Source organism: Geomonas terrae (assembly GCF_004791675.1).
Lineage (GTDB): Bacteria > Desulfobacterota > Desulfuromonadia > Geobacterales > Geobacteraceae > Geomonas > Geomonas edaphica.
Genome location: NZ_SRSC01000004.1, coordinates 57672 through 170565, shown reverse-complemented (window position 1 = coordinate 170565; position 112894 = coordinate 57672). Strand labels below are relative to the sequence as shown.

Below are 112894 nucleotides of genomic sequence, written 5' to 3'. Positions count from 1 at the left end.
GTGGCGCCACCCAGGACTTCTTCCTGCGCTACAGCCACTGGTTCTCCGTACGAAACAACCTCGCGCTGGAGGCGTTCCATACCCGGCGCGGCGACTACGGCCGCGTCACCGTCGACGAGACGGAGAGGTATGATGCGGGCGGGGTGATGCAGGCGATCGAGCGCAAGAACGCCCTGCGTGCGTCTTGGACGTTCCCGGTTTTCAAGGAGTGGAGCGCTCTGCTTCTCTACGGTCAGGAATGGGTTCACAACTACGAACTGCGCGCCGGAGACACGCAGATGAACCAGCTTCTCCGTGCCGAACTCACCTACCGCTACTGATCCCACATCATACTGTCTGCTTTCACTTTCTCAGCCCCAGCTTCCCCTGGAGGGGAGGCTGGGGGGGGCGCTCTTCGCTTGTGTTGACGGCTGCGCTGTGGCATAGTCTCTCCTGTTGAATTTCCCGACATTTCTTCCGACTCACGCGAGGCCTCCATGAAAAAAGAAAACCTTGAGGTGTTGCTGGAAGACATCAACAGCAAGTTCCAATTTGTTGTCGAGAGCCATGAGGCTCTTTGCAGCGAGATCCATGAGCTGAGCCGTAGAACCGATGAACGCTTCGATTCGGTTGATTTCAAGTTCGATATCCTAAATAAAAAAATTGACGCGATCGCCGATGATCTTTCCGCCCACAGGGCCGATACCGAGGCGCACCACGGCACCTACCGTGTAATGGAGAGAGAGGGATAACCCCCGCATGCCTGCGATGTACTGCGAATTTTACGGCTTCAGGGAGAGCCCGTTCACCCTCACTCCCAACCCCCGCTTTCTCTTCATGAGTGAACAGCACCGGGAGGCGTACGCGCACCTGATCTACGCCGTCGACCACCGCGCGGGTTTCGTGGAGTTGACCGGCGAGGTCGGTACCGGCAAGACGACGCTTTTGCGCACCTTCTTGGGCAAACTCGACCAGGAAGGCCACCGCACCGCCCTCATCTTCAATCCCTGTCTTTCCGACCTCGAGCTTTTGAAGAGTGTGAACCGCGAGTTCGGGCTTTCCTGGGAGTCGGAGAGCCGGGTGGAACTGCTGCAGGTCCTGAACGCCTTCCTGCTCGAGCAGAAAGAGGCGGGGCGCAGGGTCGTGCTGGTGATGGACGAGGCGCAGAATCTGCCAGCCGAGGTGCTGGAGCAGATCCGCCTCATCTCGAACCTCGAGACAGAGACCGACAAGCTCATCCAGATTGTTCTTTCCGGCCAGCCGGAGCTTTTGTCCGTCCTCGCGAGGAAGGAGCTGCGCCAGTTGAACCAGCGCGTCACCGTGCGCTATCACCTGCTTCCCATGGACTTCGAGAGCACGCAGCACTACATCGACCACCGTATGGAGCTCGCCGGGTGCTACCGAGCCGCGGAGTTTTCCAAGGCTGCCATGAAACGGATCTACCGTTTCTCGGGGGGGGTGCCGAGGCTGGTGAATGTGGTTTGTGACCGCGCCCTGTTGATCGGCTTCACCGAGGAGGCGCGGACCATCACCGGCAAGATGGCGGCCCAGGCCGTTTCTGAGGTGGGTGGTTTCTCCCCTTACGGCTCGACATCAAACGTGTTGCGTCGCGTCTTCGGACGAAACATATTCAAACAGGGATGAAGGGGATAAAGGCTAAACCCATATCACGCAAAGACGCAAAGACGCAAAGCAAAGACAAGCTTTGGGTTTAAACCAAAATCTTGTTTTTCCGTTGCGATTTACTTTGCGACTTTGCGTGACAGTGAATTTGGGTCTTGGTTTTATCCCGTTCATCCCTGTTAAATAAGCTTTTGTTTTTGAACTGAGGAGTTTATGAGCTCTATTTTGAAGGCATTAGAGAAGGTCGATGAGTCGCAAAGGCCGAGACGTGCGGCTAGCGGCGGCATTGGCAGGGGACGGGAACGGCGTCCTGCCTGGCTTCTGCCGGCCTGGACGCTTGGCGGGGCCTCCATTGCCGCTATCGTTACCTACGCCTTGATGGGCGGCTTTACGCGTCCGACTACGATCGTGGAAAAACCAGCGCGTCCGGCTGTCGCAGAAGCTCCTGCCAAGGTCGTGCAACAGCCCGTAGCCGAAAAGCAGCAACCGGTGCAACAGCAAGCTGCGGCACCCTTAGTGCAACCGGTCGCCGCACCGGTCGCCAAGGTTGCCGCAAAACCTGTGCAGCCCGTCGTAAAAAAAACGCCCAAACAGGTAGTGCAGTCCACTGTCCCTGCCTTGGTCGCAAAGCCGGTCCGGAGCACCGCGAAAGTTGCGGTAAACCCGGCCGCAACGAAACAGCAAGCGGCGGTGAAGGGCACGCAGCCTGTGCAGAAAACTCGTCCGGTCTCGAATGCCGCTCTCCAGCCGGCGCCTATAGAAGCGGCGGCAGTCGCTGCCGTGGTGCCGGAGCCTGCCCCGCAGAAATCTCGTCCGGTGATCCGTGTTTCCGGGATCGCATGGCAAAATAGCAGCGAGGCGAGTTTCGCCATGGTGAACGGGCGTGCCCTGCGCCCGGGTGCCGTGGTGGAGGGGTACAAGGTCGAGCAGATCTACGAAGACAGTGTCCGTTTCTCCAGCAGCAAGGGTAATTCCCTCGTGGTCCCCCTCGGGTCGGGCGAGGAATAACCGCACAAGACCGATTCGAACAGGATGAAGGGGGTAAAGGTTTTATCCCGTTCATCCCCTTCATCCCCTGCATCCCTCTTAATAGTTTTTCTTCGGTTTACTTTGCGACTTTGCGTCTTTGCGTGACAGAGATTTTTGGTTTGAAAAGAAGGGAAGGTAATATGTCGGCACATGAGATGGACCAGGCGCAGTGGGAGGCGCTGTGCGAGCAGTGCGGTCTTTGCTGCTTCGAAAAGATTGAGGACGAGGACGGTAGGATCCTGTTCACCTCGACTCCCTGCCGCTATCTGGATATAACGACCAGACGCTGCAAGATCTACAAAAAGCGCTTCAAGGTTTTCCCCGAGTGCGTGCAGCTGACCCCGGAACTCGTAAAAGAGTTGAAGTGGCTGCACAGAAGCTGCGGATACAAGAAGGCCATGCGCAAAGGAATTCTTTAAACCGCTTCGAACAGGGATGAAGGGGATAAAGGGGATAAAGGCATAAACCCTTGTCACGCAAAGACCCAAAGGCGCAGAGGCAAGCAAGCATAAACCAACAGGTTTGTTTTACCGCAAATGTCTTTTACTTTTACCCCGTTCTTCCCCGTCATCCCTGTTAAATAAACCTTTAGTTTTTTGCTTTCCGACTTTGCGTCTTGAGTGAGCGCAGCGAACGGGCGAGAGATGTTCTGGCAGGAGTCTCTGCTTTTGATTTCAAAAATAGGAGTTGTTTTAGAAATGACAGATAAGAACCACGCAGTAGCAGTAAGACTTTCGGAAGCTGATTTTCAGGCACTTTCCCTTCAGCAGAAAACACAATACCTGAAAACCCGGTCCAGCAAGGAGAAGATGGACCTGATCATTGCCGACTCCGATGCGAGAAGGCTCGCAGCCTCTCTGGAGTCGCAGGAGTTCTTCTGGCTCATCAAGGAGGTGGGCGAGGTCGACGCGTTAGAACTCCTGCGTCTTGCTTCGGCAGAGCAGAGCGTCTTCATCCTCGATATGGAACTCTGGGACGGCTGGACTTTCTCAGAGGATCGCGCCTGCCACTGGCTTACCTACTTCATGGAAGGGGGGGAGCCGCGCGTTCACGAGCTGCTGAAGCACCTGGACTTCGAGCTTTTGCAGCTCTTGCTGAGCCGTGAAATCATCGTGGGGGGGGGCATCGGCGATCAGGACAACGACGAGGAGCGTCTGGCGGACTACGACCACACCTTCGATGGCGTGTTCATGGTCACCTTCAAAAATCCGCAGCACAGCCAGTTGATCGGCTCGTTTCTCTCGATGCTGATCAAGTTGGACAACCCGCTTTATACGGCCCTTATGGAGGGGGTGAAAGGGGACATCGATCTGGAGCTTGAGGAGCAGTGCCAGCGTTTTCGCACCGGAAGGTTGCAGGACCTGGGGTTCCCCCCGCTGGACGAGGCACTATCAATCTACGCCCGCGTGCATCCGGACCATTTCCAGCTGGATGGGGGGAAGCAGCTTGTCTCGGCAGGGGAGGGGGGGCACCTGATTCCTGTTGCCGCTGACGAAGGGACGCTCTTCGCGCGGGCCTTGAACCGCGCCGGCTCGGAGATTGTCTACCAGGAGCTGAATTACCTCGTGAACAGTGCGCTCGTTGCTGAAGGAGAGGCCTTCCACGAGCCGGAGTCGATGCTCGCGGTGATGCACCGGGTGTGTGGCTACCTGAACATCGCGCTGGAGAAGGTCGCTGCCGGTGATGAAGAGGTGGCGGTGCGCATCCTGGTCGAGGAGGAGTTGAAGCGGTTGTTCCAGCTTGGCTACAGCATCGTGTTGCAGCTCAAGTTTGCAGGGCGGGACGTGGAGAGTGAGGACTATGCCACGGCGAAACTGCTTGCCGGGCTTAAGACGAAGCGTCCGCGCTACTACCGCGGGCTCGATGAGGATGGCATCGACGGTTACCGGGAGTTCCGGGATACCGGCGACGTGCAGCGCGTGGCGGAGTTCATAAAGGCACACCACTAAACCCTGTCACGCAGAGCCAATTTAACAGGGATGACGGGGATGATCCCCTTCATCCCTGTTTGAATAGGTTTTACGCTTTTATCCTTCCGATCAGTTCCCCGCCTTTGGTCCCGGTGATCGCTACGTTCACCTCACGATTCACCATCTCCTCGCTTCCGTCGATCTGCACGGTCAGGTAGTTTCTGGCAAGACCCTTGCGCCCACCATCGTCTTTTTGCACCAGTACCTGTAGTTCACGTCCCACGAACTTGGCGGCATACTCTGCCTTCTTCCGCTCGGAGAGGAGCCTGAGTTTCTCGGCGCGCTCCTTGATCACCTTCGGCTGCACCTGGGCGGCCATGGTGGCTGCGGGGGTGCCGGGACGCTGCGAGAATGGGAAGACATGGAGGTAGGCGAGTGGGAGCGACTCGATGAACGCGAAGGTCTCGGTGAACTCCTGGTCCGTCTCGCCGGGGAAGCCGGCGATGATGTCGGACCCAACGCAAACGTCGGGGATGGCCGTAACCAGCGCGTCGACGACACCGCGGAAAAGCTTCGTATCATAGCCGCGGTCCATCCGGGCCAGCACGCCGTCGGAGCCGCTTTGCAGTGGCAGGTGCAGGTGCGGGCAGACGATTTTCGAAACGGACATGAATTCGATCATCTCGGCGGGGACCTCGGTCGGCTCCACCGAGCCTACCCGCAGCCTCTGCACCACTCCCTGCTCTTCGGCAAGCTTCATGAGGCCCAAAAGGTCGGTCGGCGGGTCGAGGTCGAGGCCGTAGGCGCCGAGATGGATGCCGGTCAGCACGATCTCGCGGAACCCTTTCGCTGCAAACGCGGCCATACCCTCGAGCGCTTCCGCCGGGGCGACGCTGCGCGAGGCGCCGCGCGCATAGGGGACGATGCAGTATGCGCAACGGGCGTCGCAGCCGTTTTGCACCTGCAGAAAGGCTCGGGTGTGCTCGGCGAAGCTCTCAAGCGGTGTTCTCTCTTTCGACCTCTCCTTCGATATGTCGCTCACCACCGCCTGCGGCTCGTCCTTTAGCCCCTCGATAAATCCGACGATGTCTTTCTTCTCCGTGTTGCCGAGGATCAGGTTTACGCCGGGGAGTTTCAGAAGATCGTCGCCGGCCATCTGGGCGTAGCAGCCGGTAACCACGACGCGTGCCTCCGGGTTCATGCGGGAGGCGCGTCTGATCAGGCGGCGCGACTCGGCGTCGGTTTTGGCGGTGACGGTGCAGCTGTTGATGACGTAGATATCGGCCTTTTCGGTGAAGGGGACGAAGCTGTATCCTTGCTGCTCGAGGGCCTGGGTCATGGCGGCAGACTCGAACTGGTTGATCTTGCAGCCGAGGGTGGTGATGGCTATCTTCTTGTTCATGCAACCTCAAAAAACATATTTAACAGGGATAAAGGGGATGAAGGGGATAAAACCAAAAGACATTTGTAACGCAAAGGAGCTGAGACGAAAAGAAAAAAAGAACTAATACAGGGGTGCAGGGGGGATGGGATAAACCTAAAAGCTCCTGTCACGCAAAGACGCAAAGTCGCAAAGAAAAACTTGAAAGACGTTTAACAGGGATGAAGGGGATAAACCAAAGACAAAAAGACTTCGGGGTTAAACCGAAGTCTCTTTTATTTCCTTCTTTCTTTGCGCCTTTGCGTCTTTGCGTGAGAAAAAGGTTTTACGTCTCTATCCCATTCATCCCCTTTATCCCTGTTCGAATCGGTTTTAGTTGAGTTTCTTTTTGAGCGCTTCGTGCTCGGCGGCGAGGGCGTTGTACTTCCTTTCCAGCTCGCGGATCTGGTCGAACAGGCAGGAGATCGCCTTCGCCTCGGGGTCCGGCATCTTGCCGTGCTCAAGGTCGAGACGGTCCTGCGGCTTTTCGGTGGCCATTACCACGCGCCCGGGTATGCCGACGACGGTGGAGTTGGGGGGGACTTCTTTCACGACTACGGAGTTGGAGCCGACCTTGCTGTCTTTTCCCACGGTGAAGGGGCCGAGGATCTTTGCACCGGAGCCGATGACGACGTTGTCCATAAGGGTAGGGTGACGCTTCACCTTTTCCCAACTGACACCGCCCAAGGTGACGCCGTGGTAGAGGGTTACGTTGTCACCGATCTCGGCGGTCTCTCCGATCACGACGCCCATGCCGTGGTCGATGAAGAAGCCTTTGCCGATTTTCGCTCCGGGGTGGATCTCGATACCGGTGAAAAACCGCCCGAAGTGGGAGGTGAGGCGTCCGAGGAAGTAGCAGTCGTGGATCCAGAACCAGTGCGAAACCCGGTGGAACCAGAGAGCGTGCAGTCCCGGGTAACAGAAGATCACCTCGAGCACGCTTCTTGCCGCCGGATCCCTGTCAAAGACTGCCTTTATGTCTGATTTCAACCTTGCAAACATCGGTTCCCTCCCTGGTTTCATGTCTTTTTGTCGTAACATACCACACCGAATACGTCAATAATTAACATGAAACCCGAAGCAAAAAGCAAAACAGAAGCATAAACCGGTTCACCCAAAGACGCAAAGTCGCAAAGTAAAACCAAAAGAAAGGCTTATTTAACAGGGATGAAGGGGATGAAAGGGATAACATCTAAAACAAGATCTGGTGTCACGCAAAGACGCTAAGACGCAAAGGAAAACGTGGAAAACATTTAACAGGGATAAAGGGGATGAAGGGGGTAAACCAAAATATCTCGTTTCTGCTTGTCTCTGCGCCTTTGCGTCTTTGCGTGAGAAAAGGGTGTTGTGCCTCTATCCCGTTTATCCCCTTCACCCCTGTTCGAATCGGTTTTGCAGCAGTTCGAGTGCCTCGTTTAGCGGGTCCCCGGCGCCTTCGATCCAGTTGATCTCGGTGCCACGGCTTTGCATCTTCTTGAACCAGTTCTCCTGCTTCTTGGCAAAATCGTGGATCGCTGCGTTCAACTTCTGGAACATGTCGTTGCGGGAGAGCTCTCCCTTAAGGTGCCGGGCGAGATAGCGGTACTCCAGGCCGTAAAACTCGAGCCGCTCCCAGCTCGTCCCTGCCTCGTGCAGACGACGCACCTCATCGATCATCCCAGCCTCCATGCGCTCCTTTAGCCTGCGGGTGATCCGCTCCCTTATCATGGCTCGATCCCAACGGATACCGATGGTGAACGGCACGATGTCTGGCCACGGCTCACTTGCCTCGCCATTATGTTCGGCAATCTCTATGGCACGTACGAGGCGACTGCGCTCAGTAAGATCGGTGGTGTTGTGCAGGGTGGGGGTGGCGCGGGCCAGCCTCTCGGCGAGATCTTCCATGGAAAGCGGCAAAAGCTCTTCCCTCAGCTCCGGGTTTTCCGGAACCTCGGCCAGGCGATAACCGCGCAGCACGCAGTCGAGGTACATGCCGCTACCTCCCACGAGGATCGGCAGTTTGCCGCGCTCTGAGATTTCGGCAAAGCAAGCGAGGAAGTGACGTTGGAACTGGAACAGGTTGAACTCGGAGCCGGGGGGAGCTACGTCAATCAGGTGGTAGGGGATGCCTTCGTACTCGTGCAGGTCCTTGCCGGTGCCTATGTCCATGCCGCGATAGACCTGGCGCGAATCGGCTGAAATGATCTCACCGTCGAACCTGTCGGCCAACTGCACGCCTAGCCGCGTCTTTCCCGAGGCGGTGGCCCCGAGGATGACCAGCAGGTTGTGGCGGCCGGGCGTCTTGCTGCTGCCGGATCCCGTCAACGTCCGGCGCTCTTTTGCAGGACGTTGACATCTTTCAGCAGGTCGAGGGCGCGAGCGAGCTGATTGTCCTTTTGCAGAAGCTCTTCATTGCTGAGCTCCTGACTCTTCCCGTTACTGCGGTTAGGGAGTTGCGGCGGCGCGGCTTTTTTCGGCAGCGCCGGGGGCGGGTGCCCTGCCTCGGGAACCTCCTCCATGTGCCCGTCCAGGTCCCGCTCGCGGACATCGGCCTCTTTCTCCTTTTTGAGCGCCGGTTTCGTGGCGAATTCGACGATGATGTCGGGGGTGATCCCCTTGGCCTGTATGGAGCGTCCGTTCGGGGTGTAGTAACGTGCGGTGGTGAGCTTCAGCCCATCGCCGTTGTTGAGGGTCATCACCGACTGCACGCTTCCCTTGCCGAAGCTCTGCGTTCCCATGATCACGGCGCGCTTGTGATCCTGCAGCGCACCGGCGACGATCTCGGAGGCGCTCGCGCTGCCACCGTTTATGAGCACCACCATCGGGTAGTTCGGTTCCTTCTTGCCTATCGTGGCGGTGAGCGTGTTGGTCATTCCGGGTTCGCGCCCTCTGGTGCTGACGATGTCGCCGTTGCCGAGCCCCTCGCCGATGAAACGGTCGGCGACGCGGTAGGCCTGGTCCACGAGTCCGCCCGGGTTGTAGCGCAGGTCGAGCACGAGACCGGATAGCGGCCCTCCGTTGTCCGCGGCCAGGGTTTTCAGGGCTTTCTCGAAGTCCTCGCCGGTCCTTTCCTGGAACTCCGCGATACGGACGTAACCAAAACCGGGCGCAACGAGGCGGGCCTTGAGGCTCTTGGTCTTGATGATGGCGCGGGTGAGGCGGAAGGTGAGCGGCGCTGCGGCCCCCTCTCTCTCTATGGTCAGGGTGACCGTGGTTCCCGGGGTGCCGCGCATCCGGTTCACGCACTCGTTGATGGGGAGATCCTTGGTCGGCTTGCCGTCGATGAGGGCGATGTGATCGCCGGACAGGATGCCTGCCTTGAAGGCCGGGGTGTCCTCGATGGGCGCGTTGACCATGAGCTTGCCGTTACGCATGTCCAGCTCGATCCCCACACCGCCGAAGGCGCCTGCCATGTGCACCTTCATCTCGGAGAAGTCCGAAGCGGGAAGGTACACGCTGTGCGGGTCGAGCGCGGCGAGCATGCCGTTGATGGCGCCTGTCATGAGCTTTTTGTCGTCGACCTTGTCGACGTAGCTCTCTTTGACGATGTCCACCACCTCCCTGAACATGGCGAGGTATTCCGCCTCGCTGCGGCGGGCACGCTCTTCCTTGTCGAGAAGCGGTGCCAGGAAGAAGAGGGAAGCGAGGAGGGCGGCGACGGCCGATATGATGAAGCCTTTTTTCAGCATCCAGGTGGGCCTTTGCTAGTTTTCGGGATGAAACGGCGACTGTTACTGTAGTTTTTGCGTCGTTAGTTGTCAAGAATTCCGCGGAGGCTAATACATGAGTTACGAAGCGCCGTACTTGAACCTGCGCTCCCCCCGGTCTGACCAAGGCAAATCCCTCCCTGTCCCCCCTTCGCCAAGGCTATGGGGGGCAGGCTACCCCTTCGCAAAGGGGGGGACGCTGGGCTCATGCAGCGATTCATGGGAACACACACTTGGCTCCATGGAATTCAGGGATGAAGATCCGCCACGGGGGGAAACGCCGTTGACATTTCGGCCGCTTTTGTAGCATAACGCAAACGGAAGATAGGAGGCGCAATGGAAAAACTCATCAAACATTTCAAGGGGCGCTTCATCACGGGCCTGTTCGTGGTCGTTCCCCTGGGCATCACCATTTTTATTTTGAAGTTCCTGTTCAACTTCGCGGACGGCATCCTGGGTTCATATCTTGATTCGCTGCTCACTGCCCTGATCAACAACCACACCTACATTCCCGGCCTTGGCATGCTGACCGGGTTGATCGTCATCTACCTTTCCGGGCTTCTCGCCACCAACGTGATGGGGACCAGGATCCTCAGGTGGTGGGACGACCTCTTTTCGCGTATCCCCCTGGTGAAGTCGATCTACGGCTCGAGCAAGCAGCTCACCCAGGTTTTCAAGGACGGCAAGACCTCCTATCGTCGGGCCGTGTTCGTTGAGTGGCCACGCAAGGGGGTGCGTGCCGTCGGCTTCGTGACCGCTGAGGTCGAGCATGACGGCGAGAGGATGGTTGTGGTGTACGTGCCGACCATGCCGAATCCGACCTCCGGATTCGCGCTCTTTTTCCATGAGGACGAGGTTCAAGACTGCGGCATGACGGTGGAGGACGCGGTTAAGTTCGTGGTTTCCGGCGGCGTCGTGGTTGAAAAAAACCTTTGAACAAAACCGCCTCACGCAAAGACGCAAAGCCGCAAAGAAAAACAAAGGCAAAAGCTCTTTTAACAGGGATGAAGGGGATATAAGGGATAAAGCCAACGACAAAAGCTTTCTGTAACGCAAAGACGCAAAGTCGCAAAGAAAAACAAAGACAAAAAACTTTTTCAACAAAAGACTCGGGGTAAAATCGAAATCTTTTGTTTCTGCTTGTCTTTGCGTCTTTGCGTCTTTGCGTGACAAAGGTTCTGTTTGTATCGGTTTTCTGGAGGTGGTCATGAAGATCGTGGTGCTGGATGGGCATACTTTGAACCCCGGTGACAACCAGTGGGATGAGGTCGCTGCTTTCGGCGAACTTACCGTGCACGACCGCACCCCGGAGCATCTTGTCGTGGAGCGCTCCAGCGGCGCGCAGATCGTCCTGACCAACAAGACGCCGCTCAAGGCTGCCACCCTGGCTGAGCTCCCCGAGCTTAAGCTCATATGTGTCCTTGCTACCGGCTACAACGTGGTTGATCTCGCGGCTGCGGCGCGGCTGGGCATCCCGGTGGTGAACGTGCCGGAGTACGGCAGCGACTCGGTGGCGCAGCACGCCATCGCCCTGATTTTGGAACTCACCAACCGGGTGGCGCGTTACAACGAGGCCGTGCACGGGGGGGATTGGACCCGCTCGGCGGACTTCACCCTCGTCGGGGAGCCGCTCACCGAACTCTGTGGAAGGACGATCGGGATCGTGGGGCTCGGACGCATCGGCGCGCGCGTCGCGGCTGTCGCCCATGCCCTGGGCATGCAGGTCGTCGCGTACAACCCGCGGCACCGTACCGCGCCCGGCGGATTTTCGGTCACCTGGGTCGAGCTTGGAGAGCTTTTTGAGCGTTCCGACGTGGTAAGCCTGCACTGTCCGCTTACCGAGGATAATGCAGGTATGGTGAACGCAGGACTGCTTTCGCGCATGCAGCGCCATGCGCTTCTTATCAACACCTCCAGGGGAGGGCTTGTAAACGAGCGAGACTTGGCCGATGCCTTAAACCGTGGCGTCATCGCCGGAGCTGCCGTGGACGTTGCCGCCTCAGAGCCGATCCCCGCCGACAGCCCGCTTCTCACCGCAAGAAACTGCATCATCACCCCGCACATCGCCTGGGCCACCCTGGCCGCCCGCCAAAGGCTCATGGCGACTACGGCGCAAAATATCGCCGCCTTCCTCGAAGGTTCCCCTCAAAACGTGGTGAACCAAAACCTATAGACATCTCGCGCCCGTTCGCTTTGCTCGCTCAAGCCGCAAAGTCGCAAAGATAATCAAAAAACGAGCAAACCATTTAACAGGGATGAATGGCATAAAAGGGATATACCAAAGGCAATGCAAAAGGCTTCGGGTGTAAACCAGAATCTTTTGTTTCTGCTTGTCCTTGCGCCTTTGCGTCTTTGCTGAGAAAGGTTTACGTCTTTATCCCCTGTATCCCCTTCATCCCTGTTCGAATATGTTTTTGTCTGTGCGATGGTCTGACCGGAGGACGGAGCCGGTCAACAGGACCTCTGCGTCTTTGGTGTTTACGGCATAACCGCCGCATGGTGAAGAGGCCCCGATTCCTCTTCTCCCGCATAACTGCCCGTTTCATAGAGAAAAAATGAGGTTTTCCGGCCCGCTCCACACCTTTTGTGGAAAGCGCTGTGGAAAAGACGTTGAAGGAGGGAGAAATGCTTTTTAAATTGACGGTCTCTGCGTTTTGCCTAAAAAATAATCAGGTTGCTGCTAGTGACGTTTCAAACATAGTGCTAATGATTTCAGTAGCTTAGCCTAAGGTGGCGGAGTGGCGCCGGAAAATCGTGTCAAGCTTTTTTTGCGCCGGAGGAGCGCCTGTTTCGGGCACGGTCCTCTCCCTGCTCAAAGAAGCGGCAGGCCGACGAGCCATAAATCTTGACATGCCGCAGGTGCCTATGTTAATTGGACAAACCTTTTTGTTATAATGACTTTTTTCGGTTTAACAACCGTTTGATACCGTGAAACACAGGGGGTGCCCATGACGCAAGAGATCAATCTGACAGTCGGAGCGTTGCTGGACGACATAGCGGGCAAATATCCCGACAACGAGGCGCTGATCTACGTCGAGCGCGGTCTGCGCTACACCTGGCGCGAGTTCAACGAGCGCTGCCGCCAAGTGGCGAAGGGGCTCTTGCGCTTAGGGGTGAAAAAGGGCGATCACCTGGCGATCTGGGCCTACAACGTTCCCGAGTGGGTGACCCTGCAGTTCGCCACCGCGAAGATCGGGGCGGTGCTCGTTACGGTAAATACAAGCTACAAGTCCGCCGAGCTCGAGTACCTGCTTCGGCAGTCCGACTCCAGTGTTCTTTTCATGGTGCAGGGCTTCAAGGATACCAACTACGTCGAAACGCTGTCGAGCGTGGTTCCGGAGCTCGCGACGAGCAAACCCGGTGAACTGAAAAGCGCGGCACTTCCCTGTCTGCAGCACGTCGTCTTCATAGGGGAGGGAGCCCCTGACGGGATGATCAACTTCGAGAAGATCGTCGAGCTTGGTCGCGAGGTCTCCGACGTTGAACTTGCGGCCGTGGAGGCAACGCTGCACGTGAACGAGGTGATCAACATGCAGTACACCTCGGGCACCACCGGTTTCCCGAAGGGGGTCATGCTGACCCACCACAACGTGATCAACAACGGCTTCAACATCGGTGAGTGCATGCGCTTCACCGAAAATGACCGCCTCTGCATCCCGGTTCCCTTCTTTCACTGCTTCGGCTGCGTTTTAGGGGTCATGGCCTGCGTCACCCACGGCACTACCATGGTCCCGGTGGAGATCTTCGACCCACTGAAAGTGCTGCAGGCTATCGAGAAGGAGCGCTGCACCGCGGTGCACGGCGTTCCGACCATGTTCATCGCCGAACTCGAACACCCACGTTTCCAGGAGTTCGATCTCACTTCGCTTAGGACCGGCATCATGGCCGGCTCCAACTGCCCGATCGAGGTGATGCGCCGCGTCATCCGCGACATGCACGCAAGCGAAATCACCATTGCCTACGGGCAGACCGAATCCTCGCCGGTCATCACCCAGACCCGCACCGACGATCCGATCGAGCTCAAGGTCTCCACGGTCGGCAGGGTGCTTCCCAACGTGGAGCTGAAGATCGTCGACATCGAAACCGGCGCGGAACTCCCGCCGGGCAAGCAGGGCGAGCTCTGCACCAGGGGTTACCTGGTCATGAAGGGGTATTACAAGATGCCCGAGGAGACCGCTAAGGCGATCGATACGGACGGCTGGCTCCACACCGGGGACCTCGCCGTCATGGACGAAAACGGCTACTGCAAGATCACCGGGCGGATCAAGAACATGATCATCCGCGGCGGAGAAAACATCTACCCGAGAGAGATCGAGGAGTTCCTTTACACCCATCCGAATATCTCCGACATCCAGGTCTACGGCGTGCCGGACCGAAAGTACGGTGAGCAGGTCATGGCGGCAGTGGTGCTGAAGCAGGGGTGCGGGATGACCGAGGACGAGGTGAAGGAATTCTGCCGCGGCAGGATCGCCAACTACAAAATCCCGAAATACGTCCGCTTCGTCGACTCATATCCCATGACGGCAAGCGGTAAGATCCAGAAATTCAAGCTGCGCGAGATGGCGATACGCGAGCTGCAGCTTGAGGGAAATGTCTGATCTTCACTGCAGATTCGCTAATAACCCCTTGATCTTACTGGCCTGCAAGGGTTGACGCGGTGCAGATTGTGAGTTATCTTTCCTTCTCCTCCTCATGAACATCATGAGGAGAGAGGAGGGGATATGCGGCTTACGCCGAAGAACGAACTGGAATACCGTTACAGGAAGCTGCAAGTCGAGATGGCGGCCGCGGGCATGGACGCGGTCCTCATGGTGCAAAACGCAGACCTTTTCTACTTCACCGGTACCGTGCAGACCGGTGTCCTCTACCTTCCCGTCTCAGGAAAACCGATCTACCTCGTGCGCCGGGACTTCATGCGCGCGCGCATGGAGAGCGCCCTGGAACACGTGGTGCCGCTTCCCTCTCTGGACCGGCTACCCTCCCTGATCGCCGAACACGGCGCTTTAGCGTCGCAGCGTCTGGGTCTTGAACTCGACGTCCTGCCGGTCAACCTCTACCACAGATACCTTTCCCTTTTTCCTAACGCAAAGCCCGTGGACGCCACGCCTCTCATCAGGCGCGTGCGCATGTGCAAGACCCACTACGAGATCCACATCCTGCAGGACGCGGCCGGCCAGGCCGACAAGGCTTACCGTCGCGCGCGGGAGGTGATCCGCGAGGGGATGAGCGAGGTGGATCTTGCCGCCGAACTCGAACATGTCATGCGCGTCGAGGGGCACCAGGGATATGTAAGGATGCGGGCCTTCAACGGGGAGATCTCCGGTGTGCAGGTTCTGTCCGGTGCCGATGCCGCCGCTCCCGCGTGCACCAACACCGCCCTCGGCGGCATGGGGCTTACCCCGGCCTTCGGCCACGGCGCGAGCTACAACAGGATTCGACGCGACGAACCGGTGGTTGTTGATTTCGCAAGTTGTTTCGACGGCTACCTGGTGGATCAGACCAGGATCTTCGCCATCGGTTCCGTTTCCGACCGGATGCGACGCGGTTACGAGGATATGCTCCGCATCGAGGAACTGATGATGGAGATGGCCGTTGAAGGTGCCAGTTGGAGCGGCATCTATCGCGCCTGTCTCGAGCGTGCCAGTGCCATGGGCTACGCCGACGCCTTCATGGGCACACCCGGCGGCCAGATATCCTTCATCGGGCATGGCCTCGGGATCGAGATCGACGAATATCCGTTCATCGCCAGAGGGTTCGATGAGGAAACCCTGGAGGTGGGGATGGCCTTCGCCTTTGAGCCGAAACTGGTGTTTCCCGGGGAGGGGGCCGTTGGCATAGAAAATTCCTTTTATCTGTCAGAACAGGGGCTTAAACGTCTCACCTTTTCGGAGCAGGAACTGGTACTGCTTTAGGTCGGATTAAAATGTATGCAAAATAGTAAAACGGGATTTTTTTGTATTGAAATTGAGTCGACTCAATGGTATACATTTGAAAAATCTTTGTATACAGTATACCTACCTCACGCAACCGGCCGAAGGTCAGTGTCAAAAGGCACGGTGTCAGCGGGCAATTTGATCAGTTTACTTGATCGGTATGTACCTCAACCCCAACAGAAAAGGAGATCTGGCACATGACGCAATTAAAAGAGAAGTTGTTTGAGAAGATCCAGGCACACCGCCCCCGTATCACCAAGCTGACCAAAGAGTTCGGCTCCGTCGTTATCGACAAGGTGGACATCGGCCAGTGCATCGGCGGCGCCCGCGACATCAGGTCGCTCGTCACCGACATCTCCTACCTCGATCCGCAGGAAGGGATCCGCTTCCGCGGCAAGACCATCCCCGAGACCTTCGAGGCACTGCCGAAGGCTGCAGGTTCCGAGTACCCGACCGTCGAGTCCTTCTGGTACTTCCTGCTGACTGGCGAGGTTCCGACCCTGGAGCAGGTTGCCGCCGTTGAGGCCGAGTTCAAGACCCGTCAGGTGGTGCCCGAGTACGTGTACACCGTCGTGCGCTCGCTCCCGAAGGACAGCCACCCGATGGTCATGCTCTCCGTCGGCATCATGGCGATGCAGAAAGAGTCCAAGTTTGCTGCCTTCTACAGCGGCGGCAAGTTCAACAAGATGGACGCCTGGGAGTACGTATATGAGGATGCCAGCGACATCGTCGCCCGTATCCCGGTTCTCGCCGCCTTCATCTACAACCTCAAGTATCGCGGCGACAAGCAGATCGCCATCGATCCGAAACTCGACCTGGGTGCGAACTTCGCCCACATGATCGGCCAGAGCGAGCAGTACAAGGATGTGGCAAGGATGTACTTCATCCTTCACTCCGACCACGAGTCCGGCAACGTCTCGGCTCACACCACCCACCTGGTGCATTCCGCTCTCTCCGACCCGTACTACGCGTACGCCGCCGGCCTCAACGGCCTCGCCGGTCCGCTGCACGGCCTTGCCAACCAGGAAGTGCTCGGCTGGATCATGGAGTTCCAGAAGAAACTCAACGGCGCCGAGCCGACCAAAGAGAACGTCACCAAGGCTCTCTGGGATACCCTCAACGCAGGCCAGGTCGTTCCGGGCTACGGCCACGCCGTTCTCAGGAAGACCGACCCGCGCTACACCGCGCAGCGTGAGTTCTGCCTCAAGACTCCGGGCCTCAAGGACGACGCGCTGTTCAAGCTGGTCGCCATGATCTTCGAGACCGCCCCGGGCGTCCTCACCGAGCACGGCAAGACCAAGAACCCCTGGCCGAACGTCGATGCGCAGTCCGGCGTCATCCAGTGGTACTACGGCCTCAAGGAGTGGGACTTCTACACCGTTCTGTTCGGTGTAGGTCGTGCGCTTGGCTGCATGGCGAACATCACCTGGGACCGCGGTCTTGGTTACGCGATCGAGCGTCCGAAGTCCGTTACCACCGACATGCTTGAGAAGTGGGCTGCAGAGGGCGGCAGGAAGATGTAATTCGCCGGTTGACGGCAAAGTTGAACAGGAAGGGGGCGCGTTTGCGCCCCCTTTTTTTTTAAGCTGGCGGCTGGCAGATGGGAGTGATGGGAGTGATGGGCTAGGCGAGGTAAAGGCTGGGGAAGGTGGGGAAGGTGGGGAAGGTGGGGAAGGTGGGGAAGGTGGGGAAGGTGGGGAAGGTGGGGAAGGTGGGACCGCCGGTGGGGCGGCCCCATATCTGCATCAATGCTCTGCGAATACCTGGGCGCTAAAGACGTAAAGATCGGCTCCCTCTTTCCAGTCATCTCTCTTCAGACCGGCCTTCAACGCCGTTTGCGTCAGGAAGGTCTCGCGATCCCATTTGTGCTCCACTGCCACCTGGGGCAGGAGCACACCACGCGAGAAGTTTTTTTCCAGATAGAGGCCGTGTTTTCCGACCTCCACCTCTTCGGGGGACTCTATCTTGTTGAGAGGCGAAAGCACCGATATCTCCAGCTCGAACTCGGCCAGGTCGTCCTCCTTCATCGGGTAGAAGCGGGGGTCCCTGGTTGCGGCGGAGGCGGCCATCTCCTGGACTAATTGATATAAAGGTTTGTCGGAAGTGAAGTTGCCTATGCAACCTCGGAGCGTCCCTTTTTTCTTGATGGTGACGAAACACCCCTGGGGCGCCAGCAGCCTTTCCTCGGTCACCGTCTGTATTTTGAGTTTGCCGGTCAGGACCGTCGACGTTACCGCTTCGCGGGCCAGTTGTAGAAGAAGTTTCTTGTCTGAGGAGTGGAGTGTTTCGTTCACGGGTCCCCCTTGATGGCGTAGCTCCGGCGCGGGGCGGAGAGAGATTGGACTAAAGTAATATATTCAGTCTCTGTTTACAAGAACTAAGCGACCCTTCAGTCAGCGTTTTTCGTCTTTATCAAACTCGAACACGACCGGGAGGGGGATGCTGGAGGGCAACAGCTAGCAGCGCTCTTCCCTTGGCCTCTTGTTGGACGCTTTTCGTTCCCCCGAGCATTGCTCCACGACCCCGTTTTGGGGGAGGAGTCACCTGCAGTGGGGTACTTCTGTCCACATTCATTGTTATATTGTGGAGTTGATATGTTTGGACGGGCCGATCAAAAGTTTACAGAGCCGGCGCTAATAATTTTTTATATTCGCCTCCTTTAAAAAGTGTTGACTTTTACAGGAATGCTAGTATATTCGCCCTTTGTTGTCGTACGAAAAAAACCATGCGCTTTGCGCAGTAATGGTAAATCCAAAAGAAAAGAGGTGATATCGTCAATGAAAAAACTGATCTCCTTCGCACTTTGCCTGGCTCTGGCCCTGTCCTTCGCTGCTGGCTGCAAGAAGAAAGAAGAGGCTCCGGCTCCGGCCGCTGAGCAGGCTGCTCCGGCTGCTCCGGCTCAGGCTCCGATGTCCTCCGCTAAAGCTCCTGAAGCTGCTCCGGCTGCTCCGGCTGCTCCGGCTCAGGCTCCGGCTGAGAAGAAGTAAGCTGAAACAGGGTCGCCCTGTTTCGCGAAGCCCACAGATCGCTCTGTGGGCTTTTTTTGTGCCTCTATCCGGCCATTTGCCTTGACAACGGCCGAGCCGGAATGCTAATTAGATGGGTCGTCTACTATAAATTAATCTCGGAGGAAACAATGGAAAGAACATTTGCCATCATAAAGCCTGACGCAGTCGAGAGAAACGTGACCGGCAAGGTCATCGCCATGATCGAGGAAGCCGGCTTCAAGGTCGTCGGCATGAAGAAGATCCTGCTCTCCAAGAGCCAGGTCGAAGGGTTCTACTACGTCCACAAAGAGCGTCCGTTCTTCGGCGACCTCTGCGCGTTCATGTCCCGCGGCCCGGTGATCACCCTGGTGCTGGAGAAGGAAAACGCCATCGCCGACTGGCGTACCCTCATGGGTGCAACCAACCCGGCCAACGCCGCGGAAGGCACCATCCGCAAGTCCCTGGGCGTCAGCATCGAAGAGAACACCGTGCACGGCTCCGATTCCCCCGAGTCCGCTTCCTTCGAGATCCCGTATTTCTTCAACCAGCTGGAACTGGTTTAATCCGAAGCTGGTTCAAGACAGACCAAGAGCCCTTCGCGAGAAGGGCTTTTTTAGTATCAAAAGACATGGAAAAGACCGATATAAAGAATTTGACCCTGCAGTACCTCGAGGCGTACATCTCGGGGCTCGGCAAGGAACGCTTCCGCGCGAAACAGATCTTCAAGTGGCTCTACCAGATGGATGCCATGAGCTTCGACGAGATGACCAACGTCTCCAAGGAGTTCCGGGCCGTCCTGCAGGAGCGTGCCGAGATCAGCAACCTCATCCCCGAAGCGGTCGAGGCTTCCGCGGACGGCACGAGGAAGTACCTCTTCCGCCTGAAAGACGGATCCGCCGTGGAAAGCGTGCTCATCCCTGACGAGGGGAGAAACACCCTGTGCATCTCCAGCCAGGTCGGCTGCGCCATGCAGTGCGCCTTCTGCCTGACCGGCACCTTCGGCCTGGAGCGGAACCTGACTACGGCCGAGATCGTGAACCAGGTCTGCGCGGTGAAACGAGAGCACCCGGTGAACAACATCGTCTTCATGGGGATGGGAGAGCCTTTGCACAACCTGGCTGGCGTCATCCCTGCGGTGAAGATCCTCACCGACCCGGACGGCTTCCAGCTCTCCACGCGCAAGGTGACCGTCTCCACCTCGGGGCTCGTCCCGGAGATGGCGGAGCTTGGACGCGGCTGCACGGTGAACCTCGCGGTCTCCCTGAACGCCACCACGGACGAGGTGCGGGACCAGATCATGCCCATCAACCGGCGCTACCCTCTGAAGGAGCTCCTGGCCGCCTGCAAGGCGTTCCCGCTTCCTTCCAGGCGCTGGATCACCATGGAGTACGTCATGATCCGGGACCTGAACGACACGCTGGAGGACGCCAAAAGGCTCGTGCGCCTTATCAGCAACATCCCCTCCAAGGTGAACCTGATTCCGTTCAACGAGCACGAGGGGTGCGGCTTTAAGACGCCTACTCAGGAGAGCATCGACCGGTTTCACAAGTACCTATTGGACAAGAACGTTACCGTGATCACCCGCTCCAGCCGCGGTGGGGACATCTCCGCCGCCTGCGGGCAGTTGAAGGGGAAGTTGGACCGAAAGGACGAGGCAGACTAGCGGCGCCTGAAGGGGCGCTCCGTATATTATTAATACAATGACGCTGGGAGGAAGCTATGGCTAACGAAGTAATCGGTGTGATCGGCGGCAGCGGACTGTACGAGATGGAAGGGATGACCGGGGTGAGCCAGGTTATCGTGGATACCCCCTTCGGCAGGCCCAGCGACGAGTACGTCACCGGTACCCTTGACGGCGTGCAGATGGTCTTCCTGCCGCGCCATGGCAAGGGGCACCGCTTCACCCCCTCCGAGGTGAACTACCGCGCCAACGTCTACGGCATGAAGAAGCTAGGCGTCACCCGCATCATCTCCGTCTCGGCGGTAGGGAGCCTGAAGGAGGAGATCGTCCCCGGGCACATCGTCGTTCCGGACCAGTTCATCGACCGCACCCGCGGTTTCCGCAAGGACACCTTCTTCGGCAACGGCGTGGTCGGCCACGTCCAGTTCGCGGACCCCGTCTGCGGCGAACTCTCCGACATCCTGTACCGGGCGGCCGGGGAGGTGGGGGCTACCGTACACAAGGGGGGATGCTACGTCTGCATGGAGGGACCGGCCTTCTCCACCCGCGCCGAGTCGCACCTGTACCGCTCCTTCGGCGCCTCCATCATCGGCATGACGAACCTGACCGAGGCGAAGCTCGCCCGCGAGGCCGAGATCTGCTACGGCGTCATCGCCCTCTCCACCGATTACGACTGCTGGCACGAGTCCCACGACGACGTCTCGGTGGAGGCGATCATCGAGATCATCAAGAACAACGTGGCCACCGCGAAAAAGATCATCCGCCAGGCGGTGGCGCAGGTTGCCGCCGGCCGCGGCTGTGCCTGCGGCGAGGCGCTCAAGTACGCGGTGATCAGTGATACCTCGGTCATCCCCGTCGAGACCCGCGAAAACCTCGAGCTCATCCTCGGGAAATACCTGTAGAACGAACACGTGCCGCCGGGGCTTCCCGGCGGCTTCTTCTTATCCGCAGTCGCACACCCATCCCGTACCATACCGGAGGCTTTCATGAGCATACTTGTCGTCGGCTCCGTCGCGCTTGATTCCGTAGAGACCCCATTCGGGGTAAGAGACCGCGTCCTTGGGGGCTCGGCCACCTATTTCGCCACTTCCGCGAGCTTCTTCACCGACGTGAACCTCGTCGCCGTGGTCGGGGAGGACTTCCCCGAGGAGCACACCCGCTTTCTCTCTTCGCGCAACATCGATCTTACCGGCCTCTCCCGGGTCCCCGGCGAGACCTTCCACTGGAAAGGGCGCTACGGCTACGACCTGAACGAGGCGCAGACCCTGGAAACCCACCTGAACGTGTTCGAGAGCTTCAAGCCGGTGATCCCCGCAGCTTATGCGGACGCGCAGTACCTGATCCTCGCCAACATCGACCCCGAGCTGCAGATGGAGGTGCTGAACCAGGTGAAGAGCCCGCGCGTGGTCGCCTGCGACACCATGAACTTCTGGATCTCGTCGAAGCCTGAGGCGCTCAAAAAGGTGATCAGCCGCGTCGACTTCCTGATCATCAACGAAGGGGAGGCGCGCCAGCTCTCCGGCGAGGCGAACCTTGTGAAGGCTGCACGCGCCATCATCGGCCTCGGCGTCAAGAACCTCATCGTTAAGCGCGGCGAGTACGGTGTTCTCATGTTCAACGGGAATTCGGTGTTTGCCGCCCCGGCCTTCCCGCTCGAGCAGGTCTTTGATCCGACCGGCGCAGGAGACACCTTCGCCGGCGGTTTCATGGGGTATCTCGCCAACACCGGTAACCTCTCCGATGAGGGGATCCGTCAGGCGATCATCTTCGGCTCGGTAATGGCCTCCTTCAACGTGGAGGACTTCAGCCTCGAACGTCTGAAGACCCTCAGCTACCCAGAGATCGAGGCGCGCTACCGCAGCTTCAAGAACATGACCCATTTCCAGGGGGTCGGGGAACTGTAGCGCCGCATCTGGCGCGCCGCCGGTTACCGGCTCCTCATTGACAATGACCATCACTTCTGTTAATTTTTCCTGGCGCAATTTCGCGGGTTTCCTGTGAGGTATATGATTCGTCCCACGCCCTTCATGCTTGCCGTCACCGTCCTGCTCGCCTCGGGGTGCGCCCTGAGTCAGGCCGACAAGAACCTGGCCGTCTACCACTTCCAGATGGGGCAGTCCTTCTATGCCGAGAGCAACTTCACCGGCGCCCTGAAGGAACTGACCGCCGCCGAGAAGCTCACCCCAAAAGACCCGGAACTCCTGAACCTTTTGGGGCTAGCCTATTTTCGCAAGGGACACTATGACCTCGCCGAGGAGAAGTTTCTGAAGGCGGTCTCCCTCAGGAAGAACTTTTCAGACGCGCGCAACAACCTGGGCGTCAACTACCTTGAGATGAAGCGGTGGGATGACGCCATCAACCAGTTCAAGGTGGTGCAGGACGACATCTTCTACCAGGGACAGGACAATGCCGCCATCAACCTGGGGCTCGCCTACCTCGGGAAGGGGGACTACCCCCATGCCCTCGAGGTGCTGCGCGGCCTGGTCGGCAAAAACGGCAGCGATCCCCGTACCAGGCTGAACCTCGGACGCGTCTACTTCGCCATGGACAAGACCGAGCTTGCCGTGGAGGAGTACCAGAAGGCGCTCAGGCTTGCGCCGACCTACGCGAGCGCCCATTACCACATGGGGCTTGCGCAGATGAAGCTCAAAAACGCCGACGCGGCCAGGAACGCGTTCCAGGATGTCGTGCGCCTGGCCCCGGATTCCGAGATCGGGCAGCTCTCCAGGGAGTACCTGGACCTGCTAAAGGTGAGGTAAAGTGGCTGAGCCAGAGTTGGAAAACGACGCGGAACTCCCGGTAGGGGAGTACCTGCGCAAGGCCCGCGAGGCGAATGGGCTTCAGTTGGAGGACGCCGCCCGCGTCACCAAGATCGGGAAGAACTACCTGGTCGCCATCGAGGCGGGACAGTTCGAAAAGCTCCCCAATGCGGCGTATATCAAGGGCTTTCTAAGGCTTTATGCCGGTTATCTCTCCCTTTCCGGTGACGATATCGTGGCGCGGTACGAGAAGGGGCTCCTTCCCCCTCCCGGCCCACAGCCTCCTGCCGCAACCAAGACGACCGAGGCCGAAACAAAGCGCCCCGGCATCGGAAGCCTCGAGCGGGTTAGGGTGGCCGGTCCCGGACGGTGGGCGGTGCCTGCGCTTTTGCTGGTAGCTGTGGTTGTCGTGGCTGTTTTCATCTCCGAGGATGAGCGTCCTTTAGCCCCCCCTCCGGCAGCACCCCCTGCGCCGGCCGCAGCTCCCGCGCCTGCACCTCTTGCCGGCGCCGTTCAAAAGCCGCTCAGCTCAAGCCGCGGTGTGCTTCCCACGCCCCCTGCGGATGGGGAGAACACAGCGGCGCCGCCCGGCAAAAAGGGAGGCGTCGTGCTGAAGCTGCGCTTCACCCAGGACAGCTGGCTCAGCATCACCATCGACGACAGCATCTCGCAGCGTTACGACCTGAAGGCCGGCGACATCATCGAGTGGAAAGGGGAGCGTTCCTTCGTTCTCGACCTCGGTGACGGTGGCGCGGTCGAGGGTGAGTTGAACGGCCGCCCCCTCAAGGCACTGGGCGAGCCTGGAAAACCTGCACACGTGGAGTTGACCGGTCGCGAAGCAGGGCAGTGAGACCGGAAACGACCCCCGTCTCTAAGGTATGGCCGGTTTCGGTCGTTTGACGGTAAGAAGTGACTGTGACTGACGTTAATGGGAAGGGGGCAGCTGCGAGTTCGATTGCGCAGGGATGCCCCCGCTTCGTCTTCGCCGCGTAATACCTTTCACTACGCCCAGTTATGGAATCTTTTGAAGAGGGCTCACCCACCCTTGACAGCGGGTTCCCTAGTGTTAGAATCAATCTTGCAGATTTTAATAAGAATATGGAGCCAATCTTGCCAAAGCAGCCGAAGAGAATACTGGTGGTAGACGACGAGGAGAACGCTCGCATCGGCCTCTCCCGACTACTTGCCAAGGAAGGCTTCCTGGTAGACAGTGTGGCGAACGGGTTCGAGGCGCTCAACTACTTGCGCGAGCAGGAAGTGAACCTGATCGTCACCGATATCAATATGCCCGAAATGAACGGCATCACCTTCCTGAAGGAGCTGAACAGGAGCTATCCGTCCAGTAACGTAATCATGATCACCGCTTACGGCGGTGTGGAATCCTATATCGAGGCGATGAACCTTGGGGCCTTCGAGTACATCAACAAGCCGGTGAAGATCGATGAACTGAAGTCGATCCTCAAGAAGATCTTCAAGGAAACGAGCCACTGACTCTGATCGCCGAAAACCGGGGAGGGTCCAGATGCCAAACTTCGACAAGATACTTTTCGCCACCGATTTTTCCGAAAGCTCCGGCCACGCCTTTACCTACGCGCTGACCCTTGCCAAGCAGTTCAACAGCCGCCTGACCATCATGCACGTGATAAACGAGCCGGTCGACCTGCGCGGCTTCTACGTACCCCATGTCTCCTTTGAGAACCTCGAGAAGGAGATCGAGGAGGGTGCGCAGAAGATGATGAACACCTTTATCACCCAAAACATCGCCGGCTTCGCCAATTACGAGACTGCCATCGTGACCGGGGTACCTTGGGAAGAGATCATGAAAAGGGCCGAAACCGACGGCTCTTCCTGCATCGTTCTGGGCACCCAGGGAAGAAGCGGTATCGACCACCTGCTCTTCGGGTCGACCGCTGAGCGCGTGGTGCGCAAGGCGCACTGCCCGGTGGTTACGGTGAGGCTTCCCTGATAAAAGCGGCATACATCCATGGGGGGCAGCGTTCGCTGCCCCTTTTTTTTGATGTTTTTGATCCTATACGGAAGGAGCAGGACCTGAAATGAGCGATGTGGAAAAAGAGCCGCGCGGCCGCGTTCTGATCGTCGACGACGAGAAGGTCATTCTCGATCTCACCGGCATCATCCTGAGAAACCGCGGCTACCAGGTCTACACCGCCCTCAGCGCGCAGGAGGGGTTGGAGACCATCGAGCGGGAGCGTCCGGAGCTGGTCCTTTTGGACTACATGATGCCCAACATGGACGGTCTCACCGCCCTGAGGGAGATCAAGCGGCTCTACAGCGACACCTACGTCATCATGTTCACCGGCAAGGGGAGCGAGGAAATCGCCGTCGAGCTGATGAAGGCGGGAGCGTCGGACTACATCCTGAAGCCCTTCAACAACCAGGACCTCGTCGAGCGGATCGAGAGCGTCCTGAAGCTGCGCGGCATCGAGCTGCAAAACCGCGCCCTCTTGAGCGAGCGGGAGCGGCTTTTGGCCGAGATCGCGGACTGGAACCGTGAGCTCGAGGCGCGCGTGCAGGAAAAGAGCGAGGCGCTTTCCAGGGCCCAGGCCGAGGTGGTGCAGTCCGAGAAACTCGCCTCGCTTGGCTACCTCTCCGCCGGGATGGCTCACGAAATCAGAAACCCGCTCAACTCGATCGCGCTCTTCGTCCAGTTGATCAAGAGCGGGCTGGACGAGCCGGAGCGCGAGGAGTACGTCGACAAGATCCTCAAGGAAGTGGACCGGATCGACAACATCCTCGGCAAGCTCCTCGACGCCGCGAAGCGTCCGAAGTTCGAGATCAGCGAGGTCCGGGTGGACCGGGTTCTCGAGCACACCCTGGATGCCTTCACCCCGCAACTGCGCCAGAAGCGGATCAAGGTGGTGCGTGACTTCAGAAGCCTCCCCCCCGCCATCAAGGCCGACCCGATGGAGATCGAGCAGATCTTCACCAACCTCTTTTTGAACTCGATCCACGTCATGCAGGAGGAGGGGACCCTCACCGTATCGCTGGAGGAGGAACAGGATTTCCTCACGGTGCGCGTCGCCGACACCGGTCCCGGCATCCCCCCCGAGAACCTTCCCAACATCTTCGATCCCTTCTTCACCACGAACAGCCGTGGCACCGGTCTGGGGCTCTCGGTTGTGCTGCGCATCGTCAAGACCTACAAGGGTAAGATCGAGGTGGAAAAGAGCGACCCCGCCGGCACCACCTTCGCGGTGCGCCTGCCGCTTAACGCGCCGAGATAAAAGGGTGCTTTCCGCTTTTCTTTTCGACCGCATTTTTGTATGATGTCGCATTCCATCACGCCTTGAGGTCGAAATGACAGCAGAGAGCAGGGGCCGCATCCTCCTGGTAGACGACGACAAGTTCTTCCTGAAGGTGATGTCCGACGCCTTCACGGGTGCGGGCTTCGCCGTAGTGACCGCTGGGGACGGCCTCAGCGGCGTCGAGACCTACGCCGCCGGCGTTTTCGACGTCGTCATTCTCGACCTGATCATGCCCCGCATGGGAGGGGTGAGCGCCTCCCTGGAGATGGGGCGCCTGGCGAGGGAGCCGGAGCCTATCTTCATCCTTTTGACCTCGATGTTCCAGGGCGCCCCGCACGAACACCCGATCCCCGAGATGGGGGCGAAGGTGCACATCCCGAAATCAACCTCTCCGCTGGACATCGTCATTATCGTCGAGCAGCTCCTGGAAAGAAAACGGCGCGGCGCCGGCGCCGCCTGACGGAAACCCCATGCCATTTTTGTTACGTAACCTCACCCTGAGCCCGGGCGTCGAGGAGAGTGCGCTGCGTCCTCTGGCCGCCGCCGGCCTGGGCGTGCGCGAATCCGAGATCACGGAGCTCACCCTGGTGAAAAAGGGTGTGGACGCCCGGAAGAAAGGGGCCATCAAGCTGGTCTACACGGTCCGGGTATCGCTCGCCGATGAGTCGCGGGTGAACCCCAAGGGGGACGTGACGCGGGTGGAGCCGCCTGCCGCACCCCGCTTCCCGCGTCTCTTAAGTTCCGAGCGCATCGTCATCGTCGGCATGGGGCCGGCGGGGCTCTTCGCCGCGCTGAGACTCGCCGAGTACGGCCTTACCGCCAGGATCCTTGAGCGCGGGCGCGACGTGGACCGGCGCGCGAAGGACGTTTCCCGTTTCTGGCGCCTGGGTGAGCTGTGCGCAGAGAGCAATGTGCAGTTCGGGGAAGGGGGCGCCGGCACCTTCTCGGACGGGAAACTCACCACTAGGGTGAAGGACGCGAACTGCGGCTGGGTGCTGCAGCGCCTAGTCGACTTCGGCGCGCCGCCCGAGATCCTCTACGCGTCGAAGCCGCACATCGGCACCGACCGGCTGCGCGCGGTGGTGCGCGGCATCCGCGAGCGGCTCATCGCTTCGGGCTTTTCCGTCGGCTTCGAGCAGAGGCTGACCGGGATTGGGATGGCCGCCGGCCGGGTGGCGAGTGTTGTGGTGAACGAGACCGGCGAGGAGCCGTGCGACACGCTCGTTTTGGCACCCGGGCACAGCGCACGCGACACCTACGCCCTGTTGCACGCCATTGGGGTCAACCTGGAACAGAAGCCGTTCGCGGTGGGGCTCAGGGTGGAGCACCCGCAGCCCCTCATCAACGAGATTCAGTACGGCCGGAACGCGCACCCCTCGCTCCCTGCGGCGGAGTACTTCCAGGCCTACAACAACGAGCGGACCGGCCGCTCCGCCTACTCCTTCTGCATGTGTCCGGGCGGTGTGGTGGTGGCCTCCTCCTCGGAGCCGGGCGGGGTGGTGGTGAACGGCATGAGCGGCTACCTTAGAAACGGCCCCTTCGCCAACAGCGCCCTCGTGGTGACCGTCGGGCCTGCGGATTTTGCCGGTGCATCCCCTCTTGCCGGAGTCGAGTTCCAGCGCGAGCTGGAGCGGCGCGCCTTCAACGCCGGTGGGGGAGGGTATCTTGCCCCAGCGCAAAGCCTCATGGGCTTTCTCGGCAAAGGAAACGGGCGGGTTCATGCGAGCTACCGCCCCGGCGTGACCGAGTACGACCTCGTCTCGCTGCTCCCCGCACCGGTCGCGGCGACGCTAAGGGAGGGGATCGAGTACTTCGACCGTAAGATGCGCGGCTTTATCTCGGCCGAGGCGACTCTTACCGGCGTGGAGACGCGGACCTCGGCCCCGCTGCGCATCGTCAGGGGGGAAGATCTGCAGTCGACAAGCCATAACGGCCTCTACCCGACCGGGGAGGGGGCAGGCTACGCCGGCGGCATCATGAGTGCCGCTCTCGACGGCATCCGGGTGGCCGACGCCATCGCGGCAAGGATCGCCGCCGGGCGCTAGAGCTGGCGCACCGTATCAGCATGATTTTTATTACAAGGAGCCTTACTTGAAAAAAACCGTTGCCGAAATAAAGGACCGCGACATCGTAGAAGCGGTCTTCCTGGTCAAGGAAAAGATCGTCGCCATGGCCAAGAACGGCAAGCCTTACCTCACCCTGAAGCTTATGGACAAGACGGGGGAGGTGGATGCCAAGATCTGGGACAACGCGGACCAGGTCGGCTCTTTGTTCGACAGAAACGACTTCCTCGCCGTAAAGGGGAAGGCGAGCGTCTACTTGGGCAAGATGCAGCTCATCGTCTCCGAGCTGAAGCGGGTACCCGAGGAAAGCGTGGTGCTCGCCGATTTTCTTCCCGAGACCGATAACGACATCAAGGGCATGGAGGCCGAGCTGCACGCCCTGATCGCTGGCATGGCCGACCAGGACCTCGCCCGGCTGCTCCGCTCCTTCTTCGAGGATCCGGAGCTCATGGCGCAGTACCGCACCGCACCGGCGGCGAAGGGAATGCACCACGTCTACCTCGGCGGGCTCATGGAGCACTCGCTTGCCGTGGCGCGGCTCGCGGACGCCATGGTGCCGCTCTACCAAGGGTTGAACCGCGACCTCCTCGTCGCCGGCGCGCTCCTGCACGACATCGGCAAGGTGCGGGAGATGACCTATCTGCGCTGCTTCGACTACTCCGATGAGGGTAAGCTGCTCGGTCACATCACCATCGGGGTCGAGATGCTGCATGAGCGGATCGCGAAGCTCCCGGACTTTCCGGCAGAGCTCGCCATGCTCCTGAAACACATGATCCTGTCGCACCACGGTCAGTACGAGTACGGCTCGCCCAAGCGTCCGAAGACCCTGGAAGCGACCATTCTCAACTACCTGGACGACCTCGATTCGAAGATCAACGGTATCCGTACCCACATAAGAAAAGAGCCGGACAACCCGTCCCGCTGGACCGCTTATCACCGCCTCTACGACCGCTACTTCTTCAAGGAAAAACCGGTCGTTGCGGAGGGTGAAGGGGGGACGGATCTTGAGCCGTCCGAGCTGGTAGCGGAGACGGTCACTGCGCCGGCGCCGCCGAGCCCGGCCCACCGGCCTGAGGCGGCTCCGCAGCAGCGTCAGGAACAACGGCAGGACCAGCGCGAGCGGAAAAACTTCAGCAACAACCCGTTTGCCATTCTGAAGAAGTGACGGGAGGAATAGCCATGCTATTTGAAACCATAGTCGTCGGACCGCTCGGGGTGAACTGCTTCATCCTCGGGGACAAGCAGAGCAAGGAAGGGATGGTGGTGGATCCGGGCGCGGACTGCGACATCGTCCTTGCCACGGTCGCCCAGTTCGGTATCAACGTGAAGTACATCGTCAACACCCATGGTCACTTCGACCACATGGGGTGCAACCGCAGGCTCAAGGAGAAGACCGGAGCGCCGCTTCTGGCGCACAAGGAGGACCTCAACTTCCTGGTCCACGCGTCACGCTCCGCCATGAAATACGGGCTCACCGTGGAGGACTCGCCGGAGCCGGACCTTTTCCTCACCGACGGGATGCAACTTCAGCTCGGAGCGCGCGTCATCGAGGTGTTGCACACCCCCGGACACACCCAGGGGGGCTGCTGCCTCTATCTCGCCAACGAAAAGCTGGTGATCACCGGGGACACCCTCTTCGCCGACTCGGTTGGGCGTACCGACCTCCCGGGAGGAAACCACGACCAGCTCATCACCTCGATCCGCACCAAGCTGATGGCCCTCCCGGACGATACCATCGTCTGGCCCGGACACGGACCCTCCAGCACCATCGGGCAGGAGCGGCGCTTCAACCCGTACCTCAACGACTAGGGGGACGCCATGCTCAAGGGGAAGGAGATCGTTCTCGGGGTGACCGGCGGCATCGCCGTCTACAAGGCTGTGGAGCTGTTGCGTCTTCTGGTCAAGGCGGGAGCCCGTGTCCAGGTGGTGATGACCAAAGCGGCCACCGAGTTCGTGACGCCGCTCACGTTCCAGGCACTCTCCGGGAACCCGGTGCATCTGGAGCTCTTCAACCTGATCTCCGAGGAGAAAATCGGCCACATTTCGCTCGCCGATCGCGCCGACCTCTTCATCATCGCCCCGGCCACGGCCAACTGCATCGGGAAGATCGCTCACGGCATAGCGGATGACCTCCTCACCACCACGGTCATGGCGACGAGGGCGCCGGTTTTGATCGCGCCGGCTATGAACGTGAACATGTACCGCAACGCGATTTACCAGGAGAACGAGGCGCGCCTGAAGGCACACGGCTACCTCTTCGTGGCCCCCGCCTGTGGCATGCTGGCGTGCGGCTACGAGGGGGAAGGGAAACTGCAGGCGCCCGAGGTGATCCTCGAGGAGGCGGTGGCGGCCCTGACCCCTAAGCGGCTTGCAGGGACGCGCATCCTCGTGACGGCCGGGCCGACGCTCGAGGAGATCGACCCGGTACGCTTCATCAGCAACCACTCCTCCGGGAAGATGGGGTACGCCATCGCCCGGCAGGCGCGCCTGCGCGGCGCCGAGGTGACCCTGGTGACCGGGCCGACCTGCATCGCTCCGCCGCTCGGGGTGGACGTAGTCCGCGTGCAAAGCGCGCAGCAGATGCGGGAAGCGGTGCGGGAGCGCCTCGAGAAAACCGACGTTGTCATCAAGGCGGCCGCGGTTGCGGACTACCGTCCGAAGCTGCGTGCCGGCAACAAGGTGAAGAAGGAGACGGAGAGCCTCACCATCGAGCTCGAGAAGAACCCGGACATCCTGGCGGAGCTCGGGGCGTGCAAGGGGAAACGCATCCTGGTCGGCTTCGCCGCCGAGACGCAGGACCTCGTGCGCAACGCCGGGGTGAAGCTGGAGAAGAAGAACCTGGACATGGTGGTGGCGAACGACGTCTCGCAGGAAGGGGCGGGGTTCAACGTGGACACCAACATCGCGAAGCTTCTCTTCCGCGACGGCCGGGTGGAGGAACTCCCCATCATGGAGAAAGAGGAACTCGCCGGGGTGATCCTGGAGCACGTGGAACATCTGCGCGGCGGGGAGCGCGGCTAGTTATTTGGAAAGGATTTGCAGCAGCAGTTCCGGCTCGCAGATCGCCTCTTTCAGCTTCAGCTTGATCTCGTCGAGCTCGGCGTACGCCTGGTCCTTGGTGATCTTTCCGGTGCGGTAGAGAAGGCGCAGGTTCTTGCGCACCGCTTCGGCGGCGGCGAGCGCCCGCTCGCCGGTTGGGTCGGCGTGGAAGAAGGGTGAGGAGTCGTCGTTGTTGAGGAAGTCGAAGACGGCCTCCTGGGCGAGGCGCATGTACTCCTCTCGGTCGTCCTCTTCGAGCTGATAGCGCGAGGTATCGGACAGGGTCGACAGGAGGCTCTGCCACTTCTCGAGGCGGCTCACCAGCAGGATGGAATTGAAGATCCGCTTGTTGGTGCCGAAGGAGAAGATGGTATCCGAGAGCACCTTGCGCAGCAGCTCATCGTTGCTACTGAAATGCTCCTGCGCCACTTTCTTCGCAGTGTCCCAGATCTCCTTATCCACGTAGTTCTCGAAGCGCATCTCCCAGTAAGCGTGTTTCAGGGTGAGCGATGAGAAGCTCCGCATCACCTTAAAGGGGACGTAGTAGTTGTGCGCGATGCAATCGGCGGCCAGGTGGCTCAGGTAGCCGTAGGCGCAGGCTTGCTGTGCGGGGTCGCCGGCCTTGTCGAGGACCCGGTGCCCGATGCGCCAGCGGTGGCAGTGCTGCAGGTAGTGGGTGAACTTCTTGCCCAGGGTGATGTCGGCCGCGATGGTGCCGTAGAGAAAATCGTACGGGTGTGCTGCGATGATGGCGGCTACGGCGGGTTTGAGGACGTCTAGGTTGTTCAGGACGTTCATGCCGAGTTGAAGATGCACCCCGGCCCCCCAGGCAAGTGCCTGCTCGGGGAGCGCCAGAAGTATCAGGGATGTGGCGAGAATCAGTAGCGGCATGCTTTCGAGCATAGTTAATGAAACTGGAAATGTAAAGGGGGTTGCCATGGCGGAGATGGAGGAGCGGGACCTGCTTTTACGCTCACTCAAGGGGTATCTGACCGGTCTGGCCGAGAGCGGTGTTGACGAGCTTCTCTTCGAGGCCGCCCCGCTTGAGGAGCTGCCTGCGGCCTCCACCGGTACAGCTGCGGCTTCGGCTGCCGGTACGGTTGGCGACATGCCGCCTGCAACGGCTGGTGGTGCCGGATCCGGCACGGCAACCTCGGCTCCTTCCGAAGCCGCCCCCGCGGCTGCTGCCGCGGAACCCTCTCTGCGCCAGGAGGGACAACCCGGTTCCGGTCTTCTTTTCCTGATGTCCGGGGAAGGTTTTGCCGGAGCGCCGGGAGGACTCCTTGCCAAGATCATCGCGGCGATGAAATTCAAGCAGGATGAAATCTGCCTGGTGAGCTTCGAAGCGGGACAGGATCAGGATGCCATGGCGAGGGTCCTGGCGGCGAAAGTGACCGAACTTGCTCCCCGAGTGGTCGTGTCGCTGGGAGAGGAAGCGACCTCGCTGGTTCTGAACGATCAGACTCCCCTGGCGCGGCTGCGTGGCCGTTTCCGCGAGCTGCAGGGGATGGCTGTCATGCCGACGCTGCACCCGGAGGCGCTCCTTGCTGACGAGGGACTAAAGCGCCACGTCTGGGAAGACATGAAACTCGTCATGCGCCGCCTGGGCAGAGGCTAGCGCGGCGAACTGCACGACTTCAAACGGCCGTTTTCGAAGAGCGAGATCGGCTGTTGCTCCACGCATATCTTGTCGTCCACCTGCACCCGTGTCGCAAGGACGCACCCCTCCAGCTTGCCTGACTGGTAGAAGCTGATCGCCCCGTACTCATTGCAGACCAACCCCTCGTAGTAGAAGAAGTCCTTGGTGACACAACTCTTCAACATCCCCAGTTCGTAGAACTCCGCTTCGGCCAGCAGGTTGCACCTAACCCCGCTAAGCAAGGTGATGTCCTTTAGGTTGCAGGACTTCAGGTCACCGTTCGGGTAGTAGATTGCGGTTGATCCAGGATTGCAGATGGACACGTCAACGGCGAGGGCGTCGCTAACCCCGGGCACCAGTAGTACAAGTAGTAAGAGCGCGCGCTTCATGATTGACCTCCTGTGCAGCGGTTTTCCTAAAGCCATCGCCAAGTATAGTAGTGTGATTAATAAATTCAAATTTATCTTCTTGCGGTGTGCTGGTCGGTTAGATATGCTTAACCGGCTTCGGCCGAACCAATCCAGCACAAAGGAGATCACTATGGCTAAGATTAGACGCATCGTTACTGTCATGCTCTGTGCCTGCATGCTCGCCTCGTTCGCCGGCTGCACTGCCACGTCAAGGCACGAGTCGACAGGAGAGTACGTGGATGACTCGGTGGTTACCACCCGGGTCAAGGCCGCCCTCTTCGACGAGTTGGCCCTGAAGACGTTCCAGATCAACGTCACCACCTACCGCGGCGTGGTTCAGTTGAGCGGCTTCGTGGATTCGGCGGAGAACGCGAGGAAAGCTGGCGAGATCGCCCGCGGCGTGAAGGGTGTCCAGGAAGTGAAGAACGACCTCATCACCAAGTAGAAGTAGTTGCAATAAAAGCAAATCCCCCCTGTCCCCCCTTCGTAAAGGGGGGGACGCCGGGGCGCATGCAGACGTCGCGGAGAGTTGTACTACATGCTCCCGGATTTATTGAAGCACACAAAAAAACCCCCTCCCGGTAGGGAGGGGGTGGAATGAGGGTTAATGATGAGAAGACCTGCTGTGGGATTTACCTTGGCCTGCCTGTCCGCTTGTCTGTTGTCTGCTCCTGTTTGACCTGGAGCTTGACTCTTCACTCCCCTGTTCCTTGCCGAATGACTTCATGACGTCTGCCATGCTGTCGTATTCGCGTTCTTCCATTTTCTGGATCTCGTCGAGAACCACTTTCTCTGCTTTCATGTGTTGAGCGTGTTTTAAGAGCTCCTGTTTCTCTGCCGGGAAGTCGATACCTTTCAGATGCTTGGTGACGTTTGCCGGTGAATGACCTGTGCCACGCGTTGCCATAACTTCCTCCTTTTACGGCCTTTTTTTTCTCATATACACAAGTCGATTATATTGAATTAGCTTTTTTTAAACAACCTAAAGGGGGCGAGGCCGTTTACTGCGCCGTCTTGAGCCAGCACCGGAGCAGTTCGGCGACGCTCCAGGCCTGGGCGATGCAGCCGCGCGGGTTGTACGGCGCCTCCGCATCGCAGATCTCGCTGATGGAGCCGATGCACTGCTCGTTCATCTGCTGCGCGAGCCCTTCGAGGAAGCCGCGAGCCTCCCCGATCTCCTCGGGGTGTAGCCTCAGCCATGCGTCGATGAAGGGACCGATGAGCCAGGGCCAGACCGTCCCCTGGTGGTAGGCGGCGTCGCGCGCCCTTAGGTCGCCGTGGTAGGTCGCCTTGTAATCCGGGTGTCCCGGGGCGAGGGTGCGCAGGCCGACCGGGGTCAAAAGGCGCTGGCGTACCGTTTCCACCACCCGCGGCCAGCGATCCCGCTCGAGAATCGGGAAGGGGAGCGCGATGGAGAAGAGCTGGTTAGGACGGCAGGCGCTGTCGTCGCCCAGTTCGCCGTCCACCACGTCGTAGAGATATCCACCCTCCTCGTACCAGAAGCGCTGGTTGAAGGAGCGGTAGGCCTGGTCGGCGAAGGAGCCCAACTGCCGGGCGTACTGGTCGTCCCCATCCTGCTCGGTCCACTGCTGCATGAGCCTCAGCGCGTTGTACCAAAGGGCGTTCAACTCGACCGCCTTGCCCCGGCGCGGCGTCACCACCCAATCCCCCACCTTAGCGTCCATCCAGGTGAGTTGGTACCCCTCGGCCCCCTGCCTTAGGAGCCCGTCGGAAGGATCAATCCCGATGCCGAAACTCGTGCCGGAGAGGTGGTGGTCGATGATCTGGCGCATCTGGGGCATGATCATGTGCAGCGTGGCGCGGTCGTTCGTGTACTCGAGGTAGCGGTTCAAGGCATGGAAGAACCATAGGCTCGCGTCCGCCGTGTGGTAGAGCCCCTCGTTGTGCCCCTCGGGGAAAAGGTTCGGGATCAAGCCGTTTTTCACGTAGTGCGCGAAGGTGCGCAGGATCCATCCCGCCTCGGTGTGGCGCCCGGTGGCGAGGGTGAGCCCCTCCAGCGAGATCATGGTGTCGCGCCCCCAGTCGGTGAACCAGTGGTAACCGGCGATCACCGTGCAGACCTCGTCCCCCATGGCGTGGGCGCGCACCGCGTCCTTGTGGCGTCCGGCCGGGGTGATGATGAACTGGTCGGTGGCGAGAACCAGCTCGGCCGGCATCCCCTGGCGTGCGCGCGGGTCGGCAGCGGAGAGCAAAAGCCGCCGCCGCTCACGCTCCATCTCCAGTGCACCGCCGGGGGGGAGCGCCGCGATGGTCTCCCAGGTCTCGGTGGACGCGGTGAGCGCCGCGTCCTGGCCCGCCGCCAAGTCGACGGCGAAGTAACCAGCGGTCCAGAGCGTCCCTAGCGAATCATAGCCGCGCGCGTTCTCCACGTCGTAGAAGATGTCGGTGCTGTGCTTTTCCTCGAGGGTGAAGTTGCCCCGGCCGCCGTTGATCACGAGACGCAGTTGCGGCGAGTTCGGCCCGGAGGAAATCTGGTAGCGGTTTTGCACCGCGGTGAACATGTAAGGATCCTCGGACGCGACGTCGACCGATGCGTCGTGGGGGCGAAACTGCAGGTAGGGCTGCAGCTTCAGGCGCACCATTTTTTCCCCCGAGACGAGACGGTAGATGAGGTGGACCGTGTTCTGCCGATGCACCATGACGAGCTGTTTTTCGATGATCGTCCCGTTGATGTCGTAGCGCCAGATCGGGAGCCCGTCCTCCAGGCGAAAACCCGAGAGGTACTCCATGCCGTGGAACTCGAGCCCCGCTTCCTTCTGGTCTCCTCCGAAGCGGAACATGGTCCCGTCGGGAAAACGGATCGCTTCGGTCAGCCGGTTCAAAAGGACCATGCGCCCGAGGGGTGATGGGTATGCCGCGATGAGAAGGCCGTGGTAGCGCCGGGTGAGCGCGCCGCAAACCGTGCCGGAGGCGTAACCGCCAAGGCCGTTGGTCAGAAGCCACTCCTGCTCCAGGAGCTGACGGGTCCTCGTTTCCTCATCGTGGCTGGCAAAAGGGAACTCTCTTGTCACCGTGGTCATGGGGTCTCTCCTTCCGGCACGGGTACCAGCACCACAGATGCATACCCCTGCAGGCGCCAGAACTTCTCCGTGTCGAGCTTGGGTGTCCCCGAACCGCCGAATTCGACCTTCTCGCTGCTCCAGAGGATCTCCCAACGGCAGCAGGAAGGGGGCGCCAGCATAGGCTCGGGGATCGGCACCAGGTGCAGCTCCCGTCCGAGGTTCACGAGTAGAAGGCGCTGCTCATCCTCCAGAAAGTAGCGCAGCAGAAAGCCCGCCTGCCCCAGCACCGCCCCCTCGATGTGGCAGGCATAGCCGCGGCTGAATACCGGATCCTCGCGCCGCAACCTGATCAGATCGCGGTAGAGCGCGTAGACCTTGCCGTGGCGCTCGCGCTCCTTCAGGTCGATGCGCGACTGCTGGAAGGTTTCCAGCTCGTAAGGCTTGTCGATGGTGTCGATCACCTCGGGAGAATCGATGTTGGTGAACTGCTTCAGGTACTCGATGCGTCCCTGGTGCACCTGCTGCGAGATTTCCGGGCTGAGGTCCGCGAAGTACAGAAACGGCGAGCTCGCGGCGAACTCCTGTCCCTGGAAGATCATCGGGGTCTGCGGGAGCAGTAGGTAAAGGGCGGTCATCGCCCTGAGCGCTGCAGGGTTGGTGAGTTTATCGATGCGGATACCCCAGGCGGAGTTGCCGATCTGGTCGTGGTTTTGGAGGTAGTTGATGTAGCGGCTCGGGCTGTGACCTATGGTGGAGGAGCCGCGCCGCTTTCCCTGCCAGAAGTAGAACTGCCCCTGGTACAGGTAGCTCCACTTGGCGCAGGAGATCAGCTCCTGAGGAGAGCCGAAATACTCGGAATAGTAGGCGTCGTGGTAGCCGGTCAGGGCTACGTGGGCGCTGTGGTGGAAGTCGTCGTTCCACACGCCGTCCATGCCGAAGCCTCCTTCTTCTCTCGGGCGCATGCAGAGAACGTCCTGGCTTTCGTTTTCCGCGACGAGGAACAGCTTGCGCCCGTTGGCCGCCATCCTCGCGCGGGTGGTGATGTCCCCCAGGATGTGTATTTGCGAACCGTCGACGATGGCGTGGGTGGCGTCGAAACGCAGTCCGTCGATGTGGAACTCGTCGATCCAGTAGCACGCGTTGGAAATGAAGAACTCCCGCACCGACTCGCAGTGTTTCCCGTCGAAGTTGATCATCTTCCCCCAGTCACTCTCGTTTTCACCGTAGTAGTGATCGGAAAACTGCGCCAGGTAGTTTCCTTCTGGCCCGAAGTGGTTGTACACCACGTCCAAAAGCACGCCGAGCCCGAGCGAGTGGGCGCGGTTCACGAAGCGGCGCATGTCGTCCGGAGTCCCGTAAAGTCTCGTCGGCGCGAAATGGTTCACCCCGTCGTACCCCCAGCCGAACCGCCCGGGAAAATCGGCCACCGGCATGACCTCGACCAGGGTGATGCCGAGGTCCCTTAGTGCAGGCAGCTGCTCTTCGGCGGCCTTCCAGGTCCCTTCCATGGTGAAGGTTCCGACATGGATCTCGTAGATGACGTGCCCTTCGGGCTCGATGCCCTGCCAGCCGGCGTCACTCCAGGGGAAGCTACCCGGGTCGACCACTTGCGATGGACCGTGCGGCCCCTCGGGCTGGAAGCGTGAGGCGGGATCAGGGTAGCTATCGTTGTCGTCCAGGCGGTAGCGGTAGCGGGTTCCCGCACGTGCCACCGGGCAGGTGCCGGAATGGTACCCGTTCTCTTCCAGGTCCATGGGGAACTCCACTACCTGCGGCGCTCCCTCAAGTTGTATCGATACCTTCCTGCACCGGGGAGCCCACACCCGGAAATGCACGCCGTCCGGCGCCACCTCCGCTCCTACCGGCATTCTTCGCTGGACTGCTGTCACGGCAACCTCCGGAAATTCATAAATAAGTGCAGACGGTAACCACGGGGAGCTTGGTGTCTGTTCCCACGAAGCGCCTCATGGGCCCAACGTCCCCCCCTTTGCGAAGGGGGGAGCGCGATGTCACCTGCGGCGCTTCGTTGGCAGATGCACTTCCAGTTCCCGGAAATCCTTCAAGAACCTTTGCAGATGGGGGACGTTCAGCCCATCTTGGATGTGGGGGATATGCTCAAAAATTAACAGGCTCTAAAAATAACACATAACGTAAATTTTAAAACCGAAGCGGGGAGGGGCGGTTTTCATTTGGCGGACGAGGGTAAGAGAAGGGCGGCGAAAGTGACGCAACTGCTACACCGCTTGAGGGCGCTGACCCTCCCATCTCCTCCATCTTATTGGGAGAAAGAGCGCTTTTTTTCGCAAATCGTTTGACAGAAAAACCGGCACTGCTAGTATTGGGTATTGCTAATGTGTATGAACTAATCATATGTTTATTAGACGAGTGCCGCAGTCATCCCATCGCTCCAAGGAGGATCCCATGGCAGGAACCGTTCTCATAACGGGTGGAGCCGGCTTCATCGGTTCCCACCTGGCGGACGAGTTGCTACGTCACGGTTACCGGGTGCGCGTCCTGGACAGCCTGGTTCCGCAGGTGCATGGTCCCGAAGGCAGGCGCCCGGCTTATCTGGACCCGGAAGTCGAGCTGATCAAGGGGGACGTGCGGGACGCGAGGGCAGTGAAAGAGGCGCTCGCCGGGACGGAGGCGGTCTTTCATTTCGCGGCCATGGTCGGTGTCGGCCAGAGCATGTACGAGATCGAGCAGTACACCTCGGTCAACAACTGCGGCACCGCGGTGCTCCTCGAGGAGATGGCGCGCGCAAGTGGATCGAGGAAACTCATCGTCGCCTCCAGCATGAGCATCTACGGGGAAGGGCGCTACCTCGACAAAAGCGGGACCCGCTACGACGACATCATGCGCGACATCGAGCAGCTGCGCTGCGGGAGCTGGGAGCCGTGCGCTGCGAACCGCGAGCCGCTCATCCCGGTCCCGACCCCAGAGGACAAGACCCCATCGCTCGCCTCGGTCTACGCGCTCTCTAAGTACGACCAGGAGCGGATGGCCCTCATCGTCGGGAACTGTTACCACATCCCGGTGGTGGCGCTACGTTTCTTCAACGTGTACGGCACGCGCCAGGCCCTCTCCAACCCGTACACCGGGGTGCTAGCCATCTTCGCCTCGCGTCTCATGAACGGCAACGCCCCGCGCATCTTCGAAGACGGCCTCCAGCAGCGCGACTTCGTGAGCGTGCGCGACGTGGCGGTTGCCTGTCGCCTCGCCATGGAGGTGGACCCCCAGAAGCAGCGCCTCTTCAACATAGGAAGTGGCGCGAGCATCTCGGTTTTGCAACTGCTCGAGCGCTTCTGCCGGGTGCTCAACTGCACCACCATCGAACCGGAGATCACCGGGAGTTACCGTGCGGGCGACATCCGACATTGCTTCGCCGACATCACCGCGGCGCGCGAGGTGCTTGGCTACGCGCCAGGGGGCGGCTTCGAGGAGGGGCTCGCCGAGCTCGCCTCGTGGCTCGAAGGGGAGGTGGCGGTAGACAGGGTGGCCGAGGCGCACGCCGAGCTTGCCCAGCGGGGACTCACGCTATGAACCGCGCATCCGTAGAACGGCTGCCGGAGCACCTGGGGCTGGTCGAGTGGTTTCGTCCCGGCGAGCGGGACCGGGTGGAGCGGGTGCTTGCCGATCTCGAGAAGCTCGGCGTGAAGCGCCTCAGGACCGGCATCTCCTGGGCGGACTGGTACACGAGCGAGGGTAAAAGCTGGTACGAGTGGCTCATCCCGCGCCTCTCCGGTGTAGTGGAGCTCCTCCCCTGCGTCCTTTACACGCCCCCCTCCATCGGCATCGAGGCGAAGACCTCATCCCCACCCAGGCGCGCCCGGGACTACGCCGACTTCATCGACCTTTTCATCACCTCCTTCGGCGAGCACTTCGAATACGTCGAACTCTGGAACGAGCCCAACAACCTGAGCGAGTGGGACTGGACCCTCGACCCGCACTGGAGCGGCTTCGGTGAGATGATCGGGGCCGCCGCCTACTGGGCCAAAAAGCGCGGTAAGAAAACCGTGCTGGGGGGGATGAGCCCGATCGACGGCCACTGGCTCTGCCGCATGTTCGACCTGGGCGTCATGGACTACATCGACGTGGTGGGGATCCACGGCTTCCCCGACATCTTCGACTACACCTGGAAGGGGTGGGCGCGCAACATCGCCATGGTGCGGGAGATCCTGGATGAGCGCGGCGCCGCCTGCGAGATCTGGGTCACCGAGGCGGGGTTTTCCACCTGGCAGCACGACGAGTTCAAGCAGGCCGGGGTCTTTTTGGAACTGCTCGGCGCCCCGGCGCAGCGCATCTACTGGTACGGCGCCGACGACCTCGACCCGGCGCTCGCCGCCGTGGACCGCTTCCACCTGGACGAGAGGGAGTACTTCTTCGGGTATAAGAAGGCGGATGGCACCCCGAAGCTTCTCTACCGGTTGCTGGAAAAGGGGAGTATCACCGCGCTGAAGCGGATCGATCAGGCGGCGCGCACCTGCGCCCCCGCCGGTCCGGAAAAGGCCATCCTCGTCACCGGCGGCGCCGGCTTCATCGGGACGAACCTTGTGCACCGCCTGACGCAGGACGGCCACCGGGTCATCGTCTACGACAACCTCTCGCGTGAAGGGGTGGAGGAGAACCTTCTCTGGCTCACGGAGAACTGCGGCGACCGGCTCGAGGTGCAGATCGCGGACACCCGCAATCACCTGGCACTCCAGGACGCCATCGCACGCTCCTCGCACGTCTACCACTTCGCAGCGCAGGTCGCGGTGACGACGAGCGTCGACAACCCGGCCGCAGACTTCGCGGTGAACGGGCAAGGAACCTTCGCGCTCCTCGAGGCGATCCGCAACGCCAAGGAGCCACCATCGCTGCTGTTCACCTCGACCAACAAGGTCTACGGCGGGATCGAGGGATGCTGCATCCGAAAAAGCGGCTCGCGCTACGAGCCGATCGACCCGGCGCTGCGTGAACGCGGCTTCGGCGAGGGGACCCCGCTCGACTTTTTGAGCCCGTACGGCTGCTCCAAGGGGTGCGCCGACCAGTACGTGCTCGATTACGCCCGCAGCTTCGGGATCCACGCCGCGGTCTTCCGGATGAGCTGCATCTACGGCCCGCACCAGTACGGCACCGAGGATCAGGGGTGGGTGGCGCACTTCGCCATCCGCACCCTCAAGGGGGAGCCGATCACCTTGTACGGCGACGGCTGTCAGGTGCGCGACCTGCTCTTCGTTGAAGACCTGGTGGAGGCGATGTGCCGGGCCCGCGAGGAGATGCCGCGCCTCACCGGGCAGGCCTTCAATATCGGGGGCGGCCCCGAGCGCACCATTAGTCTCCTGGAGCTTCTGGAGTTGTTGCGCGGGCTGCACGGCCGCCTGCCGCAGGTCTCCTTCGATGCATGGCGCACCGGCGACCAGCGCTATTACGTGTCGGATATCGGCAAGTTCAACGGCGCCTGCGGCTGGACGCCGCGCCACTCGGTCGAGGAAGGGGTGGAGCGGCTGTACCGCTGGCTCTGTGCGTCGATGCGCCTTGAGCCCGAAGGGGCCTCGGACAAGGCGGGAAGAAAAAGATACCCGGCTTCGGGTGTGGAGGCGATTTGATGGGCGAGACCATGGAAGCAGCGGTGATCACGGGACCGGGAGAGGCGGCGGTGAAAAGGGTGCCGCGCCCCGAGCCGGGGGCTGGCGAGGTGCTGGTCGCCCTCGAAGGGTGCGGCGTCTGCGCCTCGAACCTGCCGCTTTGGCAGGGACGTCCCTGGTTCAACTATCCGGCCCTTCCCGGCGCGCCCGGTCACGAGGGGTGGGGAAGGGTGCAGGCGCTGGGGGACGGGGCGCAGGGGGTGAAGGTTGGGGACCGCATCGCCTTTCTCTCCAACAACGCCTACGCCGAGTTCGACCTGGTGCGCACCGATTCGCTGGTGAAGATCCCGGCGTCCCTGGACGGCCAGCCTTTCCCGGGCGAGCCGGTCGGGTGCGGCATGAACGTCTTTCGCCGCAGCTGCATCGAGCCTGGTCAGACTGTGGCGCTGATCGGCGCCGGTTTTCTGGGGGCCATCTTCACCTCCCTCGCCGCCGCGCGCGGCGCCCGGGTCATCGCCATCTCGCGCCGCAGCTTTGCGCTCGACCTCGCCAGACGCTGCGGCGCCGAGGAGACCGTGCTGCTCGACGACCACCAGCTGGTGATGGACCGGGTGCGCGAGATAGCGGGCGAGCGTGGGTGTGACCGCGTCGTCGAGGCGACCGGGCACCAGTGGCCGCTGGACCTTGCCGGAGAGCTGGTCCGCGAGGGGGGCAAGATCATTATCGCCGGGTACCACCAAGACGGTCTGCGCCAGGTGAACCTCCAGCTCTGGAACTGGAAGGGTATCGACGTCATCAACGCGCACGAGCGCGACGCGCGGGTCTACCTGGAGGGGATGAGGGCGGGGATCGCCGCCGTCGAGTCCAGGATGTTCCCGCTCGGCGAGCTCATCACGCACAGCTTCCCGCTTGCGGGGCTGGACTGCGCCTACCGGATCATGGAGGAGCGTCCCGACGGCTTTCTCAAGGGGATGATCCGCATCGGCCAGTAAAGGAAAGGGGAAAGGATGAAGAAGAAATTGGCATTGCCCAGGGTGGGGTTTCTGGGAACCGGCTGGATCGGCCGTCACAGGATGCAGGCCATTGCCCTAAGCGGCGAGGCGGAGGTTGCGGCGATCGCCGACCCCTGCGAGGAGAACGCGCGGGAGGCTGCGAAGCTTGCCCCCGAGGCTGTGCTGGTCGAGGACCTCGATGCACTCTTGGAGCTCGACCTCGACGCAGTGGTGATCGCCACCCCTTCCGCCGGGCATTGCTACCAGGCCCTGCGCGCCCTGGACCGTAGGCTTGCCGTGTTCTGCCAGAAGCCCTTGGGGAGAAACGCTGAGGAGGCCCAGCTCGTCGTGCATGCGGCTCGGTCGATGAACCGGCTTTTGGGGGTCGACTTCTCCTACCGGTTCGCCGACGGGATCATGAAGATCCACCAGCTGGTCAGCTCCGGCGAAATCGGCCAGGTCTACGCCGCCGATCTGACCTTCCACAACGCCTACGGCCCGGACAAGCCCTGGTTCTACGATCCCGAGCTTTCCGGCGGCGGCTGTCTGATGGATCTTGGCAGCCACCTGGTCGATTTAGCACTCTGGTTTTTCGGCTATCCCGAGGTGCGCAGCGTCTCCAGTTCTATCTTCGCGGGTGGGGAGAGGTTGAAGACGGGGAGCGGCAAGGTCGAGGATTACGCGGTGGTGTCGCTCGTGCTGGAAGAGGGGCATGCCGTGCGCCTTGCCTGCTCCTGGAACGTCTCAGCGGGGCGCGACGCCGTCATCGAATCGAGCTTCTACGGCACCCGCGGCGGCGTCAGCTTCAAGAACGTCCAGGGCTCCTTCTACGACTTCGTCGCCGAACGCTTCCGCGGCACCGCCTCGGAGACCATCTCCTCGCCTCCCGATGAATGGGGTGGGCGCTGCGCCGTCGCCTGGGCGAGGCAGTTGCGGCTAGGCAAAGGCGCCTTCGACCCGCAGGCCGAGCACCTAGTGCGCGTAGCCCAGGTGCTGGACCAGGCGTACGGGAGGTAGGGGAGGACGGAAGTGCATCTGCCTACGAAGCGGTGCATGAGCCCCGTCGTTCCCCCCTTTGCGAAGGGGGGGACGTAAGGGCTTCCGCAGCGCTTCGTGGATAGTTGAACTCTACGTTCCAGGGGTTACGGCAAAAAACACGCTAAGGCTGAACTTCATTTGAGAGGCATTTGGTTCATGAACGCTCCGGTCCACACAGCAGGGAAGGGGGGCAAAATCACGCCGCCGGGGCTCGTCCTGATGACGGCCGACCCCATCGGCGGGGTCTGGAACTACGCCCTCGAACTCGCGCGCGGCCTATCCGTCCATGGCGTGCAGGTGGCGCTTGCTACGATGGGACAGCCGCTCTCACCGGAACAGCGGCGTGAGGTGGCCGACGAGGGGAACGTAACCCTCTACGAAAGCGGGTACCGCCTCGAGTGGATGGACGATCCCTGGCTCGACGTCGAGCTGAGCGGGGAGTGGCTTTTATCGCTAGAGGCTGAGCTGAAGCCCGACCTCGTGCACCTGAACGGCTACGTCCATGCAGCGCTCCCCTGGCGAAGCCCCTGCCTGGTCGTCGCCCACTCCTGCGTCCTTTCCTGGTACCAGGCGGTGCGCGGCAAAGAGGCGCCGCAGCGTCTGCATGAATACCGCGACCGGGTGACCCGAGGACTCGCCGCGGCGGGACTGGTGGCCGCTCCTTCAGCGGCGATGCTGGAAGCGATCCGCCGCATCTACCTCCCGCTGCCGGATGCGCAGGTGGTCTACAACGCGCGGGCACGCACCCGCTTCCGCCCGGGGAGGAAGGAGGATTTCATCCTCGCCGTGGGACGGGTATGGGATGACGCAAAGAACATCGCCGCCCTCGTGAAGAAAGCCTACGACCTGCCGTGGCCGGTTTACGTCGCGGGCGAGATCAACCGTCCCGACGGCGGGGCCGCTGCAGTCGAGGGGGTGAACCGGCTCGGCGTCCTCGCTCCCGACGTGCTTGCCCCCTGGTACGCGGCGGCGTCAGTCTACGCGCTCCCCGCGCGCTACGAGCCATTCGGGCTCACCGTTTTGGAGGCGGCCCTTTCCGGGTGCGCCCTCGTTCTCGGCGATATTCCGAGCCTGCGCGAGCTGTGGGATGGGGCGGCCGTATTCGTCGATCCCGAGTCCCCTGGGGCACTGCAAGGCGAGCTCTGCGCTCTCTGCGCCGACCGTAACCGGCAGGCGCGCCTTGGGGAAAAGGCGCTGGAGCGAAGCCGCAGCTTCTCCGCCGCCAGGATGACTGCTGGCTACCTTGACCTCTACGACCGGCTCCGGGAGCAGGCGTAACAAATCACGCGACTTCGGAAGGACCCATGCGCATCGTAATGTTTTACCACTCCATCGTTTCCGACTGGAACCACGGCAACGCCCATTTCCTGCGCGGCGTGGTCACCGAACTTCACCTAATGGGGCACGAGGTCGCGGTGTACGAGCCCGAGGAAGGTTGGAGCTACCTGAACATGTTGCGCGACAGCGGAGAGTACGCGCTGCAGGAGTTCGAACAGGTCTACCCCGGGCTTGTCGGGATACGTTACAGGTTGGATGAGCTCGACCTGGACCAAGCCCTGGCACAGGCGGACCTGGTCATCGTCCACGAGTGGAACGACCCCGAACTCGTCCGGCTGATCGGCCTGCACCGCAAGGGGAGCGGGCGCTACCGGCTCCTCTTCCACGACACGCACCACCGAAGCGTCACCGATGCCGAAGCAATGGCCGCCTGCGATCTCACCGGTTTCGACGGCGTCCTCGCCTATGGCGGCAAGATCCGTGACATCTACCTTGAGCGCGGCTGGGCGAAACGGGTGTGGGTCTGGCACGAGGCGGCGGACGTGAGGGTCTTCGCCCCGGTAGAGGGGGCTGACAAGGTGGGGGACGTGGTCTGGGTGGGCAACTGGGGCGACGACGAGCGCAGCGAGGAGATCCGCGAGTTCTTCGTTGAGCCGGTGCGACGCCTCGGTCTTAAAGCGGCGGTGTACGGGGTACGCTATCCGCGCCAGGCGCTGCAACTCCTCGCCGAGAGCGGGATCGGCTACGGCGGCTGGCTCCCAAACTTCAACGTCCCAAGGGTCTTCAGCAGGTTCCGGCTCACCGTTCACATACCGCGCCGCCCTTACGTGGAGGCGCTCCCGGGCATCCCCACCATCCGTCCTTTCGAGGCGCTCGCCTGCGGCATCCCGCTCGTTTCCGCCCCGTGGGTCGACTGCGACGGGCTCTTCGAGGCGGGTAAGGATCTTCTCTACGCCCGTGACGGGCGGGAGATGGAAGCCCGGATGAAGGCGCTGCTCGAGGACCCGGGCGAGGCGCACCGGCTCGCCGTGCATGGGCGGCAGACCATCCTCGCACGGCACACCTGTCGGCACCGCGTCGAGGAACTGCTCGGCATCTGCCGCGAGTTGGGGACGGCCGATTAGAAGTTCCGTGGGTATGGCCAAAAGGTCTTCCACGAAACGTCACAGGTGACCTTTTTCCCCCCCCCCTTTGCGAAGGGGGACGGGGGGGATTTGCTTTTTGTTGGCAGGTCCAAACAGAGATCGCTCAGCATTGCCATCTGACTCCATAACCAAGGCAAATCCCCCCTTGCCCCCCTTCTCAAAGGGGGGGACGCTGGGCCCGCTTTCAGCTTCGTGGGAACACACCGTGGTTCTCCGGATTCCTGGTCGAACCTTGGAATGCTCGGAAGAAGCGCATAGAAAGGAATAACCGCATGGCCGCACCGCTCAACATCTCCTTCTTCGCCTCGAGCTTGGTATCCGCCTACTGGAACGGTGCCGCCACCTATTACCGCGGCATGGTGCGGGCGCTCGCCCGCCTGGGGCACCGCGTCACCTTCTACGAGCCGGACGCCTACGGGCGACAGGCACACCGCGACATGGAGGACCCGGACTGGGCGACCGTCGTGGTCTACCCGGCGACCGAGGAGGGGGTGTTTAGTTCCCTCGAGGCCGCCCGCGGCTCGGATATCGTGGTGAAGGCGAGCGGAGTCGGGGTCTTCGACGCTCTGCTCGAGGCCGAAGTGCTTGGTCTGAAGCGGGAAGGGACCCAGGTGATCTTCTGGGACGTGGACGCACCGGCGACCTTGGAGCGGATCGGTACCGACCCAGCGGACCCGTTTCTCCCACTCGTGCCGCGGTACGACATGATCCTCACCTACGGCGGCGGCGACCCCGTGGTGCGCGCCTACCGCGGCTTCGGGGCGCGCGAGTGCGTCCCCATCTACAACGCGCTCGACCCTGACACCCATCACCCGGTCCCCCCCGACGAGCGACTGCGCGCCGACCTCTCCTTCCTGGGGAACCGTCTGCCGGACCGCGAACGGCGCGTCGAGGAGTTCTTCCTGTCCGTAGCTGAAAGGCTACCCCGGCGCAGTTTCCTTTTGGCCGGCAGCGGCTGGGAGGACAAGTCCAAAAGCGAGAACGTCCGCTACATAGGACACCTCGGCACCGGCGACCACAACGCCTTCAACTGCAGCCCGATGGCGGTCCTCAACGTGAGCCGCGACGGCATGGCGCGATACGGCTTTTCCCCTGCCACCCGCGTCTTCGAGGCGGCGGGTGCCGGCGCCTGTATGATCACTGACCTCTGGGAGGGGATCGGCGAGTTCTTCGAGCCGGAACGCGAGATCCTGGTCGCTGCGAACGGCGAGGAGGTGGCGCAGATACTGGAGCGACTCACTCCAGCGCTTGCCGCGGAGGTGGGTAGAAAGGCGCGGGCGCGCGTTCGTGCCGAGCACACCTACGCGCACCGGGCAAAACAGTTCGAGGAGATCTTCTCCGCCGGATCGGCGTGGCGCAACGGGAGGTTGCCATGAAGATAGTCGTCCTTGGGCTCTCCATCACCTCTTCCTGGGGAAACGGTCACGCCACCACCTACCGGGGCCTTTTGCGCGAGATGGATCGACGCGGACACGAGATCCTCTTCCTCGAGCGCGACGCGCGCTGGTACGAGGCACACCGCGACCTCCCTGAGCCGCCATTTTGCAGGACGCTTCTCTACGGCTCACTGGACGAGCTTTTCTCCGAATACGGCCCGGAGATCTGCGATGCCGACTGCGTCATCGTCGGCTCCTACGTCTACCAGGGGATCGAGGTCGGGAAGTGGGTAAGCCGGCACGCGCGGGGGATCAAGGCCTTCTACGACATAGACACCCCGGTGACCCTGGCCGCCCTCGCCAGGGGGGAGTGCCAGTACCTGAGCGAGGACCTGATCCCCTGCTACGACCTCTACCTCTCCTTTACCGGCGGCCCGACCCTCGACCATCTTGAGCGCCACTACGGCTCGCGTGCCGCGCGCCCCCTTTACTGTTCCGTCGACCCCCTGGTGCACTTCCCGATGCCGGTGACGCCGCGCTGGGATCTGGGCTACCTCGGCACCTACAGTGACGATCGGCAGCCCGGTCTGGAGCAGCTCCTTTTTCAGCCCGCTTTCCACTGGCGCAAGGGGCGTTTCGTGGTGGCAGGGGCCCAGTACCCCGCCTCGCTCAAGTGGCCGGAGAACACGCACCACATCGAACATCTCCCTCCTGAGTGCCATAGCGAGTTCTACAGTTCGCAGCGCTTCACGCTCAATCTGACGCGCAGACAGATGCTCGTCGCGGGCTATTCCCCTAGCGTGCGCCTATTCGAGGCGGCCGCCTGCGCCGTTCCCGTTGTGTCGGACCGCTGGCCCGGACTGGAAGAGTTCTTTACCCCGGGCGAAGAGATCCTCGTCGCCTCAAGCGCCGAGGAGATGCTCCGCTTCCTGCAGCGCTTCCCCGAGGAGGCGCGTCGCGCCATCGGGGAGCGTGCCCGCGCCCGGGTTCTCGGCCACCACTCAGCCGCTTGCCGGGCGGAAGAACTCGAGGAATACCTGACCTCGCTGTAGCGGCGGGGAAAACAATTCACGAAAGGTAGCCGCATGACCCACGCCAAAGCCAGAACGCTGGAAGACGACATCAAGGAACTCTCCCCCTGGTTTCACAACCTGCACCTGCCGGACGGCACCGAGACCGCCCCGGACCACTTTCTGGGAGACTTCCCTTCCTTCAAATGGCGCGAGATCGCCGAATGCATCCCCGAAGACCTGAGCGGCTGGAGCGCGCTCGATATCGGCTGCAACGCAGGCTTTTACAGCTTCGAGCTCGCGCGTCGCGGGGCGCGCGTCCTGGGGATCGACTGCGACGGACACTACCTCGAGCAGGCCGACTGGGCCGCCGAGCAGTACGGCCTGCGCGATCGCGTCGAATTCCGGCAGATGCAGGTGTACGACCTGGCCCGCATCAAGGGGAAATTCGACCTCGTCCTCTTCATGGGGGTCTTCTACCACCTGCGCTACCCGATGCTCGCCCTCGATATCGTGGCCCAGAAGACGGCGGGGATGCTCGTTTTCCAATCCATCACCATGCCCGGCCGAGAGGTGGCAGGGCAGCACGACTTCTGGATCAACGAACGCGACGCCCTCCTCGAACCGGGGTGGCCGAAGATGTCCTTCATCGAGGAACGCTTCGCCGGCGATCCTACCAACTGGTGGATCGCGAACCACGCTGGTATCGAGGCAATGCTCCGCTCCGCGGGTCTGCGCATCACCGGCCATCCGGGCGATGAAACCTACCTTTGCCAGCCCGATCCCATCCATCCTTCCTGCATGACCACCTGGAACCGGGCGGAATACCTGTCGGCGACCGACGCGGCTGGGTGAGGCACGGGTCGGGATTCCTCACTGACCATGTAAAATGTATACGCCTCCTCCCGTTTCCTTTTCTTGTTTACGCTATGTCGGTTGTGATATAACGTCTGCCTTCCTTGATTTGCAAAACTCTGTCATAGATGGGCTTTACACAGTGGTCTTGTGACATATAATGAGTAGGCTTCCAGCGCAGACAGTTTGATGGACCTGTCTCTGTCATAGGAAGGGATGACGAGGTGTTATTTTGAGTCAGGGCGCAAAACACGGCATTGAGCTTGAAGGGGCTCTCTGGTTCCACAAGGATGACCAGAAGTTCCTTGGGCTGGACCGGATCAAACTGCTTGAGAAGATAGACGAGCTAGGCTCCATCACCAAGGCAGCGAAGGCGGTGGGGATCAGCTACAAGAACGCGTGGGATCTCGTCAACATGATCAACAACCTTGCCGAGAAACCGCTTGTCGAGCGGGTGACCGGCGGCAGGGGGGGCGGTGGGACGACCCTCACCCCGTACGGCAAAGAGGTTGTGAAGCAGTACGGAGTGCTCCAGGAAGAGCACCGTAAGTTCCTGGAGAATCTCGAGGGGAGGCTTGGCGACACCGCAAGCCTGTACCAGCTCCTGAGGAGGATTTCCATGAAAGTAAGTGCCCGCAACGTATTGTCCGGAACCATCACCAGTATCACCCGGGGGCCGGTTAACGCCGAGGTCATCCTCACCCTCACCGGCGGAGCCCCGCTTGTCGCCGTCATCACCAACGGCGCCGTCGATAACCTTGCCCTCAGGGAAGGTGGCTCCGCCTATGCCATCATCAAGGCGAGCTCGGTCATGGTCGGCACCGACCTGCACGACGCGAAGATCAGCGCCCGCAACGTCATGTGCGGTACCGTCGTCAAGGTCATCGAGGGGGCGGTCTCCACGGAAATCGACGTCGAAGTGGGGGGCGGCAACACGATAAGCGCCGTGATCACACACGAAAGCGGGACCACCCTGGGCCTCAAGGTCGGCGGACACGCCTGCACCCTCTTCAAGGCCTCGAGCGTCATCCTCGGCGTAAGCTGAAACCAAGTAAGGGGACGGACACACCGTCCCTTTTTCGACGCGTGTCGCTATATCGGGATCACTATCACGCCTGGCGGCACGCCAAAAACCACCTAAGAAGGAGTTGCCTGCATGAATCGAATCCTAAGAATGCTTCCCCTGTTCGTCGCCCTGTTCCTCCTGAGCGCGGTCGCCTCGGTCTCCACCGGTTGGGCCGCCGAGCAGAAGAACCTCATCCTCGCAACCACCACCTCCACCCAGGACTCCGGTCTTCTCGACGTGCTGATCCCGCTCTTCGAGAAGCAGACCGGCTACTTCGTGAAGACCATCTCGGTAGGCTCAGGCCAGGCCATGAAGATGGGTGAGAAGGGTGAGGCGGACGTGCTCCTCGTGCACTCCCCGGAGGCGGAGAAGAAGTTCATGGAAGGTGGCTTCGGCCAGAACAGAAAGCTCGTCATGCACAACGACTTCATCATCCTCGGACCGGCCAACGATCCCGCGAAGGTCCGCGGCACGAAGACCGCTGCCGAGGCGCTGAAGACCATCGCGAAGACCGGCTCCCTCTGGCTCTCCAGAGGTGACAACTCGGGTACCCACGCCAAGGAAAAGGGGCTTTTGAAGGCCGCCGGCATCACCCCCGAAGGGCAGAAGTGGTTCCAGCAGACCGGTCTCGGCATGGGTGAGACCCTGAACGTCGCCGCCGAGAAGAAGGGGTATCTCCTTTCCGACCGCGGTACCTATCTCGCCCTCAACAAGAAGGCGCATCTCGGCCTGCAGATCATGGTGGAAGGCGAGCCGAAGCTCCTCAACGTCTACCACGTCATCGAGGTGAACCCGGCCAAGTGGCCCAAGGTGAACAACGCCGGGGCCAAGGCGTTCGCCGACTTCATGGTCTCCAAGAAGGTCCAGGGGATCATCGCCACCTTCGGCAAGAAGGAGTTCGGCGCTCCGCTCTTCTTCCCGGATGCCGGCAAAGACCCGAAGACCCTGGGCCTGTAATTAATGGACGTAATCCTCGAAGGGATCTTAAAGGCCGCCCAGCTCCTCGCCTCGCTCGACAGCGAGGTGCTGGGCATCGCCTTGCTGTCGCTCAAGGTCTCCGGGCTCGCCACGCTCTTCTCGCTTGTCATCGGCATCTCGGTGGGGACACTGGTCGCCCTGACCAGCTTCCCCGGCAAGAAGATCCTGGTGAGCGTGGTAAACACCGGGATGGGCCTGCCGCCCGTGGTGGTGGGCCTTTTCGTCTCCATCATGCTCTGGAGAAACGGCCCCCTGGGCTACCTGGAACTCCTCTACACCCCGACCGCCATCGTCATCGCGCAGACCGTCATCGCCACCCCCATCGTCATGGGGATCACCATCGGCGCCATGCAGAACCTCCCGGCGAATCTGAGACTGCAGATCCTGGCCCTTGGCGCTACCAGGACCCAGATGGTCAGGATGCTCATCCGGGAGGCGAGGCTGCCGCTCATGGCAGGCGTCATGGCCGGTTTCGGCGGGGTGATCTCCGAGGTCGGCGCCTCCATCATGGTTGGCGGCAACGTGCGCGGCTACACCCGCGTACTCACCACGGCGACGGTGATGGAGACCGGGCGTGGCAATTTCGACATCGCCATTGCCCTGTCGGTGATCCTTCTGCTATTCTGCTTCGCGGTCAACTACATCCTTACCTACATCCAGCAGCGAGAAAGGCCTAGATGACACAGCAACAAAACGTGCTTGACCTGAAAGGGCTGAGGGTGGATCGAGGCGGCGTGCCGGTGCTCGATATACCCTCTTTTTCTTTGTCGGAAAACGAATTCGTCTCACTGATCGGACCGAACGGTGCGGGGAAGTCTACGCTGCTTCTCTCCCTTTTGGGTCTCATCAAGCGCAGCAGCGGCACCGTCTCCTACCGGGGGCGCGAGATAGTGAATTCCGCCGACTGGCTCAAGGTGCGCCGCAGCATCGCCATGGTGCTGCAAGAGCCGCTTCTCTTCGACGCCACCGTGTTCGACAACGTGGCGAGCGGGCTGAAGATCAGGGGAATGGGGCGCGGTGAGATCAAGAGCCGGGTCACGTCCTACCTGGAGCGCTTCCGTCTTGCCGATATGGCGCAGCGCTCGGCGAGAAAGCTCTCCGGCGGCGAGGCGCGCCGCGTAAGTCTCGCCCGCGCCTTTGCCGTGGAACCCGAGGTGATTCTCTTCGACGAGCCTTTCGCCAACCTCGATCCTCCGACGAGACAGGCGCTCACCGAGGACATGGACGAGGTCATCCGTGACCGCGGCATTGCCGCCATCCTGGTCACCCACGACCAGTCCGAGGCGCTCAGGATGTCGCAGCGCATCGTGGTGATGAACGGCGGCCGCATCGTCCAGGAGGGGCCACCCGCCGGGGTGATGAACCACCCGGTGAACGAGTTCGTCGCCAACTTCGTCGGTATGGAGACCATCCTCGAAGGAGAGGTGGTCGGCAACCGGTTCCAGCAGATGACGGTTAAGGTTGCGGGGTGCGAGATCGACACGGTGGGGGAAGCGCAGCCCGGTGCGCTCGTCTACTGCTGCATCCGCCCTGAGAACGTCACCGTGAGCACCACCACTGCCGGGAAGAAAAGCAGTGCCCGCAACCATTTCGCCGGGCGCGTCGCCGGCATCGCCTCCATGGGGCCCTTCCTCAAGCTGCGTCTTGACTGCGGTTTTCCGCTCACCGCCTACGTCACCAGGGAGTCGTTCGCGGAGCTTGCCCTGTTCGAGGGGAAAGAGATATTCGCCTCCTTCAAGGCCACTTCGGTGCACGTGATCGGCAGACGCGCGGCGTAATATCCTTTTCAAAAGCAGGCTTCCGCTATATAGTCCTGCACTGACTACACCTGAGGGAGGAAAGGCGATGAAAGCACACTTTGGTTTTCTTGCGGCCCTTTGCGTGACCCTGGCGGCGTTTGACTGTGCATCCGCCGCCGATTCCGAGAGCATGCGGTGCAAGGGTGGGATCGTCTCCCTCGGCAATTCAGCAGGCGAGGTGGTGGCGAAGTGCGGGGAGCCCGCCACTGCGACGCAGAGCTCCAGTAAGTTAGTGGAAAAGGGTACTTACGGGACCAAGACCGCGACCGTCACCACCATCGTCGTGGACAACTGGATCTTCAACTTCGGCCCCAATGAATTCCAGTACCAGCTCGAGCTTCAGGACGGCCGCGTTTGCCGGATCCAGAGCCTCGACTACGGGTACTAGTACGGGCCATATCAGCAGGAGAAACAATGGATTGGATCAGCATCATGGGGATCGCCGTGGCCCTCGCCATGGACGCCTTCGCCGTCGCCCTCGCTGCGGGCGCGGTCCTAAACCCCATCACCGGGCGGCACCTTTTCCGCCTGGGCTTTCACTTCGGCCTTTTCCAGGCCCTCATGCCTATCGCGGGGTGGCTTTTGGGACTCACGGTCCAGAAATGGATCACCTCCTATGACCACTGGATCGCTTTCGGCCTGCTTGCCTACGTGGGCGGAAGGATGATCGTCGAGGCCTTCGATGACGAAGAGGATGGGGACCCCGCCGATCCGACCCGCGGACTCACCATGGTGATGCTTTCGATAGCCACCAGCATCGACGCCTTCGCGGTCGGTCTTTCCCTCGCCATGCTGGGCGTCAGCGTCTGGGTTCCCTCCGTGGTTATCGGCCTCGTCGCCGGCGTCCTCACGGTAACCGGCATGCTCCTTGGACGAAAGCTGGGCGACAACTGGGGAAAGAGGGTGGAGGTGTGCGGCGGGGTGGTCCTCTGTCTCATCGGACTCAAGATCCTTCTCGAACACACGCTGCTGAAATAACGTCATATAGACTGCTACCCGCAGTCCGCGTCGCGCTCAGCGATCAGTGCAACAGGAACGGTTCCGTATTATCGGCTAAAGTCACCGGGGCGTTTGTCGATACGCTTTCATGTGGATTTTTGAAAGAGGAAATACTTTTTCGCTCTCCCGACACGCGACCTGATCCAGTGGCCACCGTTTTCAGCCATGTCCAAGCAAGAGCCTACTGAAGGACGCTGGCATGTCACTGAGAACATTTCTCACCCGGCTTATCCTGTCCTGCGTGCTGCCACTTGTGCTGCTGGCCGCCTATCTCGCCGCCGACAACGTCAGCGCACTCAAAAAGCAGTACGAACTCCAGGCCCAAACCCTCACGCGCAACGTCACCATCGCTCTTGACCGGCAGGTGGAATCACTGGTGTCGGGACTGCAGGTGCTGGCCGATTCTTCCTCAGCCGGCGACCCGGCACGTCTTGGCGAGCTGTACCATGAGGCGCAGCTCTTCCATCGCACCTTCGACAGTCACGTCCTTTTCTCCGACCTCTCAAAACAGATGATCCTCAACACGCGCGTTCCCTTCGGTATGCCGCTGCCCCACCTACCGGCGTTTCGTGGACGGTCAGCTTTTAGTGCCGTCATGGCGACGGGAAAACCCGCGGCGAGCGATCTATTCTTCGGTCCGATCGCCATGACTCCTCTTGTGTCGATCGCCGTGCCGGTGGTCCGTAACGGGCGTATCACGCACGTCCTTCTCTGCCTCACCGAAGCGAGCAAATTCCAGCATCGCCTCGACGAACTGGTCATTCCCGCCGACTGGACGGTCTCCGTCGTGGACGGAAACAACGCGCTGATCGCCCGCCGCTCGCCCAAGGGGGAGCACCTGAAGCAGGCGCAGGGGGCGTTGGGGCGCTTCAGAGCCGTTTCCACGCTGGCGCCCTGGACGGTGGTCGTCGAGGTGCCGGAAAAGACCTACGGGGCCCCCATGCACGGCGCCGTACTCGCCATGTTCGCTGTCATCGCGGCGGCAACCTTCGTGAGTTTGACCGGTGCGCTGCTCGCCGGTCGCCGTCTCGCGCGCTCGGTGGAGGCGCTGGCGCAGGCGCCGCAACCTGCCGAAACGGGCGCTCCCATTACGGAGATCGAGAAGGTGCGGGGGATGCTTCTCTCCGCGGCGGCCGCCCGCGAGGAGGCCGAGGCGACGCTTCGGGAAAGCGAGGAGCGTCTGCGCCTTCTAGGCGACAACCTGCCGGAAAGTTACGTGTACCAGTACCTTCACGAGGCGGATGGCCGCACCCGCTTCGTCTACCTGAGCGCCGGTTTGGAGCGGGTGCACGGCGTCACGAGGGAGGCCGTGCTTGCGGACGCCTTGGCGCTGCACCGGCAGATCGACCCTGAGCAACTGCCTGAACTTGCCAGGCAGGAAAAGGCCAGCGGCGATGCGTTGTCCGATTTCAAGATGGAGCTGCGCATGCGGCGCGCCGACGGGGAGTGGCGCTGGCTGCAGCTGCGCTCCCGCCCGAGGCAGAGGTCTGACGGGGTCGTCGTCTGGGACGGCGTCGCCACCGACATCACCGAGCCCAAGCTGGTAGAGGCTCGCGTCGAGCATCTGAACCGGGTGCTGCGTGCGGTGCGCATGGTAGACCAGCTCATCGTGAGGGAGCAGGACCCGCTGCGCCTCATCGAGGGGGTGTGCCAGCTTCTCGTCGAGCACCGCGGCTACGGCAGCGCCCTCATATTGCTCACCGACCGTGCAGGAGGCATCCTGCAGGTGGCGCAGTCCGGCGCAGGCGACCCCTTCCCCGGGATGTCCGAAATGTTGAGCCAGGGGGGCATCCCTCCCTGCTGCCGCAAGGAGGACGGCCCGTCCGGTGTGTTCAGCCTGACGGAAGGGGGGCACGTCTGCGCCGGCTGCCCTCTTTCCAAAGGGCTTAGGGAACACAGGACCATGTGCATCGTCATGCGCTACGAACAGGACTTGCACGGGCTGATGGTGGTATCCCTGAACGGCCAGGAAGGGGTGGACAACGAGGAGACTGAACTCTTCGCAGGGCTTGCCGGCGACGTGGCCTTCGCCATCCACAACATCGAACAAGGGCGGGAGAGGGTCCGCATGCAGGACGAGCGCGACCGTTTCGAGACGGAGCTGCGCCAGGCACAGAAAATGGAGGCGATCGGCCAGCTTGCCGGAGGCATCGCCCACGACTTCAACAACATGCTGAGCGTGATCGTCGGTTTCACCCAGCTCGCTATGGTCGATCTCGATGCGGAGGACCCCCAGTACCGCAACCTGGAGCAGGTCAGAAAGGCGGGAGAACGCTCGGCTGAACTGACGAGGCAACTGCTTGCCTTCTCGCGCAAGCAGGCCGCGGCCCCACGGGTAGTGGATCTCAACGAGCTGATCGCGGAGCAGCGCAAGATGCTCTCGCGGCTCATCGGGGAGGACCTGGAGGTGGAGTTTCAAGCAGCGGAGGAGCTGTGGAACATCAGGATCGACCCTTCCCAGGCACACCAGATCCTCACCAACCTGGCAGTGAACGCGCGGGATGCCGTGCAGGGGGTGGGAAAGGTGACCATAGCCACCGCAAACGTCAGCCTGGACCCGGACGAGAGCATGCATCTGCAACTCGCGCCCGGCGAATACGTTCTGCTCGCATTCAGCGACACCGGCACCGGGATGGACCTGCAGACCCAGGAGCGGATTTTCGAGCCGTTCTTCACTACAAAGAAGGAAGGGAAGGGGACCGGGCTCGGACTCTCAACGGTGTACGGCATAGTGCGGCAAAATGCCGGCGCGATCCAGGTGGAGAGTGCCCCCGGCGCAGGCACCACGTTCCGCATCTACTTCCCCCGCACCGTGGAGGAGGCGGCAAAGGGGCAGGAAAACAGCCACGAGACGCAAGCCGCCGGCACCGAGACGGTGCTGGTCGTCGAGGACGAGGAGCAGGTCTTGAACCTCACCCGCGTCATGCTCGAACAGGCGGGGTATCACGTCCTGCCGGCGCGCGGAGGGGCCGATGCCCTGGCCATGTGCAAGAGCTACCAGGGCGAAATCCATCTCCTTTTGACCGACGTGGTCATGCCGATGTTGAACGGCAAGGAGTTGCAAGATCAGGTGCTGGGGGCCAGGCCCGGCGTGAAGACCCTGTTCATGTCGGGATACGGTGAGGAGATCATTTCCCATCGCGGCATCCTGGATCGCGGTACCGCGCTCCTCTCCAAGCCTTTCAGTGGAGATCAGTTGTTGCGCAAGGTGCGCGAGGTGCTCGATGCACAGTAGTAATGGCAGGATTCACTGTCATAACATTCTCTTGAACTGTCAGAAAAGACCTGTATATTTTCCGCAATGCTCATTGTCCAAATCATTACATGTTATTGATGACATCGCTCAGTGCAATGGTGTCACTATAATGCGAAGGTGACTTACAGAGGGCCGAGTGATCGACAAGCCAAGTGACAGCGAAGAAACCGCGCTCTATCGTTTCATCATCGATACCATTCCACAGATCGTTTGGACCGCCACGCCTGACGGGGCGCAGGACTTCGCCAACCTGCGCTGGTACGAGTTCAACGGCCTGATCCCCGGCGAGCCCGATCCGGAGCCGTGGCGCAGCATAATCCATCCCGACGACGTCGCCATGACCGCCCAGAAGTGGAAACGCTCGCTGGAAACCGGGGAGCCGTACAATTGCCTGCACCGCAACCGCAGGTTCGACGGCGAGTACCGCTGGGTCCTCTCCCGGGCCGTGGCGCAGCGCGACGAGTCCGGGCGGATCGTGCGCTGGATCGGCAGCGGCACCGACATCACCGAGCAGAAGGTCGCCGAGGCCGAGATGCTCAGGTACCGCGATCACCTGGAGGAAGTGGTGCGGGAGCGGACCGCCGAACTGGTCGTGGCCAAGGAGCGGGCCGAGGTGGCGGCGCGCGCCGTCCTCGAGGCAAACGAACTTCTGGAACAGCGGGTTGAAGAGCGGACCGCGGAACTGAGAAGGACGGAAAAGGAGCTCAGGCAGGCCCAGAAGATGGAGGCGATCGGAACGCTGGCCGCCGGTATCGCCCACGATTTCAACAACATCCTCACATCGATCCTCGGCTTCACCGACATGGTACTGCACAAGCTGCCGCAGGACGGGGCGGGGCGCCCGGAGATGGAGCAGGTCTTCACGGCGGCCCAGCGCGCGGCCGACCTGGTGCGGCAGATCCTGAGCTTTAGCAGGCGCACCGAACAGGAGCGAAAACCGGTGCATATGCTGACGGTGATGGACGATGCCATGAGGCTGCTCCGTTCCTCGCTTCCCGCCTCGATCGCCATCCGCAAGGAGGTTTCCGTCCCCCCTGAAGCCGACAAGGTGCTCGCCGACGCCACCCAGTTGCACCAGGTGCTGATGAACCTCTGCACCAACGCCTACCATGCCATGCTGCCGCAGGGGGGGATCCTGACCGTCTCCCTGGAGTCGGTCCCTGCCGCCTCGCCACTGCTCTTCCCATTCCCTTTTCTCGACCCGGTCGACCACCTGAGGCTGTCGGTGCGCGACACCGGCCGCGGCATAGAGAGCCGCACCCTCGAGCGCATCTTCGATCCCTACTTCACGACGAAACCGGCCGGGCAGGGTACCGGGCTCGGGCTTGCCGTGGTGCAGGGGATCGTCAAGAACCACGGCGGCGCCATCTCCGTGCACAGCGAGGTCGGCGCCGGGACCTGCTTCGAAATCCTCCTTCCGGTGGTGGTCGACGAGATCGTGCACGAGGAGGACGTGCCTGAGCAGATGCTCCAGGGGCGTGAGCGCATCCTGTTCGTGGATGACGAGGAATCCCTCACCGTCCTAGGCAGGGGGATACTGGAGAACCTGGGGTACAGCGTGGTCACCGCCCTTAGCGGCACGGCCGCCCTGGACCAGTTCCGGGCCGATCCCGCCGCTTTCGACCTGGTGATCACGGATCTCACCATGCCGGGACTTTCCGGCAAGGCACTCGCCCGCGAGATCACCGCCCTGCGGCCGGACATCCCCATCATCCTTTGCACCGGGTTCAAGGAGACCTTCGAGGAGGCGGACCGCGAGGTCGGCATCCGGGCCTGCCTCATGAAACCCTACACCATGAAGGTGCTCAGCCATACGATAAGGCAGGTGCTGGATCCCCGGTCTCTGCAATGAAAAGGAGGTCAGCATGTGGAACTACGTAACCCAGGCCCTCACCGCTTTGGTGAGTTTCGCCCTCATGGTGATGTTCATGACCGCGGCCGTGAAGCGTGGCGTGTCGGTCCCCTTCGCCATGCTGGTACTCTCGCTGGTGCTGACGGTATCGTTCGCGGTCTGGTCGGCGGGAGATTGGGGGATGTGGGATGCGTGGAAGTCCGCCGTTCCCCTGTTGGTCGCCGCGGGTGCCTGCAGCGTGCTCGGGAACTGGGCCATGTTTCTCGCCACCGCGTCGAGTGCGAACGCCGGGTACGCCCTCGCCATCATCGGCTGCCAGTCCGCCCTGGTGCTGCTTCTTTCCTACTGGTTCCTCGGTGGGGAGATGCACTGGCTGAGGCTCGTCGGCATCGCCACCTGCCTCATCGGCGTGGTCATCATCAGTTGGCCGCTCGCTCCTGCCGTGAAGGGGTAGCTTCGACGGCTTGCAGTCAGGCGGGGCGAAAGATCGGGCAGGGGGGGACTACGCGGAGTGCACTGCGGGAGTGGAGACTTTGGAAGAGGACGGCGCAGGGGGCGAGTGCCTCCAAAAAGAGTGTCTCGCCGCTGCGTACCTCGAGCCGCGCTCCCGCCGACAGGCAGTAGTCACGGGTATCGTTCGTTCTCGTGAGCCAGAGTTTCCCGGCGGTAAGGGTTATGGATGCGATCCCGTCCCCAGGCTGCAGGGTGAGCAGCTCTCCTTTTTGCAGCTCGCAACGCATGGCAACCTCCTTTTTTAAAAGCGCGTCCGGTAGGCGATCGGGGTGACGCCGACCTCGCGGATGAAGGCGCGCCGCATCTGTTCTGCGCCGGTGAAACCACTGTCACGCGCCACCCGCTCGAGCGGCAGCGTGGTCTCCTCCAAGAGGGCGATGGAGCGCTCCAGCTTCAACTGGTCCAGGTATTTGGCCGGCGTCGCGCCGGTCTCGCGGACGAAGACCCTGGCGAAGTTCCTCGGGCTCATCGCCGCCCGGTTCGCCAACTCCTCGACTGTGACCCTACCGCACCGGTTTTCCTTGAGCCACGACAGAAGCGGCGCGAGCTGCCCACCCTCGACCATCTGGGCCCTCAACTGCGTGCTGAACTGGGCCTGCCCGCCAGGGCGCTTCAGGAACATCACCAGGCGTCTTGCCACGGCGAGCGCCATCTTCCTGCCGAAATCCTCCTCGACGAGTGCTAAGGCCAGATCCATCCCCGCGGTCACCCCGGCCGACGTGGCCACCGAACCGTCGCGGGTGTAGATGGCGTCGTTCTCCACCTCCACCTCCGGGTATTCGCGGCGCAGCCGCTCCAGATCGAGCCAGTGCGTCGTGGCGCGGCGGCCGTTTAAAAGTCCCGCCTCGGCGAGCAGGAAGGCGCCGGTGCAGACCGAGACGAGGCGCCGTGTGCACGGTCCGGCCTGCGCCAGCCATTCGATGAGCCGCCGGTTCTTAAGCGCCACCTCAAGCGCCGCGTCCGGGCTTCCTGGAACCAGGACGGTGTCCGCGGTCTCCGGGAACTCATCCCAGGCGTGGTCCGCCACGATGCGCACCCCGGGACAGGTGGTGAAGGGACCGCTCTTCTCAGCGAGCAGTACGATCCGGTACCCCGGCTGTTCCGGCGCCGTTTCCGAAAGGCAGCGGTTCAGCATGTTGAACACCTCGATCGGCCCGGTCACGTCGAGCAGGTCCGCTCCCTCGTAGGCCGCCACCGCCACGGTGCGCGCCGCATCCTTTGTCTCTCTCTTTTTCATCGTCCTCTCCATGGCGCAGATAATTGCACAACCGCCCGCGCGGTTCAATGACAACGAACCTGCAGATACTGCCAAGGTTGCTTTGGGTGAGGGAGCCAAATTTGGAAGGGGTGGGTAGGGCCGGTGCGGTGCCTTTAGTGACGCAGGATGAGCTTGACCTGGTGAAACCGTTTCGCTATCATTTCGCCCATGCCCACGATCATGCGATTCAGCACGAGCAGGTTGACCATATATCCAAACGAACACGGCCTCCCTCATTTCCATCTGGAATTTATCGATGGAGACCGTTGCTCTGTCGCAATTGAAACTTTGGAAATCCTGGTGGGGGAAGTCAACCCGCCGAAGAAGATGGCCGAAGCGATCAAGTGGGCTGTGGAAAACCAAGCATTACTTTTTGCGAAATGGGAGGAGATAACACGATGAACAAACCACCACGCATCGAAGAAGTGACAGCAATAGTACCCGCCAGTCTCATGATTCGGTGGACGACAGGTGAGACAATGCAAGCCGACATCGGAGATTGGATGGCCCGTTTTGCTCTCCTGCTACCGATTTGTGATCCGGAGGTCTTTGCGATGGCGCAGGTCGGCTGGTATGGGCACAGTGTCGCATGGGGGGACGACATCGAGTTGGGGGCGGACCAACTGTATAGTCGCTGCAAAGCACAGGCAGGGGAACCCTCTCCGGCAGAGTTCAACGAATGGATGAAGCGCAATGAACTTTCCCTGTCGACCGCTGCAGATGCTCTTGGCATGACCCGCAGGATGATAACCCATTACAGGACAGGCAGTAAGGCGATCCCGCGGCACATATGGCTTGCCTGCATCGGGTGGGAGACCATCAAGCACCGCAATGCGGCGTGAGATTTCACATCTCGGTATGAGCCTCAACCAGTGGGCCGCCGAAGTCTTTTCCAAGGTTTCCTGAGATCCATCAGCTACAGAAAACAAGAAAGCCCCCTCCGTGCGGAAGGGGCTTTTTAGATTTACGGAAAGGGAGGGGAGAGGAGTTCTTGACAGGTATAAACAATCTGTTTACATTCTGCCATGATCGTATCGTTTGCAAACAAGGAAACAGAAAGGCTCTTCGCCGCGGGGAAGTCGAGAAAGCTTCCTCCGGAAATCATCCAGCGTGCGATCATGCGGCTGACCCAATTGGACAGCGCACGCGAAGTCACTGACCTGTTGTTGCCACCGTCAAACCGGCTTGAAGCTCTTTCCGGCACAAGATCAGGTCAGTGGAGTATCAGAATCAACGACCAGTGGCGTATCTGTTTTTCATTCGCGAACGGCGAAGCAACTGCTGTCGAAATAAACGATTACCATTGAGGAAAAGGATCATGTCTATCCCAAACGGCCTTCCTGCCATTCATCCCGGTGTATTCCTGAAGGAGATACTGGACGAACTCAATGTATCGCAGAATGCCTTTTCAAAGGCGATAGGCGTTTCTCCAATGCGGGTTTCGCATGTCATCAAAGGGGCGCGCCCTGTAACTGCGGAGTTGGCGCTCCTTTTCGGAAAAGCCTTGAATCAGACGCCGACTTACTGGATGAACTTGCAGACGACTTACGATCTGAAGACCGCAGAGAAGGAACTTGCCCTGAAGGTACGTCAAGTGCACCCGCTTTCGAAGGCTGCGTAGGAGGAGGCGGAACCACAGTTCCGCCTCGTTTTAGTCTTTACACCTTTTACATCTTCAACGCGCCGATCATCAGCTCGTAGTCTTCCAGAAGCGACTGCAGGTCCTCCTCGTGCTCGACCTCCTGCTGAAGGATGGTGAGCACCATGTTGTAGGTGACGGGGTCCTTCTCGCGGGTCAGGTCGAGGAGCTTCTTGTACACGCTGATGGCGCACTGCTCACCCTTGATGTTTTGCTCCAGGATCTTCTTCACGAAGGGGTCGTCCGGGGCGTCGTAGCCGCAGTTGGTGAGCTTGTACCACTCCTCGGGTTTGGTTACCGGCGTTCCCCCCAGCTGAATGATGCGCAGGGCCACCATGTCGGCGTGCGCGAGTTCTTCGGTCGCGTGCACCAGCAGTTCGGCGCCGACGGCGTCCTTCATAGGTCCCTTCACAAGCTTTGCCCCGAGCCAGTACTGGTAATAGGCGAACCACTCATCGCAGAAGGCGCGGTTCAACAGAGTGAGAAGCTCTTCCACGTCCATGCCGACAATTTCGCGTCCCTTAGATCCCATCCTGTTTCTCCCTTTGTTCAAGAAGTTTCCAGCCTGATCCTGTCTAAACCTGGAAAAGGCTGCGTCAATAGCCAAGGCTCAAACGAGTATAGCGGCGCTCTGTCAATGCGCAAATTATCGTTGAAGCAGAAACACTTCGGCTCATTAACAAGTTGACCCTCGCTCCCAGTTGGCGTATAGCTTTTCGATGACTTCGTGGCTTCCCGGGACCCTCCGGTAGCGCGAAACGTCACCCGCAATAACATCTGTCGGAAGGAAGGCAACGTGAAGAAGAAGCTCGCAGGACTGTCCCCGTTATCGCAGGAAATCCCCCCCCAGTACCGTATCGAGAACCCGATCCGCCAGGAACTCTACCTGATCGGCGGCGAGCTGCGCCGCTGGGAAGGGCCGATGCAGGAGGTGCTTTCGCCGGTACAGGTGCGAACGGGTGAGCAGTCCGAAGCGCAAAGGGTAGGGGAGGCACCGGCGTTGTCTGTTCCCGCAGCGCTGGAGGCGCTCGACGTGGCGGTGGCCGCGTACGATAACGGCAGAGGCGCCTGGCCCACCATGTCGGTCGGTGAGCGGATCAAGTGCGTGCAATGCTTTGCCGCATCGGTAAAGGAGCGGCGCGCCGAGGTGGTGAAGCTCCTCATGTGGGAGATCGGCAAGTCGATCAAGGAGGCCGAGGCCGAATTCGACCGCGCGCTCGCCTACGTGAAGGACACCATCGACGCGCTGAAGGAACTGGATCGCGTCTCATCCCGCTTCGTCATCCAGCAGGGGATCATCGGCCAGATCCGCCGCGCCCCCCTGGGCGTCGTTCTCTGCATGGGCCCATACAACTTCCCGCTGTACGAGACCTTCACCACGCTAATTCCGTCGCTCGTGATGGGCAACACCATAGTGCTGAAGCCGCCCCGCTTCGGTGTCCTCATCTTCGAGCCGCTGCTTGAAGCCTTCCGCGACTGCTTCCCGGCAGGTGTCGTCAACACGGTGTACGGCGACGGTGAGGAGATCCTTCCGCCGCTCATGGCGACCGGCCGCGTCGACGTCCTCGGCTTCATCGGGACAAGCCGCGTGGCCGATGCGCTGCGCGCGAGTCACCCCCGTCCGCACCGGTTGCGCTGCGTGCTCGGGCTGGACGCGAAGAATCCCGCCATCGTCTTGCCGGACGCGGACCTGGAACTGGCGGTAGAGGAGTGCCTCTCGGGTGCACTGAGCTTCAACGGGCAGCGCTGCACCGCGCTGAAGATCATCTTCGTGCACCGCAGCATCGCGGAGGGATTCCTGAAGGGGATGGCGGAGGGGATCGGGCGGCTGAAATGCGGCGTACCCTGGCAGGAGAAGGTGGCGATCACCGCACTCCCCGAGCCGGAGAAGCCTGAGTACCTGGAAGGGCTTTTGCGCGACGCGGAGAAGCACGGCGCGCAGGTGGTGAACGACTGCGGTGGGACCAGGAGCGGCTCCTTCTTCTACCCTGCGCTCCTTTACCCGGTGACGCCGCAGATGCGCGTCTACCACGAGGAGCAGTTCGGCCCGGTGGTCCCGGTGGTGGTCTTCGATGATCTGAAGGAGACCATCGACTACGTGGTCAGCTCCCCCTACGGCCAGCAGGCGAGCATCTTCGGGCGCAACGAGGACCAGTTGGCCCAGTTGATCGACGCGCTGGTGAACCAGGTCTGCCGTATCAATATCAACAGCAAGTGCCAGAGAAGCCCGGACAGCTTCCCCTTCAACGGCCGGAAAAACTCCGCCGAGGGAACCCAGTCCGTAGCGGATGCGCTGCGCGTCTTCTCCATCAGGATCGTGGTCGCCGCAAGGGAAACGGACGCGAACCGGGAGATCATCACCGGCATCGTAAAGGAGAGGAAGTCCCATTTCCTCTCCACCGATTACATCCTCTGATTCTTAAAACACATGCCGTAAAAAAAACTCCGAAAGCGCCTTGAGCGTTCTCGGAGTTTTTTGTTTTGAGTGAGTTGGCTGGGGCGACTATGCCTTACGCGCCAGTCGCGAAGCAAAAGACGGGGTCTTCCTCCGAACTGCGATACTGGTGCACCGCCGTGTGAAGCGCGGTGGCGGCCATGCGGCAGCAGTACATTTTCTCCTCTGGCATCCCCCCGAGTGCCCTCGCGATGGTGACGGGTCCTATGGCCAGCACTTCGTCCAGGGATTTGCCGACGGCAAGTTCCGTCGCAACCGAGGAGGCGGCTACCGCGGCGGGGTTACCCTTGGCGAGAAAACGCGCCGCTTCAACCTGCTCATCACGGATCTTGAACAGGTAGAGAAAAGCGTCTCCTTGCGAAGGATCTCCCGCCTGTACCAGCACGTCCGCGTCGGTCAGTAATCCTAAGTTGCGAGGGTTTCTGGCGTGATCCCATATCTTGGTGCTGAACAACTCGGCCATCATACCTCCATTGCTAGGTTCGTCGGACAGGCCGCGTTTTATCATTTAGAAATATGAATGTCAAGATGTAACGGTCGCACCTGTAGTTACGACGCTATCGATGGTGTTTTATTGGTTCTTCATGGAACTGACCCGTGGAGTACGGCTGTCCAGGAAGCGCAGCATGAGCCGTACGTTCCCCCCTTCGCCAAGGCACGGGGGGCAGGGGGGATTTGCTTTTACAGGGGGATGCTGGATCCAGGAGTGTTGAGCCGAAAGCTCACAGTAAGGAGGCGAGCCCCTGCCAGACGAACCATCCACCCGCGATGGCGACGATTGCGCCACTAAACCGCTTGGCCCACGTGGAGAGCCCCTGGATCCCCTTCGACTTGGCGAAGGATTCGACGAACCCGGTGCAGGTCCCGGCGAAAAGCATGAGGAGGCAGTGCCCGATGGCGTAGCAAAAGAGGAGGGCGATGCCGTAGAGGACCTGCGCCTTGCTCGCCACCAGGGTGAGCAGCACGACGAGCACCGGCGTGGCGCAGGGGGAAGAGACGATGCCGAAGAAGAGGCCGAGGATGAAGGCTCCGAAAAGTCCGGCCTGCCGCGGGCGCCACTCGGTGCGCCACGGCAGTTCGAACCGGTACATCTCCATCATCTGCAGCCCCATGAGAAGGGCGATGGTCCCCGCGATGAGGTACCACTTGCCGCCGAGGGTGCCGAACATGGTGCCGAGAAGCCCCGCCGCCGCCCCGAAGGCGGTGAAGGTGAGGGAAAGACCGAAGACGAAGAAAAGCGAGTAACGAAACGCCTTCATCCGGTCCCCGTCGGCGTATCCCCCGGTGAACCCGACCACCAGGGGGATGGTGGTCAGGACGCAGGGGGATGCCGAGGAGAGGACACCGGCGAGAAAAACCGCCCCAAACGCCGCGAACGGGTAGAGTGCGATGATGCGCTCGATGTCATCCAGCATGGTCACTTGAGCCCCGCAGCCTTCAGATCCCGCACCATTTCCGTCTTGTCGATGAACCCGATGTGCCGCTTGATCTCCTTGCCGTTTTTATCGAAGAAGATCTGCGTCGGGATCATCTGCACGCGGAACTTGTCAGCGGCCGCCTGGTTTTCGTGAACGTCGATGAAGAGGACGGAGGCTTTTCCGCGGTACTCGGCAGCGAGGTTCTCCAGGATCGGTGCCATCTTTTTACAGGGGATGCAGGTGCGGGCTCCGAGGTCGATGACGGTCGGTTTCCCGGAGCGAAGCGCATTCGCCACGGCGGCGTCCGTTGCTGCGGGGAGCTCGGCGTGGGCGAGAGCGGCGGAGACGAGTAAAAGCGCGAGGGTGGCTGCGATTTTCATGGCGGATTCCCTTTCTGTGTGTCGGCGGCTACAGGAGCGCCATGATTTCTATGATCGACGCGACCTTGCCGGAGAACGCGACCTTGCCGTCGATGACGAGGGCGGGGGTGCTCATGACGCCGTACTTCATGATGGAAGGGATGTCCTCGACTTTCACGACCTCGGCGTCCTTGCCGCTGTTGGCGACGGCGGTAACGGTGTGTTCGTAGAGGGTCTTGCATTTGGCGCAGCCGGTTCCGAGCACTTCGATTTTCATGTCGTTCTCCTTTTCTGGGTGTTTAGAGGATGGCGTTGAAGAGATACCCCACTATCGTTATCGCAACGGCGACAATGCCGAAGAAAGTTGCCAGAAGCGGCCGTTTGAGGACGTTGCTGAGGATCACCGCCTCCGGGAGCGAAAGCGCCGTCACCGCCATCATGAAGGCGAGCACGGTTCCCATCGCCATACCCTTCTCCATGAGCGCATGCACGATGGGGATCACTCCGGCGGCGTTACTGTAAAGCGGCACCCCAAGTGCCACCGCGACCGGCACCGCGAAAGGGTTGTCCCGTCCCGCCCAGCGCGCGAGAAAGTCGGCGGGGACATAGCCGTGGATGAAGGCGCCGAGCCCGATACCCACGATCACGTAGGGCCAGATCTTCTTCAGAAGGCCCAAGGTGTACTCCCGGGCGTAATCGAGCTTCCCCCGAAAATCCGGAATGACTAGGTCGGCCTGTCCCACCTGCATCTGCCAGACGTAGTCCTGGACGTACCGCTCCATCTTCAGCTTCCCGATGATGATTCCGGCGACTATGGCGACCACGAGTCCCGTCCCGATGTAGATGGCGGCAATCTTCCAGCCGAAGAGCCCCCAGAGCATGATGAGCGCCACCTCGTTGACCATCGGAGAGGAGACGAGGAAGGAGAAGGTGACTCCTAACGGTACTCCGCTCTCGACGAAGCCGATGAAGAGGGGGACCGCCGAGCAGGAACAAAAGGGGGTGACGATGCCCAAAAGGGCGGCGAGCACGTTGCCGACGTACTCCCTTTTGTGCGCGAGCATGCGCTTGGTCTTCTCCGGCGGGAACGAGGAGCGGATCACCGCTACGACGAAGATGATGGAGGTGAGCAGGAAAAAGATCTTCACCGTGTCGTAGAGAAAGAAGTTGAGCGCCTCGCCGCCGCGGGAACCGGGAACGAGGCCGAGCAGATCGAAGGTGAGGTAGTCCGCCGCTTGTTTCAGCATATCAATCCCCCTATGCTGCCGTCATTCGGCGCTGGAACCAGAAGGCGACGTTGACCAGGCCGATCATCACCGGCACCTCGACCAGGGGACCGATGACCGCGGCGAAGGCGGCCCCGGAGTTCAGGCCAAAGACCGCTACGGCGACGGCTATGGCGAGCTCGAAGTTGTTGCTCGCCGCGGTGAAGGCAAGCGTCGTGGTCTTGCTGTAGTCGGCTCCCATCCGTTTTCCCATCCAGAAGGAGACGAGGAACATGACGATGAAGTAGATCAGCATGGGGATCGCGATGCGCACGACGTCCATGGGGAGCTGCACGATCAGCTGTCCCTTCAGGCTGAACATCACCACGATTGTGAAGAGGAGGGCGATCAGGGTGATGGGACCGACCTTCGGGACGAACTCCCGGTGATAGCGCTCCTTGCCCATGAACTTCACGCCGAAAAGACGGGTCAGGGCGCCGGCGATGCAGGGGATGCCGAGGTAGATGAAGACGCTTTTCGCGATGTCGCCGATGCTTACGTCCACCGCCACACCCTGAAGACCCACGAGCGGCGGCAGCACGGTGATGAAGAACCAGGCATAGACGCTGTAAAAGAGGACCTGGAAGATGCTGTTGAAGGCTACGAGGCCCGCTGCGTACTCGGTGCTACCCTTCGCGAGTTCGTTCCATACCACCACCATGGCGATGCAGCGGGCGAGACCGATCATGATGAGGCCGACCATGTACTCCGGCTTGTCCGGCAAAAGGAGCACGGCAAGGACGAACATGAGCACCGGCCCGATCAACCAGTTCTGAATGAGAGACAGTGCGAGGACCTTCTTGTTGCGGAAGACCTCGGGCATCTCCTCGTACTTAACCTTGGCGAAGGGGGGATACATCATCAGGATGAGTCCCGCCGCGATCGGTATGTTCGTGGTGCCGACCTGGAAACTGTTGACGAGTGTCTCGACACCCGGGACAAAGTAGCCGAGCCCCACGCCGAGCGCCATGGCGGCGAAGATCCAAAGGGTCAGCCAGCGGTCGAGGAAAGAGAGTTTGCGGGAAAGATGTTCGCTCACTTGGTGCCTCCGAAGGTTTCCATGATCCAGTTCTTTATTTCGTCACGCACGCGGCGAAACTGCGGCAGGACTTCCTCCTCGCTTCCCTGGATACGCGAGGGATCGTCGAAGCCGTAGTGGGTGCGCGTGACACCTCCGATGAAGAGAGGGCACTTGTCGTTGGCGTCCCCGCAGAGGGTGATGACGTGATCGAAGCTTTGCCCCTCGAACTCATCGACGGTCTTCGAGTACTGGCCGGAGATGTCGATGCCGATTTCGGTGAGGACTTTCGCCGCGAGCGGGTTCACGCGGGTCGCCTCGGTCCCTGCGGAGAAGGCTTCCACCTCGTCTTCAAGGAAATGGTTCGCGAGCCCCTCGGCCATCTGCGAGCGGCAGGAATTGTGGGTGCAGAGAAACAGGATCTTTTTCCGGGGCATGTGCGGCCTCCAATATCCGTTCCGGCGGATATATGCGGGCAAAATTTTTTTAGGCGCAGCTGTTGTCGCAACCGAAGCCGGCGAGTGTTTCGCGATCGTCCGCCGAGGTGCCGGTCTTCAGGAGCTGTTTTTTCAGAAGCGGGATGAGCTCACTCTGCGGTCCCGCGTTCTCGCGCACGGAATAATAGATCCAGAGGCCGCAGCGGCGGTCATTCACCCATCCGGTCTTCTTCAGGATGGCAAGCTGGCGCGAGATGGTAGACTGTGGGAGTTTCAAAGCGGCGATGATGTCGCAGACGCAGAGCTCACCACCCTCGCCAAGAAGCAGCGCGAGGATGCGCAGTCGGGTCTCATCGGCCAGCGATTTGTAGAGAAGCAGGATGTCGTTCATGGGTGAGGACTATATCCGCATTGGCGGATGTAGTCAATGATGATTTATCTGTCTTCACAGATTCTTGCTGAGGCTGTAACGAAACCGCAACATTTGGCTCCTATAGTTTGCACAAACAGACAAAGGAGAAAATGAATGATTCAGACGATCAAAAAGGCATTTTTCGCTCTCGCTTTGGTAGCCGCAGTGGGCGGCGCAGGCCAGGCAAACGCAGCAACACTCATAAACGGAGCCGGCGCAACCTTCCCGTATCCGCTGTACTCCAAATGGTTCACCGAGTACGCCAAGGTGGACAAGAGCGTCAAGTTCAACTACCAGTCCATCGGTTCGGGCGGCGGCATCAAACAGATCACCGCGCAGACCGTTGACTTCGGCGCAAGCGACAAGTTCCTCTCTGACGCCGAGCTTAAGGGCGCCCCGGGCAAACTGATCCACATCCCGACCGTGATGGGCGCCGTTGTTGTCACCTACAACCTCCCCGGCGTTCCCTCTGGCATCAAGCTGAACTCCGAGGACGTCGCCAACATCTACCTCGGCAAGATCACCAAATGGAACGATCCGAGGATCGCTGACGACAACAAAGGTGTGAACCTCCCCGCCAAACCGATCATCGTCGTGCACCGCTCCGACGGGTCCGGCACCACCAGCATTTTCACCGATTACCTCTCCGGCGTGAACGCTGAGTGGGCGAAAAAGGTCGGCAAGGGCGCCGCGGTGAAGTGGCCTGTAGGTCTTGGCGGCAAGGGTAACGAGGGGGTAGCCGGACAGATCAAGACCACCCCGTATTCCATCGGTTACGTCGAGCTTGCCTACGCCTTCGAGAACAAACTCCCCTACGCATCGCTCAAGAACCAGGCAGGTGTCTTCGTGGCACCTTCCATCAAGTCGACTAGCGCCGCCGCGGCAGGTGCGGTTAAAAACATGCCGGCTGACTACCGCATCTCCCTGGTGAACCAGCCCGGCAAGGACGCATACCCGGTGGTCGGCTTCACCTGGCTCCTCGTCTACGAAAACCAGAAGGACGCCGCCAAGGGTAAACACCTGGCCGAGTTCCTTAACTGGGCCATGACCAGGGGACAGAAGATGGCCGCCCCCATGCTCTACGCGCCGCTGCCGGAGAGCGTAGTGAAGATGGTTCAGAAGACGATAAAGACCATCAAGTAGTCCGCTTCAAAAACAAGAAGAACAACACGTCCGGGTGTGCGGCTTTGCCGCCACCCGGATTTTTCGTTGTCCGCAGGAATCCGCGGATCGCGGAATAAACTGTTCACATAGCGACGCGGTAGAGCCCGCCTTCTATAAGAATCTCTTTACAACCCCTTACAATCCTGACCACGCGCTTTTATCATCACGACCGCAAGCCTTGTCATCGCGACCACGCGCCGCGTTATCGTCACCGCACGCCGTGTTATCGTCACCGCGCGCAGCGTTATCGTCACCTCGCGCAATGTTATCGTCACCACACGCAGCGTCATCGTCACCGCGCGCAGCGTCATCGTCACCTCGCGCAATGTTATCGTCACCACACGCAGCGTCATCGTCACCACGCGCAATGTTATCGTCACCACACGCAGCGTCATCGTCACCGCGCGCAGTGTTATCGTCACCGCGCGCAGCGTCATCGTCACCTCGCGCAGTGTTATCGTCACCTCGCGCAATGTTATCGTCACCACGCGCAGCGCTATCGTCACCACACGCAGCGTCATCGTCACCGCGCGCAGCGTTATCGTTACCACGCGCAGCGTCATCGTCACCGCATGCAGCGTCATCGTCACCACGCGCAGCGTTCTTAAGACCAGGTGTTTCACCATCGTGAAGACGAGCTCGCTGGCGTGGAATGGAACTGCATCTTGCCGGTACAGCAGGAGTTTAAAGGATCTGGGGGGCTGTTAGCGTTCTCTGAAAGGTAAGTGCTAACTTACTGTGATCGAGCTGTTGACTTGATATTTGTGCGAGAGCTTGGAAAATGTAATGAGCAGTAAAAAAAGGAGGCAAGCATGTTCAGAAAAATGATGGTTTGCACCGATCTGACTCCTGCTTCATTTTCCCTCATCGCATGTGCCGCTCAGTTACAGCAGATCGGTACAAAAGACATCGTGTTGCTACACGTGGTAGAGTCGGTCGCGGCCTCTGCTGGAACGCTTTTGTCATCCGAGGCAGAGGGAGCTTTTCGGAGGCAGAAGGAACTGCTTGAAGAGCATGGTATCAACGTTGCCGCCGAAGTGCTTCATGGCGTGCCTGCTTCGGTCCTGGACGCGGCTGCGGAGAAGCATGATGTGCGCGGGATCGTTATAGGTTCGCACAGCAAGGCTGTGATCGCGCTTGCCACCTTGGGGAGCGTGTCCGCGGCTCTCCTGGCCCGGACCTTGCGCCCGCTGCTGCTTTATCGTGTTGATGCCGCGGAAAGAGTAGGGGGAGGGGGCGGAGACGAAGGGTGCGGCAGCCTGTTCAGGCATATCCTTTTCCCTACCGATTTCTCGGATGCGTCTGAGCGGGGGCTTGACTACCTCGGTAAGATCGCACTGGAGCAGCATGGCGCCGCGATCACGCTCTTGCACGTCCTTCCCAGTGATGAGGATGCCGAGGATGGACGAACCGAAGAGGATGCGCAGTATCTGCTGGAAGCGAAGAAAAGGCGTCTTGAGCGGCTTGGGGCAAGCGAGGTTGGCATCGAACTTGTGCGCGGCGAAGCGGCGGATGAAGTGATCAATAGGGGAAAAGCAGGGCTTTATTCGTTAGTCGTCATGGGGTGCCAAGGTAAGGGGGCACTGAAGCGAGTCATGGTAGGGAGCACCGCCGAGCAGGTCACCCGCCGCATCGAAGTTCCGGTACTGCTCGTTCCGGGAGAACACCACGTGGAATAGCCGTCATGAAAAATAGTGTCGTTAACGAAAATGCCACGGCAGCCGCCGTGGCATTTTCGTTGGTGATCAAGCGTCAGGTTCCGCTGCATTCCCCCTCTCCCTCCGGGAGAGGGTGCCCGACGGGCGGGTGAGGGCGTTGCTGCGAAGGGACGAGGTTGTCGCTGCCGATGCCCTCACCCCTGCCCCTCTCCCGGAGGGAGAGGGGGGCTTGGACGACCAGCGTACCTATGCAATGGTATGCCTGATGTCCTTCCCCTTGATCATGAAGATGACCATCTCCGCAATGTTGGTGGCGTGGTCCGCGATGCGCTCAAGGCCCTTGGAGACCTGAATGATCTTCATGGCGCGGCTGATGCACTTCGGATCTCCCATCATGAAGGTCAAAAGCTCGCGTTGGATCTGCTCGTTCAGCTCGTCCACGCACTGGTCGTCCTGGCAGACCTTTATGGCCAGGGCGTCGTCGCCGCGGACGAAGGCATCAAGCGCCTCTTTCACCATGTCCGAGGCCGCCTGCGCCATGCGCGGCAGGTCTATGTACGGCTTCAGGGCCGGCTCCTGGTTCAACTCCCGCGCCCTCTTGCAGATGTTGGCGCACTGGTCGCCGATACGCTCCAGGTCGGTCACGATCTTCAGCGCCAGGGTGATGAAGCGCAGGTCGCGCGCGGCAGGCTGACGGCGGGCCAAAACCTCGAGGCACTTCTCGTCGATCACCATCTCCAGCGTGTTGATCTCGTGATCGAAGGCGATGGTCCGCTCGGCGAGCTCCGTGTCCCGCTCGACGAGGGACTTCATGGCATTGGCGATCATCACCTCGACCTTACCCCCCATCTCAAGGAGCTTCTCGCGTATCTGGTTCAGCTCGTTGTCGAACTGTCTGCTGAAATGTTCTCTCTCCATGTCTTCTCCGCTTTCCTTGGTGGCGCTGCTTATGTGTTAGCCGAAACGGCCCGTGATGTAGTCCTCGGTGCGCTTCTCTTCCGGGGTGGTGAATATCTTCTTCGTTTCGCCACACTCGACCAGGTCTCCCATGTAGAGAAAGGCGGTGTAGTCGGAGACGCGGGCGGCCTGCTGCATGTTGTGCGTCACGATGATGATGGTGTAGCGCTCCTTCAGCTCCTCGATCAGCTCCTCGATCTTCAGGGTCGAGATGGGATCGAGGGCCGAGGCGGGCTCGTCCATGAGGATCACCTCGGGCTTCACCGCGATGGTGCGCGCGATGCAGAGGCGCTGCTGCTGCCCGCCGGAGAGCATCATCGCGTTGCTTTTCAGACGGTCCTTCACCTCGTCCCAGAGCGCCACGCGCTTCAGGCAGCTCTCGACGATCTCGTCCGCCTCCTCGCGCGGCAGCCTCCCGTTCAGCTTGTAACCCGCGATGACGTTGTCGTAGATCGACATGGCGGGGAAGGGGTTCGGTTTCTGGAACACCATGCCGACGCGGCGCCTGATAGCGACGGGATCGACACCCCTTTCGTAGATGTCGCCGTTGTCGACGAGGATCTTACCGGTGACCCGTGCCGAGGGGACAAGGTCGTGCATCCTGTTCATCGAGCGCAAGAGGGTCGACTTGCCGCACCCGGACGGCCCGATGATGGCGGTGACGCTGTTCTCCGGGAAGCTCATGTTGATGTCGCGCACCGCGTGGGTCCTGCCGAAGTGTATGTTTACCTGGTCCAGTTTTACCTTGTTGTTCATCGTATCCTCTGTCTTTCCTTGAAAACGTGGGTGGAACTAGTGCGCCTGCCTGCTTCTGCTGAAGTAGCGGGCGGTGAGGCTTAAGCCGAACATGACGCTTACTAGCACGAGGGCGCCGGCCCAGGCCAGCTTGTGCCAGTCCTCGTAGGGTGCTATCGCGAAGCTGAAGATCTGCAGGGGGAGTGCCGCCATCGGCTGCATGACGTTCTTGCTCCAGAACTGGTTGCCGAGCGCGGTGAAAAGAAGCGGTGCGGTCTCGCCCGCAATCCTCGCCACCGCGAGCAGGATGCCGGTGAGCACGCCGGACATGGCGCTTCTCAAGGTCACCTTGAGGCTCGTGCGCCAGAAGGGGACGCCGAGGGCGAGCGACGCTTCGCGCAGCGAACCCGGGACCATCTTCAACTGTTCCTCGGTGGTGCGCAGCACGATCGGGATCATGATCATGGCGAGCGCCACCGCACCGGCAAGCCCCGAGAACCCTTTCATCGGGACGACAAGCAGGGTGTAGGCGACCATGCCGGTGATGATCGAGGGGGTGCCGGAGAGGACGTCCGCGGCGAACCTGATTGTCGTCGACATCCTGGAGCCGCCGAACTCGGAGAGGTAGATGGCGCCCAGGATGCCGATGGGGAGGCCGATGAGCGACGCTCCGCCGATCATGATGAGCGAGCCGAGCATCCCGTTGGCCATTCCGCCGCCCGCTTCACCGGTGGGGGCCGGAATGTGGGTGAAGAAGTCCAGGGAGAGCGAACTGATCCCCATCTTCACGATGTGCACGAAGATGAGCGCGAGCGGGATGAGCACCGCCAGGGTGCAGGCAAGCATGACGAAGCTCATCAGGTGGTTCTTCGCTTTGCGGAAAGCCATGCCGTTCATCATGCCGCACCTCCCTTCGCTTCACGCGAGACGCTCCAGATCAAGAGCCTCGCCAGTGCGTTCACGATCAGGGTAACCACCATGAGGATGAGGCCGATCTCCATGAGCGCGGAGGAGTGCAGCTTCGTGGTCGCCTCGGCGAACTCGTTCGCGATCACGCTCGGCATGGTGTAGGCAGGGGACAAAAGCGACAGCGAGATATTCGGAGCGTTGCCGATCACCATGGTGACCGCCATGGTCTCGCCGATGGCGCGGCCGAGCCCCAGGATCGCAGCGCCCAGGATGCCGGACTTGCCGTAGGGGAGGATGGCGACCTTGATGGTCTCCCAACGCGTGGCGCCGAGCGCTATCGCCGCCTCCTTCTGGCTTTGCGGTACGGCGAGGAGCACCTCGCGGGTGATCGAGGTGATGATCGGGACCACCATTATCATCAGGATGAAGATGGCGGCGAGCATGCTGACGCCGTAAGGGGCGCCATCAAAGAGCGGGATGAACCCGAAGTGCTCGATCAGGAAGGGCTGCACCGTGGTCTGCAGCCAGGGCGCCATGACCAGCACGCCCCAGAGGCCGTAGATGACCGAGGGTATCGCCGCCAGCAGTTCCACGAGCGGCGCCACGATGGAGCCCAGGCGCCCCGGTGCGATCTCGGTGATGAAGAGGGCCGCCCCGATGCTCAAGGGGGTGGCGAGCAGAAGGGCCAGCACCGAGGAAACCACCGACCCGTACAGGTAGGGGAGGGCGCCGAAGGTTTCCTGCACGGCATCCCAATCCTTCGAACTTACGAATTTCCACCCGAACGCCTTGATGGCGGGCATGCTCTCACCGGCCATCTCGTAAAGCATCAGAGCGAGAATCGCGAGGATGCTGAAGGCGAAGAAGGTGGTGAGGTAGCGGAATACCGCGTCCCCGTTCAGCCTCTTCGCCGTGTCCGGCTCACGTGTCTTCGTCGTCGCTCGTGCCACGTCTTTCTCCGTTTCACTGCCGCAGTAGGAACTGCGCACGTCACTGTTCAAGTGTTGCCTCCGGGAGCGTTTCGAGTCGCCAAGTGGCAGCCGCGTATCCCGGTAAAGGGCAGCAGCCGCGTCGCGCTCGAACCTTCAATGCGTCCTAGGATGCCGGAGAAATGTTACAGCGTTGTTACAGATTGGCTAAATGTTTATGAACCTTTCACCGATGTTTGGCCGGTTCGAAAGGCGCTCGGGTGGGGAAGGACTAGGGGGAAAGGGTTAAGGCGGCATCGGTCCTGGGGAGGAAGATGGTGCAGGTGGTACCCCTGCCGGTTTCGCTTTCCACCTTGATGAAGCCGCCGTGCCGTTTCACGATGCCGTAGCTGATGGACAGCCCGAGACCCGTTCCCTGGCCGACCTCCTTGGTGGTGAAGAAGGGGTCGAAGATCCTGGCCCGCGTGGCCTCGTCGATTCCGGAACCCGTGTCCGAAACGGAGATGCGGACGTAGGGGCCGGGCTTGGCGTAGCCGTCCACGTCGTCGGCCCCGAGGACCGCGCCGTCCACCGTCATCGTGAGCCTGCCCCCGTCCGGCATGGCGTCGCGGGCATTGGTCACCAGGTTCACCAGGACCTGCTCCATCTGCGCCTGATCCACCAGCACTGTCTGCAGCGACCGGGACGGACGCCATTCGAAGGCGACGGACTGGCCCGCAAGCCTTTCCAACAGCACAACCACGTTTTCCACCAGCGTGTTGCCGTCCATGCGCGCGGTGTAGACGGGGTCCTGCCTGCTGTAGGCGAGCAGGTTTCTCACCAGCGCGATGGCCCGGTTCGAAGAGGTGTGGATGTTCTCGAGGAATCCCTTGAAAGGAGCGGGAGGGTTGAATTCCATCATCAGGAGATCGGTGTAGCCGATGACCGCGGTCATGATGTTGTTGAAATCGTGCGCGATGCCGCCGGCGAGTGTGCCGATCGCCTCCATCTTCTGCGCGTGGAGGAGCTGGCTTTCCATCTTCTTAAGTTCGGTGATGTCGTGGAAGGTCCAGACCCTGCCGACGAGTTTCCCATCCTCGTAGTGCGGCCTGGAAAAGCGCTCCAGCCACCGGCCGTCCCGCATCTCCACCAGGTCGTAGCTCTCGAGATCGGGCTGCCAGTAGAGTTCGGTCACTTTCTCGAAGAAAAGGACAGGATCGCACACCTGGCCGAGCAGGGAGATCAGCATCCGGTTCGAGTCGCCCGATACCAGGATCTCCTCGTCGATCTCCCACATCTGCTGGAAGCGCCGGTTGCATGCGACGATTTCGCCCCCCGCGTCGACGGCCATGATGCCGTCCAGGGTGGCTTCGATAGTGGCGGAGAGCATCGAACTGACGTCGTTGCGTCGACTGGAAAGCCCGGTGAAGCTGCGCAGTCGCCGGATCGGTACGGTAGCGATGCCGTCCAGAGGCATGTTGCCCGTGTCGGCGCTGTAATTGTCGTGGCAGGTCGTTGACCGCTCTTGCATCATTTGTTCGTTCTCCATGCTGAACCGTTCGTCGGTGCGGGCTCCGGATGCCGTTACCATTCGTTCAGGATGCGGGCCAACTGCTCGCCGTAGATCTCCACGTTGAGCTCCCTGTAGGAGTCCCGAATTTCCCGCAGCCTTTCAAGCGGCCGGTCCATGTCGTTAAAGAGCCTGCCGAACAAGTAATTGATCGCCTTCATGCCGTCCCCTCCTTCCGCCCACTATGAGCCTTTGCCGGTGCCGCCAGCAGGAACACTCCGGTCATTTTGAACAGCATGCTGTGCGTCTGGTTCAGCCCCTCGATGCGGATCTCGGCCTTGTCGCTGATCTCCTTGAAACAGCGCAGGATGAGGGCGATCCCCATGGAGTTGATGCGACCGGCCAGGCTGAAGTCGAACCTGGCGACCGGGTGTTTGACCTTCTTCGGGATCGCGTTCAGCGCGTCTTCGGCGTGCGCGTCGATGATCCCCTCAAGGATGAAGCAGTCCTCTCCGTTTGATACGTAATTTGCCAGATTCATGCAGCTACCTCCTCACAACCGTTGATTATGTGGACCCCCCGCGGTGCTTCGGGGGGAAGTGTTGACCTTAGATGCAGGTGCCCGCCGACCCTGGTCGAGTGGCCCGGCGTCACGGCGACGTGGAAGCGGTCCAGGAAGCGCCACACGATGAAGAGCCCACGGCCGCCGGGGTCGCCGCAATCGAGCGACTCCTCCTCGTTTCGGGTCAGGTACTCGAGCACCTCGTCCGGGTTCAGGCTGCCCCAGTTGTCGGTTAGGGCGAGCGACAGGGTCTCGCCGTCGAAACCGAAACTGAAGACGATGTCCTCCCGCGGGAGCATGCTGCGCCGCTCACCCTTGCTGAAAAGACGGTCCCCGCGGCCGCTCCGGGGGGCGTCGTACATCGCGTTCTCCAGGAGCTCGTCGGCGAGAAGCGCGCCTTTTTGCCTGAGCAGTTCCATCTCCTCGCCCTCGCCGTCCAGGAGCTCTTCGAGTTTCGCGATGAGGTCCTCTTTTTCCTCGCTGGAGCTCAACCGGTAGGAGTGCAGCACGGTTCCCTCTTTGAGGCAGCAGGAGATGTCCCAGCCACGCTGCTTGAGCAGCATGTCGATCACGGCCGGGAGGCGCTCCTCGTTCACCCCTGCTTGCGTAGGCATTATGCAGAGGTGTCTGATGTGGTCTTCGAGCAAGGGCTTAAGCGCTGGTGCACAGGCCTCCCGCGAGATCAGGAGCACCTCGAGGTCCGGGTTCAGCTCGCGCAGCAAGCCGACCAGTCCCGGGTGGGGGTACGGGTACAACCTTGAGGAAATCACCGCCACACGCAGGTCTTCCCCCATGGCGCGTACGCTTTCCAGCGCCCGGGTCAGGCCGTTCTCCGCGGTTACGGTCATGACGTGCGGCATCCCCAGGAAGGCGTCGTCCCATCCCTTGCGGTCCGTCTCATCGAGGTAGAGCACGGCTATCTTTTGCATTGTTTCTCCCTGTAATTACGCGTCGTCTTCCGATATGAGTGTCCTGGTTCCCTCTCCCGGTGGGAGAGGGGACGTTGAACGGTTTGTTACCCGTCGAACCGTACGGTCAAGGTGGTGACGTCGTCCTCCAACACTCCGCTCCCGGTAAAGCCCGCCATGGCGCTCATGAGGTAGTCGTGCATCCGCCCCACGGGAAGTTCCCTGCCGCGGACCAGCAGCTCTTCCAGCCGCCCGTAACCGAACTCCTCACCCCCGGGCCCAGCGCTCTCCACGAGTCCGTCCGTGTAAAGAAATAGAAGGTCTCCGGGTGCGAAAGCGCTGCTCGTTTCCGGGTAGCAGGCCTCGCGGTCGAACCCCAGCGGGAACCCGGAGTCCGTCTCCAGCAGCTCGGCGTGCGCCGCCTCGCGACGCAGCAGAAGCGGGTAGTTGTGTCCGGCGTTGGCAAAGGTGATCACACCCCGGCCGAGGTCGACGCAGGCGATCAGGCATGTCATCAGGAGGGTGCGACGCGCCGTGGCAAGAATGGCCCTGTTCATACCGGTCAGAAGCCCGGAGGGGGTGGTGACGCCGAGTGATACCAGGGTGTGGAGACTTGCCTTGGCGGCGGTGGTGACCATGCCCGCCTGCACGCCGTGGCCGCTTACGTCCGCGATTACCATGCCGAGGATGTTGTCGCCCGCACTGAAATAGTCGAAGAAGTCACCGCCGATCTCGGAACAGGTGGCTATGCCGGCCCCGACCGTCAGGCTGCCGAAGCGATAGTCGGGCGGGGGGAGAAGGTCCTGCTGGATCTTCATGCCGAGGGTGACCTCCTCTCGCAGGCGGGAACTCAGGCAGTCCAGCGCCCCCAGCAGCTCCTTTTGCCGCTCCGCCACCGTCATCATCAGGTCGGAAACCGATACGATGCCGCGACAGCGCCTGTCATCCACCAGGGCCAACGCGTCGGTCTGCAGGGTGGGGTCAAGCGAGAGGAGCTGCACCGCGGCCTCGTCCACGTCGAGCTCGGGCGGGAGTACGATCCGTTTTCCCTTCAGGTCCTGCATGAGGGTGAGCACCGGCTTCTTTGCGTATAGCTCCATGGCGAAGGGGCGGCTCAACAGGGTCAGGAGCTCCTTGCGGTTCACGCACCCCAGGAAGTCCCCCTCTTCCTCGATGACGACACTCAGCAGATCCGGATCCTTTTGAAACAGTGCGAGCACCCTCTGCACCGGAAGGTGCGGTGGGGCGCCGACGGCACCCCTGCTTATGTCGGCCAGCCTGGCACGGCTTCGCTGCATGTGGCCTCCTCCTTAGAGATGGTCGCAGCATAAGTGAGAATTCTTGTGGTTGTGTTACGAAGGCGTGAAAGTTTTGGTGAGACTTGCGGCGTGGCGACCGACGGAGGGCGTTTACGCCGACTTCAGCCGGTAGCCGACGCCGAGTTCGGTGATGATGTAGCGGGGGCGGGAGGGGACGGGCTCTATCTTCTGGCGCAGGTTGCTCATGGTCACCCTGAGCACGTTCTGCTGGTCGGCATAGGCGTTCCCCCATACCTGCTTCAGGATCTGGCCGTGGGTGAGCACCAGCCCCGCGTGGTTCGCCAGCAGGCGCAGCAGGTCGTACTCGGTGGGGGTGAGCTGGATCTCGGTCCCGCCGCGCGTCACCTTTCTGCGCTGCAGATCGATCTCCAGCTCGTCGAAGCGATAGACCGGCTCGGGGGCCTGCTGCAGCGAGCGGCGCAGCACCACCCTGATCCTCGCCTGCAGCTCCGCCACCCCGAACGGCTTCACCAGGTAGTCATCGGCGCCCGCGTCGAGCGCGGCTACCTTGTCGTCCTCGCGGTCGCGCACCGATAACACGATGATGGGAAGCGGTGACCATTCGCGGATACGCCTGATCACCTCCACACCGTCCAGGTCGGGAAGCCCGAGATCGAGCAGGATGAGGTCGGGACGCGCCGCAGCGGCGGCGGCGAGTGCCGCATGCCCGTTTTCTGCGAAGTGCAGCGAGTACTCCTCGCAGGGCAGGGCGCTCTTCAGGAAACGCAGGATGGCCGCCTCGTCGTCGACCACGAGGATGCGGGGGCGGCCGCTATCTGTTTTCAACTTTTGCATGTTTTTACCTTCCTTTTCAGCTCGCGGGAAGCGAGACCGAGACGCGCAGGCCGCCGCCGGAGCGGTTGTGCGCCTCGATGGTGCCCCCGTGGGCCTCGACGATGCCCCGGCAGATGGAGAGCCCGAGCCCGGTCCCTCCCGCGCCTTCCGGTACCGGCACCCGGTAAAACTTGTCGAAGATGTGGGAGAGATCCCCAGCGGGAACGCCGCGACCCCGGTCGGACACCTCCAGTGTGAGCCAGTCCCCCGCGATGTCGGCTGACACTTCGACCGGACTTGTAGGGGGAGAATACTTGAGCGCGTTGTCCAATAGGTTCACCAGCACCTGGGTCATGAGCACCATGTCCATCCGCACCGGGGGGAGCCCCGAGGGGACCGCGATGTGCACGCTGCGCCGCCCCAGATGCGGCTCCAGCACCGCCAGGGCGCACCCGACCAGGTCCTGGACGTCGGTGGGGGACTCTTTCACCTTCAGGGCGCCGGACTCAAGCCGCGTCATGTCCAGGAGGTTCCCGACGAAACGGTTCAGCCGCCCCGCCTCCTCCCACGCAGCCTCCAAGAGGTCGCTCTTCGCCTCGGACGCCAGTGCCACATCCTTCTCGCGCAGGGCGCCGAGCGCGCCGGTGATGGTGACGAGCGGGGTGCGCAGGTCGTGCGAGACCGAGTTCAAAAGCGCACGCTCGAGGCTCTCGCGGGCCTTCAGGATCTGAGCCTGTTCCGCCTGTCTTGCGAACTGAGCCCGTTCCACGGCGAGCGCAGCTTGGGCGGCGTAGGCCTGCACCAGCCGGCGGCACTCGGGCGAGGTGAACTCGCGCTCCTCGCGAAACCGGATGCCGATGACGCCGAGGACGTCGCCGCTTGTCTGCAAGGGGAGGTAAAGGAGCTTCGCGGAACCAAGCGTCTCCGTCCCCCGACCGGCGGCTGCACGGTTCCTGAAGGCCCAATCCGCGACGGCGGCCTCCTTGGCGCCCAGGGTGAAACCGCCGCTCGCGGCCTGCACCTCGAGACGCTCCCCTTCGGAGAGAAGCACGACCACCTGCGCCTGCAGGTTCTCCTCGATGTTCCTCACCAGTGCGTCGAGGATCGCTTCGAGGCCGGAGACCGCCGCAAGGTCGCGGCTTAGATAGTAAAGGGTGGCCGTCTGCGCCTCACGTTGGCGTATCGCCTCGGCCCGCTCGCGCGTCTGCGAGACCAGGGTACTGATGACTACGCCGACAACGAAGAGCGCGAGGAAGGTGATCAGGTACTGGGTGTCGGAGACCGCGAAGGTGAACCTCGGGGGGACGAAGAAGAAATCGTAGGCGAGGACGCTCAGAAACGCGGTGCAGGTCGCCTCCTTGCGCCCTAACCGCAGCGCCGCCAGCACCACGGCGAGGAGATAGATCATCACGAGGTTCGTCGGCGCGAGGAAGGCGTGGACGGGCTGGCACAAAAGCGAGGCGGCCAGCACGAGCAAAAGGCTCTTCAGGTAACCGGACAGCGGTGGACGTTTTTTCGCCGCGTGCAGCACCCCCTCCTTCGTCGCCGCCTCGGCCGGTGCGATGCTCACCACGTAGACGTCGATGCTGCCGGAAAGGCGGATCACCTGGTCCACGAGGGGGGGACGGAGAAACTCCTGCCACCTCGGTTTGGTCGGTTTACCCACCACGATCTTGGTGACGTGGTTTTTGCGCGCGTAGTCTATGAGGGCCTCGGGAACGGAGGCGCCGGTGAGGCTCGTCACCTGGGCTCCCAGGCTCTCGGCCAGGCGCAGGTCCTTCCAGACCCGCTCCCGGTTCTCCTGGATCTGCTTTCCGCCGCCCGGTGTCTCGACGTAGACCGTGTGCCAGGTGGACTTAAGGTCGTCGGCGAGGCGCCTCGTGGTGCGGATCAGGGTCTCGCTGAAAGGGCTGCCGCTCACGCAGACGAGGAGACGCTCCGCCACCGGCCAGGGCCCGGCGATGGAGCGGGACTCCATGTAGGCGCGCACCTGGTCGTCCACGCGGGCGGCGGCGCGGCGCATGGATAGCTCGCGCAGCGCCATCAGGTTCCCGGGCTTGAAGAAGTTCTCCGCTGCGTGCGCCGCCTTTTCCGGGATGTAGACCTTCCCCTCCTTGAGGCGCTGCAGAAGGTCCTCGGGGGGGATGTCCACCAGCCGGATCTCCACGGCCTGGTCGAGGATCGAGTCGGGGACGTTTTCCCTGACGACGACCCCGGTGATCTGCGCCACCACGTCCCTCAGGCTCTCGAAATGCTGGATGTTGACCGTGGTGTAGACGTCGATTCCGGCGGAAAGGATCTCCTCCACGTCCTGCCACCTTTTCGGGTGACGGCTTCCGGGGGCGTTGGTGTGGGCGAGCTCGTCGACGAGGACGAGCTGCGGCCTGCGCGCGAGCACCGCGTCGAGGTCGAGCTCGGGAAGGGCGACGCTGAGGTACTCGACCTGTGCCCGGGGGACCACCTCGAGCCCCTCGAGCAGGAGGTCCGTCTCGCTGCGGCCGTGGGATTCCACGTACCCTACCACCACGTCCCGGCCGTCGTGAAGGCGCTCGTGCGCGGCCTGCAGCATGGCGTAGGTCTTGCCGACCCCGGCGGCGTAACCGAGGAAGATCTTCAGCTTCCCCTTCGCGGCCTGGGCCTCCTCGGCCTGCGCCACCTTGAGCAGCGTCTCCGGTGACGGTCTTGATGTCTCGTCGTCTCGCATCGAGGCTCCTATTTCATCGCGTCAAGGGCCAGGTTCAACTCCAGCACGTTCACCCGCGGCTCCCCTATGAAGCCGAGCTGCCGCCCCCGCGTGTGCTTGGCGATCAGGCGTTCCAGGTCGACCGCCTTCATCCCACGCGCCCGCGCCACCCGTTCCGCCTGGATGGCGGCCCCCTGCGGCGAGATTTCCGGGTCGAGACCGCTCGCGGACGCCTGCACCAGCTCGGCAGGCAGCGTCCGAGTCACGCCGCTTTCCCTTAAGGCCCGCACCCTTTGCGCCACCGTTCTCAGGTAGTCCGGGTTAGTGGGGCCCGCGTTGGAGCCCCCCGAGGCCATCGGGTTGTAGGGAAAACCGTCGGTGGCCGAGGGACGGGGCCAGAAGTATTTCGCCCCGGTGAAGGGCTGGCCGATCAGCCGGGAACCGACGCTGACTCCACCGGCATCGGCAATGAAGCTGCCGCTTGCCTGGCTCGGGAAGGCGAGCTGGGCGATGCCGGTTACGACGAGCGGGTAGGCGCCACCCAAAAGCAGGGTGAAGGCGATGAACAGCATAAGCGTCGGGCGCATGTCTTTCATGTCGGTTCTCCTATAGCATCATGCCGACCAGGATGTCGATCAGCTTGATGCCGACGAAGGGGGCGACGACCCCTCCGACGCCGAAAACGAGCAGGTTGCGTATCAGGAGCCTCTCGGCGGGCATGGGGCGAAACTTCGTCCCCTTGAGTGCGAGCGGCACGAGGAACGGGATGATCAGGGCGTTGAAGATAACCGCCGAGAGGATCGCGGAGAGCGGACTGCCGAGCCGCATCACGTTCAGCACACCCAGCTGCGGGTAGATGGAGAGGAGCATCGCGGGGATGATGGCGAAGTACTTGGCGACGTCGTTGGAGATCGAGAAGGTGGTCAGGTTGCCGCGGGTCATCAGGATCTGCTTCCCCACCTCGACGATGTCCAGGAGCTTCGTCGGGTTCGAGTCGAGGTCGATGATGTTGGCCGCCTCGCGCGCGGGCTGGGTCCCGGTGTTCATCGCAACCGCCACGTCCGCCTGTGCGAGGGCAGGCGCGTCGTTGGTGCCGTCTCCGGTCATCGCCACCATGAACCCGGCCTCCTGGTGCTCTCTTATCAGGCGGAGCTTGTCTTCGGGTTTGGCCTGGGCGAGGAAATCGTCCACCTGGGCCTCGGCAGCGATGGCGGCCGCGGTCAACTGGTTGTCCCCGGTGATCATTACCGTCTTGATCCCCATGCTGCGCAGTTGCTGGAAGCGCTCCTGGATCCCCCCCTTGATGATGTCCTTCAGGTTGATCACCCCGATCACGTCGGCGTCGCGCGACACCACGAGCGGCGTCGCCCCGGCACGGGCGATGCGGTCCACGATGACGGGAAGGTCGGCCGGAACGTTTGGCGCACCGAGGCTCGTAACGAAGGCGACCGTCGAGTCGGAAGCGCCCTTTCTGTACTTCACCCCCGCCGTGTCCAGCCCCGAAAGACGGGTCTCGGCCGAGAAGGGGACGCTCCTTGCGTCGGCCGGAAGCTCGGCACCAAGGCCGTGTTTCTCCCGGGCGAGGGCGACGATGCTGCGCCCCTCCGGGGTCTCGTCGGAAAGCGACGCCATGAGTGCCGCCTGCGCCACCTCCGTTTCCGTGTGACCGCCGACCGGGACGAATTCCACCGCTTCGCGGTTGCCGAGGGTGATGGTGCCGGTCTTGTCGAGCAGGAGCACGCTCACGTCCCCGGCCGCCTCGATGGCGCGCCCGGAGAGGGCGATGACGTTCTTCTGGAAGAGCCGGTCCATCCCGGCGATGCCGATCGCGGGGAGGAGGGCGGCGATGGTGGTGGGGGCCAGGCAGACGAAGAGGGCGACGAGTACGGTGAGGGAGACCGGCGCGCCATGCCCCGCGGCACCCGCGCTGTAGAGCGACAGCGGGCGGATGTTCACGCAGACCAGGAAAAAGACCAGGGTGAGCGCGATGAGGAGCACCTCGAGCGCGATCTCGTTCGGCGTCTTCCTTCTTTTTGCCCCCTCGATGAGCGAGATCATCCGGTCGAGGAAGGTCTCCCCCGGGTTCGCGGTGATGCGCACCACGATGCTGTTTGCGATCACCTCGGTCCCGCCGGTGACGGCACTTCGATCACCGCCGGATTCGCGCACCACCGGGGCCGATTCTCCGGTCACCGCCGCCTCGTTCACAAGGGCCGCTCCGGCGACAACGTCCCCGTCGCCGGCGATCATATCGTGCGCCTCGACCAGGATGTAGTCGTCCTTTCTTAGCTGTTCTGCCGGGACCGCGTCGTAGGGTGCGTCCAGTTCAGGGCGCCTGAGCCTTTTTGCCGTCACCTCGGTGCGGCTTTTGCGTAGGCTCGCTGCGCGCGCCTTGCCGCGCCCCTCGGCCAGGGACTCGGCGAAGGTCGAGAAGATCACGGTGAGCCAGAGAAAGAGCGAGACGAGGCCGGTGAAAAAGGGAGGCTCGCCGTTTTTGCCCGCGAGGGACAGGGCGAAGGTGCAGAGGGTTATAAGGCTCGCCACCTCGACGCTCAGCATGACCGGGTTGCGCCAGAGCATGCGGGGATCGAGCTTTCTGAAGGCCTCGACGAACGCGGGTCTGAGGATATTGGGGGCGAACATGGAAACAGGTGTCGGTGCGTGTTTGGACATGGTTATTTCCCTCCCAGCATGGTCACGTGCTCGACGATGGGCCCAAGGCTCAAAGCGGGGAAGAAGGTGAGCGCGCCGACGACGAGGATGACCAGGGAGAGCCACAGGGCGAAGGGGACCTTGTCCGTCGGGAGCGTCCCGAGGCTCGGCGGGACGTACTTCTTCCCGGCGAGCGACCCCGCCATGGCGAGCGAGGCGACGATGGGAGCGAAGCGACCGACGAACATGGCGAGGGAGCCGGTCAGGTTGTAGAAGAGGGTGTTCGCGGAGAGACCTGCGAAGGCGCTGCCGTTGTTGTTGGACATGGAGGCGAAGGCGTAAAGGATCTCGGAAAGGCCGTGGGCGCCGGGGTTCGCCATGGAGGCGATCGCTTGAGGGGTCCAAAGGGCGAGGGTCGTGAAGAAGAGCACCAGGACGCCGGAGGTCATCACCGTCACGATGGACATCCACATCTCGCGCACCTCGATCTTCTTGCCGAGAAACTCCGGCGTGCGCCCGATCATGAGCCCGGCCACGAACACCGCGATCACCACGAAGGCGATCATGGTGTAAAGCCCGGTTCCCACGCCGCCGACCACCACCTCGGAGAGGAGGATGAGCGACAGGGGGACCATGCCGCCAAGCGGTGTCATCGAGTCGTGCATGGCGTTTACCGCGCCGCAGGAGGTGCCGGTGGTGGCGCTGGTGAAAAGGGCACTTCCCGCCATACCGAAGCGCGTTTCCTTACCCTCCAGGTTCACCTGGTGCACGCCGAGCTTCGCGACAAGCGGGTTCCCGGCGGACTCGGCTCCGTAGTTGATCCCGACGGCCAGGACCAGCAGGGCGAGCATCACCGCCAGGATGGCCCACCCCTGGCGCGTGTTCCCGGTCATCTCCCCGAAGGTGTAGGTGAGCGAGGCGCCGATCAGGAGGATAAGGAAGGCCTCGATCAGGTTGGTGAGAGGGGTGGGGTTCTCGTAGGGGTGGGCCGAGTTGGCGTTGAAGAAGCCGCCTCCGTTGGTCCCGAGCTCCTTGATCGCCTCCTGCGAGGCCACCGGACCCATCGGTACCGTCACCTCCCGCACGGTAATCCGCTCGGTGACTGCGTTACCCCGCGCGTCACGCACCGCGTTGCCGCCGCCGTCCAGCTTCGCCTTTTCGTAGGTGAGCGGCTGGACCAGGGGCACCTTTTTGTAAGGGCTCAGGTTCTGGATCACCCCTTGGGAAACCAGGAGGGGCGCCACGAGCAGCGAGACCGGGAGGAGCACGTAGAGGATGGACCGGGTGAGATCGACGTGGAAGTTGCCGATGAGATCGGAGCGGTGCCTTACGAAACCGCGTATCGTGGCGATGGCCACCGCGATCCCGGTCGCGGCCGAGAGGAAGTTGTGCACCGTGAAGCCGAACATCTGGGTGAAGTAGCTCGCCGATGTCTCACCCGAGTAAGCCTGCCAGTTGGTGTTGGTCATGAAACTCACCGCAGTGTTCAGTGCGAGGTGCCAGGGAAAGGAGGTGAGCTTTTGCGGGTTGAAGGGGAGCACGCCCTGCAAAAGCAGGATGGCTAAGAGTGCTACGCCCCCTGCCAGGTTGAAAAGGACCAGCGACAGCGCGTAACGCCGCCAGGGCATCTCCTCGTTTCTGTCCACGCCGCACACCCGGTACAGGAGGTTTTCGCACGGGACGAGCAGCGGCGACAGGAAGGTCCGCTCGCCACGGAACACGCGGGCCAGGTAACTCCCGAACGGGTTGACCGCCGCCAGGAGTACCACGAAAAAGAAGATGATTTGCATCCATCCGTAGTTATTCATTATCTCTCTCCACCTTTCAGTTTACCGCACTGTCAAAGATAGTCTTCGGAGCCTTAAGATGGCGTCAAAATGGGTCCCGAAGGCATTAAGAGAGCGTTAAAACCGGATTGCCTGCGCTACTGTCAGCGCCCGGCCAGAAGGGTGTGGGGACTTTGCCTGGTGGCGATGACTGAGCGAGCGAAATCTTCTGATCGAATTAACGCGACTGCAACACCGCTGCAACATACCGGCGCTATCCTTTTCTTTCAAAAATGAGAAGAGAGAGGGAGAGAACACATGGATCTTATGCCGGTAGGTGATCGTTACATCTGGTACTGCGACTGGTGCGACACGAAGAACGTGACGCCGTGGGTGAGAGTGAGTGAGAAGGAAGTCTGCTGCGCGGCATGCCACAAGAGTTTCCCATCTTCAGTCAAGGCTGAGCCTGCGATGGCCCCGACAGGGCGGAGACGGTTGGAGTTGCTATGAGAAAGCGGCCTTTGAGCGGCGCGTTTGGAACGGGAAGAAAAGGGGTGGCCATGAAGTGGTACGCGGGACTTCCGCTCCTAAAACTCGTTGTGAGCCGCTTCCGAACTGGACAGCGGGACAATAATTACCTTGAGTTAGAGAAGACAGTGGAAGCCGGGCCATCGTATTTTGTCGCTGCACCGGCCATGTCCTAGGGGACGGTGTTTTTCGCGCCTTCCTGTCCGCGGCCTTGCGAAGGAGAGGCGGGAAATGGCTCTGGTGGCCGAGGATGCTGTAAATCATTGACATAGGGTGGGTTACATGCGATATCCATGGGCCCGGAATGGGCATGCCGTAGAGGAGCCTCAGGCTTCAGGCAAAGGAGAAGCCATGGAAAATGTAAACGCCTGCTGTCTGTCAGTGCTGAACTCAATACCGCTCATAATTTTTGTGGTGGACAATGATGTGCGGATACGCGACCTGAACAAGACTGCGGCGACGACCTTCGGTCTCGACAAAGATGCGATCTTCAACAAGCGCGGAGGAGAGGTTTTTCACTGCCTGCATTCCCACGACGTGCCGGAAGGATGCGGCAGGGCGCCGATCTGCAAGAGCTGCGTGGTCAGAAATTCGGTTGAGCTGAGCTTCGGCGGCCAGACGGTTTCCAAGAGCCGGACGAAGTTCGAGATCCAGGTCGGAGACTCCAAAAAGGAGCTGGAGCTGCTGATAACGACCAGTCCCGTTGAGCTGAACGGCGAGAAGCTGGTTCTTCTTATGCTGGAAGACATCAGTGAGTTCACCATGCTGAAGAACATCATTCCGATCTGCATGCACTGCAAGAAGATCCGCGACGATCAGGACTACTGGCATAGCGTTGAGGAGTACTTCAACACATACGTCGGGGTCGATTTCTCCCACGGCATCTGCCAGAGCTGCCTCGATAAGCTCCACCCGGAAGTGCGCGGGGCCCTGAAGAAACAATAGGAAAGGGGATGGCTGAAGCAGGCAATGCTTCGCCATCCTTTCATGCCTTCCCTCCTTACGAAGTCCCTGATACTGCAGACTTTTCACCCGCCAGAGGTCTCCCCCCGTTGCAATCTCTCCCCCCCCCGCGATGGAGAATTCTGAATTTTCTGTGTTGGCACCGCGTTGCGGAATTATATGAACCGGACGCAATGTTAACTGCCTGATTTTGTGCCGATTGCAGTTTTCGCTGTTTCAACTTCCTCCACGAAAGATCCGATTCGAAAAAAATAGATAGCTAAATAATAGTTCGCATGCTATCTATTTTCTATGACTCTCCTCACAAAAAAAATCGACAAGCAAAGCCTCCTCTACCGCATGGGGTTCCTGACGAGGCGTTGGCGGCAGATGCTGGACTCGGCCTTCCAGTCCCTGGGGCTAACCGACGCGGCATGGCGCCCATTGCTGCACCTGCACCATCTGGGTGACGGCATCAAGCAGAAGGACCTTGCGGCCTCCCTCGGCATTGAAGGCCCCTCTCTCACACGCATACTGGACCAGTTGATCGCGAAAGGTTTTATCGAGCGCGTCGAAGACGCGAGCGACCGCCGGGCGAAACTGCTCACGCTCTCACCGCAAGGGCGGGCGATGGTCACCGAGATCACCGGCAAGGTGTCGGCCCTCGAGCATGACCTCCTCAGTGCGTTCGATGACACGGAGATCGAGCAGATGAGCTACTTCGTGGAGCGACTGGAGAAGAGGCTGCAGGAAACCCGCTCGAGACTTAAAGGATGAACTCGCACCACCGCTTGAAACTCATCGTCGCCCTGCGCGGAACGTTATCCGCGCTTACGGCACTTGGCGTCGCCCAGTTCCTGGGGATCGAGAATCCCTACTGGGCCGCTATGACAGCACTGATCGTCATCCAGCCGACCCGAGGCCTTCTTTTCGAGAAGAGCTTCTACCGCCTGGTCGGCACCGTCTTCGGCTCGCTGGCCGCTCTATTTCTCCTCCGGCACACCGTATCCCCGTCCATGCTCACCTTAGCCCTCGTCTTCTGGCTCGCAGGTTGCGTCGGCATCGGGAATCTCTTACACGGTCTGCGCTCCTACGCCTTTCTCATGGCGGCCTGCACCTGCGCCGTCATCGTGATGAGCGGCTTCATGAACCCTTCACGGATGAATGAGATCGCCTTCGGCCGGATCGCCTGCATCGTCGTAGGCATCATCGTCTCCACGGCGGTAACCGCCTTCTTCACGCCGCCTTCGCAGCGAGAGGAGTTAGAGCGGCGCCTCCGGGAGGCGGTCTCGGACGCCATGTCCTGGCTGGCCTCGCTCATCCGTCACGGACGCACGGAGGAGGTTGCGAGACTTGAGCATGCGTTGCTCCTCGAGTTGGCCGACCTGGAGGTGCTTTTGGATGCGGCGGGGGCGGCAGCTCCCGGCTTCAGAAGAAGGAAGCGGCAGGTAAAGAGCCTGATCGCCGCGCTTTTATCCCTGCTCTCGGTCGGGCGCCTTTCCGCGGAACACCTTGAGCGTCACAAAGACGAGGACGGCAGGCACGCGCAGTGGCGTGAGCTCCTGGCGCGGCGTTTGAACGAAGCTGCGGCGACGTTCGAATCTTCCGAAGGAGCGGCTTTTTCCACCGAACTAGCCGCTCTCTCCTCCGAAGCGCGCTCCCACCTGCCGCTTCTGGGAGAGACGCTGCACGGACTGGTGGCTGCACTGGAAGACGTCCTTTCCGGAGTCGAGGCGGTTGCCTACGATCAGGAAAGCGAGCCGCAGCATCGGCTCATTCGGCACCGGGACTGGGTTGAAGCGGGTAGGGCGGCCTTCCGCTCGGGCCTCGTCATCGCGGCCGTCGGCTTTACCTGGAGCGCCACCGGCTGGAGCAAGGGACCGCTCATGCTGATGGCCCTTTCCATCATGACCACCGTATTCTCGAACAAGGACCATCCCGCCCACTTCGTCGGCAACATCTTCGTCGGTGCGGCGATCGGCTCCGCGGCCGCGGTTCTCTGCAGGATATTCCTGCTCCCGGGTGTGGTTGACCCGTACCTGACCATCGCCGTCGTCGCCCCGTTTGTGCTGCTCGGTTTCATCGCCATGCAGTACCGGAAAACGGTGCTGGCCGCGACCGACGCAACCCTCTTCTTCCTTTTCGTGGTTCAGCCGGGGGTAGCGGTTCACGTCGCCAATATCGACCTGGCCATCGGCGCCGTAGCCATGGTGGCGGGTGTGGGAACCGCATGGATCTCCTATACCTTGCTGGTTCCGATCAACCCTCGTCTGCGCATGCGGTCCATTCTCGCGGCCGTTTCCCGCGACCTCGTGCGCATGGCGCAGGACGGGTCGCCGCAGGTCATGGCCCGAACGCGCGAGAGGCTGCACCACAGGGTGATCCGTTTGGTGGACATGGCCGCGCGGCACGACCCGGAGCATTTAAGAACCGTCGAGGGCGGGGTGACCGCGCTCGGCATGGCCGCGTGCATCATCTCGCTGCGTGAAAAACTGGAGAGAGAGGATCTTGCCCCGACATCGGAACGGATCATAAGGGAGGCGCTGATGGCGATAGCCGTCCTGGCCCCTCAACCTGAAAATGCCGGGCAGCTGTTAAGCCGTGCGGCACGCGCCCTTTACGCTGTCTTGGAAGATGGGGCGGTGATGAAGGACGTAGCACACGCAGAGGTAGGATCAGCCGGTCATGCAGGGGACGTGCAAATGCATCCGCACCGGCTGCTGTGGGCAGAAAAACAGTAAGACTGAAGAGGAGAAGAAAATGGACTTGGCAGGCAAGGTAGTTTTGGTCACCGGCGCCAACGGCGGCATAGGGTGGGCACTGGTGCAGGAGTTATTGGAACGTGGAGCGGCCAAAGTATATGCGGCGGCCCGCAATATCCAGGCGGTAGCCGAAATGGCGAAATTCGACCCGGGGCGCGTGGTCGCGCTGAGGATCGACGTGACCCATGAGACGAGCGTGGCAACGGCGGCGGCGCAATGCCAGGATGTCGATCTCGTCATCAACAACGCCGGGGTCAACCATTGCAAGAGCCTGCTCGACCCGGACGGGCTCGATTGCGCCCGCCAGGAGATCAAGGTCAACTACCTCGGCACCCTTTCCATGTGCCGTGCCTTCGCGCCGGTACTGGCCGCACGCGGCGGGGCGATAGCGAACGTCTGCTCCATCCTCGGTCTCGTGAACCTCCCCGTGAACGGAACCTACTCAGCCTCCAAGGCGGCCGGTCACTCGCTGCTGCAGGGGGTGCGCGCCGAGTTGGCGCCGCGCGGCGTCAAGGTCTACGGGGTGTATCCCGGCCCGGTCGACACCAGGATGACCGCCGGGCAGGAGATGGAAAAAGCGACTCCGTCTCAGGTTGCCAAGATGATCCTGGACGGCATCGCGAAAGACGAAGAGTACATCTTCCCGGATGCGATGTCACTGGATGTGCGCAAAGGGTTGCTCCATGCCCCGAAAGAGGTCGAAAAGGAGTTCGGAGCGATGATTCCGTAAGGCAAACTCCGTATCAGGAGTGCATCGTTGAAAAACAAAAAGGCCCTGATCGCTCAGGGCCTTTTGTTCACAGGGATGTGTTTTTAAAAATGGTGGGCGAGACGGGATTCGAACCCGTGACCCCTGGCTTCGGAGGCCAGTACTCTATCCAGCTGAGCTACCCGCCCGGGAAAGATCTATTTACTACACTATTTCTGGGACCAACTCAAGGTGAAAGTTTAAAATCATTTGGTCATCGTTCCGTACACCGGGACGGTGATCTCTTTTTTCTGCGCGCTGCTGGTCACTATGTGCAGGTAGCCGCTCAGCACCTTCGCTTCCGGTTTCGCCTGTGCCGAAACTTCTATCGTCCCGGTCTCTCCGGGATTCAATTCTCCCTTCCTGATCACCGGCTTGATCTGCAGCGATGAGGACGTGACATTCACGGCGAGAAGCTTTACCTTACCTGTCCCGTTGTTGGTGACTTTCAGTACACCTTTGGTGGCGAAGCTGCTGCTCACCGGACCGAGGCTCAACTGGCGCGGGACCACCTGCAGTTCTTCGGTCACCGTCCCTTCCATGCTGAAGGTGTAGCTCGGACTCTTCCCGGCGTTGCTGGTGAGGGTAACCGTCTTGACCACTTTTCCGGAAAACGAGGTTGAATCGAAGGTTACTTCGATGGTGGCACTCTTGCCGGGGGGGACGACGGTGGTGGACGGCTTCACGGCGGTGCAGCCGCAGGACGCCTCCAGCTTCTTTATCTGCAACGGCGCATCGCCGCCGTTTCTGACTTTAAAGGTATGCTGTACCTTTCTTCCCTGGGCAACGCTGCCGAAATTGAAGCTGCCTTGGTCGACGATCACTTCCGGTGCAGCCCAGGCCATCGTGACGGTGAGGAGATTAATAAGAAGGGCGTAAAGGATGCGGCGCAATTTCATGTGGTACCTCTTCATCATTTGAGGGATTTAGCACATCGGAGATATATACCACAAAGGTGCTGGAGCGACCAGAATGATTGACACTATAATTTGCTTCTGTTATAGGAAACCGTTGGAAAAATTAATGTGACGCTGTGCCACCAAGTTCGGAGGGTCGATGATACTCCAATGCGACCAATGCAATACAAAGTTCAGGCTGGACGACTCTAAGCTTAAGCCGGGGGGCGTGAAGGTACGTTGTTCCAAGTGCCGACACGTCTTCGTTGCCGGAGCGGAACAAAAGCCGGAAGAATCGGACTTCGATGCCTTGCTCTCGGGGTTGGGCGCTCCGGCGCCGGGCCAAGGCGAGGCTGAGGCTGAAGCCTCCGCTGCCGCGCCGCAGACCGAGTCCGAAGTCGAAACCGAGGCTCCCAAAGCCGCCGAAGAGGAAGGTGGCCTCGATTTTGGCTCCATAAACATCGAGACCGGGGTTCCTGCCGGCAAGGAAGAGCCTGCAGCCGGCGCTGCCGAGCCATCTTTTGACGAGTTCGAGTTCAGCGCGGAACCGGTGGCTGCTGCCCCGAAGGCTCCTGCTGCAGCGGATCTGGATTTCGGGGAGTTATCCTTCGACGAAACGCCCGCCGCACCGAAGACGGAGCCGGCTCCCGCCGCTGCAACCGGCGGGCTCGACTTCGGTGAACTCTCTTTCGACGAGACGCCTGCGGCGGTGAAAGAGCACCCTGCTCCTGAGGCGGCATCGACGTCGGTTGATTTCGGTGAGTTTTCCTTCGAGGAGAACCCCGCAGCGGTGAAAGAGGAGGCAGTTCCCGCGGAAACGTCCGCTTCGGTCGACTTCGGCGAATTCTCCTTTGACGAGACCCCTGCGGCACCTGCGGAAAAGGCCCCGGAGGCTGCGGGCGAAGCGATCGATTTCGGCGAACTCTCCTTTGATGAGGCGCCCGCTGCGGCGAAGGAAGAGCCCGCTCCCGCCCCCGCTACCGCGACCGATGATTTTGATTTCGGCGAGTTCTCTTTCGACGAGACGCCTGCCGCTGCCAAGGAGGAGACTCCTCCGGTCGGCGCTGCGCCGGATCTCGGTGAGTTTTCCTTTGATGAACCGGCGGCTCCCGCCGTGAAGGAAGCCCCGGCCGGGGAATCGTTCGACTTTGGCGATTTCTCCTTCGAAGAGCAGGCAGCAGCCGAGGCGCAAGAGCCCGCCGGACCTTCGTCCGCAGGCTTTGAGTCCTTCGCGGCTGAAGAAGAGGTGCCCGCGCCGCAGCAGCCCGCGGTCGCCGAGCCGGCACCTCCTACTGCCGCAGCCGGTGAGTTTTCCTTGGGCGGGTTCTCTTTCGGAGCGAAATCCGAGGAGGCTTCTGCCGGGGAGGGGACACCTGCTGAACCCGTGGCGCCGGCAGGTGCCGCGGCGACCGAAGACGAGGCCGCCAAAACGGCCGCCAAGTCCTCGTCCCTTGATTTCAGCTTCGGGGATAAATCGTTTGCCGCTTCGGTTCCCGATGAGGCTTTTGACGACGAGCTTCCGCCTCTCTCCATATCCTCGAGGCGCAAGGGGCGCTCGGTGCTCACCATCGCCGTCGTGACCATCTGCATGATAGTGGTGCTCGCCCTCACCGGCGCCGGGCTTTACGTGCTGCAAAGCGGGCCGGATGCGCTTAAAAAGCTCGACAAGCTCGGCATAGGCTTCGTCGCCAAGTGGTTCGGCATGGAGGTCCCGGAAGAGGGGCGCATCACCATCAAGAACCCTCTCGCCTCCTTCCACCAGAACAAGGAGGCCGGTGAACTCTTCGTAGTAACCGGCGAGGCGGTGAACTCCTTCCGCAAGGCGCGCGCCTCGATCCAGGTGAAGGTGAGCATCTTCGACAAGGCGGGCAGGGTGCTGCTGCAAAAGACAGCCTACTGCGGGAACCGGCTCTCCGACGAACAGCTGAGTACGCTTCCCGTAGTGAAGCTCGAATCGATCATGAACAACCAGTTCGGCGACTCCCTCTCGAACCTGGGGGTGAAACCGGACCAGTCCATCGGCTTCGTCGTCGCCCTCGCCAACGTCCCCAAAGAGGCGGCGGACTTCGGCGTCGAGGTGGTCGGCTCCACGGTGGCTGCCGGACAGTAAAACTGGTAGGGGATGAAAAATGGAAAAGGCCGGCTTAAAAGCCGGCCTTTTTGCGTTTGGAGTGTGTCTTCTTCTCTCAGGCGGGTGCCTTGTTCAGTGCGGTGATGTACCCCTTGATACCGGCAAGGATGCCGTCGGCGGTCACATCCTGGTAGTGCGGGTCCTTGAGCTTCTGTTCGTCCCGCTCGTTGCTCAAAAACGCGGTCTCTACAAGGATGCTCGGCATGGTAGCACCCACGAGTACGTAGAAGGGGCCCTGCTTCACCCCGAGGTTCTTCACCGTCGGGTACGCCGAGAGCGCCTTTTTGTGCAGGGCCTTCTGTACCTCCTCCGCGAGATGCGCGGAGTCGTTCAGCTTGTAGTTCGCCATCAGGTCGAAAAGGACTGCCTGCAGCGTGCTCACTTTCTCAAGGCTCGTGCCGTTCTCCTTCGCGGCCAACTGCGCCACCTTCTCAGTCTTGGCGAGGTTCAGATAGTAGGTCTCGATGCCGTTGGCGCCGTGGTTCAGCGAGGCGTTCGCGTGGATGGAGACGAAAAGATCGGCTCCCACCTTGTTGGCGATCGCGGTTCTCTCCTGCAGCTCGATGAAGACGTCGGTGGAGCGGGTCATCACGACATCGATGCCGAGCTCCTCGCGGATCTTACGGGCCAGGTCCAGGCCGATCTGCAGCACGATGTCCTTCTCCCTCGTGCCCGAAGGGCTGACCGCGCCGGGGTCGTGCCCGCCGTGCCCCGGGTCGACCACGATCCTCCTGATCCTACCCGGCTTGAACCTTTTGGGCTCCTTTGCCTTTTGCGGCTTCTCGGGCTGGGCGAGCTTGTCGGCCTGTTTCGGTTCGGCCGGGGCGTTCTCGATCACCTCCCGCGACGCCGAGATCTCCTGCCTGCGGTCTCCCTTGATGTCGATGATGATGCGGTAGGGATCCGAGAAGGTGAAGACCTTGTATTCCTTGATGCTGTCCAGATCGAGGACGACCCTGACCGTGGAGGGGGCGAACTGGGCGATGCGGACGCTTTTTAAAAGGCCGTCACCTACGGAGAGATCTTTCACCCCGGTGTTTAGGTGAGTGCCCGGCAGGTCCAGGTAGAGCCGGCCGGGAAGCTTGTGATGCTCGAAGGCCACCTCCCTGTCGGCGGCTATGGAGACGCGGGTGTAGTCCGGGGTGGACCAGTGCCTGAGTTCTGTCACCGGCACGAGGCCGGCGAGCGGCGTCGTGCCGGCCGCCTCTGCAAGCCAGGGCGTGAGGAGCATCCCCCCCTGGGCGGCGAGGGCACGGCAGGCGAGCCAGCGATAGTAGGGGGGGACCAGCCCGAGGTATTTAACGAACTCCCTGCGTTTCATTTCACATCATCCTTTTCAGCTCATCCACGAGGTTGAGCGCCTCGAGCGGTGTTAAGAGCGCCACTTCCACCTCTTTCAGCCTCTCCCTGATGAGATCCTCGCCGGCATCGAAAAGCGAGAGTTGCGGGGACGGGGTGGGGGCCTTCTTGCCGCGCGCCAGGCGCGGAACTCCCCCCTCGCCGTACTCCCCCTTTTCCAGGTTGAGAAGGATCTCCTTGGCCCGGTCGATCACCGCCTGCGGCAGCCCGGCCAGGCGAGCGACCTGGATGCCGTAGGAGTGCGAGGCGCCGCCCGGAACGATCTTTCTCAAGAAGATGATGCGTTCGTTCCACTCGCGGACCGCGATGTTGAAGTTCTTTATGCCGGAGCGCGTGACGGCGAGTTCGGTCAACTCATGGTAGTGGGTGGCAAAGAGCGTCTTCGCCGCGTGCGCCTTGTTGTCGTGCAGGAATTCGGCGACGGCCCACGCGATGGAGACGCCGTCGAAGGTGGAGGTGCCCCGGCCGATCTCGTCCAGGATCACGAGGCTCTTCGCCGTGGCTCCCCGCAAGATGGCGGCGCTCTCCATCATCTCCACCATGAAGGTCGAGTGCCCGCGGGCCAGGTTGTCCGAGGCGCCGACGCGGGTGAAGATCCTGTCCACGAGCGGGATGCGCGCCCGCTCGGCGGGAACGAAGCTCCCCATCTGCGCCATCAGGGTGATGAGGGCCACCTGGCGCATGAAGGTCGATTTACCCGCCATGTTCGGGCCGGTGATGATGATCAGCTGGTTCTCGCCGTTGTCGAGGAGCGTGTCGTTCGGAACGAAGCGCTCGGCGGCGTAGAGGTCCTCGATGACGGGGTGCCTCCCCTCGGTGATGGAGAGCTCGGTCCCCTCGTGCACCTCCGGACGGCAGTACCCCTTGTCGTGGGCGAGCTCGGCGATCGAGGCGAGGACGTCCAGGCAGGCGAGGCGGTCCGCGCTCCTGGCGATCCGCTCACCCTGGGCCGCAGCGGCCTCGCGCACTTCCTGGAACAGGGTGAACTCGAGGTCCTTGATCCGGTCCTCGGCGCCCAACACCTTCTCCTCGTACTCCTTTAGCTCCGGGGTGATGTAGCGCTCGGCGTTGGCGAGGGTCTGTCTCCTGATGTAGTCCTCGGGGATGGACGAGACGTTCGCCTTCGTTACCTCTATGTAGTAGCCGAACACCTTGTTGTAGCGGATCTTCAGCGAGGTGATCCCGGTGCGCGCCTTCTCCTGGGCCTCGAGGCGGGCGATGAACCCTTTCCCCTCGCGGCTTATGGCGCGCAGCTCGTCGAGCTCGCCGTTGTAGCCGTCTGCGATGATGCCCCCATCGCGCAGCACGAAAGGAGGATCCTCGACGATGGCGCGGGTGATCAGGTCGCAGATCTCGGTGAGTGGGTCGATGCCTGCGTCAAGCTCTTTTAGATACGGCGCGGCGCATTCGGCGAGTTTCTCCTTGATGGCGGGAAGCCTCGAGAGCGATGAATTGAGGGCAGCGATATCCTTGGCCGAGGCGGAGGCGAGGCTTATGCGCCCGTTCAGCCGCTCGAGGTCGTAGACCCCGGAGAGGAGGTTTTTCAGCTCTGCACGCACCCCGGGGGCCTCGATCAGTTCCTGCACCGCGTCCTGACGCAGGCGGATCTTCGCGAGGTCCATCAGGGGGTAGTTGATCCACTGCTTGAGTTTTCTCCCCCCCATCGCGGTCACGGTCCGGTCCATGAGCCCCAGCAGGGACCCCTTGCGTTTCCCCTCGGAGATGGTGGCGGTCAACTCAAGGTTGCGCCTCGTGGACTCGTCCAGGAGGAGGTGCTGGCTCTCGCTATACGGGGTTATCCCGGTCACGTGCGGCGCGTTCCCCTTCTGGGTGTCGACCAGGTAGTGCAGGATCGCTCCGGCGGCGAGGAGGGCAGTGGGGAGCCCCTCGCACCCGAGCGTCTCGGCGGTGGCGCCCTTGAACTGGTTGCCGATCAGGCGCTTGCAGTAATCGGCGTCGTAGACCCATTCCTCGAAGTAGGTGAGGCTGCGGTCGTTTTTCAGATGCGCCACATCCTTCGCCTTCGGCTCTTCGCGGAAGGTGGCGGGGAGGATGATCTCGCGCGGCGCGATGCACGCCACCTCGGCGAGTGCTGCCTGCAGCCCGGCGAGTTCGGTGACCCGGAATTCACCGGTGGAGAGGTCCAGGTAGGAAAGGCCGTAGCACTCGCCGTCGCAGCAAAGGGCCAAGAGGTAGTTGTTTTCCTTCGGGGAGAGCGAGGCGTCCTCGACGACGAGGCCGGGGGTGACTACCCGCACCACCTCGCGCTTGACGATCCCCTTGGCGAGTTTCGGGTCTTCGGCCTGCTCGCAGATGGCCACCTTTTCGCCCGCCTCGACCAACTTCGCGATGTACGGGGCGCAGGAGTGATAGGGGACGCCGCAAAGCGGGACTTCGGATCCGTCAGCGTTTTTGCCGCGCGAGGTGAGGGTGATACCGAGTATGCGGGAGGCTTTCACCGCGTCATCGAGGAACATCTCGTAGAAGTCGCCGCATCTGAAAAAGAGAATCGCGTCGGGATGTTCAGCCTTGATCTCGAGGAACTGCCGCATCATGGGTGTTATTTCAGACATTTGGGAACCTTTTGGGGGAAGAGAAACGCGGGGCATCTTAGCAAAATCGCGGCACCATGTAAAGCTTCGCAGGCTCGCCTCCGAAGTCAGTGTCGTTGCGATCCGTTTCGGGGTGGCTGAGCTCAGTCTCGTGCCCGGGATGTCCGACTTCATGGCGGGATAAATGGTTTAATGCCAATTTTTTGCCTTCTATCTCTGGAGTTTTGGCCTATATGACTTAGAATCGCCTAAAGTTTTGCGGCCGACCCGCTCGGGGCGGTACGCACGGCGGGATGAATTCTGCAGGAGCAGCAGTCGCGAAAGCCGGCAAACCGGTTGCCGGCAAGGGAGGTGCTGTATGGGACATGGACGCAAGGTTTCGGTGGTGGGGCTGGGCTATGTCGGGCTGCCGGTTGCGGTGGCCTTCGGAAAAGTGCAGCGTACCATCGGGTTTGACATCGACGCGAAAAGGATCGAGGAACTGAGCTCCGGAAAGGATCGCACAGGTGAGGTGGAGGGGGCGGATCTCACCGAAACCGACATCGTCTTCACCGACCGGATCGATGATCTCAAGCAGGCGGATTTCCACGTCGTCGCGGTCCCGACCCCGGTCGATCCGGCGAAACAGCCGGATCTCTCGCTTTTGTGCAGCGCCTCGGAGACGGTGGGGCGCGCGCTTAAGAAGGGGGACGTGGTAGTCTACGAGTCGACGGTATATCCGGGGGTGACCGAGGAAGTCTGCCTTCCGATCCTTGAGCGGGTATCGGGGCTCAAGAGCCCTGAGGACTTTACCGTGGGGTACAGCCCGGAACGGATCAATCCGGGGGACCGCGAGCACACCTTCACCAACATACTGAAAGTCGTCTCCGGGCAGGACGCCGCCACCCTCGAGATCGTGGCGCAGGTCTACTCGGAGGTGGTAACGCCAGGCGTGCACCGGGCACCTTCCATCAAGGTGGCCGAGGCGGCGAAGGTGATCGAGAACACGCAGCGCGACCTGAACATCGCCCTCATGAACGAACTCGCCCTCATCTTCGATCGGATGGGGATCGACACCGGTGAGGTGCTTGCCGCGGCAGGGAGCAAGTGGAACTTCCTGAACTTCCGTCCCGGGCTCGTCGGTGGGCACTGCATCGGGGTCGACCCCTACTACCTGACCCACAAGGCGGAGAAGATCGGCTACATCCCGCAGGTGATCTTAGCCGGACGGCGCATCAACGACGGCATGGGAAAGTTCGTGGCGCAGCGCGCGGTGAAGGAGATCATCCGGGCGGGGCACCACGTGCTCGGCTCCTACGTCACCGTGCTCGGACTCACCTTCAAGGAGAACTGCCCGGACCTCAGGAACTCGAAAGTGGTCGATATCCTGGGCGAGCTCTGGGACTACGGCCTGAACGTGCAGGTCTGCGACCCGATGGCGGACCCGCAGGAGGCGAAGAGCGCCTACGGCGTCAGCTTGAAAGAGCCGGAGCGGCTGCAGCCGGCGGTCGCGGTCATCGTGGCGGTGGCGCACGACGTCTACCGCAACTGGACGCCGGCCAAGTTCGCGAGCCTCATGGTGGAAAACCCGGTGTTGATCGACGTGAAAGGGATCTACGACGGCCGGCAGATGGCATCGGCCGGCATCCGGATCTGGTGCCTGTAGCCGAGGTGGTGATATGAAACGGAGCCAAGTCCACAGCCCGGCCGCCGGGCACTGCTATCCCAAGGACCTCGTCGCCTTCGTCTTTGAGAGGTGGCAGGACCGCGCCTTCGTGGCGCGGGTCTGCCACGAGGCCGAGCCGGGAGGCTTCCGGCTTCCCGAGCGCGACGTTCTCGAGCAGGTGATCTCGACCTGCTACCAGGCGAGCCTTCTGCGCGAGGAGGAGCGCCCGGTGATGTTCCGCCTGATCATCCGGGACTCCTACCTCTTCGCCGCCCACGAGGGTCCCCCCACGGGGATGCACCGGCTCATCTTCTCGAGAACCCGTCCCTTCAACGAATACGAGCTGCATCGCTTGGCCCCGGCCGCAGACTTCTACCGGACCCTCATCGGCATCTGTATCGACCCGGCGCACGGTGCCCAGATCTGGGGGCTGCTCCACTCGGGAACCCGCTGGATGCACGCCGTGTACGGCGGCCGGAAGACCTCTCCCCCCTTGCCGCAGAGCCTCGTGGTCTACGTCACCGGCCCGGGGCAGATCTCGGTGTGCGCCGGTGACGAAATCATCGCGTCCTTAAACGGCGGGCAGATCAACTGTCCGTCCATCGACGTCTTCAACTCCCGCTGGTTCGGAAAGAGCCTCGCCGCCCTGAACGAGGAGACCTTCGCGCTGCACCGCTGCGCGCGCAGGCGCGCCGAGCGACCCTGGGCCGAGCTCGACCCTGACTTCGGCAGCAACATAGGGCAGCAGGCACTCAGGCGCATCATCAGCGTGATCAGGAACTCGAACCACGGGGGGCTGCTCGTTTACCTCCCCCCCGAACTGGCCGATGAGATCATGCAGGAGAACCAGTATCTCACGGTTAAGTACCAGTTCCTGGAGCTCGATTCCAGACAGCGCTTCCTCTCCCTCACCCTGCGCATCATGAACACCCTGGCCGAGAGCTACGGCGACCCGGAACATCCCGAACGGAAAGTGGGGTGGCAGGAGTACGTGACGAGCAAGAACGAATCGATCGCGCTTCTGGACGAGGCGATCTTCGACGTGGCGCACTTCATCGCGGCACTCTCGGCGGTGGACGGGGCGGTCGTCATCACCAAGCGTCAGGAGTTGCTTGGTTTCGGCGGGGTTATCTCGGGGGATCTGGACAGCGTCGGCATGGTGTCGCATGCCCTCGACACCGAGGGGGAACAGTGCGAGCCGGTTTTGAGCGAGGGGGTAGGGACGAGGCACCGGGCCGCCTACCGGATCTGCCAGAAGCTGCACCAGGCGATCGCCGTCGTGATCTCTCAGGACGAGACGGTGCAGATCGTGCGGTGGCACAATGGTTCGGTGACCTACTGGGACCAGATCCCCACAGGCGTACCAGGGTTCTAGGGGGGTAAGTAGCTAAGGTTGTCGGAGCTTATGGGCACATTCTTCTCAATCCGCATCCACGTTACGCACCCCTTCCGGCTTCCACGCGGGGGAGATCACCTTCGCTCCGCACTCCTTGCCTAAAAGGGTCCCGAAGGTGACCGAAAAATCCCCGTACCGGTTGTTGACGCGGTCCATGGCGCTCGCTACGAGCGCCTTTTTGCGCTCGGTATCGAAAAGCGGCAGCTGTTCGGTGTGGTAGGTGAGGTTCGTGATTCTGACGCCTAAAAGCCGCACAGGCTGGGTCAGGTCGAGCTGGTCGAGGATCTGCACCGCGTCGCGGTAGATCTCGTCGCTGTTGCTGGTAGGCTCGGCACGGCTTGCCTGCCTGGAAAAGGTGGTGAAGTCCGCGTAGCGCACCGTGAGGGTCACCGTCTTCCCCGCAACCCCGTGCTTTCTCGCCCTTCTCCCAACCATCTCGGAGAGCTGCAAAAGGTACAGAAGGATCTCGGCGCGCTCGGTGATGTCGGTGTCGAGGGTCGTGCTGTGCCCGACGCTTTTCACCTCCTCGGCATCCTCTTCGGCGACGACCGGAGCATCGTCGACGCCGAGCCCCATGTAGTGCAGCTTCTCCCCGGTCACCCCGAAAGCCTTCCTGAGCACCTCCATCGGAAAGCGCCCGAGCTCGCCGCAGGTCTTGATGCCGAACTTGGTCAGTTGCTGGTGCGTCTTCGCCCCAATGCCGCAGAGATCCTTGATCGGGACCCGCTCCATGACACGCGCCACCTCTTCCGGTGCGATGACGGTGAGGCCGTCCGGCTTCTGCATGTCGGAGGCGAGCTTTGCGAGGAGCTTGTTGGGGGCGATGCCGACGGAGCAGGTAAGGCCGAAACGCTCCCGGATGCGCTCCTTGATGAGGCACGCGATGTTTTCCGGCGAACCGAAGAGGCTGAGGCACCCCGTCACGTCAAGAAACGCCTCGTCGATGGAGAACACCTCGACGAGCGGGGTGTACTCCCGCATGATGCCGATGATCTGCTTTGAGGTGTAGGAGTACTTCCGGTTGTTGCCGACCACGAAGATCAGCTCCCGGCACTTTTGCCGAGCCTCCCAGGTGTTCATCCCGGTCTTCACCCCATAGGCGCGCGCCTCGTAGGAACAGGTGGTGATGATGGTGCGCTTGGCCGCGCCGATCACCGCCACCGGCTTGCCGCGCAGGGCTGGGTTTGACTGCTGCTCCACCGAGGCGAAGAACGCGTTCATGTCGATGTGCAGGATGATCCGGTGCTCTGCCACGTCTTACTGCTCCTCGACCCCCACGAGGGTCCAGTTCTGGTCCGAGGTGTCGTACACGATTTCGTAGAGGTTGCTGTCGTCGCAGACTGCGAAGTGCAGCCTCGTCGCGCCTCCGAGGTTGTCCTTCCAGAAATAGGGCCAGCGCGTCACCGCGTGCCGCTGCCGCCGCCACTCGAACCAGACCGGCTTTACCCGCGTCCCCGGGGAGAAAACCGCGGCCACCCTGATGCTCTCACAAAAGCGCTGCATGAAATTACTCCATCTGCCGGTAGATGCCAACCACTTTCCCTACGATGGAGACTTCGCCATCCCCCTCGTGCACGATGATCGGGTCGTAGTTCGGGTTTTCCGGCTGGAGCCTGATCCGGTCCGCCTCCCGGTAAAAGCGCTTCAGCGTCGCCTCCCCACCCACCATGGCGACCACGATGTCTTTGTTGTGGGCGTCGGGCTGCGGGCGCACCAGCGCGAGGTCCCCCTCCACGATGTGGGCGTGGATCATGGAATCCCCCTTCACGCGCAGGAAGAAGGTCCCCCCCTTGTCCATCTGCGAGCGGTCGATGGTGAAGTGCCCCTCGATGTCCTCTATCGCGGGGTGCAGGGTGCCCGCCCGTACCTGGCCAACGATGGGGAGGGGGACCCCCTGTCCCTGCTGGCTCAAGGTGATGCCGCGCGTGCTTCCCTCCTGCCGGCGCAGGTATCCCTTGCGCTCCAGGGCGTCCAGGTGCTTCAGAACCCCCAGCGTGCCGCTCACCCCGAGCTTCGCACCGATCTCACGCAAGGTGGGGGGGTAGCCGTACTCCTCTATGTGCCGGGACACGATCTCCAGCACTTCCTTTTGCCGTGCGGTCAATTCTTCCATTTAGCCCACCTCCTACTCTTGGTTATCTGATGAGAACTTTACCGTATGGTAACCATGCCCTGTCAAGCCGGAAAAAAGCTCTTCGGTTGATGGTTAGGGAAATCCAACTATAGTGTAGCGGGTGTTCGTGCGGGGGATGTCAACCACCAGGATTAGGAGGCGGCCATGACAAGCGTGGACGGAAGGACTACAGGGACATGGAGACGGGTCGTAAGACGTAGTAGTGGGGGAAACGGGGGCGAGGAAAGAGTGGCGCGCGGCACGGCGCGCTCGTTACGGTCGGGAAGCCTTATAGGGGCTATATTGCGCGGCGTGCTCCCTTTTTGCATCCTCTGCGTGCTCGCCTCACCGTGCAGCGCCGATGGGGACGGTGAGTACCACACCCCTCTGGCGGGTGAGCCGGGACGGGTCACCTTCATGGGGCGCGAGGTCGAGATCCCGGCGGTCGATCGCGCCCGGATGAACTCCATCACCCTCGGCGCATCCCTTCTTGAGCCCCCCCAGGGACAGACATCTGCGCTGCCGGTCGCCGCCTTCTTTCACCGGCGCGTCACCGAGCGCTCGCACGCCCGCGCCATGATCGCGCTCTTTGTGAACGAAATTGAGTATGACCGCGACGCAGGCGGCCTGGACCTGGTGGCGCAGTTCGAGAACGAGACCCTCCCGGTGGCGGAGCGTGAGATCAACCACGGTGAAGATGTGCGGGGGACCTCGCTCTACTTCGGCACCCTCGTCGGTGCGGCGGGGATTGGCTACCGGACCCCCGTGTCGCCCTTTCAGGTGGACAACGATTTCAGGGTGCAGCTTTTAGCCCGCGCCGGATACTTTTACGCCCACCGAGAAGGGGATACCTCCCCCGGGCTCTGGGTCCCACCGGACACGGCGCTTCTCGGCGCCAGGCTGCGCTGTCGCTTCGATGGCCTGCGCAGAAACCTCCTGGAGCTCCCCCACAAGGGGGTTGCGGCCGGGTTCGATGCGGACTTCACGCACCGGGACCGGTGGCGCGGCGAGGAGGGAGGAAGCGGTAACCGCAATTACGCGCAGTTTCGCGGGCACCTGGTCGGTGCCTACGGCGTGCCGGGGATCTCTTCAGATAGGGACCGGCTCCTTTTCGCCCTGTACGGCGGGATCACCGGTGCGGGGAAGGGAGACCGCTTCAACGCCTTCCGCATCAACGGCACGCCCTTTCCCAGCGAGCAGTACGACCTTGCCTGGCCGCACTACAGCGGTGTCGTCTTCGACGAGGTGCTGGCCCGGGGGTACGCGACCGCCACTGCCGGCTACCGCCGGGAGCTCACCTTTTTCCTCTACCTGAGCGCCCTGGGGTCGTACATCTGGGCGGACCGCTCTCGTGCCGAGGCGGTGGACCGGGTGGCCTTCAGGGACCGCCAGGGTGGCGCTGCAACGGTCGCACTGGACAGCGCGTTTTTGTGGAACTCCTCGCTCTACCTCGCGTGGAGTTACGAATCCGGGGTGATGCGCGAGGGACGCTCCGGCAGCGGCTTCACGCTCATGTGGAACAAGCTTCTGTGATGTGCGCTTGCAATCGGCGGGAAATGGACTTAATGTGGCACGCGTTACGGAGAGGTGAAGCTCACCAGGTAGTCGATCACCTCGGGGGAGGCCTCGCCTCCCTTGAATTCGTTGATCTCCGGCATGATGACGAGGCTCGCAAGGGGTGAGCCGTTGCGGGAAAGCTGTTCCGGGATGGCATTTTTTACGGCGTGCCAGATCCCGGTGAACGCCACCACCTTCGTCTTGGGCGCCTTTTTCAGGTAAGCGCGGATGTTGGTCGCCATGCCGCTGTTGCGCAGGGTCTGCGCCTCGCAGAAGTACTCGAAGACGCGCCCGTTGGTGACGTGTTTGAACACCTCGCCGAAAGATTTCTTGAGAAACTCGGTGTGCGGGTTGTTCAGGTCGCACATCGTCCCCTGCGGGAGGCTCTTTTTCTCCTCATCGGTGAGCGCCGCATAGCCGCGGCGCGAAACCTTGACCACCAGCTCCTTCGGGAGGTTGAGCGCGATCATGGGGATCCCGTTTTCCTTCGCGAAGACGAATATGTCCCGATAAAGCCCCCAGTCGTAAGACCAATTTTGGGCGAAGACCTGTTTGAACCGCTCTTCGCTCATCTTCCCGGCGATGAAGGCGTCCAAATTCCCCTGGCTGTCCGACTGCATAGCCTCGATGCCGATAGCGATGGGGATACCCTCTTTCTTCATTGCGCGGAGCACCTCGAGCTGCAGGGCGTGATGCGCCTTGTTGTCGTGGACTTCGCCGACGAGGACCAGGTCCGCCTTTTCAGCTTGGGCGACGACCTGTCGCATGGCGACCTGCTTTCCGTCGCTTAGGCGCGTGATGTTCTCTCCGGCCGGTGCGGCAGCCGGAAGCACCAGGGAAACGATGATGAAGAGCAGGCAAGCGGCTAACTTGGACATGATGCGGCTCCCGTGGGGGTGTTGCCCCGTGAAATGGCACGCTGCAGGTTACACCAATGCATGCGAGATCACAAACATAATTGCTCCTCCCGCATCGGAGGAGCCGGCGCCTGGCGCCCGGAGGTGAGCGTGAGGGGAATCGGGTTCCTTTGCTTTCTTTTGGTCATGCTGTTTCAGCTGCTGTTCGCCCTTGGTGCACAAGGCGCGGCACCCCAGGTCGCGAGCCAGGAGATAAGGGTCGCCCTCGACCCGGCAAGGCACGAGCTGCGTGGTGCGACCACGGTCATCTTTGCCGGAGTGGCGAAGCAGGCCAGGCTCGGCCTCGCCCCGGCGGCGCGCGTCGAGTCCGTCCAAGACGCCGGGGGGGAGAAGGTCCCCTGGCGCTTCGACTCGGGCTCTCTTACCCTCGATCTTGCCGGCCGGGCGGCCACGGTGACCGTTTCATGGCGGGCGAGCTTCCATGACGAAGTCTCACGCAACCAGACGGCCGAGGACCCGAGCTACGGGGTGAACGCGTCCATAGGCGAAGAGGGTACCTTCCTCGGGGGGGGCGCACTTTGGTACCCGGTGCCGGAGCAGGTGCCGCAAAGCCGGACGGTCAAGGTCGAGGCCCCCGCCGGGATCGAGGCGGTCACCTTCGGAGCACGCCTCTCCCGGGAGACTTCAGGCGGGGTGACCCGCTCCGTCTGGCGCGAGGCGCGGCCGGTCGGGATCCTCTCCCTCTGCGCGGGACCCTACCTCGTCGAGGAACGGGAGGTGGCAGGGATCAAGCTTTACAGCTATCTCTCGCGCGACAACGCCGCACTCGCCCCGCGCTACCTGGACGCCGTCGCCAGGTACCTCCCCATGTACCAGGAACTCTTTGGCCCATACCCCTTCGAGAAGTACGCCGTGGTGGAAAACTTCTTCCCGACGGGGTACGGCTTCCCCTCCTTCACGCTTCTGGGGGGCTCCGTGATCAGGCTCCCGTTCATCGCCGATACGAGCCTTCCCCACGAGATCGCGCACAGCTGGTGGGGCAACGGCGTCGACGTCGACGCGTCCGAGGGGAACTGGTGCGAGGGGTTGGTGACTTACCTGGCGGACTACCTGCTGAAGGAGCGCCGCTCGGAGGCGGAGGGGAGCGACTACCGCAGGCAGCTCCTCATCGACTACGCCTCACTGGTCACGCCGCAAAACGACTTCCCGCTCACCTCCTTTGCCAGCCGCAGCGATCCCGCCTCGCGCGCCATCGGTTACGGCAAGGGGGCCATGGTGTTCCACATGATCCGGCGCCATATCGGGGACGAAGCCTTCTTCGCGGGGCTTAGGCAGGTGGCCCGGGAGCGGATGTACCGGGACGCCTCATGGAGCGACCTCCTGCGTGCCTTCTCGGAGCGCTCCGGGGCCGACCTATCCGTTTTCAGGACCTGGCTCACCCGTCCCGGCGGCCCGCGTCTCGCGCTGGCGGATGTGACGCTGCGCCGCGACGGTAAGGGGTGGCGGGTGAACGGGGTGGTGCGGCAGTCCGCGCCGTTTTTCGCCGTGGATCTTCCGCTGCGCCTTGAGTCGGCGGGCGGGGCGACGACCGAGGTCGTTCGGGTCGCTGCGCGTGAAGAGACCCCGTTCACGCTTACTAGTACGACCGCTCCGGGGCGCCTGCTTCTCGATCCCGCCGCGGACCTGTTCCGGATCCTCGCCAAGGACGAGATCCCCGCCACGGTGAACAGCGTGAAGGGCTCCACGCGCCTTATGGGCGTGGTAGCGCGCGACTGCCGGGCGCGTCCGGAGACCTTCCGCGCCTTCTTGGCCTCCCTTTCCCAGGGGACGGCCCCCATCGTAGGCGAGGCCGCACTGACGCCGACGGAGGCGGCGCGCCACGACCTCGTCATCTGCGGCATGCCCGCGGACCGCTCCCTGATCCCGGCCGGCGCGGAACTACCTGGCACGGCAGGGGAGGGGGATGCAGACTCCCTGCTCTTCCAGGTGCTGATGCGCCACGTGCCGGAAACGGGGGCGGTCGCCCTGTTCCTCCCGGGATCGGAGCGCGCCGCGCTCCAGTACGCGCCGAAGGTAACCCACTACGGGAAGTACGGCTCCCTGTACTTCGCGGGGGGCGTCAACCGCCGCAAGGGGACCGCGGCTGCGGCGGGCGGGGGGGCGGTGGTGCGTTTTCAGGCCAAGTAAACAGTCCGTAGTTTCGAGTCCTTAGGGCGCCGTCACGTGCGTGCGGCGCCTCGTTTTCGTCCTCTTCTTCGCTGCCCCTCGCAAGCCGCCCCCTGCGCACCAGGGGTGCTCCTCGCCACTACCCCGCTTGTATTTTTATTTGCATTCACGAATTAAAAATATTTAAGTTATAATTCTCCGCGGTCGATAAGGAGAGATGTCGTGCACGGGAGGGGCACGGAACCGGCCACTCCGCGATACTTCCCGTTGCGACGACCATCGGTTGGAAAACCACCGGCAGAACGCCGGGTCGCCTAGAAAAGGAGCTACGCCATGACAGTGAGTGATATCTCTTTGACCGCCGGCATGAGGACCAACCTTTTGTACCTGCAGAACACGAGCCAGCTGCTGAACCGCACCCAGCAGAGACTCTCCTCGGGGAAAAGGGTGAACAGCGCGCTCGACAACCCGACCAACTACTTTGCAGCCCAGAACGCGAACCAGAGGGCGAGCGACCTCTCCGACCGCAAGGACGGGATGTCTGAAGCGGTGCAGACGGTGAGTGCGACCAACGCCGGCATCTCCGCCATCACCGGCCTCATCAACGCCGCCAAGGGTGTCGCCCAGTCCGCCCTCTCCACGAGCGACACGACGGTCCAGGCGAAGCTGGCCGACCAGTACAACACCATCCGCAGCCAGATCGACAACATCTCCTCCGACTCCGGGTACCGGGGCTTGAATCTCCTGAGTTCGATCAACACGCTCACGGTGAACTTCAATGAGGATGCCAGCTCGACCCTCGACGTCGTCGGCTTCCTGGCCAGCTCGGACGGCCTGAGCCTCACCACGGCCAGCGGCAACTGGCAGAGCGTTTCTGACATCACCACTGACACCGCGAAGATGGATACCGCCATTTCCACGCTGAGGGTGAACACCCAGGCCCTCGCCGCGAACCTGAACATCATCACCACCCGCCAGAGCTTCACCGACGAGATGATCAACACGCTGCAGACCGGGGCCGACAACCTCACCCTCGCCGACATGAACGAAGAAGGGGCGAACATGCTGATGCTGCAGACACGCCAGTCGCTCGGTACCACCTCGCTCAGCCTCTCCTCGCAGGCTGCGCAGTCCATCCTCAGGCTGTTCTAGTCATGAAGGCGGGGCGGCGCACGCCGTCCCGCCCATCCCACCCTTCAAGGAGGCGACATGAGAAATCCGGGCTGCAGACCACCCTGTCGGGAACAGCGCCGATCCAAGCCGTGCAGCGGGCCGGGCTTCTCCTCCGAAACCACGTCTTCCGCAGCATGGCATGAAGCCGGCCTCTCCGGGGAGCTCGGGGCGGTTTCCTGCGATTTGAGGCAGGAAGGTCTCAACATGCTGCGCCTTGCCGAAGCGCACCAACAGGCTCAGAACCCGCTCAGCGCCTCATCGAGACAGGCCCGCACCGTGCTGGGACAGTTCTAGCTGCGCTACCAGAAGTACCAGGCGCCGCTTTTAAGGACGTATATGGCGAGGGCAAGATTTGCGACGGCGTGGGAGAGGATGCAAAGGGCGAGGCTTCGGGTTCGGTAAAGGACGACGTTGAAGATGGCGCCTGCCAGCATACCGGCAAGGAGGAAGTGGTGTTCGAGTCCGAAGAGGACCGTGGTGATCAGGAAGGAACCCCAACTGAAGGTCCCGACCGGCACGGATCGGAAATCCGGACGGATCAGGTAGCGTATCAGAAAGGAGCGCCAGAAAAGCTCCTCCATCACTGGGACCACGAGCACGGCCCCCGCAACCCGCGTCGCGGTTAGAAGGAGCCGTACCGCCCCCTCTGGAAGAAGCATCGGGTTGAAGCCGGGCGAGGATCCCACCAGTGGCAGGGTCGTCTGAACGTTGATCCAGAGCAGGAAGGTGATTACCCCGGCACCTGCGGCCGCCAACGAAGCCGCGGGCTTCAGCAGCTCCCTCCATCGCAGTTCTTCCTTGAATTCAGAGCGCACAACGTAAAGCAGCAATGCCACGCTTATGGTCTTTAGCGGATACAACAGGTAGAAGGACTGGTCGGTCAGGGTGACCCACTGCCGCTGTGTGGCCTCGCGCAACCCTTCCTCGAGCGCTATGAAGGCCATAAAAAGGGCGAAGGGAAGTACGCGTGCGATGACAGCACGCTCCACACGCAAGAATTTGGCGACTAGATCAATCATATTGGCGGTATTTACCACAGCACCGGTGACCTGTCCATCCGGCTCCTTCAGTCTTAGCGGGGTCTGAATATTGCAAGGGCATTGACAGAAGTCCTGCATTTAACCTGTAG

109 protein-coding genes and 1 tRNA gene (1 of these 110 running past the window's edge) are annotated in these 112894 nt (G+C 61.5%); 64 read left to right on the top strand and 46 right to left on the bottom strand.

What is annotated here, in order from left to right:
- From E4633_RS16375 to E4633_RS16350, 6 genes are all read left to right on the top strand, one after another.
- Positions 1-320: the 3' end of a capsule assembly Wzi family protein gene (locus E4633_RS16375; protein ID WP_135871738.1), read on the top strand. The gene continues 1315 nt to the left of window position 1, outside the view; only the last 320 of its 1635 coding nucleotides appear in the window; its start codon lies off the left edge, out of view; it ends in the stop codon at positions 318-320.
- Between the two features lie 156 nt (positions 321-476).
- Positions 477-731 (top strand): hypothetical protein, encoded by a 255-nt coding sequence (locus E4633_RS16370; RefSeq protein WP_135871736.1) that lies wholly within the window; start codon positions 477-479, stop codon positions 729-731.
- 16 nt (positions 732-747) lie between these two features.
- Entirely contained in the window at positions 748-1623 is an 876-nt protein-coding gene (locus E4633_RS16365; RefSeq protein WP_135871734.1) for an ExeA family protein, read from the top strand.
- A gap of 192 nt (positions 1624-1815) precedes the next feature.
- On the top strand, positions 1816-2610 hold the full coding sequence (locus E4633_RS16360; RefSeq protein ID WP_135871733.1) for a hypothetical protein: 795 nt from the start codon (positions 1816-1818) through the stop codon (positions 2608-2610).
- A gap of 161 nt (positions 2611-2771) precedes the next feature.
- On the top strand, positions 2772-3050 hold the full coding sequence (locus E4633_RS16355; RefSeq protein WP_129127773.1) for a YcgN family cysteine cluster protein: 279 nt from the start codon (positions 2772-2774) through the stop codon (positions 3048-3050).
- A gap of 279 nt (positions 3051-3329) precedes the next feature.
- Positions 3330-4580 (top strand): DUF6178 family protein, encoded by a 1251-nt coding sequence (locus E4633_RS16350; protein ID WP_135871731.1) that lies wholly within the window; start codon positions 3330-3332, stop codon positions 4578-4580.
- Between the two features lie 70 nt (positions 4581-4650).
- Here the strand turns inward: E4633_RS16350 and mtaB are convergent, their stop codons facing one another.
- From mtaB to E4633_RS16330, 4 genes are all read right to left on the bottom strand, one after another.
- Positions 4651-5943, bottom strand: coding sequence for a tRNA (N(6)-L-threonylcarbamoyladenosine(37)-C(2))-methylthiotransferase MtaB (gene mtaB, locus E4633_RS16345; RefSeq protein WP_135871729.1), 1293 nt, complete (start codon positions 5941-5943; stop codon positions 4651-4653).
- Between the two features lie 351 nt (positions 5944-6294).
- Entirely contained in the window at positions 6295-6963 is a 669-nt protein-coding gene (cysE, locus tag E4633_RS16340; protein WP_135871727.1) for a serine O-acetyltransferase, read from the bottom strand.
- A 369-nt stretch (positions 6964-7332) separates the two neighbouring features.
- A complete protein-coding gene (gene miaA / locus E4633_RS16335; protein WP_135871725.1) occupies positions 7333-8265 on the bottom strand; it encodes a tRNA (adenosine(37)-N6)-dimethylallyltransferase MiaA in 933 nt (310 codons plus the stop codon).
- Positions 8262-9629: a S41 family peptidase gene (locus E4633_RS16330; RefSeq protein ID WP_135871723.1), complete on the bottom strand. Its 1368-nt coding sequence runs from the start codon at positions 9627-9629 to the stop codon at positions 8262-8264. The genes miaA and E4633_RS16330 overlap by 4 nt, the downstream gene beginning before the upstream one ends.
- 354 nt (positions 9630-9983) lie before the next feature.
- On the opposite strand from E4633_RS16330, the gene E4633_RS16325 reads away from it, so the two are divergent.
- The 5 genes from E4633_RS16325 to E4633_RS16305 all read left to right on the top strand — a co-directional run bounded on the left by E4633_RS16325 (position 9984) and on the right by E4633_RS16305 (position 17103).
- Positions 9984-10583 (top strand): DUF502 domain-containing protein, encoded by a 600-nt coding sequence (locus tag E4633_RS16325; protein ID WP_135871721.1) that lies wholly within the window; start codon positions 9984-9986, stop codon positions 10581-10583.
- Between the two features lie 271 nt (positions 10584-10854).
- The gene (locus E4633_RS16320) at positions 10855-11820 is read left to right on the top strand and encodes a D-2-hydroxyacid dehydrogenase (protein WP_135871720.1); all 966 of its coding nucleotides are present in this window, start codon (positions 10855-10857) and stop codon (positions 11818-11820) included.
- Between the two features lie 775 nt (positions 11821-12595).
- A complete protein-coding gene (locus E4633_RS16315) occupies positions 12596-14245 on the top strand; it encodes an AMP-binding protein (protein ID WP_135871718.1) in 1650 nt (549 codons plus the stop codon).
- A gap of 123 nt (positions 14246-14368) precedes the next feature.
- A complete protein-coding gene (locus E4633_RS16310; RefSeq protein ID WP_135871716.1) occupies positions 14369-15559 on the top strand; it encodes a M24 family metallopeptidase in 1191 nt (396 codons plus the stop codon).
- 218 nt (positions 15560-15777) lie between these two features.
- On the top strand, positions 15778-17103 hold the full coding sequence (locus E4633_RS16305; protein WP_135871714.1) for a citrate (Si)-synthase: 1326 nt from the start codon (positions 15778-15780) through the stop codon (positions 17101-17103).
- A 100-nt stretch (positions 17104-17203) separates the two neighbouring features.
- Here the strand turns inward: E4633_RS16305 and E4633_RS20905 are convergent, their stop codons facing one another.
- Positions 17204-17326 (bottom strand): hypothetical protein, encoded by a 123-nt coding sequence (locus E4633_RS20905; RefSeq protein ID WP_281276790.1) that lies wholly within the window; start codon positions 17324-17326, stop codon positions 17204-17206.
- Complete coding sequence (gene amrA / locus E4633_RS16295; RefSeq protein ID WP_135871710.1) at positions 17326-17874, bottom strand: AmmeMemoRadiSam system protein A; 549 nt, start codon at positions 17872-17874, stop codon at positions 17326-17328. The genes E4633_RS20905 and amrA overlap by 1 nt, the downstream gene beginning before the upstream one ends.
- 483 nt (positions 17875-18357) lie before the next feature.
- Here amrA and E4633_RS16290 point away from each other — a divergent pair, with 483 nt between their 5' ends.
- The 15 genes from E4633_RS16290 (at position 18358) to coaBC (ending at position 31357) form a co-directional block, all read left to right on the top strand.
- Positions 18358-18567, top strand: a complete 210-nt coding sequence (locus E4633_RS16290) for a hypothetical protein (RefSeq protein ID WP_129126072.1) — start codon at positions 18358-18360, stop codon at positions 18565-18567.
- Between the two features lie 149 nt (positions 18568-18716).
- A complete protein-coding gene (gene ndk, locus E4633_RS16285; RefSeq protein WP_135871708.1) occupies positions 18717-19130 on the top strand; it encodes a nucleoside-diphosphate kinase in 414 nt (137 codons plus the stop codon).
- A 65-nt stretch (positions 19131-19195) separates the two neighbouring features.
- Positions 19196-20230, top strand: coding sequence for a 23S rRNA (adenine(2503)-C(2))-methyltransferase RlmN (gene rlmN, locus E4633_RS16280; RefSeq protein ID WP_135871706.1), 1035 nt, complete (start codon positions 19196-19198; stop codon positions 20228-20230).
- A gap of 56 nt (positions 20231-20286) precedes the next feature.
- Positions 20287-21150 (top strand): S-methyl-5'-thioadenosine phosphorylase, encoded by an 864-nt coding sequence (mtnP, locus tag E4633_RS16275; protein WP_135871704.1) that lies wholly within the window; start codon positions 20287-20289, stop codon positions 21148-21150.
- An 84-nt stretch (positions 21151-21234) separates the two neighbouring features.
- Complete coding sequence (locus E4633_RS16270; RefSeq protein ID WP_135871702.1) at positions 21235-22152, top strand: PfkB family carbohydrate kinase; 918 nt, start codon at positions 21235-21237, stop codon at positions 22150-22152.
- A 102-nt stretch (positions 22153-22254) separates the two neighbouring features.
- On the top strand, positions 22255-23007 hold the full coding sequence (locus tag E4633_RS16265; protein ID WP_135871700.1) for a tetratricopeptide repeat protein: 753 nt from the start codon (positions 22255-22257) through the stop codon (positions 23005-23007).
- 1 nt (position 23008) lies between these two features.
- On the top strand, positions 23009-23857 hold the full coding sequence (locus E4633_RS16260; protein WP_135871698.1) for a helix-turn-helix domain-containing protein: 849 nt from the start codon (positions 23009-23011) through the stop codon (positions 23855-23857).
- Positions 23858-24117: 260 nt separating this feature from the next.
- Positions 24118-24498, top strand: a complete 381-nt coding sequence (locus E4633_RS16255; RefSeq protein ID WP_012530095.1) for a response regulator — start codon at positions 24118-24120, stop codon at positions 24496-24498.
- A gap of 31 nt (positions 24499-24529) precedes the next feature.
- On the top strand, positions 24530-24973 hold the full coding sequence (locus E4633_RS16250) for a universal stress protein (protein ID WP_135871696.1): 444 nt from the start codon (positions 24530-24532) through the stop codon (positions 24971-24973).
- 88 nt (positions 24974-25061) lie between these two features.
- A complete protein-coding gene (locus E4633_RS16245; protein WP_135871694.1) occupies positions 25062-26252 on the top strand; it encodes a hybrid sensor histidine kinase/response regulator in 1191 nt (396 codons plus the stop codon).
- Between the two features lie 73 nt (positions 26253-26325).
- Entirely contained in the window at positions 26326-26733 is a 408-nt protein-coding gene (locus E4633_RS16240) for a response regulator (protein WP_135871692.1), read from the top strand.
- A 10-nt stretch (positions 26734-26743) separates the two neighbouring features.
- The gene (locus E4633_RS16235; protein WP_135871690.1) at positions 26744-28318 is read left to right on the top strand and encodes an NAD(P)/FAD-dependent oxidoreductase; all 1575 of its coding nucleotides are present in this window, start codon (positions 26744-26746) and stop codon (positions 28316-28318) included.
- A gap of 46 nt (positions 28319-28364) precedes the next feature.
- Positions 28365-29501 (top strand): 3'-5' exoribonuclease YhaM family protein, encoded by a 1137-nt coding sequence (locus E4633_RS16230; protein WP_135871688.1) that lies wholly within the window; start codon positions 28365-28367, stop codon positions 29499-29501.
- 14 nt (positions 29502-29515) lie between these two features.
- Positions 29516-30145, top strand: a complete 630-nt coding sequence (locus E4633_RS16225; RefSeq protein WP_135871686.1) for an MBL fold metallo-hydrolase — start codon at positions 29516-29518, stop codon at positions 30143-30145.
- Positions 30146-30154: 9 nt separating this feature from the next.
- On the top strand, positions 30155-31357 hold the full coding sequence (gene coaBC, locus E4633_RS16220; RefSeq protein ID WP_135871684.1) for a bifunctional phosphopantothenoylcysteine decarboxylase/phosphopantothenate--cysteine ligase CoaBC: 1203 nt from the start codon (positions 30155-30157) through the stop codon (positions 31355-31357).
- On the opposite strand, the gene E4633_RS16215 is transcribed toward coaBC, so the two are convergent.
- On the bottom strand, positions 31358-32266 hold the full coding sequence (locus tag E4633_RS16215) for a zinc dependent phospholipase C family protein (RefSeq protein ID WP_407925462.1): 909 nt from the start codon (positions 32264-32266) through the stop codon (positions 31358-31360).
- 46 nt (positions 32267-32312) lie between these two features.
- Here E4633_RS16215 and E4633_RS16210 point away from each other — a divergent pair, with 46 nt between their 5' ends.
- Positions 32313-32993 (top strand): uracil-DNA glycosylase family protein, encoded by a 681-nt coding sequence (locus tag E4633_RS16210; protein ID WP_135871680.1) that lies wholly within the window; start codon positions 32313-32315, stop codon positions 32991-32993.
- Here the strand turns inward: E4633_RS16210 and E4633_RS16205 are convergent.
- Positions 32990-33403 carry a hypothetical protein gene (locus E4633_RS16205; protein ID WP_135871678.1) on the bottom strand — a complete coding sequence of 138 codons (414 nt, stop codon included), beginning with the start codon at positions 33401-33403 and terminating at the stop codon, positions 32990-32992. The genes E4633_RS16210 and E4633_RS16205 overlap by 4 nt on opposite strands.
- 151 nt (positions 33404-33554) lie before the next feature.
- Between E4633_RS16205 and E4633_RS16200 the strand changes: the two genes are divergently transcribed.
- Positions 33555-33869 (top strand): BON domain-containing protein, encoded by a 315-nt coding sequence (locus E4633_RS16200; protein ID WP_135871676.1) that lies wholly within the window; start codon positions 33555-33557, stop codon positions 33867-33869.
- 159 nt (positions 33870-34028) lie between these two features.
- On the opposite strand, the gene E4633_RS16195 is transcribed toward E4633_RS16200, so the two are convergent.
- The 3 genes from E4633_RS16195 to treZ all read right to left on the bottom strand — a co-directional run bounded on the left by E4633_RS16195 (position 34029) and on the right by treZ (position 38336).
- Positions 34029-34331: a DUF2795 domain-containing protein gene (locus E4633_RS16195; protein ID WP_135871674.1), complete on the bottom strand. Its 303-nt coding sequence runs from the start codon at positions 34329-34331 to the stop codon at positions 34029-34031.
- 94 nt (positions 34332-34425) lie between these two features.
- Positions 34426-36465 carry an amylo-alpha-1,6-glucosidase gene (locus E4633_RS16190; RefSeq protein ID WP_135871672.1) on the bottom strand — a complete coding sequence of 680 codons (2040 nt, stop codon included), beginning with the start codon at positions 36463-36465 and terminating at the stop codon, positions 34426-34428.
- The gene (gene treZ / locus E4633_RS16185; protein WP_198419462.1) at positions 36462-38336 is read right to left on the bottom strand and encodes a malto-oligosyltrehalose trehalohydrolase; all 1875 of its coding nucleotides are present in this window, start codon (positions 38334-38336) and stop codon (positions 36462-36464) included. Before treZ ends, E4633_RS16190 begins: the two co-directional genes overlap by 4 nt.
- A gap of 532 nt (positions 38337-38868) precedes the next feature.
- Here treZ and E4633_RS16180 point away from each other — a divergent pair.
- The 18 genes from E4633_RS16180 to E4633_RS16095 all read left to right on the top strand — a co-directional run bounded on the left by E4633_RS16180 (position 38869) and on the right by E4633_RS16095 (position 60115).
- Positions 38869-39990, top strand: coding sequence for an NAD-dependent epimerase/dehydratase family protein (locus E4633_RS16180; protein WP_135871670.1), 1122 nt, complete (start codon positions 38869-38871; stop codon positions 39988-39990).
- Positions 39987-42038: an NAD-dependent epimerase/dehydratase family protein gene (locus E4633_RS16175; protein WP_135871668.1), complete on the top strand. Its 2052-nt coding sequence runs from the start codon at positions 39987-39989 to the stop codon at positions 42036-42038. Before E4633_RS16180 ends, E4633_RS16175 begins: the two co-directional genes overlap by 4 nt.
- Positions 42038-43009: an MDR/zinc-dependent alcohol dehydrogenase-like family protein gene (locus E4633_RS16170; protein ID WP_135871666.1), complete on the top strand. Its 972-nt coding sequence runs from the start codon at positions 42038-42040 to the stop codon at positions 43007-43009. Before E4633_RS16175 ends, E4633_RS16170 begins: the two co-directional genes overlap by 1 nt.
- Before the next feature lie 15 nt (positions 43010-43024).
- On the top strand, positions 43025-44026 hold the full coding sequence (locus tag E4633_RS16165; protein ID WP_135871664.1) for a Gfo/Idh/MocA family protein: 1002 nt from the start codon (positions 43025-43027) through the stop codon (positions 44024-44026).
- A gap of 177 nt (positions 44027-44203) precedes the next feature.
- The gene (locus tag E4633_RS16160) at positions 44204-45325 is read left to right on the top strand and encodes a glycosyltransferase family 4 protein (RefSeq protein WP_135871662.1); all 1122 of its coding nucleotides are present in this window, start codon (positions 44204-44206) and stop codon (positions 45323-45325) included.
- Between the two features lie 26 nt (positions 45326-45351).
- Positions 45352-46449, top strand: coding sequence for a CgeB family protein (locus E4633_RS16155; RefSeq protein WP_135871660.1), 1098 nt, complete (start codon positions 45352-45354; stop codon positions 46447-46449).
- 293 nt (positions 46450-46742) lie between these two features.
- On the top strand, positions 46743-47846 hold the full coding sequence (locus tag E4633_RS16150; RefSeq protein WP_135870422.1) for a CgeB family protein: 1104 nt from the start codon (positions 46743-46745) through the stop codon (positions 47844-47846).
- Positions 47843-48898 (top strand): CgeB family protein, encoded by a 1056-nt coding sequence (locus tag E4633_RS16145; RefSeq protein ID WP_135870421.1) that lies wholly within the window; start codon positions 47843-47845, stop codon positions 48896-48898. The genes E4633_RS16150 and E4633_RS16145 overlap by 4 nt, the downstream gene beginning before the upstream one ends.
- 33 nt (positions 48899-48931) lie before the next feature.
- Positions 48932-49711 (top strand): TIGR04290 family methyltransferase, encoded by a 780-nt coding sequence (locus E4633_RS16140; protein WP_135870420.1) that lies wholly within the window; start codon positions 48932-48934, stop codon positions 49709-49711.
- A 232-nt stretch (positions 49712-49943) separates the two neighbouring features.
- Positions 49944-50756 carry a TOBE domain-containing protein gene (locus E4633_RS16135; RefSeq protein ID WP_135870419.1) on the top strand — a complete coding sequence of 271 codons (813 nt, stop codon included), beginning with the start codon at positions 49944-49946 and terminating at the stop codon, positions 50754-50756.
- A gap of 111 nt (positions 50757-50867) precedes the next feature.
- The gene (locus E4633_RS16130) at positions 50868-51734 is read left to right on the top strand and encodes a substrate-binding domain-containing protein (protein WP_135870418.1); all 867 of its coding nucleotides are present in this window, start codon (positions 50868-50870) and stop codon (positions 51732-51734) included.
- Between the two features lie 3 nt (positions 51735-51737).
- Positions 51738-52436 (top strand): ABC transporter permease, encoded by a 699-nt coding sequence (locus E4633_RS16125; RefSeq protein WP_135870417.1) that lies wholly within the window; start codon positions 51738-51740, stop codon positions 52434-52436.
- Positions 52433-53533, top strand: coding sequence for an ABC transporter ATP-binding protein (locus E4633_RS16120; protein WP_135870416.1), 1101 nt, complete (start codon positions 52433-52435; stop codon positions 53531-53533). The genes E4633_RS16125 and E4633_RS16120 overlap by 4 nt, the downstream gene beginning before the upstream one ends.
- A 67-nt stretch (positions 53534-53600) precedes the next feature.
- Positions 53601-53942, top strand: a complete 342-nt coding sequence (locus tag E4633_RS16115; RefSeq protein WP_135870415.1) for a DUF2845 domain-containing protein — start codon at positions 53601-53603, stop codon at positions 53940-53942.
- Between the two features lie 26 nt (positions 53943-53968).
- Positions 53969-54532: a manganese efflux pump MntP gene (locus tag E4633_RS16110; RefSeq protein WP_135870414.1), complete on the top strand. Its 564-nt coding sequence runs from the start codon at positions 53969-53971 to the stop codon at positions 54530-54532.
- Between the two features lie 220 nt (positions 54533-54752).
- Positions 54753-57788 carry an ATP-binding protein gene (locus E4633_RS16105; RefSeq protein WP_135870413.1) on the top strand — a complete coding sequence of 1012 codons (3036 nt, stop codon included), beginning with the start codon at positions 54753-54755 and terminating at the stop codon, positions 57786-57788.
- 157 nt (positions 57789-57945) lie between these two features.
- Positions 57946-59661: a hybrid sensor histidine kinase/response regulator gene (locus E4633_RS16100; RefSeq protein ID WP_246038043.1), complete on the top strand. Its 1716-nt coding sequence runs from the start codon at positions 57946-57948 to the stop codon at positions 59659-59661.
- 13 nt (positions 59662-59674) lie between these two features.
- On the top strand, positions 59675-60115 hold the full coding sequence (locus tag E4633_RS16095; protein WP_135870412.1) for an EamA family transporter: 441 nt from the start codon (positions 59675-59677) through the stop codon (positions 60113-60115).
- 16 nt (positions 60116-60131) lie between these two features.
- On the opposite strand, the gene E4633_RS16090 is transcribed toward E4633_RS16095, so the two are convergent.
- Positions 60132-60401 (bottom strand): DUF2917 domain-containing protein, encoded by a 270-nt coding sequence (locus tag E4633_RS16090; protein ID WP_135870411.1) that lies wholly within the window; start codon positions 60399-60401, stop codon positions 60132-60134.
- Positions 60402-60415: 14 nt separating this feature from the next.
- Positions 60416-61411 (bottom strand): GlxA family transcriptional regulator, encoded by a 996-nt coding sequence (locus E4633_RS16085; RefSeq protein WP_135870410.1) that lies wholly within the window; start codon positions 61409-61411, stop codon positions 60416-60418.
- A gap of 189 nt (positions 61412-61600) precedes the next feature.
- Between E4633_RS16085 and E4633_RS21000 the strand changes: the two genes are divergently transcribed.
- The 4 genes from E4633_RS21000 to E4633_RS16065 all read left to right on the top strand — a co-directional run bounded on the left by E4633_RS21000 (position 61601) and on the right by E4633_RS16065 (position 63053).
- Entirely contained in the window at positions 61601-61834 is a 234-nt protein-coding gene (locus tag E4633_RS21000; protein WP_135870409.1) for a DUF4160 domain-containing protein, read from the top strand.
- Positions 61831-62274 (top strand): DUF2442 domain-containing protein, encoded by a 444-nt coding sequence (locus E4633_RS16075; RefSeq protein ID WP_135870408.1) that lies wholly within the window; start codon positions 61831-61833, stop codon positions 62272-62274. The genes E4633_RS21000 and E4633_RS16075 overlap by 4 nt, the downstream gene beginning before the upstream one ends.
- Positions 62275-62457: 183 nt before the next feature.
- Complete coding sequence (locus tag E4633_RS16070; protein WP_135870407.1) at positions 62458-62739, top strand: type II toxin-antitoxin system RelE/ParE family toxin; 282 nt, start codon at positions 62458-62460, stop codon at positions 62737-62739.
- Positions 62740-62750: 11 nt separating this feature from the next.
- On the top strand, positions 62751-63053 hold the full coding sequence (locus E4633_RS16065) for a HigA family addiction module antitoxin (RefSeq protein WP_135870406.1): 303 nt from the start codon (positions 62751-62753) through the stop codon (positions 63051-63053).
- A gap of 46 nt (positions 63054-63099) precedes the next feature.
- Here the strand turns inward: E4633_RS16065 and E4633_RS16060 are convergent, their stop codons facing one another.
- Entirely contained in the window at positions 63100-63603 is a 504-nt protein-coding gene (locus E4633_RS16060) for a ferritin-like domain-containing protein (protein WP_135870405.1), read from the bottom strand.
- A gap of 264 nt (positions 63604-63867) precedes the next feature.
- Here E4633_RS16060 and E4633_RS16055 point away from each other — a divergent pair, with 264 nt between their 5' ends.
- Positions 63868-65487 carry an NADP-dependent glyceraldehyde-3-phosphate dehydrogenase gene (locus E4633_RS16055; RefSeq protein WP_135870404.1) on the top strand — a complete coding sequence of 540 codons (1620 nt, stop codon included), beginning with the start codon at positions 63868-63870 and terminating at the stop codon, positions 65485-65487.
- A 94-nt stretch (positions 65488-65581) separates the two neighbouring features.
- Here E4633_RS16055 and E4633_RS16050 read toward each other — a convergent pair whose 3' ends face one another.
- The 8 genes from E4633_RS16050 to E4633_RS16015 all read right to left on the bottom strand — a co-directional run bounded on the left by E4633_RS16050 (position 65582) and on the right by E4633_RS16015 (position 70414).
- Entirely contained in the window at positions 65582-65989 is a 408-nt protein-coding gene (locus E4633_RS16050) for an iron-sulfur cluster assembly scaffold protein (RefSeq protein WP_135870403.1), read from the bottom strand.
- A gap of 259 nt (positions 65990-66248) precedes the next feature.
- Positions 66249-66947, bottom strand: coding sequence for a cytochrome c biogenesis CcdA family protein (locus E4633_RS16045; RefSeq protein WP_135870402.1), 699 nt, complete (start codon positions 66945-66947; stop codon positions 66249-66251).
- The gene (locus E4633_RS16040; protein ID WP_135870401.1) at positions 66944-67324 is read right to left on the bottom strand and encodes a thioredoxin family protein; all 381 of its coding nucleotides are present in this window, start codon (positions 67322-67324) and stop codon (positions 66944-66946) included. Before E4633_RS16040 ends, E4633_RS16045 begins: the two co-directional genes overlap by 4 nt.
- 28 nt (positions 67325-67352) lie before the next feature.
- A complete protein-coding gene (locus tag E4633_RS16035; RefSeq protein ID WP_129126023.1) occupies positions 67353-67580 on the bottom strand; it encodes a thioredoxin family protein in 228 nt (75 codons plus the stop codon).
- A gap of 22 nt (positions 67581-67602) precedes the next feature.
- Complete coding sequence (locus tag E4633_RS16030; RefSeq protein ID WP_135870400.1) at positions 67603-68550, bottom strand: permease; 948 nt, start codon at positions 68548-68550, stop codon at positions 67603-67605.
- A 10-nt stretch (positions 68551-68560) separates the two neighbouring features.
- Complete coding sequence (arsB, locus tag E4633_RS16025; protein WP_135870399.1) at positions 68561-69607, bottom strand: ACR3 family arsenite efflux transporter; 1047 nt, start codon at positions 69605-69607, stop codon at positions 68561-68563.
- Complete coding sequence (locus E4633_RS16020) at positions 69604-70023, bottom strand: arsenate reductase ArsC (protein WP_135870398.1); 420 nt, start codon at positions 70021-70023, stop codon at positions 69604-69606. The genes arsB and E4633_RS16020 overlap by 4 nt, the downstream gene beginning before the upstream one ends.
- A gap of 49 nt (positions 70024-70072) precedes the next feature.
- Entirely contained in the window at positions 70073-70414 is a 342-nt protein-coding gene (locus E4633_RS16015; RefSeq protein WP_135870397.1) for an ArsR/SmtB family transcription factor, read from the bottom strand.
- Between the two features lie 135 nt (positions 70415-70549).
- On the opposite strand from E4633_RS16015, the gene pstS reads away from it, so the two are divergent.
- Positions 70550-71578 (top strand): phosphate ABC transporter substrate-binding protein PstS, encoded by a 1029-nt coding sequence (pstS, locus tag E4633_RS16010; RefSeq protein ID WP_135870396.1) that lies wholly within the window; start codon positions 70550-70552, stop codon positions 71576-71578.
- 156 nt (positions 71579-71734) lie between these two features.
- Here the strand turns inward: pstS and E4633_RS16005 are convergent, their stop codons facing one another.
- Positions 71735-72073, bottom strand: a complete 339-nt coding sequence (locus E4633_RS16005) for a hypothetical protein (RefSeq protein ID WP_407925456.1) — start codon at positions 72071-72073, stop codon at positions 71735-71737.
- Positions 72074-72411: 338 nt separating this feature from the next.
- On the opposite strand from E4633_RS16005, the gene E4633_RS16000 reads away from it, so the two are divergent.
- Positions 72412-73278, top strand: coding sequence for a universal stress protein (locus E4633_RS16000; protein ID WP_135870394.1), 867 nt, complete (start codon positions 72412-72414; stop codon positions 73276-73278).
- A 225-nt stretch (positions 73279-73503) separates the two neighbouring features.
- Here E4633_RS16000 and phoU read toward each other — a convergent pair whose 3' ends face one another.
- The 14 genes from phoU to kdpA all read right to left on the bottom strand — a co-directional run bounded on the left by phoU (position 73504) and on the right by kdpA (position 88982).
- The gene (phoU, locus tag E4633_RS15995) at positions 73504-74175 is read right to left on the bottom strand and encodes a phosphate signaling complex protein PhoU (RefSeq protein ID WP_135870393.1); all 672 of its coding nucleotides are present in this window, start codon (positions 74173-74175) and stop codon (positions 73504-73506) included.
- 36 nt (positions 74176-74211) lie between these two features.
- Complete coding sequence (gene pstB, locus E4633_RS15990; RefSeq protein WP_135870392.1) at positions 74212-74970, bottom strand: phosphate ABC transporter ATP-binding protein PstB; 759 nt, start codon at positions 74968-74970, stop codon at positions 74212-74214.
- Positions 74971-75006: 36 nt separating this feature from the next.
- Positions 75007-75849, bottom strand: a complete 843-nt coding sequence (gene pstA / locus E4633_RS15985; protein ID WP_135870391.1) for a phosphate ABC transporter permease PstA — start codon at positions 75847-75849, stop codon at positions 75007-75009.
- Positions 75846-76808 carry a phosphate ABC transporter permease subunit PstC gene (pstC, locus tag E4633_RS15980; RefSeq protein ID WP_407925455.1) on the bottom strand — a complete coding sequence of 321 codons (963 nt, stop codon included), beginning with the start codon at positions 76806-76808 and terminating at the stop codon, positions 75846-75848. Before pstC ends, pstA begins: the two co-directional genes overlap by 4 nt.
- A 250-nt stretch (positions 76809-77058) precedes the next feature.
- Complete coding sequence (locus E4633_RS15975; RefSeq protein ID WP_246038041.1) at positions 77059-78300, bottom strand: two-component system sensor histidine kinase NtrB; 1242 nt, start codon at positions 78298-78300, stop codon at positions 77059-77061.
- 50 nt (positions 78301-78350) lie between these two features.
- Positions 78351-78497 (bottom strand): hypothetical protein, encoded by a 147-nt coding sequence (locus tag E4633_RS20640; protein WP_198419423.1) that lies wholly within the window; start codon positions 78495-78497, stop codon positions 78351-78353.
- A complete protein-coding gene (locus E4633_RS15970; RefSeq protein WP_135870388.1) occupies positions 78494-78817 on the bottom strand; it encodes an STAS domain-containing protein in 324 nt (107 codons plus the stop codon). Before E4633_RS15970 ends, E4633_RS20640 begins: the two co-directional genes overlap by 4 nt.
- Positions 78814-79767 (bottom strand): hypothetical protein, encoded by a 954-nt coding sequence (locus tag E4633_RS15965; RefSeq protein ID WP_135870387.1) that lies wholly within the window; start codon positions 79765-79767, stop codon positions 78814-78816. Before E4633_RS15965 ends, E4633_RS15970 begins: the two co-directional genes overlap by 4 nt.
- Before the next feature lie 86 nt (positions 79768-79853).
- A complete protein-coding gene (locus E4633_RS15960; protein WP_135870386.1) occupies positions 79854-81044 on the bottom strand; it encodes a PP2C family protein-serine/threonine phosphatase in 1191 nt (396 codons plus the stop codon).
- Between the two features lie 111 nt (positions 81045-81155).
- Positions 81156-81860: a response regulator gene (locus tag E4633_RS15955; protein WP_135870385.1), complete on the bottom strand. Its 705-nt coding sequence runs from the start codon at positions 81858-81860 to the stop codon at positions 81156-81158.
- Positions 81861-81876: 16 nt separating this feature from the next.
- Complete coding sequence (locus E4633_RS15950) at positions 81877-84543, bottom strand: sensor histidine kinase (RefSeq protein WP_135870384.1); 2667 nt, start codon at positions 84541-84543, stop codon at positions 81877-81879.
- A gap of 8 nt (positions 84544-84551) precedes the next feature.
- A complete protein-coding gene (kdpC, locus tag E4633_RS15945) occupies positions 84552-85118 on the bottom strand; it encodes a potassium-transporting ATPase subunit KdpC (RefSeq protein WP_135870383.1) in 567 nt (188 codons plus the stop codon).
- A 10-nt stretch (positions 85119-85128) separates the two neighbouring features.
- Positions 85129-87195: a potassium-transporting ATPase subunit KdpB gene (gene kdpB, locus E4633_RS15940; protein WP_135870382.1), complete on the bottom strand. Its 2067-nt coding sequence runs from the start codon at positions 87193-87195 to the stop codon at positions 85129-85131.
- A 2-nt stretch (positions 87196-87197) separates the two neighbouring features.
- Positions 87198-88982, bottom strand: coding sequence for a potassium-transporting ATPase subunit KdpA (kdpA, locus tag E4633_RS15935; RefSeq protein WP_135870381.1), 1785 nt, complete (start codon positions 88980-88982; stop codon positions 87198-87200).
- 837 nt (positions 88983-89819) lie between these two features.
- Between kdpA and E4633_RS15925 the strand changes: the two genes are divergently transcribed.
- From E4633_RS15925 to E4633_RS15910, 4 genes are all read left to right on the top strand, one after another.
- A complete protein-coding gene (locus E4633_RS15925) occupies positions 89820-90413 on the top strand; it encodes a PAS domain-containing protein (protein ID WP_162604982.1) in 594 nt (197 codons plus the stop codon).
- Between the two features lie 309 nt (positions 90414-90722).
- Positions 90723-91187, top strand: a complete 465-nt coding sequence (locus E4633_RS15920) for a MarR family winged helix-turn-helix transcriptional regulator (protein WP_135870378.1) — start codon at positions 90723-90725, stop codon at positions 91185-91187.
- Entirely contained in the window at positions 91184-93151 is a 1968-nt protein-coding gene (locus E4633_RS15915) for an FUSC family protein (protein WP_135870377.1), read from the top strand. Before E4633_RS15920 ends, E4633_RS15915 begins: the two co-directional genes overlap by 4 nt.
- A gap of 19 nt (positions 93152-93170) precedes the next feature.
- The gene (locus E4633_RS15910; protein WP_135870376.1) at positions 93171-93902 is read left to right on the top strand and encodes an SDR family oxidoreductase; all 732 of its coding nucleotides are present in this window, start codon (positions 93171-93173) and stop codon (positions 93900-93902) included.
- A 90-nt stretch (positions 93903-93992) separates the two neighbouring features.
- Here E4633_RS15910 and E4633_RS15905 read toward each other — a convergent pair.
- Together E4633_RS15905 and E4633_RS15900 are read right to left on the bottom strand one after the other, a co-directional pair.
- Positions 93993-94069, bottom strand: a tRNA-Arg gene (locus E4633_RS15905).
- 57 nt (positions 94070-94126) lie between these two features.
- Positions 94127-94819: a DUF1573 domain-containing protein gene (locus E4633_RS15900; protein ID WP_135870375.1), complete on the bottom strand. Its 693-nt coding sequence runs from the start codon at positions 94817-94819 to the stop codon at positions 94127-94129.
- A 157-nt stretch (positions 94820-94976) separates the two neighbouring features.
- Between E4633_RS15900 and E4633_RS15895 the strand changes: the two genes are divergently transcribed.
- Positions 94977-96926 (top strand): DUF3426 domain-containing protein, encoded by a 1950-nt coding sequence (locus E4633_RS15895; protein ID WP_135870374.1) that lies wholly within the window; start codon positions 94977-94979, stop codon positions 96924-96926.
- Positions 96927-97002: 76 nt separating this feature from the next.
- On the opposite strand, the gene E4633_RS15890 is transcribed toward E4633_RS15895, so the two are convergent.
- Both E4633_RS15890 and mutS read right to left on the bottom strand, forming a co-directional pair.
- Complete coding sequence (locus E4633_RS15890) at positions 97003-98268, bottom strand: N-acetylmuramoyl-L-alanine amidase (RefSeq protein ID WP_135870373.1); 1266 nt, start codon at positions 98266-98268, stop codon at positions 97003-97005.
- Between the two features lies 1 nt (position 98269).
- Positions 98270-100879: a DNA mismatch repair protein MutS gene (mutS, locus tag E4633_RS15885; RefSeq protein ID WP_135870372.1), complete on the bottom strand. Its 2610-nt coding sequence runs from the start codon at positions 100877-100879 to the stop codon at positions 98270-98272.
- A gap of 337 nt (positions 100880-101216) precedes the next feature.
- On the opposite strand from mutS, the gene E4633_RS15880 reads away from it, so the two are divergent.
- Complete coding sequence (locus tag E4633_RS15880; RefSeq protein ID WP_135870371.1) at positions 101217-102503, top strand: nucleotide sugar dehydrogenase; 1287 nt, start codon at positions 101217-101219, stop codon at positions 102501-102503.
- A gap of 13 nt (positions 102504-102516) precedes the next feature.
- Positions 102517-103878 carry a putative sensor domain DACNV-containing protein gene (locus E4633_RS15875; RefSeq protein ID WP_135870370.1) on the top strand — a complete coding sequence of 454 codons (1362 nt, stop codon included), beginning with the start codon at positions 102517-102519 and terminating at the stop codon, positions 103876-103878.
- Positions 103879-103923: 45 nt separating this feature from the next.
- On the opposite strand, the gene dinB is transcribed toward E4633_RS15875, so the two are convergent.
- Genes dinB through lexA form a run of 3 tightly spaced genes read right to left on the bottom strand, consistent with a single transcriptional unit; the run spans position 103924 to position 106012 of the window.
- The gene (dinB, locus tag E4633_RS15870; protein ID WP_135870369.1) at positions 103924-105153 is read right to left on the bottom strand and encodes a DNA polymerase IV; all 1230 of its coding nucleotides are present in this window, start codon (positions 105151-105153) and stop codon (positions 103924-103926) included.
- Positions 105154-105156: 3 nt separating this feature from the next.
- On the bottom strand, positions 105157-105402 hold the full coding sequence (locus tag E4633_RS15865) for a hypothetical protein (RefSeq protein WP_135870368.1): 246 nt from the start codon (positions 105400-105402) through the stop codon (positions 105157-105159).
- Positions 105403-105406: 4 nt separating this feature from the next.
- Positions 105407-106012, bottom strand: coding sequence for a transcriptional repressor LexA (lexA, locus tag E4633_RS15860; RefSeq protein ID WP_135870367.1), 606 nt, complete (start codon positions 106010-106012; stop codon positions 105407-105409).
- Between the two features lie 312 nt (positions 106013-106324).
- Here lexA and E4633_RS15855 point away from each other — a divergent pair, with 312 nt between their 5' ends.
- Positions 106325-107545, top strand: a complete 1221-nt coding sequence (locus E4633_RS15855; RefSeq protein ID WP_246038065.1) for a porin — start codon at positions 106325-106327, stop codon at positions 107543-107545.
- Positions 107546-107589: 44 nt separating this feature from the next.
- Here E4633_RS15855 and E4633_RS15850 read toward each other — a convergent pair whose 3' ends face one another.
- The gene (locus tag E4633_RS15850) at positions 107590-108447 is read right to left on the bottom strand and encodes a ChaN family lipoprotein (RefSeq protein ID WP_135870366.1); all 858 of its coding nucleotides are present in this window, start codon (positions 108445-108447) and stop codon (positions 107590-107592) included.
- Between the two features lie 129 nt (positions 108448-108576).
- Between E4633_RS15850 and E4633_RS15845 the strand changes: the two genes are divergently transcribed.
- The 3 genes from E4633_RS15845 to E4633_RS15835 all read left to right on the top strand — a co-directional run bounded on the left by E4633_RS15845 (position 108577) and on the right by E4633_RS15835 (position 112059).
- Positions 108577-110613 carry a M1 family metallopeptidase gene (locus tag E4633_RS15845; protein WP_246038039.1) on the top strand — a complete coding sequence of 679 codons (2037 nt, stop codon included), beginning with the start codon at positions 108577-108579 and terminating at the stop codon, positions 110611-110613.
- Positions 110614-110925: 312 nt separating this feature from the next.
- Complete coding sequence (locus tag E4633_RS15840) at positions 110926-111744, top strand: flagellin N-terminal helical domain-containing protein (RefSeq protein ID WP_135870365.1); 819 nt, start codon at positions 110926-110928, stop codon at positions 111742-111744.
- A 57-nt stretch (positions 111745-111801) separates the two neighbouring features.
- Positions 111802-112059: a hypothetical protein gene (locus E4633_RS15835; protein ID WP_135870364.1), complete on the top strand. Its 258-nt coding sequence runs from the start codon at positions 111802-111804 to the stop codon at positions 112057-112059.
- Positions 112060-112064: 5 nt separating this feature from the next.
- Here E4633_RS15835 and E4633_RS15830 read toward each other — a convergent pair whose 3' ends face one another.
- Positions 112065-112784, bottom strand: a complete 720-nt coding sequence (locus tag E4633_RS15830; protein ID WP_135870363.1) for a CAAX prenyl protease-related protein — start codon at positions 112782-112784, stop codon at positions 112065-112067.
- Between the last annotated feature and the right edge of the window lie 110 nt (positions 112785-112894).

What these genes read in the sequence shown, in the direction of transcription:
- E4633_RS16235 (WP_135871690.1), top strand. Translation starts at nt 26,744, where the DNA reads ATGCCATTTTTGTTACGTAACCTCACCCTGAGCCCGGGCGTCGAGGAG.
- E4633_RS15965 (WP_135870387.1), bottom strand. Translation starts at nt 79,767, where the DNA reads ATGCAAAAGATAGCCGTGCTCTACCTCGATGAGACGGACCGCAAGGGA.
- E4633_RS16040 (WP_135870401.1), bottom strand. Translation starts at nt 67,324, where the DNA reads ATGAAAATCGCAGCCACCCTCGCGCTTTTACTCGTCTCCGCCGCTCTC.
- E4633_RS16150 (WP_135870422.1), top strand. Translation starts at nt 46,743, where the DNA reads ATGGCCGCACCGCTCAACATCTCCTTCTTCGCCTCGAGCTTGGTATCC.
- E4633_RS15920 (WP_135870378.1), top strand. Translation starts at nt 90,723, where the DNA reads ATGACTCTCCTCACAAAAAAAATCGACAAGCAAAGCCTCCTCTACCGC.
- mutS (WP_135870372.1), bottom strand. Translation starts at nt 100,879, where the DNA reads ATGTCTGAAATAACACCCATGATGCGGCAGTTCCTCGAGATCAAGGCT.
- E4633_RS16070 (WP_135870407.1), top strand. Translation starts at nt 62,458, where the DNA reads ATGATCGTATCGTTTGCAAACAAGGAAACAGAAAGGCTCTTCGCCGCG.
- E4633_RS16115 (WP_135870415.1), top strand. Translation starts at nt 53,601, where the DNA reads ATGAAAGCACACTTTGGTTTTCTTGCGGCCCTTTGCGTGACCCTGGCG.
- cysE (WP_135871727.1), bottom strand. Translation starts at nt 6,963, where the DNA reads ATGTTTGCAAGGTTGAAATCAGACATAAAGGCAGTCTTTGACAGGGAT.
- E4633_RS16240 (WP_135871692.1), top strand. Translation starts at nt 26,326, where the DNA reads ATGACAGCAGAGAGCAGGGGCCGCATCCTCCTGGTAGACGACGACAAG.
- E4633_RS16310 (WP_135871716.1), top strand. Translation starts at nt 14,369, where the DNA reads ATGCGGCTTACGCCGAAGAACGAACTGGAATACCGTTACAGGAAGCTG.
- E4633_RS16145 (WP_135870421.1), top strand. Translation starts at nt 47,843, where the DNA reads ATGAAGATAGTCGTCCTTGGGCTCTCCATCACCTCTTCCTGGGGAAAC.
- E4633_RS16065 (WP_135870406.1), top strand. Translation starts at nt 62,751, where the DNA reads ATGTCTATCCCAAACGGCCTTCCTGCCATTCATCCCGGTGTATTCCTG.
- E4633_RS16370 (WP_135871736.1), top strand. Translation starts at nt 477, where the DNA reads ATGAAAAAAGAAAACCTTGAGGTGTTGCTGGAAGACATCAACAGCAAG.
- E4633_RS16290 (WP_129126072.1), top strand. Translation starts at nt 18,358, where the DNA reads ATGAAAAAACTGATCTCCTTCGCACTTTGCCTGGCTCTGGCCCTGTCC.
- E4633_RS15865 (WP_135870368.1), bottom strand. Translation starts at nt 105,402, where the DNA reads ATGCAGCGCTTTTGTGAGAGCATCAGGGTGGCCGCGGTTTTCTCCCCG.
- E4633_RS15840 (WP_135870365.1), top strand. Translation starts at nt 110,926, where the DNA reads ATGACAGTGAGTGATATCTCTTTGACCGCCGGCATGAGGACCAACCTT.
- E4633_RS16205 (WP_135871678.1), bottom strand. Translation starts at nt 33,403, where the DNA reads ATGAAGCGCGCGCTCTTACTACTTGTACTACTGGTGCCCGGGGTTAGC.
- E4633_RS16330 (WP_135871723.1), bottom strand. Translation starts at nt 9,629, where the DNA reads ATGCTGAAAAAAGGCTTCATCATATCGGCCGTCGCCGCCCTCCTCGCT.
- E4633_RS16075 (WP_135870408.1), top strand. Translation starts at nt 61,831, where the DNA reads ATGAACAAACCACCACGCATCGAAGAAGTGACAGCAATAGTACCCGCC.
- E4633_RS15880 (WP_135870371.1), top strand. Translation starts at nt 101,217, where the DNA reads ATGGGACATGGACGCAAGGTTTCGGTGGTGGGGCTGGGCTATGTCGGG.
- E4633_RS16035 (WP_129126023.1), bottom strand. Translation starts at nt 67,580, where the DNA reads ATGAAAATCGAAGTGCTCGGAACCGGCTGCGCCAAATGCAAGACCCTC.
- mtnP (WP_135871704.1), top strand. Translation starts at nt 20,287, where the DNA reads ATGGCTAACGAAGTAATCGGTGTGATCGGCGGCAGCGGACTGTACGAG.
- coaBC (WP_135871684.1), top strand. Translation starts at nt 30,155, where the DNA reads ATGCTCAAGGGGAAGGAGATCGTTCTCGGGGTGACCGGCGGCATCGCC.
- E4633_RS15960 (WP_135870386.1), bottom strand. Translation starts at nt 81,044, where the DNA reads ATGCAGCGAAGCCGTGCCAGGCTGGCCGACATAAGCAGGGGTGCCGTC.
- E4633_RS16120 (WP_135870416.1), top strand. Translation starts at nt 52,433, where the DNA reads ATGACACAGCAACAAAACGTGCTTGACCTGAAAGGGCTGAGGGTGGAT.
- E4633_RS16155 (WP_135871660.1), top strand. Translation starts at nt 45,352, where the DNA reads ATGCGCATCGTAATGTTTTACCACTCCATCGTTTCCGACTGGAACCAC.
- E4633_RS21000 (WP_135870409.1), top strand. Translation starts at nt 61,601, where the DNA reads ATGCCCACGATCATGCGATTCAGCACGAGCAGGTTGACCATATATCCA.
- E4633_RS16110 (WP_135870414.1), top strand. Translation starts at nt 53,969, where the DNA reads ATGGATTGGATCAGCATCATGGGGATCGCCGTGGCCCTCGCCATGGAC.
- E4633_RS16050 (WP_135870403.1), bottom strand. Translation starts at nt 65,989, where the DNA reads ATGGCCGAGTTGTTCAGCACCAAGATATGGGATCACGCCAGAAACCCT.
- E4633_RS16090 (WP_135870411.1), bottom strand. Translation starts at nt 60,401, where the DNA reads ATGCGTTGCGAGCTGCAAAAAGGAGAGCTGCTCACCCTGCAGCCTGGG.
- E4633_RS16245 (WP_135871694.1), top strand. Translation starts at nt 25,062, where the DNA reads ATGAGCGATGTGGAAAAAGAGCCGCGCGGCCGCGTTCTGATCGTCGAC.
- E4633_RS16095 (WP_135870412.1), top strand. Translation starts at nt 59,675, where the DNA reads ATGTGGAACTACGTAACCCAGGCCCTCACCGCTTTGGTGAGTTTCGCC.
- E4633_RS16160 (WP_135871662.1), top strand. Translation starts at nt 44,204, where the DNA reads ATGAACGCTCCGGTCCACACAGCAGGGAAGGGGGGCAAAATCACGCCG.
- phoU (WP_135870393.1), bottom strand. Translation starts at nt 74,175, where the DNA reads ATGGAGAGAGAACATTTCAGCAGACAGTTCGACAACGAGCTGAACCAG.
- rlmN (WP_135871706.1), top strand. Translation starts at nt 19,196, where the DNA reads ATGGAAAAGACCGATATAAAGAATTTGACCCTGCAGTACCTCGAGGCG.
- E4633_RS16365 (WP_135871734.1), top strand. Translation starts at nt 748, where the DNA reads ATGTACTGCGAATTTTACGGCTTCAGGGAGAGCCCGTTCACCCTCACT.
- E4633_RS16105 (WP_135870413.1), top strand. Translation starts at nt 54,753, where the DNA reads ATGTCACTGAGAACATTTCTCACCCGGCTTATCCTGTCCTGCGTGCTG.
- E4633_RS16020 (WP_135870398.1), bottom strand. Translation starts at nt 70,023, where the DNA reads ATGCCCCGGAAAAAGATCCTGTTTCTCTGCACCCACAATTCCTGCCGC.
- E4633_RS16305 (WP_135871714.1), top strand. Translation starts at nt 15,778, where the DNA reads ATGACGCAATTAAAAGAGAAGTTGTTTGAGAAGATCCAGGCACACCGC.
- ndk (WP_135871708.1), top strand. Translation starts at nt 18,717, where the DNA reads ATGGAAAGAACATTTGCCATCATAAAGCCTGACGCAGTCGAGAGAAAC.
- kdpB (WP_135870382.1), bottom strand. Translation starts at nt 87,195, where the DNA reads ATGTCCAAACACGCACCGACACCTGTTTCCATGTTCGCCCCCAATATC.
- E4633_RS16015 (WP_135870397.1), bottom strand. Translation starts at nt 70,414, where the DNA reads ATGAACGACATCCTGCTTCTCTACAAATCGCTGGCCGATGAGACCCGA.
- E4633_RS16360 (WP_135871733.1), top strand. Translation starts at nt 1,816, where the DNA reads ATGAGCTCTATTTTGAAGGCATTAGAGAAGGTCGATGAGTCGCAAAGG.
- kdpC (WP_135870383.1), bottom strand. Translation starts at nt 85,118, where the DNA reads ATGAAAGACATGCGCCCGACGCTTATGCTGTTCATCGCCTTCACCCTG.
- E4633_RS16175 (WP_135871668.1), top strand. Translation starts at nt 39,987, where the DNA reads ATGAACCGCGCATCCGTAGAACGGCTGCCGGAGCACCTGGGGCTGGTC.
- E4633_RS15955 (WP_135870385.1), bottom strand. Translation starts at nt 81,860, where the DNA reads ATGCAAAAGTTGAAAACAGATAGCGGCCGCCCCCGCATCCTCGTGGTC.
- pstA (WP_135870391.1), bottom strand. Translation starts at nt 75,849, where the DNA reads ATGATGAACGGCATGGCTTTCCGCAAAGCGAAGAACCACCTGATGAGC.
- E4633_RS16320 (WP_135871720.1), top strand. Translation starts at nt 10,855, where the DNA reads ATGAAGATCGTGGTGCTGGATGGGCATACTTTGAACCCCGGTGACAAC.
- E4633_RS20640 (WP_198419423.1), bottom strand. Translation starts at nt 78,497, where the DNA reads ATGAAGGCGATCAATTACTTGTTCGGCAGGCTCTTTAACGACATGGAC.
- E4633_RS16125 (WP_135870417.1), top strand. Translation starts at nt 51,738, where the DNA reads ATGGACGTAATCCTCGAAGGGATCTTAAAGGCCGCCCAGCTCCTCGCC.
- kdpA (WP_135870381.1), bottom strand. Translation starts at nt 88,982, where the DNA reads ATGAATAACTACGGATGGATGCAAATCATCTTCTTTTTCGTGGTACTC.
- E4633_RS15970 (WP_135870388.1), bottom strand. Translation starts at nt 78,817, where the DNA reads ATGAATCTGGCAAATTACGTATCAAACGGAGAGGACTGCTTCATCCTT.
- E4633_RS16270 (WP_135871702.1), top strand. Translation starts at nt 21,235, where the DNA reads ATGAGCATACTTGTCGTCGGCTCCGTCGCGCTTGATTCCGTAGAGACC.
- E4633_RS16000 (WP_135870394.1), top strand. Translation starts at nt 72,412, where the DNA reads ATGTTCAGAAAAATGATGGTTTGCACCGATCTGACTCCTGCTTCATTT.
- E4633_RS16200 (WP_135871676.1), top strand. Translation starts at nt 33,555, where the DNA reads ATGGCTAAGATTAGACGCATCGTTACTGTCATGCTCTGTGCCTGCATG.
- E4633_RS15900 (WP_135870375.1), bottom strand. Translation starts at nt 94,819, where the DNA reads ATGAAATTGCGCCGCATCCTTTACGCCCTTCTTATTAATCTCCTCACC.
- E4633_RS15875 (WP_135870370.1), top strand. Translation starts at nt 102,517, where the DNA reads ATGAAACGGAGCCAAGTCCACAGCCCGGCCGCCGGGCACTGCTATCCC.
- E4633_RS16225 (WP_135871686.1), top strand. Translation starts at nt 29,516, where the DNA reads ATGCTATTTGAAACCATAGTCGTCGGACCGCTCGGGGTGAACTGCTTC.
- E4633_RS15925 (WP_162604982.1), top strand. Translation starts at nt 89,820, where the DNA reads ATGGAAAATGTAAACGCCTGCTGTCTGTCAGTGCTGAACTCAATACCG.
- E4633_RS16325 (WP_135871721.1), top strand. Translation starts at nt 9,984, where the DNA reads ATGGAAAAACTCATCAAACATTTCAAGGGGCGCTTCATCACGGGCCTG.
- E4633_RS16355 (WP_129127773.1), top strand. Translation starts at nt 2,772, where the DNA reads ATGTCGGCACATGAGATGGACCAGGCGCAGTGGGAGGCGCTGTGCGAG.
- E4633_RS16210 (WP_135871680.1), top strand. Translation starts at nt 32,313, where the DNA reads ATGGCGGAGATGGAGGAGCGGGACCTGCTTTTACGCTCACTCAAGGGG.
- E4633_RS15830 (WP_135870363.1), bottom strand. Translation starts at nt 112,784, where the DNA reads ATGATTGATCTAGTCGCCAAATTCTTGCGTGTGGAGCGTGCTGTCATC.
- E4633_RS15895 (WP_135870374.1), top strand. Translation starts at nt 94,977, where the DNA reads ATGATACTCCAATGCGACCAATGCAATACAAAGTTCAGGCTGGACGAC.
- E4633_RS15890 (WP_135870373.1), bottom strand. Translation starts at nt 98,268, where the DNA reads ATGAAACGCAGGGAGTTCGTTAAATACCTCGGGCTGGTCCCCCCCTAC.
- E4633_RS15850 (WP_135870366.1), bottom strand. Translation starts at nt 108,447, where the DNA reads ATGTCCAAGTTAGCCGCTTGCCTGCTCTTCATCATCGTTTCCCTGGTG.
- E4633_RS16315 (WP_135871718.1), top strand. Translation starts at nt 12,596, where the DNA reads ATGACGCAAGAGATCAATCTGACAGTCGGAGCGTTGCTGGACGACATA.
- E4633_RS16060 (WP_135870405.1), bottom strand. Translation starts at nt 63,603, where the DNA reads ATGGGATCTAAGGGACGCGAAATTGTCGGCATGGACGTGGAAGAGCTT.
- E4633_RS16350 (WP_135871731.1), top strand. Translation starts at nt 3,330, where the DNA reads ATGACAGATAAGAACCACGCAGTAGCAGTAAGACTTTCGGAAGCTGAT.
- E4633_RS16140 (WP_135870420.1), top strand. Translation starts at nt 48,932, where the DNA reads ATGACCCACGCCAAAGCCAGAACGCTGGAAGACGACATCAAGGAACTC.
- E4633_RS15835 (WP_135870364.1), top strand. Translation starts at nt 111,802, where the DNA reads ATGAGAAATCCGGGCTGCAGACCACCCTGTCGGGAACAGCGCCGATCC.
- E4633_RS16195 (WP_135871674.1), bottom strand. Translation starts at nt 34,331, where the DNA reads ATGGCAACGCGTGGCACAGGTCATTCACCGGCAAACGTCACCAAGCAT.
- E4633_RS16265 (WP_135871700.1), top strand. Translation starts at nt 22,255, where the DNA reads ATGATTCGTCCCACGCCCTTCATGCTTGCCGTCACCGTCCTGCTCGCC.
- E4633_RS15915 (WP_135870377.1), top strand. Translation starts at nt 91,184, where the DNA reads ATGAACTCGCACCACCGCTTGAAACTCATCGTCGCCCTGCGCGGAACG.
- E4633_RS16165 (WP_135871664.1), top strand. Translation starts at nt 43,025, where the DNA reads ATGAAGAAGAAATTGGCATTGCCCAGGGTGGGGTTTCTGGGAACCGGC.
- E4633_RS16250 (WP_135871696.1), top strand. Translation starts at nt 24,530, where the DNA reads ATGCCAAACTTCGACAAGATACTTTTCGCCACCGATTTTTCCGAAAGC.
- E4633_RS15975 (WP_246038041.1), bottom strand. Translation starts at nt 78,300, where the DNA reads ATGATGCAAGAGCGGTCAACGACCTGCCACGACAATTACAGCGCCGAC.
- E4633_RS16170 (WP_135871666.1), top strand. Translation starts at nt 42,038, where the DNA reads ATGGGCGAGACCATGGAAGCAGCGGTGATCACGGGACCGGGAGAGGCG.
- pstB (WP_135870392.1), bottom strand. Translation starts at nt 74,970, where the DNA reads ATGAACAACAAGGTAAAACTGGACCAGGTAAACATACACTTCGGCAGG.
- E4633_RS16130 (WP_135870418.1), top strand. Translation starts at nt 50,868, where the DNA reads ATGAATCGAATCCTAAGAATGCTTCCCCTGTTCGTCGCCCTGTTCCTC.
- E4633_RS16190 (WP_135871672.1), bottom strand. Translation starts at nt 36,465, where the DNA reads ATGACCACGGTGACAAGAGAGTTCCCTTTTGCCAGCCACGATGAGGAA.
- E4633_RS16215 (WP_407925462.1), bottom strand. Translation starts at nt 32,266, where the DNA reads ATGCCGCTACTGATTCTCGCCACATCCCTGATACTTCTGGCGCTCCCC.
- pstS (WP_135870396.1), top strand. Translation starts at nt 70,550, where the DNA reads ATGATTCAGACGATCAAAAAGGCATTTTTCGCTCTCGCTTTGGTAGCC.
- E4633_RS16180 (WP_135871670.1), top strand. Translation starts at nt 38,869, where the DNA reads ATGGCAGGAACCGTTCTCATAACGGGTGGAGCCGGCTTCATCGGTTCC.
- lexA (WP_135870367.1), bottom strand. Translation starts at nt 106,012, where the DNA reads ATGGAAGAATTGACCGCACGGCAAAAGGAAGTGCTGGAGATCGTGTCC.
- E4633_RS15910 (WP_135870376.1), top strand. Translation starts at nt 93,171, where the DNA reads ATGGACTTGGCAGGCAAGGTAGTTTTGGTCACCGGCGCCAACGGCGGC.
- E4633_RS16030 (WP_135870400.1), bottom strand. Translation starts at nt 68,550, where the DNA reads ATGCTGAAACAAGCGGCGGACTACCTCACCTTCGATCTGCTCGGCCTC.
- E4633_RS20905 (WP_281276790.1), bottom strand. Translation starts at nt 17,326, where the DNA reads ATGCAGATATGGGGCCGCCCCACCGGCGGTCCCACCTTCCCCACCTTC.
- mtaB (WP_135871729.1), bottom strand. Translation starts at nt 5,943, where the DNA reads ATGAACAAGAAGATAGCCATCACCACCCTCGGCTGCAAGATCAACCAG.
- E4633_RS16085 (WP_135870410.1), bottom strand. Translation starts at nt 61,411, where the DNA reads ATGAAAAAGAGAGAGACAAAGGATGCGGCGCGCACCGTGGCGGTGGCG.
- E4633_RS15950 (WP_135870384.1), bottom strand. Translation starts at nt 84,543, where the DNA reads ATGCGAGACGACGAGACATCAAGACCGTCACCGGAGACGCTGCTCAAG.